At 51.3% G+C, this 114,528-nt stretch carries 113 protein-coding genes and 1 riboswitch (2 of these 114 only partly in view); of the genes, 49 read left to right on the forward strand and 64 right to left on the reverse strand.

What is annotated here, in order from left to right; genetic code table 11:
• A protein-coding gene (gene plsB, locus CWE23_RS05535) for a glycerol-3-phosphate 1-O-acyltransferase PlsB (RefSeq protein WP_105305470.1) crosses the window boundary here: on the reverse strand, nt 1–1,499 show its 5' portion. It extends 970 nt beyond the left edge of the window; the window shows 1,499 of its 2,469 coding nt (coding positions 1–1,499); its start codon is at nt 1,497–1,499; the stop codon falls past the left edge of the window.
• Nucleotides 1,500–1,652: 153 nt separating this feature from the next.
• On the opposite strand from plsB, the gene lexA reads away from it, so the two are divergent.
• From lexA to CWE23_RS05565, 6 genes are all read left to right on the forward strand, one after another.
• Complete coding sequence (lexA, locus tag CWE23_RS05540) at nt 1,653–2,270, forward strand: transcriptional repressor LexA (protein ID WP_105305469.1); 618 nt, start codon at nt 1,653–1,655, stop codon at nt 2,268–2,270.
• Complete coding sequence (locus CWE23_RS05545) at nt 2,267–2,719, forward strand: SOS-response cell division inhibitor (protein ID WP_105305468.1); 453 nt, start codon at nt 2,267–2,269, stop codon at nt 2,717–2,719. The genes lexA and CWE23_RS05545 overlap by 4 nt, the downstream gene beginning before the upstream one ends.
• 316 nt (nt 2,720–3,035) lie before the next feature.
• Complete coding sequence (gene coxB, locus CWE23_RS05550; RefSeq protein WP_105305467.1) at nt 3,036–4,157, forward strand: cytochrome c oxidase subunit II; 1,122 nt, start codon at nt 3,036–3,038, stop codon at nt 4,155–4,157.
• A gap of 10 nt (nt 4,158–4,167) precedes the next feature.
• Entirely contained in the window at nt 4,168–5,754 is a 1,587-nt protein-coding gene (gene ctaD, locus CWE23_RS05555) for a cytochrome c oxidase subunit I (RefSeq protein ID WP_105305466.1), read from the forward strand.
• A gap of 5 nt (nt 5,755–5,759) precedes the next feature.
• Nucleotides 5,760–6,335, forward strand: a complete 576-nt coding sequence (locus CWE23_RS05560; RefSeq protein ID WP_105305465.1) for a cytochrome c oxidase assembly protein — start codon at nt 5,760–5,762, stop codon at nt 6,333–6,335.
• A gap of 12 nt (nt 6,336–6,347) precedes the next feature.
• Complete coding sequence (locus CWE23_RS05565; protein ID WP_105305464.1) at nt 6,348–7,223, forward strand: cytochrome c oxidase subunit 3; 876 nt, start codon at nt 6,348–6,350, stop codon at nt 7,221–7,223.
• A gap of 20 nt (nt 7,224–7,243) precedes the next feature.
• Here CWE23_RS05565 and CWE23_RS05570 read toward each other — a convergent pair whose 3' ends face one another.
• Nucleotides 7,244–7,459: a DUF2909 domain-containing protein gene (locus CWE23_RS05570; RefSeq protein WP_105305463.1), complete on the reverse strand. Its 216-nt coding sequence runs from the start codon at nt 7,457–7,459 to the stop codon at nt 7,244–7,246.
• Here CWE23_RS05570 and CWE23_RS05575 point away from each other — a divergent pair.
• Genes CWE23_RS05575 through CWE23_RS05595 form a run of 5 tightly spaced genes read left to right on the forward strand, consistent with a single transcriptional unit; the run spans nt 7,437 to nt 11,266 of the window.
• Nucleotides 7,437–8,180, forward strand: coding sequence for an SURF1 family protein (locus CWE23_RS05575; RefSeq protein WP_126819711.1), 744 nt, complete (start codon nt 7,437–7,439; stop codon nt 8,178–8,180). The genes CWE23_RS05570 and CWE23_RS05575 overlap by 23 nt on opposite strands.
• 2 nt (nt 8,181–8,182) lie before the next feature.
• Nucleotides 8,183–8,725, forward strand: coding sequence for a hypothetical protein (locus CWE23_RS05580; RefSeq protein ID WP_126819712.1), 543 nt, complete (start codon nt 8,183–8,185; stop codon nt 8,723–8,725).
• A 5-nt stretch (nt 8,726–8,730) separates the two neighbouring features.
• Nucleotides 8,731–9,720: a COX15/CtaA family protein gene (locus CWE23_RS05585; protein ID WP_126819713.1), complete on the forward strand. Its 990-nt coding sequence runs from the start codon at nt 8,731–8,733 to the stop codon at nt 9,718–9,720.
• Nucleotides 9,721–9,731: 11 nt separating this feature from the next.
• Complete coding sequence (gene cyoE / locus CWE23_RS05590; protein ID WP_126819714.1) at nt 9,732–10,628, forward strand: heme o synthase; 897 nt, start codon at nt 9,732–9,734, stop codon at nt 10,626–10,628.
• Nucleotides 10,629–10,648: 20 nt separating this feature from the next.
• Nucleotides 10,649–11,266, forward strand: coding sequence for an SCO family protein (locus CWE23_RS05595; RefSeq protein WP_105305458.1), 618 nt, complete (start codon nt 10,649–10,651; stop codon nt 11,264–11,266).
• Nucleotides 11,267–11,272: 6 nt separating this feature from the next.
• On the opposite strand, the gene CWE23_RS05600 is transcribed toward CWE23_RS05595, so the two are convergent.
• Nucleotides 11,273–12,364: a polysaccharide deacetylase family protein gene (locus tag CWE23_RS05600; RefSeq protein WP_105305457.1), complete on the reverse strand. Its 1,092-nt coding sequence runs from the start codon at nt 12,362–12,364 to the stop codon at nt 11,273–11,275.
• On the opposite strand from CWE23_RS05600, the gene CWE23_RS05605 reads away from it, so the two are divergent.
• Nucleotides 12,363–13,718 (forward strand): MATE family efflux transporter, encoded by a 1,356-nt coding sequence (locus tag CWE23_RS05605; RefSeq protein ID WP_105307659.1) that lies wholly within the window; start codon nt 12,363–12,365, stop codon nt 13,716–13,718. The genes CWE23_RS05600 and CWE23_RS05605 overlap by 2 nt on opposite strands.
• Here CWE23_RS05605 and CWE23_RS05610 read toward each other — a convergent pair.
• From CWE23_RS05610 to CWE23_RS05620, 3 genes are all read right to left on the reverse strand, one after another.
• Nucleotides 13,689–15,086 (reverse strand): DUF4397 domain-containing protein, encoded by a 1,398-nt coding sequence (locus tag CWE23_RS05610; RefSeq protein ID WP_126819715.1) that lies wholly within the window; start codon nt 15,084–15,086, stop codon nt 13,689–13,691. The two genes, CWE23_RS05605 and CWE23_RS05610, sit on opposite strands and share 30 nt — an antisense overlap.
• 117 nt (nt 15,087–15,203) lie before the next feature.
• Nucleotides 15,204–15,782 carry a Fe-S biogenesis protein NfuA gene (nfuA, locus tag CWE23_RS05615; protein WP_105305455.1) on the reverse strand — a complete coding sequence of 193 codons (579 nt, stop codon included), beginning with the start codon at nt 15,780–15,782 and terminating at the stop codon, nt 15,204–15,206.
• 68 nt (nt 15,783–15,850) lie between these two features.
• Nucleotides 15,851–16,540, reverse strand: a complete 690-nt coding sequence (locus CWE23_RS05620) for a ComF family protein (protein ID WP_126819716.1) — start codon at nt 16,538–16,540, stop codon at nt 15,851–15,853.
• Between the two features lie 36 nt (nt 16,541–16,576).
• On the opposite strand from CWE23_RS05620, the gene bioH reads away from it, so the two are divergent.
• Nucleotides 16,577–17,344 carry a pimeloyl-ACP methyl ester esterase BioH gene (bioH, locus tag CWE23_RS05625; protein WP_105305453.1) on the forward strand — a complete coding sequence of 256 codons (768 nt, stop codon included), beginning with the start codon at nt 16,577–16,579 and terminating at the stop codon, nt 17,342–17,344.
• Here bioH and mutM read toward each other — a convergent pair.
• Together mutM and CWE23_RS05635 are read right to left on the reverse strand one after the other, a co-directional pair.
• Complete coding sequence (gene mutM / locus CWE23_RS05630; RefSeq protein WP_126819717.1) at nt 17,341–18,153, reverse strand: bifunctional DNA-formamidopyrimidine glycosylase/DNA-(apurinic or apyrimidinic site) lyase; 813 nt, start codon at nt 18,151–18,153, stop codon at nt 17,341–17,343. The genes bioH and mutM overlap by 4 nt on opposite strands.
• Nucleotides 18,154–18,162: 9 nt before the next feature.
• Nucleotides 18,163–18,657 (reverse strand): hypothetical protein, encoded by a 495-nt coding sequence (locus CWE23_RS05635; RefSeq protein ID WP_157982912.1) that lies wholly within the window; start codon nt 18,655–18,657, stop codon nt 18,163–18,165.
• An 85-nt stretch (nt 18,658–18,742) separates the two neighbouring features.
• Between CWE23_RS05635 and CWE23_RS05640 the strand changes: the two genes are divergently transcribed.
• Nucleotides 18,743–19,372 carry a 2OG-Fe(II) oxygenase gene (locus tag CWE23_RS05640; protein ID WP_126819719.1) on the forward strand — a complete coding sequence of 210 codons (630 nt, stop codon included), beginning with the start codon at nt 18,743–18,745 and terminating at the stop codon, nt 19,370–19,372.
• Between the two features lie 66 nt (nt 19,373–19,438).
• Here the strand turns inward: CWE23_RS05640 and rpmG are convergent, their stop codons facing one another.
• The 3 genes from rpmG to radC form a co-directional block, all read right to left on the reverse strand.
• A complete protein-coding gene (rpmG, locus tag CWE23_RS05645; protein ID WP_008489399.1) occupies nt 19,439–19,594 on the reverse strand; it encodes a 50S ribosomal protein L33 in 156 nt (51 codons plus the stop codon).
• A gap of 12 nt (nt 19,595–19,606) precedes the next feature.
• Nucleotides 19,607–19,843, reverse strand: a complete 237-nt coding sequence (gene rpmB / locus CWE23_RS05650) for a 50S ribosomal protein L28 (RefSeq protein ID WP_053953199.1) — start codon at nt 19,841–19,843, stop codon at nt 19,607–19,609.
• Nucleotides 19,844–20,385: 542 nt separating this feature from the next.
• Nucleotides 20,386–21,060 (reverse strand): RadC family protein, encoded by a 675-nt coding sequence (radC, locus tag CWE23_RS05655; RefSeq protein WP_126819720.1) that lies wholly within the window; start codon nt 21,058–21,060, stop codon nt 20,386–20,388.
• 115 nt (nt 21,061–21,175) lie between these two features.
• On the opposite strand from radC, the gene coaBC reads away from it, so the two are divergent.
• Complete coding sequence (gene coaBC / locus CWE23_RS05660; RefSeq protein WP_126819855.1) at nt 21,176–22,390, forward strand: bifunctional phosphopantothenoylcysteine decarboxylase/phosphopantothenate--cysteine ligase CoaBC; 1,215 nt, start codon at nt 21,176–21,178, stop codon at nt 22,388–22,390.
• Between the two features lie 18 nt (nt 22,391–22,408).
• Complete coding sequence (gene slmA, locus CWE23_RS05665) at nt 22,409–22,999, forward strand: nucleoid occlusion factor SlmA (RefSeq protein ID WP_105305447.1); 591 nt, start codon at nt 22,409–22,411, stop codon at nt 22,997–22,999.
• Here the strand turns inward: slmA and gpsA are convergent.
• The 3 genes from gpsA to CWE23_RS05680 all read right to left on the reverse strand — a co-directional run bounded on the left by gpsA (nt 22,996) and on the right by CWE23_RS05680 (nt 25,034).
• Entirely contained in the window at nt 22,996–24,003 is a 1,008-nt protein-coding gene (gene gpsA / locus CWE23_RS05670; protein WP_105305446.1) for an NAD(P)H-dependent glycerol-3-phosphate dehydrogenase, read from the reverse strand. The genes slmA and gpsA overlap by 4 nt on opposite strands.
• A 20-nt stretch (nt 24,004–24,023) precedes the next feature.
• Complete coding sequence (secB, locus tag CWE23_RS05675) at nt 24,024–24,524, reverse strand: protein-export chaperone SecB (protein WP_105305445.1); 501 nt, start codon at nt 24,522–24,524, stop codon at nt 24,024–24,026.
• A 78-nt stretch (nt 24,525–24,602) separates the two neighbouring features.
• Nucleotides 24,603–25,034, reverse strand: a complete 432-nt coding sequence (locus CWE23_RS05680) for a rhodanese-like domain-containing protein (RefSeq protein ID WP_105305444.1) — start codon at nt 25,032–25,034, stop codon at nt 24,603–24,605.
• A 164-nt stretch (nt 25,035–25,198) separates the two neighbouring features.
• Between CWE23_RS05680 and gpmI the strand changes: the two genes are divergently transcribed.
• Genes gpmI through CWE23_RS05695 form a run of 3 tightly spaced genes read left to right on the forward strand, consistent with a single transcriptional unit; the run spans nt 25,199 to nt 28,679 of the window.
• Nucleotides 25,199–26,734 carry a 2,3-bisphosphoglycerate-independent phosphoglycerate mutase gene (gene gpmI / locus CWE23_RS05685; protein ID WP_126819721.1) on the forward strand — a complete coding sequence of 512 codons (1,536 nt, stop codon included), beginning with the start codon at nt 25,199–25,201 and terminating at the stop codon, nt 26,732–26,734.
• Between the two features lie 6 nt (nt 26,735–26,740).
• Complete coding sequence (locus CWE23_RS05690) at nt 26,741–27,901, forward strand: murein hydrolase activator EnvC family protein (RefSeq protein WP_105305443.1); 1,161 nt, start codon at nt 26,741–26,743, stop codon at nt 27,899–27,901.
• A 1-nt stretch (nt 27,902) separates the two neighbouring features.
• Nucleotides 27,903–28,679 carry a divergent polysaccharide deacetylase family protein gene (locus tag CWE23_RS05695; protein ID WP_241970534.1) on the forward strand — a complete coding sequence of 259 codons (777 nt, stop codon included), beginning with the start codon at nt 27,903–27,905 and terminating at the stop codon, nt 28,677–28,679.
• On the opposite strand, the gene CWE23_RS05700 is transcribed toward CWE23_RS05695, so the two are convergent.
• From CWE23_RS05700 to ftsY, 5 genes are all read right to left on the reverse strand, one after another.
• Complete coding sequence (locus tag CWE23_RS05700; protein ID WP_105305442.1) at nt 28,647–28,898, reverse strand: YkgJ family cysteine cluster protein; 252 nt, start codon at nt 28,896–28,898, stop codon at nt 28,647–28,649. The genes CWE23_RS05695 and CWE23_RS05700 overlap by 33 nt on opposite strands.
• Nucleotides 28,899–28,967: 69 nt before the next feature.
• Nucleotides 28,968–29,828: an RNA polymerase sigma factor RpoH gene (gene rpoH, locus CWE23_RS05705; RefSeq protein ID WP_105305441.1), complete on the reverse strand. Its 861-nt coding sequence runs from the start codon at nt 29,826–29,828 to the stop codon at nt 28,968–28,970.
• Between the two features lie 155 nt (nt 29,829–29,983).
• Entirely contained in the window at nt 29,984–30,973 is a 990-nt protein-coding gene (gene ftsX, locus CWE23_RS05710) for a permease-like cell division protein FtsX (protein WP_126819722.1), read from the reverse strand.
• Nucleotides 30,970–31,650, reverse strand: coding sequence for a cell division ATP-binding protein FtsE (ftsE, locus tag CWE23_RS05715; RefSeq protein WP_105305439.1), 681 nt, complete (start codon nt 31,648–31,650; stop codon nt 30,970–30,972). The genes ftsX and ftsE overlap by 4 nt, the downstream gene beginning before the upstream one ends.
• A 3-nt stretch (nt 31,651–31,653) precedes the next feature.
• Complete coding sequence (ftsY, locus tag CWE23_RS05720) at nt 31,654–32,871, reverse strand: signal recognition particle-docking protein FtsY (RefSeq protein ID WP_126819723.1); 1,218 nt, start codon at nt 32,869–32,871, stop codon at nt 31,654–31,656.
• A 134-nt stretch (nt 32,872–33,005) separates the two neighbouring features.
• Here ftsY and rsmD point away from each other — a divergent pair, with 134 nt between their 5' ends.
• Both rsmD and CWE23_RS05730 read left to right on the forward strand, forming a co-directional pair.
• The gene (rsmD, locus tag CWE23_RS05725; RefSeq protein WP_126819724.1) at nt 33,006–33,572 is read left to right on the forward strand and encodes a 16S rRNA (guanine(966)-N(2))-methyltransferase RsmD; all 567 of its coding nucleotides are present in this window, start codon (nt 33,006–33,008) and stop codon (nt 33,570–33,572) included.
• Between the two features lie 4 nt (nt 33,573–33,576).
• The gene (locus CWE23_RS05730; protein WP_105305436.1) at nt 33,577–33,870 is read left to right on the forward strand and encodes a DUF1145 domain-containing protein; all 294 of its coding nucleotides are present in this window, start codon (nt 33,577–33,579) and stop codon (nt 33,868–33,870) included.
• On the opposite strand, the gene CWE23_RS05735 is transcribed toward CWE23_RS05730, so the two are convergent.
• From CWE23_RS05735 to CWE23_RS05755, 5 genes are all read right to left on the reverse strand, one after another.
• A complete protein-coding gene (locus tag CWE23_RS05735) occupies nt 33,852–34,457 on the reverse strand; it encodes a YjaG family protein (RefSeq protein WP_126819725.1) in 606 nt (201 codons plus the stop codon). The genes CWE23_RS05730 and CWE23_RS05735 overlap by 19 nt on opposite strands.
• Nucleotides 34,458–34,469: 12 nt before the next feature.
• Nucleotides 34,470–34,892 carry a VOC family protein gene (locus CWE23_RS05740; protein ID WP_126819726.1) on the reverse strand — a complete coding sequence of 141 codons (423 nt, stop codon included), beginning with the start codon at nt 34,890–34,892 and terminating at the stop codon, nt 34,470–34,472.
• A 14-nt stretch (nt 34,893–34,906) separates the two neighbouring features.
• The gene (locus CWE23_RS05745) at nt 34,907–35,143 is read right to left on the reverse strand and encodes a hypothetical protein (protein WP_105305433.1); all 237 of its coding nucleotides are present in this window, start codon (nt 35,141–35,143) and stop codon (nt 34,907–34,909) included.
• 195 nt (nt 35,144–35,338) lie between these two features.
• The gene (locus CWE23_RS05750) at nt 35,339–36,511 is read right to left on the reverse strand and encodes a cystathionine gamma-synthase (RefSeq protein ID WP_105305432.1); all 1,173 of its coding nucleotides are present in this window, start codon (nt 36,509–36,511) and stop codon (nt 35,339–35,341) included.
• 12 nt (nt 36,512–36,523) lie between these two features.
• On the reverse strand, nt 36,524–37,489 hold the full coding sequence (locus CWE23_RS05755) for a PLP-dependent cysteine synthase family protein (protein ID WP_126819727.1): 966 nt from the start codon (nt 37,487–37,489) through the stop codon (nt 36,524–36,526).
• 129 nt (nt 37,490–37,618) lie between these two features.
• Between CWE23_RS05755 and ltaE the strand changes: the two genes are divergently transcribed.
• The 4 genes from ltaE (at nt 37,619) to CWE23_RS05775 (ending at nt 40,772) form a co-directional block, all read left to right on the forward strand.
• Nucleotides 37,619–38,638 carry a low-specificity L-threonine aldolase gene (ltaE, locus tag CWE23_RS05760; protein WP_126819728.1) on the forward strand — a complete coding sequence of 340 codons (1,020 nt, stop codon included), beginning with the start codon at nt 37,619–37,621 and terminating at the stop codon, nt 38,636–38,638.
• A gap of 68 nt (nt 38,639–38,706) precedes the next feature.
• Entirely contained in the window at nt 38,707–39,207 is a 501-nt protein-coding gene (locus tag CWE23_RS05765; protein WP_126819729.1) for an HvfA family oxazolone/thioamide-modified RiPP metallophore, read from the forward strand.
• The gene (locus tag CWE23_RS05770) at nt 39,182–40,027 is read left to right on the forward strand and encodes an HvfB family MNIO-type RiPP peptide maturase (RefSeq protein WP_420809952.1); all 846 of its coding nucleotides are present in this window, start codon (nt 39,182–39,184) and stop codon (nt 40,025–40,027) included. Before CWE23_RS05765 ends, CWE23_RS05770 begins: the two co-directional genes overlap by 26 nt.
• A complete protein-coding gene (locus CWE23_RS05775; protein WP_126819730.1) occupies nt 40,011–40,772 on the forward strand; it encodes an HvfC family RiPP maturation protein in 762 nt (253 codons plus the stop codon). The genes CWE23_RS05770 and CWE23_RS05775 overlap by 17 nt, the downstream gene beginning before the upstream one ends.
• On the opposite strand, the gene CWE23_RS05780 is transcribed toward CWE23_RS05775, so the two are convergent.
• Nucleotides 40,754–42,286, reverse strand: coding sequence for a YifB family Mg chelatase-like AAA ATPase (locus tag CWE23_RS05780; protein WP_126819731.1), 1,533 nt, complete (start codon nt 42,284–42,286; stop codon nt 40,754–40,756). The genes CWE23_RS05775 and CWE23_RS05780 overlap by 19 nt on opposite strands.
• 207 nt (nt 42,287–42,493) lie before the next feature.
• On the opposite strand from CWE23_RS05780, the gene CWE23_RS05785 reads away from it, so the two are divergent.
• A complete protein-coding gene (locus CWE23_RS05785) occupies nt 42,494–42,721 on the forward strand; it encodes a YebG family protein (RefSeq protein WP_420809953.1) in 228 nt (75 codons plus the stop codon).
• A 27-nt stretch (nt 42,722–42,748) separates the two neighbouring features.
• Here the strand turns inward: CWE23_RS05785 and CWE23_RS05790 are convergent, their stop codons facing one another.
• Nucleotides 42,749–43,489, reverse strand: coding sequence for a ferredoxin--NADP reductase (locus CWE23_RS05790; RefSeq protein ID WP_126819732.1), 741 nt, complete (start codon nt 43,487–43,489; stop codon nt 42,749–42,751).
• A gap of 6 nt (nt 43,490–43,495) precedes the next feature.
• Nucleotides 43,496–43,744: an accessory factor UbiK family protein gene (locus CWE23_RS05795; RefSeq protein WP_105305425.1), complete on the reverse strand. Its 249-nt coding sequence runs from the start codon at nt 43,742–43,744 to the stop codon at nt 43,496–43,498.
• Nucleotides 43,745–43,808: 64 nt separating this feature from the next.
• On the opposite strand from CWE23_RS05795, the gene rep reads away from it, so the two are divergent.
• Nucleotides 43,809–45,827, forward strand: a complete 2,019-nt coding sequence (gene rep / locus CWE23_RS05800) for a DNA helicase Rep (protein ID WP_126819733.1) — start codon at nt 43,809–43,811, stop codon at nt 45,825–45,827.
• On the opposite strand, the gene CWE23_RS05805 is transcribed toward rep, so the two are convergent.
• Complete coding sequence (locus CWE23_RS05805) at nt 45,824–48,412, reverse strand: bifunctional diguanylate cyclase/phosphodiesterase (protein WP_241970535.1); 2,589 nt, start codon at nt 48,410–48,412, stop codon at nt 45,824–45,826. The two genes, rep and CWE23_RS05805, sit on opposite strands and share 4 nt — an antisense overlap.
• Before the next feature lie 209 nt (nt 48,413–48,621).
• Nucleotides 48,622–49,050, reverse strand: coding sequence for a c-type cytochrome (locus CWE23_RS05810; protein WP_241970536.1), 429 nt, complete (start codon nt 49,048–49,050; stop codon nt 48,622–48,624).
• A gap of 81 nt (nt 49,051–49,131) precedes the next feature.
• Here CWE23_RS05810 and dinB point away from each other — a divergent pair, with 81 nt between their 5' ends.
• Entirely contained in the window at nt 49,132–50,202 is a 1,071-nt protein-coding gene (dinB, locus tag CWE23_RS05815) for a DNA polymerase IV (protein WP_126819735.1), read from the forward strand.
• Here the strand turns inward: dinB and CWE23_RS05820 are convergent.
• The 6 genes from CWE23_RS05820 to CWE23_RS05845 are packed head-to-tail and all read right to left on the reverse strand — an operon-like array spanning nt 50,199 to nt 58,321.
• Nucleotides 50,199–50,636, reverse strand: coding sequence for a DUF4399 domain-containing protein (locus CWE23_RS05820; protein ID WP_105305422.1), 438 nt, complete (start codon nt 50,634–50,636; stop codon nt 50,199–50,201). The two genes, dinB and CWE23_RS05820, sit on opposite strands and share 4 nt — an antisense overlap.
• A 19-nt stretch (nt 50,637–50,655) precedes the next feature.
• Nucleotides 50,656–52,548 (reverse strand): methyl-accepting chemotaxis protein, encoded by a 1,893-nt coding sequence (locus tag CWE23_RS05825; RefSeq protein WP_126819736.1) that lies wholly within the window; start codon nt 52,546–52,548, stop codon nt 50,656–50,658.
• Between the two features lie 20 nt (nt 52,549–52,568).
• Nucleotides 52,569–53,939 (reverse strand): TrkH family potassium uptake protein, encoded by a 1,371-nt coding sequence (locus CWE23_RS05830; protein ID WP_105305420.1) that lies wholly within the window; start codon nt 53,937–53,939, stop codon nt 52,569–52,571.
• 3 nt (nt 53,940–53,942) lie between these two features.
• Entirely contained in the window at nt 53,943–54,596 is a 654-nt protein-coding gene (locus tag CWE23_RS05835; protein ID WP_105305419.1) for a potassium channel family protein, read from the reverse strand.
• 12 nt (nt 54,597–54,608) lie between these two features.
• Nucleotides 54,609–55,631 (reverse strand): GGDEF domain-containing protein, encoded by a 1,023-nt coding sequence (locus CWE23_RS05840; RefSeq protein ID WP_126819737.1) that lies wholly within the window; start codon nt 55,629–55,631, stop codon nt 54,609–54,611.
• A 17-nt stretch (nt 55,632–55,648) separates the two neighbouring features.
• Nucleotides 55,649–58,321, reverse strand: a complete 2,673-nt coding sequence (locus CWE23_RS05845; RefSeq protein ID WP_241970537.1) for a M14 metallopeptidase family protein — start codon at nt 58,319–58,321, stop codon at nt 55,649–55,651.
• A 100-nt stretch (nt 58,322–58,421) separates the two neighbouring features.
• Between CWE23_RS05845 and CWE23_RS05850 the strand changes: the two genes are divergently transcribed.
• Entirely contained in the window at nt 58,422–58,784 is a 363-nt protein-coding gene (locus tag CWE23_RS05850; RefSeq protein WP_105305417.1) for a DUF4870 domain-containing protein, read from the forward strand.
• Nucleotides 58,785–58,829: 45 nt separating this feature from the next.
• Here CWE23_RS05850 and CWE23_RS05855 read toward each other — a convergent pair whose 3' ends face one another.
• Nucleotides 58,830–59,348 (reverse strand): hemerythrin domain-containing protein, encoded by a 519-nt coding sequence (locus CWE23_RS05855; RefSeq protein WP_105305416.1) that lies wholly within the window; start codon nt 59,346–59,348, stop codon nt 58,830–58,832.
• A 155-nt stretch (nt 59,349–59,503) separates the two neighbouring features.
• On the opposite strand from CWE23_RS05855, the gene norR reads away from it, so the two are divergent.
• The 3 genes from norR to CWE23_RS05870 are packed head-to-tail and all read left to right on the forward strand — an operon-like array spanning nt 59,504 to nt 62,179.
• On the forward strand, nt 59,504–61,039 hold the full coding sequence (norR, locus tag CWE23_RS05860) for a nitric oxide reductase transcriptional regulator NorR (RefSeq protein ID WP_105305415.1): 1,536 nt from the start codon (nt 59,504–59,506) through the stop codon (nt 61,037–61,039).
• A gap of 2 nt (nt 61,040–61,041) precedes the next feature.
• Nucleotides 61,042–61,452: a YbaN family protein gene (locus CWE23_RS05865; RefSeq protein ID WP_198678804.1), complete on the forward strand. Its 411-nt coding sequence runs from the start codon at nt 61,042–61,044 to the stop codon at nt 61,450–61,452.
• Entirely contained in the window at nt 61,433–62,179 is a 747-nt protein-coding gene (locus CWE23_RS05870; protein WP_198678805.1) for a HesA/MoeB/ThiF family protein, read from the forward strand. Before CWE23_RS05865 ends, CWE23_RS05870 begins: the two co-directional genes overlap by 20 nt.
• On the opposite strand, the gene CWE23_RS05875 is transcribed toward CWE23_RS05870, so the two are convergent.
• Nucleotides 62,176–63,378, reverse strand: a complete 1,203-nt coding sequence (locus tag CWE23_RS05875; RefSeq protein WP_126819739.1) for an NnrS family protein — start codon at nt 63,376–63,378, stop codon at nt 62,176–62,178. The genes CWE23_RS05870 and CWE23_RS05875 overlap by 4 nt on opposite strands.
• A 304-nt stretch (nt 63,379–63,682) precedes the next feature.
• On the opposite strand from CWE23_RS05875, the gene CWE23_RS05880 reads away from it, so the two are divergent.
• On the forward strand, nt 63,683–66,352 hold the full coding sequence (locus CWE23_RS05880) for a nitrate/nitrite transporter (protein WP_126819740.1): 2,670 nt from the start codon (nt 63,683–63,685) through the stop codon (nt 66,350–66,352).
• A 70-nt stretch (nt 66,353–66,422) separates the two neighbouring features.
• On the opposite strand, the gene mog is transcribed toward CWE23_RS05880, so the two are convergent.
• From mog to ubiU, 3 genes are read right to left on the reverse strand one after another with little or no spacing between them, the layout of a single operon-like run.
• Nucleotides 66,423–66,953 carry a molybdopterin adenylyltransferase gene (gene mog / locus CWE23_RS05885; protein ID WP_105305412.1) on the reverse strand — a complete coding sequence of 177 codons (531 nt, stop codon included), beginning with the start codon at nt 66,951–66,953 and terminating at the stop codon, nt 66,423–66,425.
• Nucleotides 66,954–66,976: 23 nt separating this feature from the next.
• The gene (locus CWE23_RS05890) at nt 66,977–67,852 is read right to left on the reverse strand and encodes a U32 family peptidase (RefSeq protein WP_105305411.1); all 876 of its coding nucleotides are present in this window, start codon (nt 67,850–67,852) and stop codon (nt 66,977–66,979) included.
• A gap of 3 nt (nt 67,853–67,855) precedes the next feature.
• Nucleotides 67,856–68,848 (reverse strand): ubiquinone anaerobic biosynthesis protein UbiU, encoded by a 993-nt coding sequence (gene ubiU, locus CWE23_RS05895; RefSeq protein WP_105305410.1) that lies wholly within the window; start codon nt 68,846–68,848, stop codon nt 67,856–67,858.
• Nucleotides 68,849–68,958: 110 nt separating this feature from the next.
• Between ubiU and ubiT the strand changes: the two genes are divergently transcribed.
• Nucleotides 68,959–69,456, forward strand: a complete 498-nt coding sequence (gene ubiT / locus CWE23_RS05900) for a ubiquinone anaerobic biosynthesis accessory factor UbiT (protein WP_105305409.1) — start codon at nt 68,959–68,961, stop codon at nt 69,454–69,456.
• 34 nt (nt 69,457–69,490) lie between these two features.
• On the forward strand, nt 69,491–70,852 hold the full coding sequence (gene hemN, locus CWE23_RS05905; RefSeq protein ID WP_126819741.1) for an oxygen-independent coproporphyrinogen III oxidase: 1,362 nt from the start codon (nt 69,491–69,493) through the stop codon (nt 70,850–70,852).
• Between the two features lie 130 nt (nt 70,853–70,982).
• Here hemN and nhaD read toward each other — a convergent pair whose 3' ends face one another.
• From nhaD to nrdG, 4 genes are all read right to left on the reverse strand, one after another.
• Nucleotides 70,983–72,410, reverse strand: a complete 1,428-nt coding sequence (gene nhaD / locus CWE23_RS05910; RefSeq protein WP_105305407.1) for a sodium:proton antiporter NhaD — start codon at nt 72,408–72,410, stop codon at nt 70,983–70,985.
• A 28-nt stretch (nt 72,411–72,438) separates the two neighbouring features.
• Nucleotides 72,439–72,843 (reverse strand): ribonucleotide reductase subunit alpha, encoded by a 405-nt coding sequence (locus CWE23_RS05915; protein WP_105305406.1) that lies wholly within the window; start codon nt 72,841–72,843, stop codon nt 72,439–72,441.
• Nucleotides 72,844–72,950: 107 nt separating this feature from the next.
• Nucleotides 72,951–74,789 (reverse strand): anaerobic ribonucleoside-triphosphate reductase, encoded by a 1,839-nt coding sequence (gene nrdD / locus CWE23_RS05920; RefSeq protein ID WP_105305405.1) that lies wholly within the window; start codon nt 74,787–74,789, stop codon nt 72,951–72,953.
• Between the two features lie 11 nt (nt 74,790–74,800).
• Nucleotides 74,801–75,259, reverse strand: a complete 459-nt coding sequence (gene nrdG, locus CWE23_RS05925) for an anaerobic ribonucleoside-triphosphate reductase activating protein (RefSeq protein WP_105305404.1) — start codon at nt 75,257–75,259, stop codon at nt 74,801–74,803.
• A 316-nt stretch (nt 75,260–75,575) separates the two neighbouring features.
• Here nrdG and CWE23_RS05930 point away from each other — a divergent pair, with 316 nt between their 5' ends.
• Genes CWE23_RS05930 through CWE23_RS05940 form a run of 3 tightly spaced genes read left to right on the forward strand, consistent with a single transcriptional unit; the run spans nt 75,576 to nt 79,258 of the window.
• The gene (locus CWE23_RS05930) at nt 75,576–77,816 is read left to right on the forward strand and encodes a nitric-oxide reductase large subunit (protein WP_126819742.1); all 2,241 of its coding nucleotides are present in this window, start codon (nt 75,576–75,578) and stop codon (nt 77,814–77,816) included.
• Between the two features lie 60 nt (nt 77,817–77,876).
• Nucleotides 77,877–78,986 (forward strand): methyl-accepting chemotaxis protein, encoded by a 1,110-nt coding sequence (locus CWE23_RS05935; protein WP_126819743.1) that lies wholly within the window; start codon nt 77,877–77,879, stop codon nt 78,984–78,986.
• Complete coding sequence (locus CWE23_RS05940; RefSeq protein WP_105305401.1) at nt 78,983–79,258, forward strand: hypothetical protein; 276 nt, start codon at nt 78,983–78,985, stop codon at nt 79,256–79,258. Before CWE23_RS05935 ends, CWE23_RS05940 begins: the two co-directional genes overlap by 4 nt.
• On the opposite strand, the gene tmpT is transcribed toward CWE23_RS05940, so the two are convergent.
• The 6 genes from tmpT to CWE23_RS05970 all read right to left on the reverse strand — a co-directional run bounded on the left by tmpT (nt 79,255) and on the right by CWE23_RS05970 (nt 87,536).
• Nucleotides 79,255–79,893, reverse strand: coding sequence for a thiopurine S-methyltransferase (gene tmpT, locus CWE23_RS05945; protein ID WP_105305400.1), 639 nt, complete (start codon nt 79,891–79,893; stop codon nt 79,255–79,257). The genes CWE23_RS05940 and tmpT overlap by 4 nt on opposite strands.
• A 79-nt stretch (nt 79,894–79,972) precedes the next feature.
• Nucleotides 79,973–80,740, reverse strand: coding sequence for a peptidylprolyl isomerase (locus CWE23_RS05950; RefSeq protein WP_105305399.1), 768 nt, complete (start codon nt 80,738–80,740; stop codon nt 79,973–79,975).
• Between the two features lie 45 nt (nt 80,741–80,785).
• Nucleotides 80,786–81,502, reverse strand: a complete 717-nt coding sequence (gene narI, locus CWE23_RS05955; protein ID WP_105305398.1) for a respiratory nitrate reductase subunit gamma — start codon at nt 81,500–81,502, stop codon at nt 80,786–80,788.
• Between the two features lie 10 nt (nt 81,503–81,512).
• A complete protein-coding gene (gene narJ / locus CWE23_RS05960) occupies nt 81,513–82,256 on the reverse strand; it encodes a nitrate reductase molybdenum cofactor assembly chaperone (protein ID WP_105305397.1) in 744 nt (247 codons plus the stop codon).
• 4 nt (nt 82,257–82,260) lie between these two features.
• Nucleotides 82,261–83,796 carry a nitrate reductase subunit beta gene (gene narH, locus CWE23_RS05965; RefSeq protein WP_126819744.1) on the reverse strand — a complete coding sequence of 512 codons (1,536 nt, stop codon included), beginning with the start codon at nt 83,794–83,796 and terminating at the stop codon, nt 82,261–82,263.
• Between the two features lie 20 nt (nt 83,797–83,816).
• On the reverse strand, nt 83,817–87,536 hold the full coding sequence (locus tag CWE23_RS05970) for a nitrate reductase subunit alpha (RefSeq protein WP_126819745.1): 3,720 nt from the start codon (nt 87,534–87,536) through the stop codon (nt 83,817–83,819).
• A 327-nt stretch (nt 87,537–87,863) separates the two neighbouring features.
• Here CWE23_RS05970 and CWE23_RS05975 point away from each other — a divergent pair, with 327 nt between their 5' ends.
• Nucleotides 87,864–89,642, forward strand: coding sequence for an ATP-binding protein (locus CWE23_RS05975; protein ID WP_105305394.1), 1,779 nt, complete (start codon nt 87,864–87,866; stop codon nt 89,640–89,642).
• 61 nt (nt 89,643–89,703) lie between these two features.
• On the opposite strand, the gene CWE23_RS05980 is transcribed toward CWE23_RS05975, so the two are convergent.
• The gene (locus CWE23_RS05980) at nt 89,704–90,981 is read right to left on the reverse strand and encodes a nitrate/nitrite transporter (RefSeq protein WP_126819746.1); all 1,278 of its coding nucleotides are present in this window, start codon (nt 90,979–90,981) and stop codon (nt 89,704–89,706) included.
• Between the two features lie 203 nt (nt 90,982–91,184).
• Here CWE23_RS05980 and narL point away from each other — a divergent pair, with 203 nt between their 5' ends.
• On the forward strand, nt 91,185–91,835 hold the full coding sequence (gene narL / locus CWE23_RS05985; protein ID WP_105305392.1) for a two-component system response regulator NarL: 651 nt from the start codon (nt 91,185–91,187) through the stop codon (nt 91,833–91,835).
• Nucleotides 91,835–93,058 (forward strand): molybdopterin molybdotransferase MoeA, encoded by a 1,224-nt coding sequence (gene moeA, locus CWE23_RS05990; RefSeq protein WP_126819747.1) that lies wholly within the window; start codon nt 91,835–91,837, stop codon nt 93,056–93,058. Before narL ends, moeA begins: the two co-directional genes overlap by 1 nt.
• On the opposite strand, the gene modC is transcribed toward moeA, so the two are convergent.
• The 9 genes from modC to moaA form a co-directional block, all read right to left on the reverse strand.
• Nucleotides 93,055–94,107 carry a molybdenum ABC transporter ATP-binding protein gene (gene modC, locus CWE23_RS05995; RefSeq protein WP_157982913.1) on the reverse strand — a complete coding sequence of 351 codons (1,053 nt, stop codon included), beginning with the start codon at nt 94,105–94,107 and terminating at the stop codon, nt 93,055–93,057. The two genes, moeA and modC, sit on opposite strands and share 4 nt — an antisense overlap.
• On the reverse strand, nt 94,094–94,783 hold the full coding sequence (modB, locus tag CWE23_RS06000; RefSeq protein ID WP_105305389.1) for a molybdate ABC transporter permease subunit: 690 nt from the start codon (nt 94,781–94,783) through the stop codon (nt 94,094–94,096). Before modB ends, modC begins: the two co-directional genes overlap by 14 nt.
• Nucleotides 94,780–95,538, reverse strand: a complete 759-nt coding sequence (modA, locus tag CWE23_RS06005; RefSeq protein WP_126819748.1) for a molybdate ABC transporter substrate-binding protein — start codon at nt 95,536–95,538, stop codon at nt 94,780–94,782. Before modA ends, modB begins: the two co-directional genes overlap by 4 nt.
• A gap of 6 nt (nt 95,539–95,544) precedes the next feature.
• Complete coding sequence (gene moaE / locus CWE23_RS06010) at nt 95,545–95,991, reverse strand: molybdopterin synthase catalytic subunit MoaE (RefSeq protein WP_126819749.1); 447 nt, start codon at nt 95,989–95,991, stop codon at nt 95,545–95,547.
• Between the two features lie 5 nt (nt 95,992–95,996).
• Nucleotides 95,997–96,245 carry a MoaD/ThiS family protein gene (locus CWE23_RS06015; RefSeq protein WP_126819750.1) on the reverse strand — a complete coding sequence of 83 codons (249 nt, stop codon included), beginning with the start codon at nt 96,243–96,245 and terminating at the stop codon, nt 95,997–95,999.
• Nucleotides 96,246–96,737 carry a cyclic pyranopterin monophosphate synthase MoaC gene (moaC, locus tag CWE23_RS06020; protein ID WP_105305385.1) on the reverse strand — a complete coding sequence of 164 codons (492 nt, stop codon included), beginning with the start codon at nt 96,735–96,737 and terminating at the stop codon, nt 96,246–96,248.
• Between the two features lie 18 nt (nt 96,738–96,755).
• The gene (locus CWE23_RS06025) at nt 96,756–97,262 is read right to left on the reverse strand and encodes a molybdopterin-binding protein (protein ID WP_241970538.1); all 507 of its coding nucleotides are present in this window, start codon (nt 97,260–97,262) and stop codon (nt 96,756–96,758) included.
• The gene (mobA, locus tag CWE23_RS06030; RefSeq protein WP_126819752.1) at nt 97,240–97,830 is read right to left on the reverse strand and encodes a molybdenum cofactor guanylyltransferase; all 591 of its coding nucleotides are present in this window, start codon (nt 97,828–97,830) and stop codon (nt 97,240–97,242) included. The genes CWE23_RS06025 and mobA overlap by 23 nt, the downstream gene beginning before the upstream one ends.
• A gap of 2 nt (nt 97,831–97,832) precedes the next feature.
• Nucleotides 97,833–98,810 carry a GTP 3',8-cyclase MoaA gene (moaA, locus tag CWE23_RS06035; protein ID WP_105305382.1) on the reverse strand — a complete coding sequence of 326 codons (978 nt, stop codon included), beginning with the start codon at nt 98,808–98,810 and terminating at the stop codon, nt 97,833–97,835.
• Nucleotides 98,799–98,955: riboswitch (molybdenum cofactor riboswitch) on the reverse strand. Its footprint overlaps the gene before it by 12 nt.
• A gap of 169 nt (nt 98,956–99,124) precedes the next feature.
• Between moaA and trhP the strand changes: the two genes are divergently transcribed.
• The 6 genes from trhP to CWE23_RS06065 are packed head-to-tail and all read left to right on the forward strand — an operon-like array spanning nt 99,125 to nt 105,815.
• Nucleotides 99,125–100,414, forward strand: a complete 1,290-nt coding sequence (trhP, locus tag CWE23_RS06040) for a prephenate-dependent tRNA uridine(34) hydroxylase TrhP (RefSeq protein ID WP_105305381.1) — start codon at nt 99,125–99,127, stop codon at nt 100,412–100,414.
• Nucleotides 100,415–100,423: 9 nt separating this feature from the next.
• Nucleotides 100,424–100,615, forward strand: a complete 192-nt coding sequence (locus CWE23_RS06045) for a 4Fe-4S binding protein (protein ID WP_105305380.1) — start codon at nt 100,424–100,426, stop codon at nt 100,613–100,615.
• Between the two features lie 27 nt (nt 100,616–100,642).
• Nucleotides 100,643–101,368 (forward strand): helix-turn-helix domain-containing protein, encoded by a 726-nt coding sequence (locus CWE23_RS06050; RefSeq protein ID WP_241970540.1) that lies wholly within the window; start codon nt 100,643–100,645, stop codon nt 101,366–101,368.
• A 47-nt stretch (nt 101,369–101,415) separates the two neighbouring features.
• On the forward strand, nt 101,416–102,588 hold the full coding sequence (locus tag CWE23_RS06055; RefSeq protein ID WP_105305379.1) for an acyl-CoA dehydrogenase: 1,173 nt from the start codon (nt 101,416–101,418) through the stop codon (nt 102,586–102,588).
• 24 nt (nt 102,589–102,612) lie between these two features.
• The gene (locus CWE23_RS06060; RefSeq protein WP_241970541.1) at nt 102,613–104,808 is read left to right on the forward strand and encodes a thiamine pyrophosphate-dependent enzyme; all 2,196 of its coding nucleotides are present in this window, start codon (nt 102,613–102,615) and stop codon (nt 104,806–104,808) included.
• The gene (locus CWE23_RS06065; protein WP_126819753.1) at nt 104,805–105,815 is read left to right on the forward strand and encodes a malonyl CoA-ACP transacylase; all 1,011 of its coding nucleotides are present in this window, start codon (nt 104,805–104,807) and stop codon (nt 105,813–105,815) included. Before CWE23_RS06060 ends, CWE23_RS06065 begins: the two co-directional genes overlap by 4 nt.
• 38 nt (nt 105,816–105,853) lie before the next feature.
• Here CWE23_RS06065 and CWE23_RS06070 read toward each other — a convergent pair whose 3' ends face one another.
• Together CWE23_RS06070 and deoD are read right to left on the reverse strand one after the other, a co-directional pair.
• Entirely contained in the window at nt 105,854–108,265 is a 2,412-nt protein-coding gene (locus CWE23_RS06070; protein ID WP_105305377.1) for a bacteriohemerythrin, read from the reverse strand.
• Between the two features lie 12 nt (nt 108,266–108,277).
• Nucleotides 108,278–108,991, reverse strand: a complete 714-nt coding sequence (deoD, locus tag CWE23_RS06075) for a purine-nucleoside phosphorylase (RefSeq protein WP_105305376.1) — start codon at nt 108,989–108,991, stop codon at nt 108,278–108,280.
• A 155-nt stretch (nt 108,992–109,146) separates the two neighbouring features.
• Between deoD and CWE23_RS06080 the strand changes: the two genes are divergently transcribed.
• The gene (locus tag CWE23_RS06080) at nt 109,147–109,365 is read left to right on the forward strand and encodes a YgaP family membrane protein (protein ID WP_105305375.1); all 219 of its coding nucleotides are present in this window, start codon (nt 109,147–109,149) and stop codon (nt 109,363–109,365) included.
• Here the strand turns inward: CWE23_RS06080 and CWE23_RS06085 are convergent.
• On the reverse strand, nt 109,362–110,471 hold the full coding sequence (locus CWE23_RS06085; protein ID WP_126819754.1) for a PepSY-associated TM helix domain-containing protein: 1,110 nt from the start codon (nt 110,469–110,471) through the stop codon (nt 109,362–109,364). The two genes, CWE23_RS06080 and CWE23_RS06085, sit on opposite strands and share 4 nt — an antisense overlap.
• A gap of 3 nt (nt 110,472–110,474) precedes the next feature.
• Complete coding sequence (locus CWE23_RS06090) at nt 110,475–112,628, reverse strand: TonB-dependent siderophore receptor (protein ID WP_241970543.1); 2,154 nt, start codon at nt 112,626–112,628, stop codon at nt 110,475–110,477.
• 152 nt (nt 112,629–112,780) lie between these two features.
• Here CWE23_RS06090 and CWE23_RS06095 point away from each other — a divergent pair, with 152 nt between their 5' ends.
• Nucleotides 112,781–114,528, forward strand: the 5' portion of a protein-coding gene (locus tag CWE23_RS06095) for a TonB-dependent copper receptor (RefSeq protein WP_126819755.1). 265 nt of this gene lie beyond the right edge of the window; the window shows 1,748 of its 2,013 coding nt (coding positions 1–1,748); its start codon is at nt 112,781–112,783; its stop codon lies off the right edge, out of view.

The raw sequence follows: 114,528 nt of genomic DNA on the forward strand, positions 1-114,528 counted from the left end.
AGCCAGTTCGGACGCTCAGGTTCTTCCGCGCCACGGGTTATCGATGCCTGCCAATCGGTCACCTCCTCATCCAAAAAGTTTTTCAGGTCAATTGGCTTGCCAAAGGTGACGTAACCCTGGCCGAAGTTGCGCAGTTTACGCAACGAACCAAGTACCTGCCACATGGATTCCTTTTCTTTGCTTTTTCCTTTCAGCTCTTTCAGGTACGTGGCAACTTCCATAATGTGCTCGTAACCGAGGTAAACAGGAACCAACGAAATGGGGCGTTGCTGGCCACGTAACATACCCTGCACCGTCATCGCTAACATACCGGTTTTTGGCGGCAGCAGGCGGCCGGTACGTGAGCGCCCACCTTCGCTGAAATACTCAACCGGATAGCCTTTTTGAAACAGCCAACATAGGTATTCACGGAAGACCGCGGAATACAATTTATTGCCGCGGAAGCTGCGCCGGATGAAGAACGCACCACCACGGCGGAATATGCCACCCACCGGGAAGAAATTCAGGTTAACACCGGCCGCGATGTGAGGTGGCACCAGGCCTTCTTTATAAATCACATAGCTCAGTAATAAGTAGTCCATATGGCTACGATGGCAAGGCACGTAAATAACTTCGTGCCCCTGCTGCGCCAGCTTACGAATTCGGTCACCGCCGCGCACATCAATACCGTTATAAATTCGGCTCCACATCCAGGTCATGAATCGATCCAGCACCCGCACCAGAGTTGAGCTGTAATTTGCCGCGATCTCATTGATGTAGCTGAGCGCCTTTTTGCGCGCTTCCTGCTCAGACACTTTATTGCTGCGCTGCTCATCGGCAATGGCTTTTTTTAATGCCGGCGAATGGATCAGCTCCTGCATCAATTGGTTGCGGTCACTGAGCTTAGGTCCGGCCACCGCGTGTCGCATACGAACAAAATGAACCCGCGCCACGCGCGCCAATTTATGCGCTATCTTAAAATCACTGCCACTTTGCCGCGCCATGGTGCCGAGGCTGACACTGCGTGAGAAGCGGCACAACACCTGCCGGCCGGAAAACAGTACCAACCAGAACTTGCGCAGATGTCCCGGATTGTCCAGATCACCGGTCATCGCCGAACCTGCTCGTGCCTCCTGACCCGGTTTGCGTCCCCAGAAGATACCGACCGGCAATAGCTGAATGTCCAGCTCTGGATCGGCTTGGTGAGCTTCGAGCAGTTCCTGAAACTGTCCTATCGCTCGTTGAGAAGAATCAGAATGGGTTTCTTCCAGATACATCACCCGCGCAAATGACTTACCGTTAATGGTTAGTGGCTGCTGCGGATCCGGTAGCGACTTACTGGCTGCGGCCCGTTGCAAAATGGAAAAATCAGCGCGTGAGGTTGAGCGCATCACATAAACGATGGGCTTATCCTTTACGCTCGCGTCACCAGCCTCTGCCTCATCGGCGATCGCAATAAAACGCGTTAGCCAGCGTAAAGGGTGTTTTATAACTGCATAAATCCAACTCTGATTAGCCATTCGATTCCCGAGCGTAAAGCGTTTAAAACAGTAGTGAACGGTAGAGTATACAGGATCTTGGGCAACGACAAAAAACACACAAAGAAAAATTCTTGCCAAATAAAAATACCTGTATATACTCACAGTATACTGTACGAATAAACAGGTACTCTTATGCGACCATTAACACCACGACAATCCGAGATCCTTGAATTAATTAAGGACAATTTGCAGGCGACTGGCATGCCCCCTACGCGCGCCGAAATCGCAGCGAAATTAGGATTTCGCTCAGCTAATGCCGCAGAGGAGCACCTCAAGGCGCTGGCTCGTAAGGGCGTCATTGAAATACTGCCAGGCATGTCACGCGGTATTCGTTTGGTGGCCGACGATTTTGAAATTGAAGAGGGTCTGCCGCTCATCGGGCAAGTGGCAGCCGGTTCGCCGATTCTCGCGCAAGAGCATATCGAAGGCCACTTTAAGGTCGATGAAAATATGTTCTATCCCGCTGCCAACTTTCTGTTGAAAGTGAACGGCATGAGTATGCGTAATATTGGCATTCTGGACGGCGACTTGTTAGCGGTTCACAAAACCGAACAAGCACGAAACGGGCAGGTGGTTGTCGCCCGTGTCGAGGATGAAGTTACGGTTAAACGATTTGAGCAAAAAGGTCGAAAAGTGCTACTTCATCCAGAAAATGAGGAATTCTCGACCATTATTGTCGATTTATCCTCTCAAGTTTTTGCCATCGAGGGCTTAGCTGTCGGTGTTATTCGTAATGGAGCATCACTATGAAGTTTCAGCATACAACCAAAATACATCACCCCGGCCTGTGGCAAAGTGCCGGTCAAACAGCCTCCCAACAGGCGGCGGTTTCATCGGTCATCGCATCCGAAGCTACCTTTAATCCGACTAACGACCAGCACGCGGAAGTTGTTGCTGCCTGTGTAAACGGCGAGTCTGAGAAATGGATAACCATCGTGGGCGGCAGCCGTGAATTTATTGCAGAACTGCTCGCGGCCGGCATTCCAAAACAGCGCATTCGCTGGTTGCGCACAGGCGATCACACACAGCGTGAATGGGCGCTTGAGCAAGCCACGCTTGCAGGCACCAGCGCGGTGATTGTTGGCTGGTTGGACGGACTGGAGCAACGCTTTTGTCAACGTATTAAAATGGCCTGCCGCCTTAGTCAGACAAAAAGCTTCCTGTTTGAAGAAGATACATTATTCCCTCACCTTCACTGAGCCCCATCTCAGTATCCCCACCATTGGATAATGTATCTAGGCTACCCTCGGGTAGCCTTTTTTTTACAATTTTGATTATTTTTCAAGCAATCGGTAAGATTGATCTGGATCTTTGTGTGTAAATTCGTTAATAAATGATACTACCCAACTATATAAATTAATATAACAACGAAACTACAACAAAGAGTTGGTAGAGAAAGTGATTTCTGGGGAGAAGCTGTTCCTTTTTCTGCTTACCTCTTTGTTCTTCATCGCCCGCACGTGTTTTTACAAAAAGCCGTGCTAGAAGAAGAATAAGAGGAGAAGTCACGTGAAAATGAAGCCGCTGTTGGCACTACTGGCTTTGTTTGGGTTTTCTGCGCAAGCCCAAAATCGCCTCAATCTGACGGAAGGTGTCACCGACGTCAGTAACCGTGTCTATGACCTCCACATGACCATTTTTTATATATGTTGTGTCATTGGAGTTATTGTCTTCGGCCTGATGTTCATTTCTATGATTCGTCACCGCAAGTCAAAAGGACGAGAGCCTGCCAAGTTCCACGAAAGTGTGAAGGTCGAAATTGCCTGGACCATCATCCCCTTCCTTATTTTGGTCGGCATGGCAATACCGGCGACATCTACCCTGATCGCGATGGAAGATACCAGCGACGCCGATGTCACTGTACAAATTACCGGCTCGCAATGGAAATGGCATTACAAGTACTTCGAACATGAAGTTGAGTTTTTCAGCCGCCTCGCGACGCAACAGGAACAAATTCAAAATAAATTTGAGAAAAGCGAAAACTACCTGCTTGAGGTGGATAATCCGCTGGTCATCCCTACCGGTAAGAAAGTTCGCTTTCTGGTCACGTCTGACGACGTGATTCACAGTTGGTGGGTGCCGGATTTTGCGGTCAAAAAGGACGCCAACCCCGGTTTTATTAACGAAGCCTGGACGCGTGTCGAGGAGCCCGGAATCTATCGCGGTCAATGTGCTGAGCTTTGTGGTAAAGATCATGGCTTTATGCCTGTTGTTGTCATCGCCAAAGAGCCCGCTGAGTATCAGAAATGGGTTGAAGAAACCGAAGCCGAACAAATTGCCGCACGCGAGCGTGAGCAAGAGTTACTGGACATGGAAATGTCAATGGATGAGCTGATGGCCATGGGTGAAAAAATCTACAACAGTACCTGTGCAGCCTGTCACCAGGCAAATGGCCAGGGTATTCCAGGCACTTTCCCGGCACTCGCCGGCTCCGGCGTTTCAGTCGATCCGGAAGCTCGCGATCAACACATTGATATCGTTGTCAACGGTGTCCAGGGTACTGCCATGCAGGCGTTTGGCCAGCAGTTGAGCATGCAGGAACTGGCAGCGGTTATTACCTATGAGCGTAACGCTTGGGGTAACGACACCGGCGACACCGTGCAAGCGGCAGATATCAACGCAGTAATGAACCAATAAGGAGACGGTGATGAGTACAGTTGTGGACGATATCCATCACGAAGAACACCACGATCACAAGCCGTCGGGCATTACTCGTTGGCTGTTCACCACTAACCACAAAGACATCGGTTCGTTGTATCTGTGGTTTAGTTTAATCATGTTTTTCATTGGCGGCGCGATGGCCATGGTCATCCGTGCAGAGCTGTTCCAGCCTGGTTTGCAATTGGTTGAACCCAATTTCTTTAACCAGATGACCACCGTGCATGGCCTGATCATGGTCTTTGGCGCGGTCATGCCGGCCTTCACTGGACTGGCAAACTGGATGATTCCAATGATGATTGGTGCGCCGGATATGGCGCTGCCGCGAATGAACAACTGGAGTTTCTGGATCCTGCCATTTGGCTTTGCGATTCTGCTGTCTTCGTTGTTCCTGGAAGGCGGTGGTCCTAACTTTGGCTGGACATTCTACGCACCGTTATCAACCACCTACAGCAACGATTCAACAGCGCTGTTTGTGTTTTCCATGCACATTTTGGGTATTTCATCCATCATGGGCGCAATTAACGTTATCGTTACCATCATGAACATGCGCGCGCCCGGCATGAACTACATGAAAATGCCGTTGTTCGTCTGGACCTGGCTGATTACCGCCTTCCTGCTGATCGCAGTGATGCCGGTGCTGGCCGGGGCAGTCACCATGGTGTTAACGGATAAATACTTTGGTACCAGCTTCTTTGATGCGGCAGGAGGCGGTGATCCGGTCATGTTCCAGCATATTTTCTGGTTCTTCGGTCACCCTGAAGTGTACATCATGATTTTGCCGTCTTTTGGTATCATTTCGGCCATCATCCCTGCCTTTACCCGTAAACGACTATTCGGTTATGCGTCGATGGTTTATGCCACCGCATCCATTGCCATTCTGTCGTTCCTGGTTTGGGCACACCACATGTTTACCACCGGTATGCCGGTGTTCGCCGAGCTCTTCTTCATGTACTGCACCATGCTGATCGCCGTGCCGACCGGGGTTAAAGTGTTTAACTGGGTGGCGACCATGTGGCGCGGAGCAATGACCTTCGAAACACCGATGTTATTTGCGCTGGCGTTTGTCATTCTGTTTACCATCGGTGGTTTCTCGGGTCTGATGCTGGCCATTACGCCAGTTGACTTTCAGTACCATGACACCTACTTCGTGGTGGCCCATTTCCATTATGTGCTGGTTACCGGAGCCGTCTTCTCGATCATGGCGGCGGCCTACTACTGGTTACCGAAGTGGACCGGCCATATGTACGATGAAACCCTCGCCAAACTGCACTTCTGGACCTCGCTGATCTCGGTTAATGTGCTGTTCTTCCCAATGCACTTTGCCGGCCTGGCGGGCATGCCTCGGCGGATTCCGGACTACTCGGTGCAGTTTGCCGATGTTAACCAAATCACCAGTATTGGCGGCTTTGCCTTTGGTTTATCGCAACTGATCTTCCTGTGGTTGGCGATCAAATGTGTTCGTGGTGGCGAGAAGGCGGCGGCTAAGCCCTGGGAAGGTGCTGAAGGGCTTGAATGGACGGTGCCTTCACCAGCGCCTTACCACACGTTCGAAAAGCCACCTAAAGTGGAGTAACAGCCATGTCTGACTCGCAACAACGTGCAAACAACGCGACCATCGTTAAACGGCTGCTACTGACCGTTGCCGGGATGTTCGCTTTCGGTTTCGCACTGGTCCCTCTGTATGACGTGTTTTGCGAGGTAACCGGCTTTAACGGACGTACAAAGAACGAAGCGGTCGCGGCTGTCCACCAAGAGGTGGACACGTCGCGAACCGTGACCGTGCAGTTCATTACTCGCAACGCGAAAGGCATTCCCTGGAAATTTGAACCCTCGGTGAAGCAAGTCAAAGTACACCCCGGTGAAGTCCGTGTGGTTAACTTTTTGGCGGGCAACCCTACCGGTGGAGACATGGTGGCTCAGGCGATTCCATCGGTAGCCCCGGCGGAGGCATCGTTGTACCTCAATAAAGTGGAATGTTTCTGTTTTAATCAACAGCCGCTTGCAGCCGGTGACGACACCGAAATGCCAATGCAATTTTATCTCGACCCGGAAATTCCGGCTCACATCACTACATTAACACTGTCATACACGCTGTATGATATGACAGCCGATGCGACGGCTGAGACATTAGCTCAGCTACAATCATCAGAATAAGGAAACGTCGTTATGGCAGAGAATCAAAGTTATTATGTTCCTGCTTCCAGCCCCTGGCCCATTATTGGCGCCATCGGCTTAGGGCTTATCGCCTGGGGTGCAGGAAACACCGTTATAGACATGACCAATGAACAAGATGGTTATGGTAGCACCGTGCTTATCGCGGGCATTATCGTTATGGCCGTAATGCTGTTTGGCTGGTTCCGGGATCAAATCAATGAATCCATGCAGGGCCTGTACAACGAGCAGCTTGGTAATTCTTATAAACAAGGCATGAGTTGGTTTATCTTTTCCGAAGTCATGTTCTTTGCGGCGTTTTTTGGCGCCTTATTCTATGCCCGGGTAATCGCTGTACCATGGCTTGATGGCGCCAGCAATAATGCCATGACCGCCGAGGTATTATGGCCGCAGTTTGTTGCTCAGTGGCCATTGACGAAAACCCCCGGAGGTACTGAAACCGAAGCGATGGGTTGGTACGGTCTACCGTTGATTAACACCGTCATTCTGGTGGTTAGCTCGGTCACCTGCCACTTGGCGCACGTTGGCCTGGAAAAAGACAACCGTAAGCAACTGACCGCCTGGCTGGCCATCACCATCATCCTTGGTTGCATCTTCCTGTACTTCCAGGGAGCCGAGTACATTCACGCGTACGAGCAGCTTGGTTTAACCTTGCAGTCCGGTATTTACGGTAACACCTTCTACCTGCTGACGGGCTTCCACGGCATGCACGTAACACTTGGCACACTGATGTTGATCATCATGTTCCTGCGTGTGCTAAAAGGTCATTTTACACCCGACAATCACTTTGCCTTTCAGGCGACCAGTTGGTACTGGCATTTCGTCGATGTGGTGTGGATTTGTTTGTTTGTTGTGGTTTATGTGATTTAACCGTAAACAACTCGCGCCTCTTAATAGGGGCGCGGGTTAAGCGGTAATAGCCCGCTGTAAGCAGCGATGATTAAGACCAAGAGAACCAAGGCTGCAATTCCTACCCGTTTACCCAGGTAATGCGTCATCGGTGGTTTGTTGGGGTCGTTTCGAAGCATGACAAACAGTGCCCGAAACAGGTTAAACACCATATAGAGCAGTAGCGCAACGATAATGAGCTTAAAAATTGCTAACATAAAAATTCCTGTAATTGCCGGAACTCTTACTGTGCTAGCTGTGGCAGTAATGGTCAAGTTAGGATTTTGGCAGCTCGAACGTGCCGCCGAGAAAGCAGCCCTGTTTAACGACTATCAAGCGTATGCCGAGCACAGTGAGTCTCGACCGGCTGCCAACCTCAATTTACTGGAGCGACAGCCAGAACGGTTTGAAGCCGTTACGGTCAGCGGCGAATTCGACCCACAACGCTACTTTCTTATCGACAACCAACTGCACCAAGGGACACCCGGTTATCATGTGGTTGGCTTGCTGAACATCGCTAATCAGGAGCAGCAGGTGGCGGTAAACCTTGGCTGGATAGAGGCACCTACATTGCGTTCCGAACTACCCGATATTCGTCTGCCTTCCGGAACCGTGTCATTCACGGCATTAACACAATATCCGCAGGAAAACGTGTTTATTAATGATGTTCAGGAACAACCTCTGGGTATTTGGCCACAGCGTATACCGGAATTTGTGCCGTCAGCTGTTGCTGACAACTTTCAGCTCGACATCGCGCCCTTTCTATTGCTGCTGAGTAAGAACGCCTCATTTGGCTATCTTCGCGACTGGAAACCCAATGTGATGCCACCTGAAAAGCATCAGGCCTATGCATTGCAATGGTTCAGTTTAGCGGTTGCAGCGTTGGTGATTTTTACAATTGCTGTTATAAGAATAAATAAACAAAAACAAGAGGAGTAATCATGAGCTCCCTCAATCGCTCACGACGAACACTGATCATAGTCCTGATAGCCTTCCTGTTGCCGGTTATTATCGCCTGGATCATTCTCGACCAACATTGGTATCAAGCCGGCACCAATAAAGGCACTCTATTAGCTGAGCCGGTTACCCTGAGCCAGGCCGATGAGCTGCCCGATGGCTGGAAGTTGGCTTATATTGCGCCCGAACAGTGTCAGGAGCGCTGTCAAAATGTGCTCTTTGTGATGAATCAGATTGACGTTGCCCTGGGCAAAGACACCGACCGTGTCACGCCGGTGGTACTGACCAATTCAGCGGCAGCCGACGTACGAGAATTTCACTCCGAGTTTCATTTCACACAACTGCAACAACCACAGCTCATCGACCAGCTGAACGGTTTACCGGCCGGCTCTTTGTTTATTATCGACCCGTTGAACAACGTCATGCTTTATTACCCTTCACATGACGATCAGCAAACCATGATTCTGGAAGGCAAGAACGTCCTCGCCGACCTGAGAAAATTATTAAAACTATCGAGAATAGGATAAAGGGTATGCGTACACTTGTAAGAATCAGTGTGGTTCTGGCGTTCTGCGTTATCGTACTCGGCTCGTTTACGCGCTTAACGGAAGCTGGACTCGGCTGTCCTGACTGGCCCGGCTGCTATGGCTTTTTATCTGTGCCTTCAAAAGCAGAACATATCGCGCAGGCAGAAGCATTGTATCCCGATGCACCGGTGGAAAAGGACAAAGCCTGGAACGAAATGATCCATCGCTATTTTGCCGGCGCGCTGGGTTTGATGATTTTACTTATTGCTGTCAGCGCGTGGTTTAAAAAACGCGTGCCGAGCCAAAAGCCGACGCCGGTCAAGTTACCAACGTTATTATTGGGGCTGGTTATTTTTCAGGCGGCACTGGGCATGTGGACGGTTACCATGAATCTGCAGCCGCTGATTGTGATGGGACATTTACTGGGCGGTTTTTCCATACTGTCGCTGCTGTACTTGCTGAAGCTGAGGTTAGAACCCTACCGGGTTGGCGGCGGCGATCCCGAGTTACGACGTTACCGCGGCTTGGCGCTGTTCACTCTGTTTGTGGTGCTGGGTCAAATTGCGCTGGGTGGCTGGGTGGCAGCCAACTATGCCGCGGTTGCCTGCACCGAGCTACCATTTTGTGAAGGCAACTGGACCGCTAACCTCGATTTCAGCGGTGCATTCAGTATTCCTGAAGCCTCCACTTATCAATTTGGCGCACATGACTACGATGACCGCATGACCATGCACATTGTCCACCGCTTTGGTGCGATCGTAACGACGTTAGTCGTCGGGTGGTTGCTGTTTAAATGTTGGCGCAAAGCGGTTTCTGGCTTTTTCCGCCAATCGCTGGTTGTTATCGGATTGTTATTAATTTTGCAAATTGCGCTCGGTGTGAGTAACGTAGTCTTTAGCTTACCGCTTTGGGTAGCTGTATCCCATAATGCTGTGGGAGCACTGTTATTGCTGTCTCTGGTCGCACTTAATTACAACTTGTCCAGAAAGGCTTGAAGGAGTTCACTATGCCAGCTTACGTTGCATCAAAAAAACTACAACAACGCAGCGCGCCATGGCGAGATTATCTCGAATTAACCAAGCCGCGGGTGGTCGCGTTACTTTTATTAACCGCGGTTGTCGGCATGGCTCTGGCGCAGACCGAATGGGTGGCGTTGAGTGTGCTGATACCGGCGTTGACAGGCATTGGCCTGATGTCGGCAGCCGCTGCCGCCATCAACCACCTGGTAGACCGTCATATCGATGCGAAAATGGCTCGCACGTTGCGTCGACCGTTGCCTCAGGGCAACCTGTCGCCATTTAAGGTATCGACCTTTGCCAGCATCATCGGGTTACTGGGTTTTGCCACGCTGTACGTTTGGGTCAATGCCTTAACAGCCTGGCTGACTTTTGCCAGTATGGTTGGCTATGCGGTCGTTTACACGATGTTTTTAAAGCGCGCCACACCACAAAATATCGTTATCGGAGGTCTCGCTGGGGCAGCCCCTCCGCTGTTAGGCTGGACCGCCGTTACTAATGATATTCACGCCCATGCCATTTTATTGGTGATGATCATATTTACCTGGACGCCACCGCATTTCTGGGCCTTGGCCGTACACCGTGAACGGGACTATGCACGAGCCAAGGTGCCAATGCTACCGGTCACTCACGGCATAGAGTTCACTAAGACCTGCATCCTGCTGTATACGGTATTGCTCAGTGTGGTTTGCTTTTTGCCCTATTTGGTTGGTATGTCCGGCGTGATTTATTTGGTTGGCGTGAGTGTGCTTAATGCCATTTTCCTCGGCTACGCCTGGAAGCTCAAGTACGCACCCAATAAGAAAACCGCATATAATATGTTTGCCTTCTCTATTTGGCACCTAATGCTGCTGTTCGTCATCCTATTGGTCGATCATTACGTTTAGCCACAACGAGAGAGCCGTTTATGCAAAAAGCATTGATCGTGATTGCCGCCATTATCGCCGCTGCGGTAGGCATTGCCACTTATCAATTCTGGCCTCAACCGCAGCCAGAGGCGTTGGTATACAACCCTCCGCGTGCGCTGGCGCCGTTCCAGATTGAGTCAACGGCAACCCAGCAAACCATCGATAATGACGCTTTAAAAGGCCAATGGACCTTGCTGTTTACCGGCTACACCTTTTGTCCGGATATTTGCCCGACCACACTATCCGACTTACAACGTATCCTGCCGGAATTGCAGCAACACACCGACCAACCGGTTAAAGTCTGGCTTATCTCAGTCGATCCTAAACGAGACTCACTGGAACGCCTGACTCAGTATACCGGCTATTTTGGTGACGCTTTTGTTGGTGTCCGCGCAGAGCACCCACAACTGTTTCCGTTCGTGCGGGATCTCGGTTTAATGTACTCGATACCGGAAGAGGACGAAGAGAATTATCTGGTTAATCACAGTGCAGCGATCATTCTTGTCGACCCTGATGGTAATCGTAAAGCAATATTCAATGCCGACCATAAGCCGGGCGAAATTCCCGTTGTTGACATGCAACAGTTAAAACGAGACTTCGCCATTATTGCCGATTAAGTGTGATCAGTCCGGCCAACTGCCATTGCTGTCCGGGCGAATAAAGGCCGCCGAAAACCAATAGTATGCCTGACCGGTTTTATTGGGCGCAGTGCAGTTGATGCGCGAACGGCCAATAGCTAGGTCAGCACTCGGCGTCACCGAAAACACCCGCTCTGACAACCACTCGGGTTTTAGCACGTGTGACCCTTGATAGCACTGCAGGGCGTGTTTTTGCAGTGTACTCACTGAGCTCAACGTGACCGTTAATTCGGGGCGCGTTTGTTGATGCTCAAGCAATGGCTCCTGCGGTGAGTACTCTGCCACCGGCATTGCCAGGCTATTGAGCTTGGGCGCCAGCGTCTTCAGGTTCGCGTAAATACCTGAGGCCGGAAACCGGGTGATTGCGGTTGGGTCACTGTAAGGACTCCACGGTCCGCTATGCTGAGCAAAACCCAGGAAGCCCCACTCATCCAGCAATGCCTGCAAATCTGCATCGTATTCACCAAACGGGTAAGCAAAATATTTCGGCTGCGGCCCTAATTTCTCGTCGATGGCTTGCTGTGCGCTCAGGACATCGTAGCTCATGCGCTCACGCCATTCTGTTTCACTTTCCCCGTCCTTACGGCGGATCAAGTGAGCGTGTGTCTGGCCATGGTTAACGATGGTTGCGCCTTGCTCCTGAATGGTTCTGAGCTGCTCCCAGCTCATATAGGCGGAAGGACTTTGTTGCATTAAATCGGGATTAACAAATACCGCGTAGGGCATATCGTATTGTTTTAGCAGAGGTGCCGCGTTGTCATAGACGTTGTCGTATCCGTCATCAAAGGTGATCACCACCGCTTTTGCCGGAAACGACTCGCCGCTCTCAATGCGTTGATGAGCTTCTTCTATCGGCAGCACGACAAAATTATTGTCTTTTAAATACTTGAGGTGCTCTTCAAAACGCTCAGGAGCAATTGACGTTACCGCGGGCGTGTCTTCAGCCACATGATGATACTGGAGTATCGCGATACTGTTATCGGTCATCTTATCGCTGTTTGCAACGGACTCCTGAGAAGCCGTATCCCCGCAGGCCGAAACCAATGCTGTGGCCAGCACCAGTGATTTAAATTTCATGCTACACTCCAGATTTTGCTGTCAATGGGGTAATACCTTGTCGTCAACGTTGCTGCGCTTTCCACTTGCCGATCACAAGAAAGTTTTCGCCATCGCCCTGCCGATGATTTTATCGAACATCGCGGCCCCCATGCTTGGCTTGGTTGACACCGCTATCATAGGGCATTTACCCGACGCTATCTACCTGTCGGCCGTTGCGATTGGCGCTATGGTGGTGAGCTTTATTTTCCTGTTAGCCGTGTTTTTGCGCATGGCGACCACCGGCTATATCGCCCAGTCGTTCGGCGCAAATGATCGAGCGGCGCAACGTCAGCACTTTAACCACGGGCTGTTGCTGGCGGTGCTTCTGGGTAGCGCTATTGGCCTCGGCTCCCCCTGGATCATTGATTTTGCCATGTGGATAGTGCAACCCGACACTCAGTTGATCCCGCTCGCCAGCGACTATATCGGTATTCGTTTATGGTCGGCGCCGGCGGCGCTGATTACCCTCATTACGCTCGGTGTGCTACTCGGACGGCAGCAAAGCGGACGGGCGATGTGGCTGGCGATCATTACCAACGGCGTCAATGTGGTGATGGATGTGATATTGATTCTTGGACTGGGTATGAATGTTAAAGGCGCCGCCTGGGCTTCCTTCAGCGCCGACTATGTGACCGCAGCGGTTGGCCTTTATTGGTGCGCGCGAGCGCTCAACTGGTCGCCTACCAGCATTCACATCAAATTTAACGCCTTACGTCAGTATGCCAGTGTCAACGGCAACATCTTTATTCGAAGCCTGGTGCTGCAGCTGTGCATGGCGACGATGACAGGTTATGCCGCCCGCTATGGTTCTACCGTCGTCGCCGTGAATGCCGTGCTGATGCAGTTTCTGATGCTGATTTCGCTGGGACTCGACGGTATTGCCTATGCTGTTGAGGCGCTCACAGGAGCCGCTAAAGGCCAACGTAATCCGCACAAAGTGGCCTATTGGTGCCGGCTTACACTGCTCTGGTCGTGTATTTTCGCGATTGCTTACACACTGCTGTTCTGGCTGTTCGGGCCAGCCATCATTGGCCTCATCACAGATATACCCGAGGTGATTACCACCGCGGCTCAATACCTGCCGTGGATTGTGCTGCTACCGTTGATCGGTCATTGGAGCTACTGGTTTGACGGTGTGTTTATCGGTTTATCGCTCAGTAAAGGCATGCGCAATACCATGATTTTGGCAGCGGCGTTTGGCTTTTTACCGTTATGGTGGCTTGGGTTGCCGCTACAGAACCATGGTTTGTGGATGGCTCTGAGCGGCTTTTTACTCATGCGTGGGGTATTTCAGGCCCTGTGGTTACGGCTGCGCTGGCGCCAAATCATCTAACAAGATGACCTGCGGAGGTAAACCACCACCGGCTGAATCGGTTGCCACTATGGTGTAAATACCTTCTGCAGACAACGTCAGTGCCACCGGACCAATGGCGGCGTCTTTCGTACCCGTTGCGGTAACGGTTGCAAAGTAGTCGCCCGGCGTGACCTGAACATTACCGGTACTGACTAACGCATCCGCATCAAAGGGCACATCGCTGAATACCGGCTCCGCGTCACTGATGTCATCGGTTTCGGTCAGGTAGATATCAACATTACCCGCTGACGGCGATGCGTGCACGATTTGCAACTGTGCCGCAGTCGCAATCCGGCGACGCTCTTCAGTCAACACCTGCAGATTAATGTTTTCCAGCGCGCCCATCGCATAAACACTGTAGCTGGTGGCTAAGGCTAATGGCAGCTCAACATCATCAAACACCACTGGCGAACCACCTGCAGCGGCCACATCGACTAAGTAATCGCCGGCCTCAACATTCAAATAGCCCGCTACCGAACCAAAGGCTAAATCTTGAATTTGTGCTTCACTGGCATTATTCAACGTCACATCGACGTTTGGCGCGTCAGCCGAGGCGTGCACGACACGTACGTCACTGCCGGCATTCGCATCAGGCACCACGAGGGTTTCCTCACCGGTTGAAATTTGCAGCGTCACTGGTGAGTTACCGGTACTGACATTATTCGTCGCCGCGATGATATAGTCGCCGCCATCTGCCAGACTCACGCTACCAGAGTCGTAAACCACCGTCGTTTCACCGGCCGGTGTTAAGCGCACACGGTAATCGCCGGCAGGGACTTCTACCTGGCCACTGTCGTCCGCGTATTCCAGGGTCACTGCCGGTGATGCACTGGCCAACTCTTCGTCAGGAGCCGTCAGATAAACATCAACCGTTGGCGCACCATAAGCCGCGTGTACAACTTGAATGCGGCTTTCGCCATCAGCTACTGCAGTGACTGGGTTTGACAGCACCAGGGGTTCAAGCGTCTCGTCACTGACATCACCGATGGCAAAGATTTCGTAGCGGGTATCCGCGGCAAATTCAAGATCCGCCGGGCCAATCACATCCGCCGTACTTTGATCCGGTAAAATACCTTGTACCGTGATGGAGTAAGTCCCCTCATCAAGTTCCAGTACATTGGATGACGCATGGTAAGGCACATCTTCTAGAACCGCGTTACCGTCCGCCAAAACATTAACATTGGGCGCGTCAGCAGAAGTGTGGTGCACGCGCACATAGGTTGACTGAACCTCGGGCTCAGGCGGTGGCGTAACGGTGGTAGTATCATTGTCATCATCATCCAGCCAACAACCTGACAAGACAACAAGGGATAAAGAGAGTACACTGAGTTTTGTGATTCCTCGCATAATAATTTCCTCGTAATGATTAGGGCAAATATCACTACGCAGGAGATATGTGCGAGGGATCACATTATTTTAACATCAAAAAATCGAACAAAACATCAAGTTGTATAGCGCCAAACTCTAGTAATAAGAATGTTCGCCACGCTCATGTTCAGTGATATCGCGCACCCCGGTGATTTCATTCGGAAAACGCTCTTTCAGCTCTTTTTCAATGCCGTTCTTAACCGTGACATCAATCATGCTGCAACCATTACAGCCGCCGCCAAACTGTAGAATTGCTAAACCGTCGTCAGTAATGTCATTGACCATGACGTGACCACCGTGGTTGGCTAACTGCGGGTTAATTTCCGCCTGAATCACGTACTCAACACGCTCAATTAACGGCGCGTCATCAGCAACTTTTTTCGCTTTAGCGTTTGGTGCTTTCAGCGTCAGCTGTGAACCCAGCTCCTGCTCTTCAAAGTCAATCACGGCATCTTCTAAAAACGGTGCACTGCCGGAGTCAACGATGGCGTCAAAGCCATTAAAGGGTAACCGCTCATCATCCGCTTCGACCGAATCCGGCGGGCAATAAGATACACCACACTCGGCATTCGGTGACCCTGGGTTAACCACAAACACACGAATGCCTGTGCCTTCGGGTTGTTCCGCCAGGAGCTTACCAAAATGTTGTTGTGCCGCTTCGGTAATACGAATCATTCTGCTCGCCTCTTGCTATACCTGAGTAAATTACTAGGGTATAGTCTACCTGAATATCATCGATGTGGCTAGTCACCCTGGTTGTAGATCAGCGCCCACCCGTCAACCGTTTTGGCGCCCTGTTTTCGCAACGCTCGAGCGGCCGCCGTCAGCGTCGCTCCCGAGCTGATCAAGTCATCAAGCACAGCAACTCTCAGTCCGCTCGTATCAACCGTGCAATGCAGACTCTTAGCATGCTGTCGCCAACGCTGCTGGCGCCCGAGTTGCTTCTGTTTGGCTAGCGGCCGAATAACGCGCAATACACCAGCCTGATAAGGGATCTTCAGATAGCTTGCCAATTGTTGCGCCAGCAAACCCGTATGATGAAAACCCCGTTGTTGCCACACCTTCGCCGTCGTCGGTACAACCACCAGTACGTCCGGCCAGGATTGCTGCTCGTTTCGGTAACAATGGATCAGGTGTGCCGCCAGCCAGGCCGCAAAGGCGCCCGCCAAGTGCACCTGGCCACCCGTTTTATAGCGATAAATTAACGATTGAGTGAGCAGTGTCCAGCGTAGGGGAGCAAACCAATGTGCGGTCAACTCACGTTCCTGCAATGAGGGAAAATGAGCCAAATGTTTCACACTGCGCGGGTACCATCGTGGCAGCGCAACCGCACAATCATCGCAGATACCATGCTCGAGTACGCTGTGCATACGACAGAGAATACAGGCATTGGCACCGATTCTATTGGCGAAGCCGCTGATTGACGCTAGCATAGCACCCCTATAACTCGGACAAGACAGGCGACTATAGTGAGTATTTGGACTTCAACACAAGGTACAGGCACGGATATTGTTGTCATCCATGGCTGGGGAATGAATGCGAATGTTTGGCAACCACTGCTGCCGGAACTGACCTCACAGTTCAGGGTTACCCAAATTGATTTACCAGGTTTCGGGGATAGCCATTCGTTAACCCTAAGTCCGTCGCTGGAGGATATCTGTCATGACATTCTGCCATCACTACCGCAACAATTTCATGTTCTAGGGTGGTCATTAGGGGGACTGGTGGCCACGCAACTCGCCGTCCAATGCCCGCAGCGTGTGCTGTCTTTAGCAACGGTTGCCTCGTCACCTTATTTCATCGCAAACGACGACTGGCCCGGCATTAAACCGGTGCTGCTACAGCAATTTCAACGTTCACTGAGATCCGACTTCAAAGCCACCATTGAACGATTCATGGCCGTGCAGGCAATGGGTAGCCCGCATGCCAAGCAACTGATCAAACAGGTTCGTCATTGGGTATTTGAAAAACCGATGGCCAATACGGAGAGCTTAAAAAACGGTCTGTCATTGCTGCAACAAGCCGATCTAAGGACTCAGTTAGCTGACATCCAACAACCATTTATGCGCTTTTACGGCCGACTTGATAGCTTAGTTCCGGTTGCCGTTAGTGACTTGGTGCAGGCGCTGGCACCGCAGTCTCAACAACACGTGTTTAACCACTGCGCCCATACGCCATTCGTATCCGCCAGCATACCGTTTGCCGAACGCTATCGCCAATTCCTGAGCGCTGTCTAGCGCTGACACCGGGTGCAATAAACGGTACTGCGTTGGCCCAGACGGATTTCTTTCAGCGTTGCCTGACAAACCATGCAACGCTTGCCACCCCGCCCGTACACCATCAGTTGTTGCGCGAAATAACCGGGCGAGCCATCAACGTTGGTAAAATCCCGTAACGTTGTGCCCCCTTGTGCGATAGCATCTTGCAAGGTTTGCTTAATCAGCGGCACCAATTTTTGATAACGCGCCCGGCTGACCTGACCCGCCTGTCGCTTCGGGTTAATACCCGCTTTAAACAACGCCTCATTGGCGTAAATATTACCAACCCCGACCACCACATGATTGTCCATGATGAAGGTCTTAATCGCCTGTTTACGCCCCCGCGATGCTGCAAACAAGTAATCGGCCGTAAATGCCTCCGTCAGCGGCTCCGGCCCCAGCCGCGCCAACAGTTCGTGCGAACTGACATCGTCAGCACAAAACAGTAAGGCGCCAAAGCGGCGCGGATCATTCAGCCTCAGTACCTGCCCATCTTCGAACTCAATCTCGATATGATCGTGTTTTTTCAACGAGGTGGTATTCGGCACTACCCGCAACTTACCGGACATCCCGAGGTGCAATAACAAAGTGCCGACAGCAGTCTTCAACAATAAGTACTTGGCTCTGCGGGTCACCGCTTCCAGCTGCTGACCGCTGACCCGCTGAACCGTCTCCGGCACCGGCCAACGCAACCGCGCATCGTGCACTCTAACCTGTGTTATCAACTTGCCCTCAATATGAGGGCTGATGCCTAACCGACTGACTTCAACTTCTGGTAACTCCGGCATACTTAGTTCCTAACGTCCTAATAAAGCCTCTACAGCAACATCGACCGGCTCAAACACCCGATCCTGTTGCGGCAATTTAATTAATAGTTTGGGCTCTGAATACAGCTCGATTCGCGCCTGCTGGTCACCCTCAAAATACAAATAAACGTCGACAATCTTCGCTTCCGGCTGCAACGAGGAAGGTATCATCCGCAAGGACTGCCACGTCTCAGCCAACGCCGCAGCCCGTTGTTTGGAAATCGCGCACACAGGAACACACACCCAACCGTCCGGCTGACGCTCAATCACCTGATCATCGATATGAATACTCAATAACCTCATTTCAGCAGGAATCAACCCAACCACCTCAACGCTCGCCGGGCTTTCGGTCAATGCCTGCCGGTTGCCGGGGAGCACGAAATAGAGCAGAAACATGATCAACAACACAACATAAACCAGCACGTTGTTCCACGCCCGTTTACTCATCGTAACGCCGAAAAAGGTACGTTTTTGTTCTCGTCTCATGAAACACCCATAAAGCGCTTGTCGATATCGCCAGAATAACCTATATTTCGGCTCCCGTAAGCGTCCGTGATATTGGTAATCTGATATGTCCGCCATCCCTCAGCTTGATCACATCTTAGATAGCCTCAGTGACAAAGGCTATTGCATCGTGCCAAATTTTTTAGCGGAATCCCTATCACAACAATTGTATCAGCACGCCCAGGCAATACCAGAACAGTACTGGAATACCGCTGCCATCGGCCGCGCCACACAGCAGACCGTTAATACGATGGTACGTAACGACCGGATCTTGTGGCTATCCGCCGAACAAGCCATCGAAAACACCTATCTTAAGCTGATGGATGAGTTACGCACCGAACTCAATCGCCAGCTGTTTCTCGGTCTATTCGACTATGAATGTCATTTTGCCCATTACCCCAAAGGGGCATTTTACAAGAAACATCTGGACGCCTTTAAAGGACGCAGCAACCGACGCCTGACGACAGTGATGTATTTAAACGAAGACTGGCAGGAGCAACACGGTGGTCAACTGGTGATCTACGGCGATCGCGGCGAGATCCTGGAGCAAGTGACTCCGGAGCGAGGCACCCTGGTGGTGTTTCTTAGCGAGAAGTTTGTTCACGAAGTATTGCCCTCCCACCGCGACCGCCTCAGCATCACCGGTTGGTTCCGTATCAACGCCAGCATCTCAGGCATTGTCGACCCACCGCGCTAAGCACAATTTTCAGGCACAAAAAAACCGGCCAGAAGCCGGTTTTTAATTTTCTGTTGGAAGCCTAAATTACTTGATTTTAGCTTCTTTGAAGATCACGTGCTTACGAACCACTGGGTCGTACTTTTTGATCTCCATTTTTTCTGGCATGGTACGCTTATTTTTATCTGTGGTGTAGAAATAACCAGTACCAGCAGATGACACCAAACGAATCTTATCGCGCATAATATCTGTTCCTTACACCTTGATACCACGGCCGCGGAGATCCGCTAATACCGAGTCGATACCATTTTTATCGATGATACGCATACCTTTAGTAGAAATGCGCAGCTTAACCCAACGCTTCTCGCTTTCTACCCAGAAGCGGTGAGATTGTAAGTTTGGTAAAAAGCGACGCTTAGTCGCATTGCGTGCGTGCGAGCGGTTGTTACCGACTACCGGACGCTTACCTGTAACTTGGCATACTTGTGACATGTCTTTACTCCAAAATTGCTGCAAGCTCGCCTGTCGCCCAATTTGACCTTGCCTAGAAATCCGAGGGCGCATTTTATACAGCAAACAGGCCCGCTAATCAAGCTAAAACGGCGGTTTTTTGATCCTTTCCGATCATTCGCGGCGAATTCTACGCTAAATCCGCTCAATCTTCCAGCGCTTTCTTTGGTTAGTGAGAAACAAGGTGGTGAAGCAGTAACGCTCTTATCAGCTTGAAGGGGGGCTGAGCCAGGAACCGCTTCAAGCACGTCCGTGTGGCTTGTGTCCGGGCATCCATGCCCTCCCACATTCCTGCCTCAGCCCCCCTTCAAACTGCTACGCGTTACTACTCGACCACCTTGGCTCTAACTGCCCGGAAGCCTAGAGCAAGGAATGGAAACATGCGTGTTGGGTTGTGGGGGCGCTGCTCGGGAATGTTGGAGGCCATGGATGGCCGGAAACAAGCCACACGGACGTGCTCGCAGCGGTTTCTGAGGCGCGCCCCCAAAGTTCAGAACAAAGCACAACCGACCTGCCTGAATCTCCTACAACAGCCCGCGTTCGGCGAACGAGACAGGGTCGCCGCTGCCGATGATAAAGTGATCGAGTAAGGCGACGTCGACGAGGCTGAGGGCTTTTTTCAGGCGTTCGGTGACGCGTTGGTCGGCTTGGCTGGGTTCGGCGACACCGGAGGGGTGATTGTGGGCAAGGATAACCGCGGCGGCGTTGTGCTGCATGACCATTTTCAATACTTCCCTTGGGTATACCGGTGCGGCGTTAATGGTGCCGTGAAACATTTCCTCGTAGCGCAGCAGGCGATGTTGGCTGTCCAGTAGCAGGACCACGAACACCTCGCGTGATTGGTGGCGTAGCTGGGTAGTCAGGTAATCTTTCACCATGGCGGGCTCGGTGAAACCATCGCCACGCTTCAATTGCCATTGGAGATAGCGTCTCGATAGCTCTAACACAACTTGCAGCTGATTGACTCTGGCCGGGCCGATGCCGTGATATTTGAGTAATTTCTCCGCCGGCGCGCACAGCAAGGGTCCGACGCCATCAAAGGTTGCCAATAATTGCCGTGAATAAGACACCACGTCTACCCCTTTTTGTCCGCTACCGAGTAAAATCGCAATCAGTTCAGCATCACTCAGTGCCGCCGCTCCCAATTGCTGTAGCTTCTCCCTTGGGCGCTCTGTTTCCGGCCACTCCTTCAATTTCATCCACCTGACTCCTGTTACCGATCAAACCTCCAGTATAGTCTGGCTCTACCCTGTTACTCGGGAGCATGTTATCTTTACAACTCTTTACCCAAACAATGGCGAGTTCGTTTTGGCGATGCAAACCCTGCACAATAAAAATATTTTGCTTGGCATTTCTGGTGGTATTGCTGCCTACAAAACACCCGATCTTGTAAGGCGTTTAAAAGAAGTGGGCGCTAACGTACGTGTTGTTCTGACGCGGGGCGGCGAAGCCTTTGTAACGCCTTTGAGCTTACAGGCTGTGTCGGCAAATCCGGTCAGTAGCGACTTACTTGATCCTACAGCCGAAGCCGCGATGGGCCATATTGAATTGGCGAAATGGGCCGATCTGGTATTAGTGGCTCCGGCCAGTGCTAACGTTATCGCGCGGCTGGCAAATGGCTTTGCCGATGACTTATTGACGACCCTGGCACTGGCAACGCCGGCGCCGATTGCCATCGCACCGGCGATGAATCAGCAAATGTGGGCAGCACAAGTGGTGGCAGAGAACGTGCAACGCCTTAATGACCGTGGCGTGCATATCTGGGGACCGGCCAGCGGTTCACAGGCCTGCGGAGATGTCGGCGCCGGGCGCATGCTCGAACCGCTGCAACTGCGCGATCGGGTCGTTGAACTGTTTGACACCCATCGCACCAATGTTTGGCAAGGCACCCGGATAACCATTACCGCCGGACCAACCCGCGAAGCCATTGATCCGGTTCGCTACATCAGCAACCACAGTTCCGGTAAAATGGGCTATGCGCTTGCCGCGGCAGCACAGCAATTAGGCGCTGAGGTTACGCTGATTTCCGGTCCGGTGACTTTGCCATCCCCACCAGGGGTTAACGTCATTCACGTTGAATCCGCCGAGCAGATGCTTGCAGCGGCTCAAGCGCAGACGATGGATGTCTTTGTCAGTTGTGCAGCCGTTGCGGACTATCGCCCTGCGGAAGTTTCACAGCAAAAGATCAAGAAAGAGCAAAAGGGTGATGACGCACAACTGACGTTGGTAAAAAATCCGGATATTTTGAAGACCATTGCAACGCAACCACAACCGCCGTTTTGTATTGGTTTTGCCGCAGAAACCGAAAAAGTCAGGCAACATGCGCTCGATAAACTGCAACGAAAGCAGCTTCAACTGATTGTCGCCAATGACGTCAGTGACAAGCAGATTGGTTTTAACAGCGATAATAACGCCGTTACGGTCTATTGGCAGGATGGTGAACAATCCTTTGCGGCGCAGAGTAAACAGAATTTAGCTAACGCTCTGAATGAGCTGTTCGCGCAACATTACTTTAAGAACAAACCGTAAGAATAACGAGGAATGTGAATGGCACAGCAAAAGCGTAATCGTCGTGAGGAAATTTTACAGGCGCTTGCCGCCATGTTGGAAACCAGTCCCGGTCAACGCATTACAACCGCAAAACTGGCGGCCAGCCTAGGCGTTTCGGAGGCGGCTTTGTATCGCCATTTTCCCTCGAAAGCCCGTATGTTTGAGGGTTTAATTGAGTTTGTTGAAGATACCTTGTTAACTCGCATCAATTTGATCATGTCTGAGGAAAAAGACACGCTGGTGCGCTGTCAGGCGATTTTACAGCTATTGTTGACTTTTGCCGAGCGTAATCCGGGCATCACCCGGGTCATGACCGGTGATGCATTGATGGGCGAACACGATCGCTTACGCGGCCGCATCGACGACTTATTCAATCGTATCGAGGCACAACTTAAACAGGTGCTACGAGAAAAAGCATTGCGTGAAAAGCAGAAGTTTACTATCGACGAAGGTGTGTTGGCGAATATGCTGCTGAGCTTTGCCGATGGCAAAATTGCCCAGTTTGTAAGGTCTAACTTTAAACGCCTGCCTACTGAGCACTTCAGTACCCAGTGGCAGTCAATTGCACAGCAATTATCGTTAAGTTAATCGCTCTCGGTTTTCCGGCTTCTACTTAACAGGTCAATCGCCGCCTGCCGCGGCGATTTGCCGGCGTAGAGCACTTTGTAGATTTGTTCACAGATCGGCATTTCGACGCCACTGCGCTTTGCCAGGGCAACCACTTCGCGGGTGTTGCGATAACCCTCTACTGCCTGACCGATTGACGCTAACGCTTCGTCCACCGATTTACCCTGACCTAACGCCAGACCAAAACGACGATTACGCGATTGGTTATCGGTACAGGTCAGGATCAGATCGCCTAACCCGGCCATACCGGTAAAGGTTTCGCTTTTAGCGCCTAAGGTGAGACCCAGTCGGGTTAATTCAGCCAGTCCACGAGTTATTAGCGCGGTCCGCGCATTTGCCCCAAAGCCAATGCCATCCGCCATGCCGGCACCTATCGCAATGACATTTTTTACGGCACCGCCTAACTGTACACCGATGAAGTCATCATTGGTGTAAACCCGGAAGGATCGTTCGCAGTGGAGCATTTCCGAAAGTTCATCGACAAACTGCTCATCGGTCGATGACATTGAAATTGCGGTCGGCAGGCCTTTTGCCATTTCGATGGCAAACGTTGGCCCGGACAGCACGGCCAGCGGATGATCAGTACCGAGCTCTTCCTCAGCTACTTCATAGAGTAAGCGGCCGGTTTCGGGCTCAAGTCCTTTCGTTGCCCAGGCGACCCGGGCATGATCCGCTAACAGCGGCTTGATGTTGCGAAGCATCTCGGCAAACGCGTGACTGGGTACCACCACCAATACGTTGCGCACGCCTTTTACCGCCGCGGCTAAATCATCCGTTACCTGCAACGATTCAGGAAACGGACACCCCGGTAGGTAATGGGCGTTTTCATGCGCCTCGCGCATCGCCGCAACCTGAGTTTTATCCCGCCCCCAAAGCGTTGTCGTAATGCCTTTACGGGCAAAACAAATAGCAAGGGCGGTCCCATAAGAGCCCGCCCCTAATATTACAACGTCTGCTTGTTTCATGAACGTCTTAAGCGCGGCGCTTACGCGTCCGCTTGAGCTTGGTTTTGCTCAGCTTGTTGCTGCATGTGACGAGCAAAGATAGCGTCAAAGTTAACCGGTGCAAGGTTCAGTTGTGGGAAAGTCGCACGGTTAACCAGGCTAGAAACACACTCACGAGCGTAAGGGAACAAGATGTTCGGGCAGAACGAACCCAGCATGTGAGCCAACTGGCCGTCTTGTACTTCTTCACCGATAGTAAAGATACCAGCCTGGTGAACTTCACACAGGAACGCCACTTCATCTTCAACCTTGTTGGTTGCCGTCAACGTCAGTACGACTTCGTAAACACGATCTTCGATTTTCTCGTGCTTTACGTTCAGGTCAAGTTTCAGGTCTGGTTTCCACTCTTTACGGAAAATCGCAGGTGAATTCGGTGCTTCAAAAGAAACGTCTTTGGTATAAACACGTTGGATAGCAAACTGCACTTGTGGTTGTTGTTCGTTTTGGGCAGCTGCGCCATTTGCTTGCTGTTCTTCAGCCATGATGTTACTTCCTATTACTTAATGAACTTATAATGTCGGGTTACGTCGTCAGACTGTACCGAATTTTTTTAACAAAAACTACTTTCCGGATGCCACAGGCAACTTCTCGTTGCGCCAGGCGTTCATACCACCCGCTAACACAGCTACCTTTGTAAAGCCTTGCTGCGAAAGTTGCGATGCCGCTCCACGAGCGGTCGCACCTGAGTTGCATACAACTACAATGGGGGCATCTTTATACTTTTCAATCGCCGTCACGCTTTTTTGCTTAATTTGATTCGCCGGTAACGACTTAGCACCGTGGATATGCGCTTTACGAAACTCATCCTGGCTACGAATATCAACAAAGACACCGTTCTCTTTGTTAACCCATATGGTTGCCTGATGCGTTGACAAGTCTTTAACCGGTGAAGATTTTGAGCGAATCCAGGTAACGATAAGTGCCACCAATAGAACCACCCAAAGACCGCTCATAAAAGCGTTTTGACGAGCAAACTCAAGAATTTCCTGCATAATATAAATTGCTTTCTGTTGAGGTGTGCGAATTTCAATAAGGCTCCAAAGTATACCTGTACAAATTTCAGTTGCCAGTAAAATCTTAAACGGATGCGAACACCCTCAAAATCGCGTAAACTAACAGGCTCGAGTTGTTCCAAACGCGACAAAGGATGAATTTCATGAGCCAAGGCAAAAAACCGTTAGTTTTGATGATTTTAGATGGTTGGGGTTATCGCGAAGCCGCTCCCGACAACGCCATTACAACGGCTAATACTCCAGTCATGGATAAGCTTTGGCAAAACTACCCCCACTGTCTGGTTGATGGCTCTGGTGGTGCCGTAGGTCTGCCTGCCGGTCAAATGGGCAACTCCGAAGTCGGTCACGTTAACCTGGGTGCCGGGCGCGTAGTTTTTCAAGATTTCACTCGTATCTCAAAAAGTATTCAGGATGGCGATTTCTTCCGTAATCCGACCTTGGTCGACACCGTAACCGCCGCCGTTGCTGCCAACGGTGCCGTACATATCATGGGTTTGCTTTCCCCGGGTGGTGTTCACAGCCACGAAGACCACATCATGGCAATGATCGAACTGGCCGCACAAAAAGGCGCGAAAGCGATATACCTGCACGCATTCCTGGACGGTCGCGATACACCGCCAAAGTCGGCTCGACCGTCCATTGAACGTATCGAAGCCCTGTTTGAGCGTCTGGGCGTGGGTCGGTTTGCCAGCCTTAGCGGACGCTTCTATGCGATGGACCGCGACAATCGCTGGGAGCGTATCGAACAATCTTATAACGCTATCTATCATGGGCACGCGGCCTATTCTGCCGTAAACCCGTTGGAAGCTCTGGCCGCAGCCTACGAACGCGATGAGAGCGATGAGTTTGTCAGCCCGGTCACCATCGGCGAGCCGGTCGCGATCAACGATGGCGATGCGGTTTTCTTCATGAACTTCCGCGCTGATCGGGCCCGCGAAATGACCCGCGCTTTTACCGACGACAATTTGGACACCTTCGAACGTGGCGTGCGTAAGAAGCTCAGTGGCTTTGTTATGCTGACGGAATATTCTGATGACTTAAACGCGGCCGTAGCCTTTCCTCCTGAGCCGCTGAATAACGTGTTTGGCGAATGGCTGGCCAAGCATAATAAAACCCAGTTACGCATTTCAGAAACGGAAAAATACGCCCATGTCACCTTCTTCTTTAGCGGTGGCCGGGAGCAGGAGTTCGACGGCGAACAACGTGTGCTAATTCCCTCACCCAAGGTCAAAACCTACGATCTACAACCTGAAATGAGTTCGGAGGCACTCACCGACGAGCTCATCAACGCCATCGAAAGCGGTGAATTTGATGCCATCATTTGCAACTACCCGAATGGTGATATGGTGGGTCATACCGGCAACTTTGATGCGGCGGTCAAAGCCTGCGAAGCCGTCGACCGTTCTGTCGGCCGTGTCATCGATGCGCTGCAACGGGTTGGTGGCGAAGCCCTGATTACCGCAGACCACGGTAACGCTGAGCAGATGAGCGACCCCAACACCGGGCAGGCACATACCGCTCATACCAGTGAACTGGTGCCGTTTATCTATGTCGGCCGCGAAGCAACAGCACGCGACGGTATTTTGTCGGATGTGGCACCAACCATGTTGCACCTGATGGGCATGGAGCAACCCGAGGAAATGACTGGCAAGACCTTAATGCAACTCAAGAGCGACTAGGCCATCATGCGTTTGCCCCGCAACCTACTTGGCTGTCTTGCGTCGGTATCGCTGTGGCTGATATCGACCGGGGCAAACGCTTGGCTACAATCCACGCCGAGCGAAGCAGAGAAAGAACGCAAACAGGCCGAATTAAACGCGATTCAGGAGCAAATAGCGGAGCGTCTGGATACGCTGAAACAGCGGCAACAACAACTCACTCGTAGCGAACGTGAGCTGCAGGAACTTGAACAAAAGACCGCACAATTGGCCAGACGCCTGCAACAGACACGTCGCGAACAAGCCGAGTTACAACAGCGCATTGATGCAAATCTAAGCCGACAAAGCGAACTGCAACAACAGCAGAAGCAGCAGGCCGATGCGCTCGAGCAACAGGTCGCCAATGCCTACACCAACGGCGAACACGACTTTTTAAAACTACTGCTGAATCAGCAGAATCCCGCCGATATCGAGCGTATGCTCAGTTACTATCACTATTTTAACCAAGCTCGTATTGAACAAATCGAACGCTTAAAAGCGGTCACGCGGGAACTGAGTGCGCTGCAGCAAACTCTGGAACAACAACACGAGGCATTAGCCAGTCTGGCGGAGCAACAACAGCAGCAACGAACCGCGTTACAGCAACAGCAGGCGGAACAGGAAACGCTGTTGGCCAAGCTGCAACAACGACAGCGTTCTGATCAGGCTCGCTTGCAGCAATTAGAGCAAAGCCGGGAGCAATTGGAACAAGTCATTGAAGCGATTGAACAGGCGCTCAAGGCTGATGTCCGTCTGGTCGGTTTAGAGCCGGTTAAATCTCGCTTACAATGGCCAACGCAAGGCCGCGTGAGAAAACTCTTTGGCCAGTCCCGTGAGGGGCCACTGCGCTGGAAAGGCGTGATGATCGAAGGCGCAAACGGACAGGCCGTTCGCACCATCGCCGACGGCCGGGTATTATTTGCCAACTGGCTGCGCGGCTTTGGCTTAGTCACCGTCATTGACCACGGTGAAGGTTATATGAGCCTCTATGGGCACAACCAAACGTTATTAAAAGACGTTGGTGATGAAGTTAAGATGGGTGAGGAAATTGCGCTAATGGGTCAGTCCGGAGGTCGCTCGGATGCAGCGCTTTACTTCGAAATCCGATACCGGGGCAATGCACAAAACCCAACTCGATGGATTAACTAGTATGCGACTCGGTTGGTTATTGCTGTCTATCCTCGCTTTAATCGTGCTCTTTTCGGCAACAGTCGAGGCCGCTAAACAACCGGCTAAAATTGCCATCATCATTGATGACATGGGCAACAGTCGTGCCGATCTTGACGCCGCGCTGTTACCCGGCCGATTAACCTTTGCGGTGTTGCCTTTTACCCCTCATGGCCGCGCCTTTGCCTTGCGCGCCCACCATCAGGGTAAGCAAATTATGCTGCACGCACCGATGCAGGCCGTTCGGGGCAACCGTCTAGGCCCTGGTGCGTTAACCACCGAAATGTCGCTGCCAGAGATCAAACTTGAGTTGCAACGGGCGTTAGACGATATCCCCTATGTAGCGGGCGTCAATAATCATATGGGTAGCTACTTTACTCAGGTTGAAGACGCCATGCAGGCGGTTATGGAGACGTTGCAACACCGGCAACTGTTCTTTATCGACAGTCGCACCTCTGAGTTCAGTGTCGCCGAGCAAACCGCCCTGGACTTTGGTGTCCCAACCGCACACCGGCACGTTTTTCTGGATAATGACATCACTCCGGAGTACCTCGAACAGCAATGGCAATTACTGCTGGATGCGGCACTGAGTCAAGGGCACGCGGTGGGCATCGGGCATCCCTACCCCGAAACGTTGGCGTTTCTAAAACAGCAGATTCCGCGCTTGAAACAGCAAGGGATAGAGCTGGTGTTTGCCAGTGAGCTGGCCACCGAACAACCGGGGTTATTACCCCGTCGCGTCTTCCAGGTCAGTGAGTAAGATCAACGCCTGATCACGATCATCGCCACACACCTCACGGTCTGCAGCAAACTGTTCACAGACAGCCGGACGATCCGGGTGACCAAAGAGTTTGCATAGGTTGTTCTCATCCAATTGCACGCAGCGCACACCGGCCGGCTTGCCCGCGGGCATGCCGGGAATGGGTGAGCTTATCGACGGAGCAATACAGCATGCGCCACAGCCCATTCGGCATTGCATAGGAACTCCTTACTGCAGATATGAAAAAGGCGCTGACAATGCAGCGCCTTTTAACAATACGTTTAGTGATTACGCCATTGCTGTGCGTAGCTTCTTCATCGCATTTTGTTCAAGCTGACGGACACGTTCCGCCGATACCTGATATTTGGCGGCTAAATCGTGCAAGGTGGCTTTATTGTCCGTTAACCAACGTGACTGCACGATGTCCTGACTGCGTTCGTCCAACTGACTCATCGCCGTAAACAGCTTTTTCTGAGTATGAGCTTCGTAATCTTCCGCTTCAATTTCTTCTGCCAGATCAGAACGTTTGTCTTCAAGATACATGGCCGGCGTATAATTACTGCCTTCTTTCGCATCATCGTCGTCAGAGCTCAACTCAAATGCCTGGTCATGAGCGCTCATTCGAGCTTCCATTTCCATGACTTCTTTGGTTGATACGCCCAGTTCTTCCGCCACTGTTTCCACTTCTTTCTGGCTGAACCAACCCAGACGTTTCTTCATTTTACGAAGATTAAAGAATAATTTACGTTGCGCCTTGGTGGTTGCCACTTTAACAACGCGCCAGTTGCGCAACACGTATTCATGAATCTCTGCTTTTATCCAATGCACAGCAAAAGATACTAAGCGAACCCCAACTTCAGGGTTAAAACGTTTTACCGCTTTCATTAAGCCGATATTACCTTCTTGAATCAAATCAGCTTGCGGTAAACCATAGCCAGAATAGCCGCGGGCAATATGCACCACAAAACGCAGGTGCGACATGATCAGCTCTCGCGCTGAATCCAGATCGCCCTCGTGATACAACCGAGTTGCCAACTCTTTCTCTTTTTCCGCAGTCAACATCGGAATGCGGTTTACAGCCTGAATGTAACCGTCAAGACCGCCCCCCTGTGGGACTGACAACGCCATGGTTTGTAATTCAGTGCTCATCGACTACCTCTATGCTAAAACTTCGGTATAAAGACGCTTATAGCTACTTTAACTGCCCTTTATGACCCTTTTTTGACAGAAAAGTTCCGTTTTTCGGCGCACTTCTTTGTGCTCGCCAAAAATTTAGTATATCTAAGATCAGTACGATCGCAACCCTATTGCGGTTCAATACTTCGAATATGACGGCGCACCGCCAAATACGAGCCGGCTAATCCCAACACCACCGCAATAAGCCAAACGAACAACATTTCATTGAAGCTTAGGCCAGCCAGTTGAAACTGCGTGTCATAAAGTTCGGTGACCGTTAACACCGACGACTCAACCCACCATATGAGTAGGGCCGTTGCCAGCCAGGCCAATATGCCTCCAACAAATCCGTACCATACACCGGTGTATAAAAACGGCCGTTGAATAAAGGCATTGGTGGCGCCCACCAGCTTCATGACGACGATCGCCTCACGTTGGCTGAGGATATTTAAGCGAATGGTATTACCAACAATCAGTACCACCGACAAACACAACAGCAGGCCAAGGCCGCCCAAAATATCTTTCGCCAGATTCAGCAACGCCTGTAATCGCTCCAGCCACTGCACGTCCAGCTTGCCAAACTCAACCTCGCGGGCACCTTCTAATTCCGCCAACAACGATTCCGCTTTTTCCGGCGCACGAAAGCTTTCCGCCGGAATCACCAACAAAACGTCCGGCAATGGGTTATTTTCAAGATAATCCAGCGTTTCGCCGAAGCCGGAACGCTGTCTGAACTCGGCTAAACCTTGTTCTTTGGTAATCAACGTCACCTCATCAATACGAGGATCTAATTCCCATTGTGTTTTTAACGTTTGCCGCGTTTGCTCATCCAGGTCTTTGCGTAAAAACAGCGACATTTGTGACGCTTGTTGCCATTCACCGGATATCGCTGAGGTATTCTTAACCAGCACATAAAGCGCTGACGGTAAAGTCAGACTTAAACCGAGCACGGCCATGGTCAGTAACGACGCAAAGGGGTTACGCCACAGTTCACCAAGGCTGGCGACGGCCTGTTGCAGATGATGCACCGGCACCATTAACGCGCGCCGGTACCACGCCAGCTTTTGCCGTTGTTGCGCGCCCGCCGCGCTTTCCCGGTTACCGAACAACAGACTCATGCCAATGGCTCCTCTTCCAGTCCGTCATTGATCAACCGACCTTCTTTGAGCGTCAGCGTACGGTATTTCAAGCGAGCTATCAGTCCCAGATCATGGGTCGCGATAAGCACCGCGACACCCACTTTGTTAAAGGATTCAAACAAGCGGATGATTTCCATCGATAACTTCGGATCGAGGTTGCCGGTTGGTTCATCGGCCAATAACAACGGTGGTTTATTGACTATAGCGCGAGCAATGCCGACACGCTGTTGTTCGCCGCCTGAAAGCATTTGCGGGTAATGCCGGTACTTATCCGCCAGACCGACTTTTTCCAGCGCAGCCAACACCCGTTTGCGTGCCTCTTGCACGCTATAGCCTTCGATAATTAACGGCAGCGCGACATTGTCAAACACCGACTTATCCATCAGCAAGCGATGATCTTGAAAGATCATGCCGATATCACGACGTACAAACGGCACCTGTGATGACTTAATTTTGCGTAAATCATGACCGTTTATCAGAACCCGCCCGGCGGTGGGTCGTTCCATGATACTGATAAGTTTTAGTAAGGTACTTTTGCCCGCTCCGGAATGCCCCGTCAGGAACGCCATTTCACCCGGTTTTATGTGAAAATCAACGTGACTCAGCGCCTGATGGCCGCCGGGATAGGTTTTACTGACCTGCTCAAAGCGAATCATGGTTTACTCAGTTGTGTTATCCGATTCAGACTCTAGCTTACGGTCAAACAATGCCTGGATAAAGTCTTTCGCCACAAAAGGGCGTAAATCGTCTAATTGCTCGCCCACTCCAATGTAGCGAATCGGTATCGCAAATTGATCAGCAACCGCAAAGATAACACCGCCTTTCGCGGTACCGTCCAGTTTGGTCATCACAATTCCGGATACGCCAACCGCCTCGGTAAACAGTTTTGCCTGACTGATGGCGTTTTGGCCGGTGCCGGCATCAAGGGTTAGCATGACTTCATGTGGCGCATTGGGATCGAGCTTCTTCATTACCCGCACGATCTTTTTCAGTTCTTCCATCAGGTTTGCTTTATTCTGCAAACGTCCGGCGGTGTCCGCGATCAACACATCAATGTTACGCGCTTTGGCCGCCTGCAGTGCATCAAACAGCACCGATGCACTGTCCGAGCCGGTTTGTTGGGCGATCACCGGAATATCGTTTCGTTCACCCCATATTTCCAACTGCTCTACCGCCGCAGCGCGGAAGGTGTCACCGGCCGCCAGCATCACCGATTTGCCTTCGTTTTTGAACTGCTTGGCCAGTTTGCCAATGGTGGTGGTCTTACCCACGCCGTTAACGCCGGTCATCAAGATCACAAACGGGCTGTCCGATGGCGGAATCTCTAACGGCTTATCAACCGGTTTTAGGAGCTCCGCCAGTTGCTCTTGCAACAGCTCATACAGCGCTTCGGCATCATTCAGTTGCTTTCGATCCGCCTGCTGAGTCAGATTGTCGATGATTTTGGTAGTGGTACTGACCCCCAAATCGGCCATTAATAACTGTGTTTCAAGCTCTTCAAATAACTCATCATCGATTTTCTTACCGCGGAAAATGCCGAACAAGCCAGAACCGATAGAGCCGGAGGTTTTTTTAAGACCTTGCGTTAACCGTTGCCAAAACCCTTTTTTCTTCTCCGGTTTGGGCGGTTCCCCCGCCTTGGGCTCAGCCGCAGAGTGCGCTTTCGGAGCTTCCGGTTCAACCGCTGGCAAGCCCTTACCGGCGGCCGAGTCTGCCGTCACCTGTGCGCAATCGTCCACAGCGGATGGCGTGTCCGCACTTTTCAGCGGCGTATGCCGAGGCTGTGTATCCTGCTCGGCAGCGCTTTGCGGAGTTTCTTGCTCAGCAGTTTTCTTGTGCTTTTTCTTAAAAATCGAGAACAACGAACCTTTTGCCATAATTGCTTAACCTTGGAATTTCTTTGTCCTGGCTGTTTGCCTTGGAACAACGGCGCCGTAACGAGTAAACTATGCGCTAAGTTTACCACGCTCTTTCTTAACTGACGATGGAGTGAATACCCGGAGAGGTCAAATTGCGCAAAAATGCTGGACAATTAAGGGTCATTGGCGGCCAATGGCGAGGACGGAAATTGCCCATACTCGATAGCGACGGATTGCGTCCAACCACAGATCGAGTGCGCGAAACGCTGTTTAACTGGCTTCAGTTTGATGTGGCTGACGCGGTTGTAGTGGATCTGTTCGCCGGTGCCGGGGGGCTTGGCCTGGAAGCCGCTTCCCGCGGTGCAGCAGAGGTTCTTCTTATCGAACGGGATAAACGGGTCGCGACGCAACTCAGCGAGAACCTGAACACACTCAAGGCAACCAACGCCCGAGTACTTGTGGCTGATGCACTGGCATTGTTGCAATCGCCTTCCTCATTGCCACCACATTGGGATATCGTCTTCGTCGATCCGCCCTTCGCCCAAGGCTTGGCCGATCAGACCCTCGAACGCCTGCTAAACTGCCCACAAGTGAACACTGACACACTGATCTATTTAGAAACCGAACACGGCTTTTCGCCCAGCAACGCAACGCGTTGGCAGGTAATCAAGGAAAAACGCCATGGTGCGGTGCAATTCTGTCTATTACAAAAAAGGTAACCTAATGAAAACTGCAATTATTATCGGAAAATGCGTCTTTGCGGTGATTTGGCTGGCATTGTTTGCTGTATTAGCCGGATTTGCCGGCGACATCGGCTCGCAGACCTACGCTCTGGTCGCGCTACTATTGGCCGTTATGGTGATCATGCACTTACTGTTACTTGGTACCTTCGTCGCCATCATGAAGCCACAAATGCTGTGGAAAAAAGGCGACAGTTGGCAGATTCTGGCGTTTGGTATTTTTGCCTGGCTGGCCATTTTCAAGCGCACCAATGACCATCAGTCTTCCTCTAACTGAAGCCCCAGATTCGACACACCTTCATCAATGACCATCTGCCGTACTTGTTTAATCAGTGCGGCACTGACGGCCGGTTGGCTCTCTAAAAAGCTCACCATCGCCTGTTGCATGGCAATCTCATATTGATACAACTCATGTTCATCAACATGCTGTTGCAGTTCGTCGGCGGGAACTTGTTCGGCATCATTCAGCTCGATAAATTTCACCACGCTGGCTTGCGACACTTTGGCAACATCCAGCAAATTACCGGCATTTTTATCCAGTAAGCCCTGCAACAAGATGCTGATTGCAGTACACGCATCCATCGCCGGATAGACACCGAGCATATCGTGGCCATGCTCGCTTGGGGTCACTTCATCCACTTTTTCCTGCCAGCGGCCAAAGTTGACTTTGACCTGCTTCGGTTGTGCAACATGATCCCAACACGCATTCAGCGCGCCGCGCAACGGCTTAGCGTCACCAAATTGCGTGATGTGGCAGAAGAATTCGTAGTTAGGTACCATGCGTTCGCACAGATACAGCGCCAGCACCACTTGATGATCCCAGTCTAAATCACGAATGCGCTGGAAGGTATTTAGCTCAGCCAAGGGACATCCTATTTAGGTCGCGAAAATATCGTCATCGCTCTTGAAGGTTTTAAACTCCAGGGCGTTACCACAATAATCGTAGAAGAACATGGTGCCCTGTTCGCCCGGTTTTCCTTTGAAGCGAATATAGGGTTCGATAACAAATTCAATACCCGCGGCACGGACGCGTTCGGCAAGAGCTTCCCAATCATCACGTAACAGCACCACGCCAAAATGCGGTACCGGCACAGAGTGACCGTCCACGCCATTATGATTTTTCAGACCGGCGACATCCGGAGCCACGTGAGTGACGAATTGGTGCCCGTAGAAATTCCAATCGATCCAGTGATCACTGCTACGGCCTTGCTCAAGACCCATGACGTCACCGTAAAAACGGCGGGCATTATCGAGCGAGGTGACTGGAATCGCAAGATGGAAGGGACGTACTGCGTTCATACCGCCCTCTTAATTTAGTGGCTAAGATGAGTTGTCGCTGAGGTCGAACGGGTTGATGAGGTCTGCGGTGAACGCTTCCACATTCTTACGCCGATCGCTGTCATCAGCAGGATCCAATTTAACGGCGGAATAAAACCGGCCGTTAATACGGCTAACAGATTCCAAAGTGGTTTTTGCTGATATTGCCCTACCAATCCGTAGAACAACAACGCAGCTACGAGTCCCTGCAATACCAGTAGGCTCAATAGCATAGGATGTATCCTTCTTATCTGTGTCTGTTTGCTTTGTTGTTATCGTTTTACCATCAGCAATTGCTGATGCAGTAAGACTACTCAATTATGACTAAACTGTAAAATTTTGTATAAATTCATGATTTTTAACGAAAAAAGCCGGCTTTTTAGCCGGCTTTACATATCAGTTTAAACTATTTTAATCGTTATTGTCGATTAAAAGGCATTTAGCGCCCGTTCCAGATCGGCTTTGAGATCGTCCAGATCTTCAATACCAACCGACACTCGCACGAAATTATCCAGAATACCCAGCTTCTCACGGTTCTCTTTTGGAACCGATGCGTGCGTCATAATGGCCGGGTGTTCAATCAGCGATTCAACGCCTCCCAGGCTTTCGGCCAATGCAAACACTTCCACCGTTTCCAGGAACTTGCGTGCCGCTTCCAAATCACCTTTCAGCAGAATGGAAATCATGCCGCCAAAACCGTCCATTTGTTGCTTGGCCAGTTCATGCTGTGGATGACTTGGCAAGCCCGGATAGATCACTTTTTCGATCTTCGGATGCTGTTCCAGCCATTGTGCCAACTCCAGCGCTGCCTGATTATGATGGCGCATACGCAACGCCAGCGTTTTCACGCCTCTCAGCGCCAGGTAAGCATCAAATGGCCCGGCAACGGCACCGACCGAATTTTGTAAAAACAACATACGTTCGACCAAGTCATCATTATCACCGACAACCGCAATACCGCCGACCATATCCGAGTGACCGTTGAGGTATTTCGTGGCAGAGTGCATCACGATATCAGCGCCCTGCTCCAGCGGTCGCTGGTTAAACGGCGTTGCGAAGGTGTTATCCACCACCACAATAATGTCTGGGTTGCGCTCTTTGGCAAGCTTTACAATGGCCTTGATGTCGACCAGTTTCAGCATCGGGTTACTGGGCGTTTCAACCCAAATCATGCGGGTTTCCGGCTTAATTGCCTGCGCAACCTGGTCCAAATCGGCCAAGTCAACATAGCTGAACTGTAAGCCTGCGGAACGGCCACGCACTTTGTCAAACAGGCGGAAACTGCCGCCATACAAATCGTCCATCGCCACCACATGGTCACCACTGTCGAGCAACTCCAGAATGGTTGATGTTGCTGCCATACCAGAGGCAAACGCCAAGCCCTGCTGGCCGCCTTCGAGACTGGCTACCGCGCGCTCCCAGGCAAACCGCGTTGGGTTATGTGAGCGGGAATACTCAAAACCTTTATGCTTGCCCGGACTCTCCTGAGCATAGGTTGAACTGGTAAAAATCGGCGGCATCACTGCACCGGTCACAGGCTCAGGAGCCTGTCCACCATGAATCGCCTTAGTCGCAAATTTCATTGTTTTATCGTTCGCCATGTTCCGCCTCTTTTACAGCAAATTGTTTTCACGCATCCAGTCGTCGTTAAACAACTTGGATAAATAACGGTTACCGGTATCGCATGCCAACGTCACCACACGTTTTTTCTCCGTCTGCTCCTGACAGTAACGCAGTGCTGCAGCAATCAGAGTGCCGCTGGATGAACCCACCATAACGCCTTCTTTTTCCAACACATTACGAGCCGTCTGCATGCCTTCTTTGTCGCTGATTGCATAGGCTTTGTTGGCAATCGAAATATCACAGATCGTCGGAACAAAATCTTCACCGATACCTTCAGCAAGCCAACTTCCGGCTTCCACGTGTTCGCCGCGGTTCACCAACGGCTCGAGAATCGAGCCTGCCGGATCCGCTAACACCATATCCACATCAGCGTTATGTTCACGCAAATAGCGGCCAATACCCGTGAGCGTTCCGCCAGAGCCAACACCACAGACGAAGGCGTCAATATCGCCATTCATTTGCTGCCAGATTTCTGGCCCGGTGGTCTTGTAGTGGGCCTCGACGTTGGCGGGGTTTTCGAATTGATTCACGTAAAACCAGCCATTCTCTGAGGCCATTCGTGCGGCCATATCCTGATAGTACTCGGGGTGCCCCTTCTGCACATCAGAGCGCGTTTGCACGACTTCGGCGCCCATCGCGCGCAGGTTATTAACCTTTTCCTGACTCATTTTATCGGGCATGACGATTTTTAACGGGTAACCTTTACTGGCAGCCACCAGTGCCAAACCCAGACCGGTATTGCCTGCGGTGGCCTCGATGATGGTGTCACCGGCTTTCAACTTTCCGTCGCGCTCAGCAGCATTAATCATTTCAACCGCGATGCGATCTTTAATCGAACCGCCCGGATTTTGTAACTCTAGTTTTAAATACAACTCACATGGGCCGGTGTCTAAATTATTCACACGCACCAGAGGCGTGTTGCCAATCATTTCCAAAACGTTATCGAAAACTTTCATATGCGGTCGCTTTTTTATTGAGTGTCTGTTTGAATTACGCTCATTATCCCTATACTTGGCTTGCATAACAACCACAGGCTTAGAATGCTTTGCTTGAGGTTATAACGAATACAATAATGGAGAGATAGAGTGAAACGCCTCGATTTACGCAGTGATACCGTTACCCAACCCACACCCGCGATGCGTGAGGCTATGGCAAATGCGCCGGTCGGCGATGATGTTTACGGAGAGGACCCCACCATTAATGCGCTTGAACAACGCGTTGCCACCATGCTCGGCAAAGAGTCAGCCCTGCTTTGTGCGTCAGGAACCCAAAGTAATTTATGCGGCCTGTTAGCCCATTGCCGCAACGGCGAAGAGTATATCGTCGGGCAGGAATACCACACCTACCGGTATGAAGCTGGCGGTGCAGCCGTTGTTGGTGGCATCGTGCCTCAACCATTAGAAGTGCAGGCGGACGGTACGCTCGACCTGGACGTTCTGGTCAGCCGCATTAAGCCTGATGATCCGCACTTCCCGATTACCCGTCTGCTGGCGTTTGAAAACACCCATGCCGGCAAGGTGATTGATCAGGCCTACTTTAATACAGCTCGCCGCATTGCCGATCAACATGGCTTAGCAATGCATTTGGACGGCGCCCGTCTCGCCAATGCAGTGGTGGCATCCGATCGAAGCTTTGCCGAGCTTGCGGCACCGTTCGACAGCGTATCGATTTGCTGCTCAAAAGGCTTAGGTGCTCCAGTGGGATCGTTACTGGTGGGCAGCGCTGATTTTATCGCCCGCGCGCGACGCTGGCGTAAAATGGTCGGCGGTGGTATGCGTCAAGCAGGCGTGATTGCTGCGGCTATCGACTACGCGTTGGATCACCATATCGAACGTCTTAAACAAGACCATGCGAACGCGGCCTGGCTTGCTGAAGAACTGGCCGGTATTGCTGGCCAACACGCTATCACCACCCATCCGGCACAAACCAACATGGTCTATCTTGAACTGCCATCAGCGGAACAGGGCTTGCAGTTACAACAGTTTATGGCGCAACGCAATATCGTTATCCCGAGCGGGAAAAAGCTGCGCCTGGTCACGCACTTGAATGCGGAGCGGCCGATGCTTGAACAATTTATCAGCAATTTTGCAGAATTTTTACGCTAACCGTTAGGTGATCTCTGTCGCCGTTGGCTATGATTAACGGACAGAGTCCCAAACAAAAGGAACATACCATGAGTCAATCCGTTAAACCTCTTATCGCTTCAGTCGGCGCTGCACTAGCGCTGGGTTCTGCCATGCCGGCGAACGCCGCCGATAATCCCTTTGCATCCGTTGAACTCAGTTCCGGCTACGAAGTGGCGGCTCAAAAGGAAGGCAACTGCGGCGGTAATCAGAAGTCTGAAGAGGCAAAAGACAAAGCCAAAAGCAAAGCCGAACATAAAATGATGGAAGAAGGTAAGTGTGGTGAAGGGAAATGCGGCGAGGCCATGATGGCCGAAAAAGCCAAGCAGATGAAAGAGCAAAAGGACATGGAAGGCAAGTGCGGTGAAGGGAAATGCGGCGAGGCCATGATGGCCGAAAAAGCCAAGCAGATGAAAGAGCAAAAGGACATGGAAGGCAAATGTGGCGAAGGAAAGTGTGGTGAAGCCATGATGTCCGAAAAAGCCAAGCAGGCAAAAGAGAAAAAAGACAAAGAAGGCAAATGCGGTGAAGGTAAGTGCGGTGCCGCTTAATAGCGACAGCGTAGGACTGGGCTATCGCCGCTCGATGTACCAGGAGCTGATCGAATGCGATCAGCTCCCGTTCGACTTTCTCGAAATTGCGCCGGAAAACTGGATGAATACCGGCCCCCGTTTGCAACATCAGTTACGGGCGTTGCGTGAGCGTGTGCCGTTTACCACTCACGGGCTGTCATTGTCGATTGGCAGTTTTGCTCCCCTTGATCACGCCTTTTTAAAACGTCTGAAAGCCTTTCTGGACGAATACAATATCGATCTCTATTCCGAGCATTTGAGCTACTGCTCTGATGACGGGCATTTGTACGACCTCATGCCAATTCCTTTCACCACAGATGCCGTGTCTCATGTTAGCCAACGCGTCCGCACAGTCAGTGACATACTCGAGCGACCATTGGTACTGGAAAATGTCTCGTTTTATGCCATGCCCAGCCATGACATGACCGAGCTGGAGTTCATTAATGCGGTACTGACGGAAGCCGATTGCGGCTTGTTGCTGGACGTCAACAACGTTTATGTTAATAGCATCAATCATGGCTATGACGCCAGAGAATTCATCGCAGGATTACCTGCAGAGCGCGTTCGCTATATGCACATTGCCGGGCATTATCAGCAACAACCGGATTTGATCATAGATACCCATGGCGCGGATGTTATTGATCCCGTCTGGAAACTTCTGGATAACAGTTACCAACACGTGGGCTGTCATCCAACGCTGCTGGAGCGCGATTTTAATATTCCATCGCTCAATACGCTCAGTAACGAATTGGCAACCATCCGCAAAACTCAGGCGTTGCAACATGCCGTCCTTTCGTAATACTCAACAGCAGTTTACGGCGGCCATCCGCAATCCCGCTGAACATGACATGGCTGATATTGAGCCGCGCCGGATGGCAGTCTACCGGGAACTGATTTTTAATAATCTGCTCGGTTTTACCCGTTCCGCCTTTCCCGTAGCCTGCTCAATCATAGGTGATGACTGGTGGCAGCAGGCGGTACGCCAGTTTTTAATTCATCATCGCAGCCAGTCGCCGTATTTTAATGAGATTGCCGCTGAGTTTTTGTCGTTCTTACGCGAGAGTGATTCAGTGAATACCGCCGAACCCGATTGCCTGTTGGAGCTAATGCACTACGAATGGGTAGAGCTGGCACTGGACAACATCCCACAGGATACGTTAGCGGTTCGGCAGCAGCTTAACGACGACCTGCTTACGGGTAAGCCGGTGTTATCTGACGCCGCGTGGTTGTTAAGTTACGAATACCCCGTACATGAGATCAGCGCAGACAACCAACCGTCGGTGAATGACAAAAAAGATACGCTGATACTGGTTTACCGCAAACTCGATATGAGTATCGGTTTTCGCCTAATGAACCCGGTGTTCGGGTTGCTCTGGCAGCAACTGCAACAAAAGCACATCTCGTCGGGCCAGGATGCCATCGAACAGCTCGCCGCACAGCTCGGTGTAACGGCAGATCAGAACTTTCAGCGCCACGCACAGCAAGCACTGTCTGAGCTGTATGAATGGGGCGCCATTTTAGGCGCTCACAACGAACGCACCTGATCAATTAATTGATCCAACGCACGATAGCCCATGGCCTCTGCTAAATGGGACTTCTGCACCCGCTCCTCGTTCTCCAAATCCGCAATGCTACGCGCCAGCCGCAACGTCCGATGATAGGCGCGGTGAGAAAGCTTGAGTTTCTCAATCGCGGCTATTAGAAACTCATGATCCTCATCACTCAGTTGACTGTAGTCGAGCACCGCGTTTGCACGAAGGTCACTGTTGAGACAGCCCTGACGGGCCAATTGCCGCTCGCGAGCGGCGCTAACCTGGGCTTTCAGTTGCTGACTGTTTAGGGGGGAATGCTTGCGCGCGTTTACCCGCAAACTCGATGTTTCTCGCGGTACCGCAACCTGAATATCAATCCGATCCAGTAACGGGCCAGATAATTTGTTTAAATAATTCATGATTTGATCCGGGGTCGAACGACAACTGGCCAGGCTGCCGTCAAACTGACCGCAGGGTGACGGATTTAACGCGCAGATCAGTTGAAAATTTGCCGGAAAACGGACGTGATGAGCGGCACGACTGATGGTGACGTGACCGCTTTCTAACGGTTCTCGCAAAGAATCCAGAACATGACGAGAAAACTCAGGTAATTCATCCAGGAACAAGACGCTATTATGCGCCAGGCTGATTTCGCCCGGTCGCGGCGGCGACCCGCCGCCGACCAAGGCAGCCGCTGAGCACGAGTGGTGAGGGGCACGAAATTCACGCACCCGCCAGTCCTGCAACGTTCCCGGCTGCTGCGCGATGGAGCGGATCGAGGCCAACTCCAGCGCTTCTTGTTCCGTTAACGCTGGCATTAAACTCATCAATCGTTGTGCGAGCATGGTTTTACCGGTGCCGGGTGGGCCGACAAAGAGGATATGGTGGCGCCCTGCTGCCGCGAGCGTTAATGCCCGTTTTGCCTGCTCCTGCCCCATCACTTCGGCAAGATCGCCACTGCTTGTCGGTTCCGTTAGCTGCCAGTCGATGGGCGTTGCCTTGCGAAGACCGTTGTGTTGATGAAGGTGCTCAAACACGCCGATTAAATCCGGTACCAGATACGCGGTCTGTCCTTGAATCAAGCCGGCATCGGTTTCATTTTTTAACGGAATAAACGCGGTTCGTTTTGCGCTACGACAAGCCAACAGCGCAGGCACCAGACCGGTAACCGGCAGTAGCTCAGCATTCAAGGCCAGTTCACCGTAAAATTCAGTATTCTTTATCGCCGCATCGGGCACCTGCCCCGATGCAACCAGGATCCCCACCGCAATGGCTAACTCATAGCGAGCTCCCTGTTTTGGCACGTCGGCGGGCGAGAGGTTGACGGTAATTTTGGTCGCCTGTGGAAACTCTAAACCGGCGTTCATCAGCGCGGCCTTTACCCGATCTTTAGCTTCACGAATGGTTGCGGTCGGTAACCCGACAATGGCAAACCCGGGCAACCCTCTGGCTAAGTCCACTTCGACTCGGATTTCCGGGGCATCAATACCCAGACTTGCTCGCGTAAACACCGTTGCTAACGCCATAGCTACCTCTCAAAACAGCGAAGTATAGCGCTATTGTTGACTGACTCTGCGGGGAGATCGCTGATTTCTGTGTCAGCAAATGCATGATACAAAGGTTGCATTCAAGCCCATTCAACTGTATAAATAACCAGTATTCTTAATACCCACGAGGATGATTCATGCCGGTAGTAACCCAATACGTTGTTGTGCGTGACGGAGAGGAAAAAAATGACGTTTAACACCAAAGCGGAAGCCGATGCCCACGACAAGATGTTGGACATGGTGGATGAGCTAGTGCCATTATTGGCGCGCAGTGAAACCGTCAGCGATGAGCAAACATTGGAAGATTTAGCGTTTTTCCTGGCGCGCGAACGCGAGCAAGTATTAATTGCTCTTGGCGCGAAAAAGCAGACGAAAAAGAAAGCGCCTAAGCCGGCGGAGGGTGATGCTGGCTAACCAACGCAGCCAGCATCAGCAACTGACTTACCAATAATTCTCAGAGGTCACATTGCCCGGTTTACGGCGGGTATTTTTGGCGAGCCCTTTCGCTGCCAGTACCCCTCGGCATTCAGTGATCATATCCGGATTGCCGCACAACATCACTTGGCTATTGGTTGTCAGTGGTGTCGCTAAAGCCGCCTCCAGCTTTCCAGACTCGAGCAGTTGTGGAATTCGTTCGTTTAAGGCGCCCGGTATCTGTTCACGGGTTATCACCGGCTGATAACCGAGACGGTCCGGATACTGTTGTTGCCAGTGCTGAATCTGCTCCTGATACACCAGATCCGCGGCTGTGCGAACTCCGTGAACCAGATTAATACGCCGAAACCGGCGCCAAGGCTGCTCGGTATGCAGCATGGATATAAAGGGGCCGATACCGGTACCCGTTGACAGTAGCCACAAATCGTCACCGTCAGGCACTTCATCAAGGGTAAAAAAGCCACTTGCCGGTTGTGTAATGGTTACCGAATCACCAGGTTTTAGCTTGGCCAGTTGCGGGCTGGTGAGTCCATCAGCGACTTCAGCAATGACAAAGTCAATCACCGACGCACCCGGCGGGCTTGCCAGTGAATAAGCCCGCAACGCTTTGGCATCACCGCCCGGGAGCCCCAATCGCACAAACTGGCCTGCCTTAAAGTCAAAGGGTTCAGCAATAATACGTAAACTGAACACATTATCGCTCCAGCGGTAGTTCTCAACCACTTTACCGTTAATTAATTGCACCACGGGCAATCAGTCCTTTTGTTTGTCCGTTTGTTGTTCTGCCAATTGCTGTTCTAAAAGCTCAACTCGCTCGCGCAGGCGTAATAGCATTTGCTGTTGTACGTCCATTTCTTCTCGCGTCACCAAGTCGAGTTTTGCTAATTGGGTTTGCAGCGTTTGCTTAACCCGCTGTTCAACATTGCCAGCCATTTCTTTGACGCCTGCCGGCATGCTCTCACTGATTTGCTTTGCAATGTTTTCGATGGTTTTATTGTCCATTGTCTTATCCTTTCGGTAAAATCCGTTGCTTCACTAGTCTACCACTCCTTTTAAGGTCTGTTTAATGTTAAACGAGCGCCAGCAACAAGCAGTTCACTATATTCAGGGCCCGATGCTGGTGCTGGCTGGCGCGGGCAGTGGCAAGACCCGCGTTATCACTGAAAAAATCGCTTATCTCATCCGTCAAAGAATTTATACGGCGCGGCAGATTGCCGCGGTAACCTTTACCAACAAGGCGGCACGAGAAATGAAGGAACGGGTCGCTCAAACCATGGGTAAACAGGGTGCCCGCGGCCTCACCGTATCCACCTTCCATACGCTCGGCCTGAACATCATCCGTAGAGAACTCAGCGCCTTAGGATTAAAAGCCGGCTTCTCTCTGTTTGATGACCAGGATACCTTTGCATTGTTGAAAGCGCTGACTGAAGAGCAATGGGACGGCGATAAACAACTGATTCAACGTTGCGCGCACCAAATCAGCAACTGGAAAAACGATATGCTGACACCGGAGCTTGCGTTGCGCCAGGCTGCCACGCCGGAAGAACGGGATTTTGCCGCCGTATACACGGACTACCAGCGTAATTTAACCGCATGCAACGCGGTTGATTTTGATGATTTGATTCGGTTGCCGACCATGCTGTTGCAAACCAATGAAGCCGTTCGCAAACGCTGGCAGAAAAAATACCAATACCTACTGGTGGATGAGTATCAGGATACCAACACCAGTCAATATCAGTTAGTGAAACTGCTGGTCGGTGAACGGGCGCGCTTTACGGTGGTCGGTGACGATGATCAATCGATTTATTCCTGGCGCGGCGCGCAACCACAAAATCTGGCCTTGCTGCAAAAAGACTTTCCCGCGCTTAAGGTGGTAAAACTGGAGCAAAATTACCGCTCCCACGGTCGTATTCTGAAAGCGGCTAACATTCTTATCGAAAACAACCCACACGTCTTTGAAAAGAAACTTTTTTCCGATATGGAATACGGCGTACCCATGCGCGTGTTGTATGGCCGAAATGAAGAACACGAGGCAGAACGGGTTGTCGCAGAAATTGTAAAACAACGCTTTTTGCGTAAAACGCCCTACCACGAATTCGCGATTCTGTACCGCGGCAATCATCAAGCTCGTTTGTTTGAAAAGGCGCTGATGAATAACCGCATTCCCTACAAAATTACCGGTGGCCAGTCGTTCTTTGCGCGGGCAGAAATCAAAGACATCATGGCCTACTTTCGGTTGTTGGTTAATCCAACCGACGACACGGCGTTTTTGCGTATTATTAATGTACCCCGGCGTGGTATTGGCCCACAAACCATTGAACGCATCGGTGAACTGTCGAAAGAACTCAGCTGCAGCCTGTTCGAAGCCGCACAGTCACCACACGTCAAAACCTTACTCAGCAGCAATGTATTTAACGCGCTGGATACCTTTGTCAGTATGATGACAACGCTGGCGCGCCGTGCTGAGCATCAACCGGACGCGCAGGAGGCCGTGCGTCAGTTGCTCAGCGACATCGGCTACGAAGACTGGCTATTTGAGCAAAGCCCGAGTGCAAAAGCTGCAGAAATGCGGATTAAGAATATTCATGAACTGCACCGCTGGGTCAGCGAGATGCTCGACGGTAACGACGAGAACGAACCGATGAGCCTGGATCAGGTCGTCAGTCGGCTCTGCTTACGTGACATGATGTCGCGCAACGAAGAAGACGAGAACTTTGATCAGGTGCAATTGATGACGCTGCACGCGTCAAAAGGCCTGGAGTTTCCCCAGGTATTTTTGGTCGGCATGGAGGAAGGCTTATTACCCCACCAAAGCAGTATCGACCTCGATGATGTCGAAGAGGAGCGTCGTCTCGCCTACGTGGGTATTACCCGGGCGCAGCACCAGCTCACTTTCACCATGGCGCGTGAACGCCGACAGTTTGGCGAGGTCATACAACCTCAGCCCAGCCGCTTTTTGCACGAATTGCCACAGGACGATTTAGAGTGGGAACATCAGCGCAAACAAAAATCGGAACAGGAACAGGAAGAGCAGCGCAGCCGCGGACTGGAAATGTTAAAAAACGCGTTAAAAAAGGATCGCTAACCCGTTGAACGTTTATCGGGACGGTTCTGCGAACGCACGCCGTCGGTAACATAATTGCCCTGGCCAACACTGACACCGAGCTGAGTGATGTTGGCGTATTCTTGTTCAGAATCGAGACCCGCCGCATAAAGACGAATGCCGAGCTCATCACACAGTGTGACGACGTGCTTTAACATCGCACGGGCGCGCTCATTACTTTTAAGTCGCGCGACATAATTGTGATCGAGCTTCAGTATCGAAAACGGATAATTGTACAAATACTGCAACGGTCCTGCACCACGCCCGAAGTGATCGATAACCAACGTAAAACCAAGCTCCGACAGCCGTCTTAAACTTGCCAGAGAACGACGGTCATTTTGCGTTAACGCGGTTTCCGAAAACTCCAGCGCGATACGATCGGGCGCAATGTCGTAACGCTTTACCAGCTCGATCAGCTGATTGATGTATCCCGCTTTTAGCAAATGCCGTGCTGACAAGTTCACATGCAGGCATGGCAATTCCTGTTGCCGCGTTTGGTTAAGACGCTCGCAGCAACGTTTTAAGACATAGCGATCCAGCTTCATAATAAGACCAGTTTTCTCTGCCAGCGCCACGAATTCGTCGGTCGATATATCATGGTGGGGGTCATTCCAGCGTATTTGCATTTCAATGCCCACCAACTGATTCGTTGTCAGCTCGATAATATCCTGATAATCGATGTCAAAATCTTCTTCTATTTTCGCGTGACGTAACGCTGTTTCACGTTTTACCGAATCCACCAGCGATTGGTGCATGTACTCATCAAATAACACATAGCGACCGCGGCCTTGTATTTTAGCCTGATACATCGCCGCATCGGCATCGCGCAGCAGTCGTTCCACTGAATCGTGCTCACCCTGACACAACGCGATACCCACACTAGCGCCTGAGTAATGCTCCTGACCGTTTAACAAGAAAGGTTCAGCAAGGCTCTTAATCATTCGCTTTGCAACGTCTTTGGCGTCGTCAACGGACGTCATGGTGTCCAGCAGTACCACAAACTCGTCGCCGCCTAAGCGCGCGACCATGTCATTCTCTCGGGTACAGTCACTGACTCGTTTAGCAACATCCAATAAAAATTCATCGCCGGCGGAGTGCCCCAGTGTGTCGTTGATGTTCTTAAAACGGTCCAAGTCGAGAAACAACACCGCAAAGTGATGTTCCGGATGACGCTTTTTGTGGGCCACCGCCTGTTGTAGACGCTCGGTAAATAAGGCGCGGTTGGGCAGTCCGGTTAAACTGTCGTGATGCGCATCGTGAAACAACCGCGCTTCGATCTTCTTGCGGCGTTCAATTTCAGACACCAGTTCCTCAGTGCGCTCGGTCACTTTCTTTTCCAGAAACTGGTTTACCCGCTGAATTTCTTCAGCGGATCGCTTCCGGTCAATAGCCACAGCAACGTGTTGCGATACAAAGTTGAGTAGCTCAAGATCGTCATTGCGATACAAAAACTCACTGTCATAGGTTTGTACCGCGATAACGCCAAACACCTCACCTTTTAGCATCAACGGCGATCCGAGCCATTGTTTGGCCAACTTGCCGCCTCCGGTGCCCGGTGTCACCTGACCGTCCTCAATCAGTTGTTGCCGGGAACGCGCATTAAGAAACAATGAACGTTGCTCACGAATGACATACTCTGTTAAACCGCGACTGACTCGCCGACGTTCGGCCTGCGCTCCGGTCACGTCAACGTGATAGGGAAAATGCAGGTATTTCTTATCGGGAGACAGCAAAGCGACATAGAAGTTATCCGCATGGATCAGTTTACTGATCTCGGCATGCAGGCTCTTGTAAAAAGTCGCCATATTATCGGACGTATTGGTCAGCTCGGAGATGGCAAAGAGGGCTGCCGTTTGTTGTTCCGCCTTCTCACGCTCAGTGATTTCACGCATCAAGCTCTCGTTCGCATGCCGTAACTCAGCGGTCTGATGCTCAATCTCGTTTTGCATTAACTCACGCTGTTTGAGACGTTCCAGGGCATTGACAACGTGTTGCGACACAAAGGTAAGCAGTTCTTCATCTTTCTCATCGTAGCGAAAGGCGTCATTGTAGCTCTGCACTACCATCACACCGATCACATGGTCACCACTTTTTAGTGGGACACCGAGCCAGTCGACGTGAGCTGCGCCCATCTCTTTAACGTCGCCGTTCTCGATCAACTGCTGGTACACCTCTGGTGGGCACAGTAACGGTTCGCCGGTTCGCAGAATATAACCAGTAAGACCGGCACTGAGCTTTTCAACTGGAATTTCTTCGAATAGGGTATCTTGATCAACCTCATCGACAAAATAGACAAAATTGACCACTTCTTTCTGAGCATCGTAAAGACAAATATAAAAGTTTTTGGCAAACATCAACTTGCCAATAATCTCATGCACAGAGCGGTAAAAACTGTCCATGTTGCGCACTTGAGCGGCCAGCTCGGAAATTTGAAATAAGGCGTTTTGTATGACTTCTGCGGAGCGATATTTATGGGTCAGTTGCTTAAGTCGAGATACGACTTTCCTAAGCCTGAGGTTTTCGGCCTCAAGTTGTTGTGACGTTTGTTGTGGCTTCGCGCCATTCACCAATTAACATTCCCTTAAATAATAAATAAGTTGCAAAGAATAGACAGAAACGCACTGATGTTACTATTTGTAACAAACGTAAAGTATAAACAGCCGTTTAAAAGATGCAAGACTTACGGTGAATATTTGTTCAAGGTGTAATACTGGCAAAAAAAAGCCACCTCTTAAAGGTGGCTTTAGTCAGAGTCTATCTCTGTAACCGACTTTGCTTAGATATCAGCTGTCATGTAGTCGATAGCGGCTTGAATTTCTTCGTCTGAGCAGTCAGAACAGGTGCCTTTTGGAGGCATCGCATTATAGCCTTCGATGGCATGACGCAATACGGTTTCCATGCCCTGCTCCAGGCGTGGTCCCCAGTCACCGGCGTTATTGATTTTGGGTGCACCCATCACACCCGATGTATGGCACGCCGCACAAAATTGGTTGTAAACGGCTTCGCCAGAACGCGTACCACCGGCATCTGCCTGTTGATCGCTTTCTTCTCCAGCCACATAATGTTGGGCAAGCGGTTCAATACGCTTCTCGATCGCTTCCTTAGACATTTTGTCTTGAACCGAGGCTGCGCCAGCAGCAACAGCAAACAATGCAGCGATAGAGGCAATAAGGCCTTTGGATGCTAGAGATTTAATACGTTTCACTGGTTTCTCCTAAAGTGGCTGGTGATCATCATACCCAGTTTGTGGGCTGATTATAACCACAAATGCGCACAGGATAAACACTTGGCTGAGCTTACGCGAAAAATTGCTCTACTCGATCTCGACGCGTTCTTTGCATCCGTTGAGGTGTTACGCGATCCATCGCTGCGGCACAAACCCTTTGCAGTCGGCGGGGGCGGTGAGCGCGGCGTGGTCGCAACCGCCAATTATATTGCGCGTCGTTATGGGGTAAAGAGTGCCATGCCCGGCAGCCACGCACGCCGTTTGTGTCCACAGCTCATCTTCGTAAAGCCGGATCCGACCCGCTACCGAGAGATGTCAAAGCGAGTTCTGGCACTGCTCAGTGAAGTTACCGACGTTATCGAACCCGCCTCCATTGACGAGTTTTATTTAGATCTCACCGAGAATACGCTCTTTAAAGGCAGTGCGTCGCTCACCGTTCAAGCGCTGCGCGACAAGATAAGAGCCTTGGGCATTACCGGATCGGCCGGTATCTCTAATCAAAAAATGGTCGCGAAAATCGCCAGTGACGAGCGCAAACCCGATGGCCAGTTTCTGGTCACTCCGGATCAGGTATTGAACTATATCGCTCGACTTGAATTAAAACGGATACCGGGTGTAGGACCAAAGAGTCAGCAAGTGCTCGCACAACACGGACTTTTATGCGGAGCTGATATTCAGGCAATAGAAATGCCCCATTTACAGCAAATCGTCGGAGATAAAGCCGGTTATGTGTTACACCAGCGTTGCCTGGGCATTGACCTTCGTCCGGTGGTTACCGAACGGATCCGCAAAAGCGTCGGTGTAGAACAAACGCTGGCCGCCGACATGACACAGCTTGGTACGGCACAAGATTACTGCCAGCAACAGCTGTTACCCAAGCTAAAACAACGGTTGCGAGTCACGCACTGGCATCAACAACCGATTCGTTCGCAGACGGTTAAACTAAAATTTTCCGATTTTACCCAAACCACTGTGTCGCGCAGCAGTCAGCGGGTATCACCCAGCCTTTTCTATCAACTTTTACAGGAAGCCTGGTCACGCGGTGCGGATAAAGGGGTGCGCTTGCTCGGGGTCAGCGTCGCGTTACCTGACCCCGAGCAACAACAGCAGTTAGAGTTGGACTTAGATTAGTCGTCTTTAACAGTGATGGTGATTTTTTCGGACATCACCACAGGTTCGTGAGGCACGTGGTTTTTATCACCTAAAATCAGTTGCAGGGTATGCTCACCGGGTTCCAGCGTCACCGTCGTTTCTGTTTGTCCGCCACCGAAGTGAATCACATCCCCACCCATCGGTTGACCCAGCGCCGGTAGCTCGTCTTTATCGATCAACAGATGATGGTGACCGGTGTGTTTTACGTCAACGCCTGCCGGCGCTACGCCCATTCCCGTCAACCCAAACTTGACCTTAAAGGTACGACCTACGACTTCGCCATTCTGAGGCGAAATGATATACGCCTGCGCTCCTTCAGCAGACTCTGAACGCGACATTTCCTGCGCTTCGGCTGTTGCCAGCACCGGACCGCCGAGCATTGCCAATGCGCCAACCAATAATGCACCTTTCATGTTGTTCTCCTTAATCGAGTTATTCTAATTTAAATTTACTGACTAAGGATTCTAAACGATCAAATTCCCGTTGTAACTGTTGACAGGCATCGTTGGTGCGGCGCAGGTTCGTTTGATTCTGTTCGTTCAACTGACTGATGTTAGTAATGTCTTCATCCAGCGACTTAATCACAGAATTCTGCTGTTCGGTCGCTGAAGCCACGGAGTGGTTAACGTCATCAATTTTGCCGATAATGGCATCGATTTCTGCCATGTGCTGAGACGATTGTTCCGCAGATTTCACACAAGCGTCACTGGTTGCTTCGCTCTCTTTAATGACACCAACAACGGTTTTGGTGCCTTGGCGAACCCGTTCTATCATCGCTTCGATTTCACCCGCTGAGTCCGCCGTGCGTTGCGCCAAACTACGGACTTCATCGGCGACGACCGCAAAACCACGTCCGGCCTCACCGGCTCGCGCGGCTTCAATGGCGGCGTTTAGGGCAAGCAAATTGGTCTGTTCGGTAATCCCTTTTATGACTTCCAGGATCTGGCCGATATTTTGCGTATTTTCATCCAGCTCCGTAATCGCCTGCGCAGACTCCTGCATGCGCCGCGAAAGGTGCTGTATCTGCTGCATATTTTCGCTCAGCGTATGCCGCGCTTCGGTCGATTTATGATTTGCCTCCGACGCCCGCTCAGAAGCATTCGAGGCGCTGTCGGAAATATCATTGGCGCTGGCACCAAGCTCATTAATCGCCGTTGCCACGGTGTTGGTGCGCTGTGCCTGTTCATCACCGAGGTTAACCGAGTCCTGATTGGCTTTCACCATCGCCGCAACATTCTTTTCTAACTGGGTGGACGCTTTTCTTACGTCACTGATGGCTGAATGAATCTTACGGATAAACTCATTCATACGCTGTGACAAGCGCCCAAATTCATCATCGGACTCGACCGGTAACCGTTGTGTCAGATCACCCTCGCCCCGAGCCATATCGGTTACGGCATGGTTCAGACGTTGCAGTGGTTTGAGTAATAACCGCAGCAACCAACTCAACAACAGCACCACAGCAATGATACCGATAACCATGTAGACAATGGCCGTCCAGGCGAACGATGACACAGCGGCATATGCCTGCTCTTCATCAATAGCAACCGCAAGATACCAGTCAACACCGTCAATTCCTTCAACCTTTCTAAACGACACCAGACGATCCACACCGTCAATGCGGTAGCCGTTAAAGTCACTGGTCATCGGTACCTTGGACCCCAGATAATCGGACAAATTAGAGTCCACCATGTCGGTCTCTGGGTGGCTTAAAATGCTGCCCTTATTGTTGACCAAAAACGCAAATCCAAGCCCCATAAAGTCGACATCATTCACGATAGCGGAAATGGTATCCAGCATCATGTCACCGCCGGCTACGCCCAATAGACGTCCATTTTCGTGCATCGGCACGACGGCCGAAATGGTCAGTTCATTGGTGGTGACGTCGATGTACGGCTTGGTATAGGTCGGCTGATTTTCCTCCAATGCCAGTTGGTACCAGGGGCGGCTGCGCGCATCATAATCATCCGGTAAATCAATTGAAGTATCGTCAAGAATAAAAGTACCGTCCGTCAGCCCATAATAAACATTTTTAAAATCGCCGGCCGCTTTTGACTGCTGAACTTTGGCTAATGCTTGTTCAATGCTGTCGGTATCCGAATAGGCATTGGCTGTCGCACGGATAATACGCATACGGTCATTTAGCCAGTGCGATATATTATTTGAGACCGAACCGGATAACGCCTGCATCTGAGCCTGTAAGTCGGCGCGCACCTGACTCGACATCTGATAAAAATTGGTGAGCGTAAAAACACCCAACACCAGCACCAGAATTAAGGACGCTGCCAATATTACTTTTTGGTTAAACTTGAGAGACTTCAACATAGTTCACGTTACTCGTTATTTTAGCCGACCTGAATGTCCGTATCCGGATAGCGTACGTGGCGTTTTTTCGGTGTCGCCACAAAATAGCCTAATGTTAACGGTCCCAAACGACCGGCAAACATCAGAAAAATCAAAATGAGCTGGCTGCTATCGGTCACCTCGGCTGTGATACCTCTGGATAGCCCGACCGTTGCCGACGCCGATAAAACCTCAAAGGCTATATCTATAAACGGCAGCGAATTCAAAATCATTAGCGCAAATATACCGGCAAAGATGAGACCCAGGTAAACAATGGTCACCGCCAGCGCTTTCATCACCAGGTCCTGCGGTATTGTGCGGTCACCCAGGGTAACCGCCTCGCGACGACGTAAAAAGGTATAGGTAGCCAGCAATAAAATGATAAAGGTACCCAATTTAATGCCGCCGGCTGTACTCATCGAACCACCACCGATAAACATCAACAGTAGCGTAAATACGGCGCTGGCTTCGGTCATCGCACCGGTGTCGACGGTATTAAATCCGGCCGATCTCGGCGTCACCGCCTGAAACCAGGCGTTGACCGCTTGATCATACCACGGCATATTGCCGATTGTTGCGGGGTTGCCGCTCTCCAGCAACCATAAAATGGCCATGGCAACCGCATTAATCAGCAACGTCGCTATTAAAATGGCTTTGGAATAGACCGAAAACCGGTTCCAGCGACGCTTTTCGTAAATGTTGTTGATGACCGAGAACCCCAGTCCGCCAATCACAAATAAAACACTGATCAGCAGAGTAATGGTGCGCTCAGCCTGGTAATCCACTAAACCATTGGGGGTAAGCACAAACCCCGCACTGTTGAATGCCGACACCGCATAAAAGACGGACTCCAGTAACGCGTTGACAAAACCTTTCTCGGCTGTCCAGTACACTGTCATTACAACGATGGCGATGGCCTCCGCAACCAGTGCCAGGGTCACAACGGCAAATGCTGTTTTTTTAATGCTACCCAGGCTGGTTTGTTGCATAACCTCTTTCGCCAGCATTTGTTGCTTTAGCCCGACCTGTCCACCCAAGGAAATCGCGGCAACCACGGCGAAGGTCATAAACCCCAGTCCGCCGGCCTGGATCAGCAGCGTGATGACGGAAAGGCCAAACCCGGAAAACGTTGCACCGGTATCCACTACGACCAGGCCCGTTACCGTTACCGCGGATGTCGCCGTAAACAAACTTTCCAACCAAGTAATTGGTTGTTCGGTGGCAAAAGGCAATTTCAGCAACAAGGTGCCCAGCACGATCAAACCCAAAAAGCCACTGGCCAGAATCACCGGTGGACTCAGATTAATGGAACGTCGGCGTGTACGCGGCCGCTTTTGGTATAAAAAGCTAAAAGAAGGTAACCACTGCTTCATCGGTTATTTCAACTTGGGCGCCATGGATTTCAGTGCTTTCAGACTACCCGCAATCACCAGGGTTTCATTGCCCTGCAGTGTCACCGACGTAGAAGGATTAGCGGTTACTTCGTCTCTGCGTTTCAGCAGCAAGAGGTGAAAGTGCTCAAGCTCATCCGGTAAGATGTCTTCAATGGTTTTGCCATCCAGTTCTGAACTCACGTCAATTTCGACACAATACCAGTTATGGCCAAGCGACATATACTCGTTCACCATGGGGTAATTCAGTGCCTGCGCCACCCGGATGCCCATTTCCTCTTCCGGATGAATGATGCGGGTTACGCCGAGCTTGGACAAAATCTGGTGATGCTCTTTTGATGTCGCTTTTGCCCAGATTTCTTTCACCCCAATACTTTTAAGGTGCAAGACGCATAAAAGGCTGGCCTGCAAATCCTCGCCAATCGCGACCAGCACAACATCACATTCTTCCAGGCTGAGTTCGCGTAGGGCGCGCTCATCCGTCACATCGGCAATCGCTGCGTGCGTTAAATGATCCGCGATGGCATCAACACTCTTCTCATCCGAATCCACACCAATTACGTCATGGCCAAGATCCAGCAACTCCAATGCGGTTCTGGCACCAAATCGACCCAGACCAACAATCCCAAACTGTGCCATATTACCCCTCTCTTAATCGTTAACGACCTGATTACGCCCCGATTCCTTCGCCTGATACAGACGTTTATCCGCTCGTTCAAGCCAGTCGGTCCAGTGTTCCCCCGTACGTAACTGGGCCACACCCGCTGACAACGTCATCTTCGGGCTTGCACCTTTTAGCTTAAATTCGTTCTCGGCAAAGCGCAGGCGTAGTTGTTCAGCGGCTTTGGCCGCACCACCTGCATCCGTTTCAGGCATCAAAATGAGAAACTCTTCGCCACCCACCCGATACACACTGTCACTCAACCGCACCGACTGGCGGATCAACTTAGCCGCCTGCACCAACAAACGGTCACCTTGTAAATGCCCATATTTATCATTAATCGGTTTAAACCAGTCAATATCGCAAATGACTACTGAAACCGGTTGCTGATTACGTTTGTACAATGCAAGAACCTGGTCGAGCCGGCTGTTGAGGCTTTTACGGTTATAGACTCCGGTTAAGGTGTCGGTGGTTGCCAAACGGGTAAAGCTGCGCTGCATTGTTTCCAGCAAAAACAGCAAGGTCAGTGTCAACACTAACACCGCAGCCAGTGACAGCGAGCCGCGCCAGGCAATATCAAGCGGCATCGCAACCACCGCCGCAATGACCATAAGCACAAAGAAAGTAAAGGCAGAAACGACGGCCCATTTTCGACGCAGTAAAAACACAATCGAAGCCATCACCGGAAACGACCAGACAAAGCCATTAATGCCGTTGATGAAGGTCGAGTAACTGGCTGCCAGTGCGAGCATGGAAACAAAAGCCAGTAATTGCCTTTGCTTCAGATTTTGGTGGCGCGAAATCAACGCCAGACTTAACGAGTAAACACAAAACGCGGCGAGCCAGGCAGTCATCAACCAGTGCCCCGCTACCCCCTGAACAATCGCCAGCGGAGCCACGATCACAGCCGCGCCCCACTGGGTATAATTCGCTACCTTCCGAGTAAAGCCAGAAACCACATCCTCTGTGGTGTTCTGAGCTTTGGCTTGGTATTTTTTCTGCGTAATCTCCATCTACGCATCTCCGTCCATTAGCGGGTGGTCGCCGGCGCCAGGAACAAGGCGTTCATCAGTGCCATATTCAAACCGTCCATATAAGCTCGATAGGTCGGCTCCTGAGTGAAGCTGATCACCATGCCTTCACCCATCGGTTGCCAGATTAACAGAGGCTTGTAAGGGAGTTGTTGTTGTGTCTCATCCCATAAAAAGCCGCTGGCGATTAACGCTTCTTTGTCGGCAAACCAGGCAATGTTGCGGCCATGATTGATATCAATCGGAGCCAAAATGGTATTACCATTAAACAAGCTGACTAAACGTTGTTTTAAACCGGCGGCTAAAAAGTGGTCCTTATCAACGTCGGCATTCACCAATGCTCCGGATACCCAGTCAGGGTTTACGCCATGAGCCTGAATTTCAGTCATCAACTGCGCTTTTGAGGTGATTTCCGTGCCGTCAACGCGCGTTTCTTCCGCAGGCTTTTCAACCCCTTCTTTTGGGATAGCCCGTTCAACTTTGGTGTTTAACAGACCGGCTTCCACGGCCCAGCCGGAGGCGTTGCCTAAGGTCACTAACACACCACCGTCGGCCACCCAGCGTTTGAACGCCGCCACCGTTTCCGCATTAAAGACGCGGTCATAACCGGCACTTGCCGGTAAAATAAAGACATCAAAGCCAGCTAGATCGCCGCCGCGCAAGTCATCGGTACGAATCGCCGTCACCGGATAATTCATTTGCCGCTCAATCACATACCGCGTGTGGCCGGCATTGTACTGGCTGACGGGTTCATCCCACGCCATACCAATGTTAGGCGCAAACAAGCCATGCACATTACCCGAGCCAAAGTTTGGTCCTTCGGTGATCCAGCTGGTATCCACTCCCTGAATCGTTGCGCCGGTTTGTTCAGCCAGCTGTGCCAGTACCGTTGGCAGTTCCACATCAGGATTATCAGCGTGGGTAATCACCAGTGAGCCGCTTGGGTACTTGCCGGCCTGCTCGTGAGTAAAAGCTAACTCGCTTTGTTTTAGTTGCAGCCCTTGCCGCAGTGCCGCGGTCACCAAACGACCGGCGTTCATGTCACCCCAACGTACCAGATAACCAACCTCAGCATCGGCATTCAGTAGTTGTCCGGGGGCGATACGGCCTTCGCTAACGGCAACGCTGTCAACGCGTGGCACATCGTCACAACCGTCCACATCAACATTGAACATTAACGGCAACGACCAACCGGTTACATCATAAATCTGATCCGGTAAGTTATTATTGCGTCGTTGTTCCTGTTCCTCAATGAAGTCCGCAGCCATATCGACCTGTTCATCCATCAAGGTACTGATCATACGGTAGGCCGGCTGTGCTTTATCGATGATATAACTTCCAGCAGGGTAATCGGTTCCGCACACGCGAAAGTTTTCCTGCGCCTGCTGCACGTCAGCGCCTTGTTCAACCAACAACGACGCCAGTTTTCGCGCCGCCGCTGGGTCATCATCAGCGGCCACAATTAATGCTCGTTGTTCGTCATCTTCACCCGCTTTTATCGCGCTAAGCCGGTAATTCCAAAACTTTTCTAACAGTGCCTGACGACGCTCTGAGACCGTTTCTATGGTCGAAAGTGACGCAACAAAGTGCTGCTGAACACCATCGGCGTAGGTGAGAATAGAGCCGTCTTTACGCTCAAAGCGGTGGCCTCGTGCCGAGGCCATTTCATAGGTCATCGCCACGGAGCCGTGGTACAACGGCCAGCTTGCGCCATAGCCTGGGTAGAAAGCATCAAAAATCTCGCGGGTAAAGTAATCAAAGCCCTTCTTATCAAACCACGAGGCATTGTTTTTACCAATCCAGTTCAAGGTTTCCCGTTGCTGTTCGGTTATCAGTGGGTTATAAGGCCGTGCTTCAGGGGTAAAATAGTAGGTTGAATCGCCACCCATCTCGTGCAAGTCAACGAAAACCAATGGGTAATACTTCAGCAGAGCATCGACTTGCCCTTTAATTTCTGGTTGCGTCAACGCGATCCAGTCGCGGTTCATATCAAACAAGTAGTGGTTGGTGCGGCCACTGGGCCAGGGTTCATTGTGTTCAGCACTGCGGCGATCCGCCGAGTGCTCGAGTCCTGCCGTCATGTAATAGCGCTGTACAAAGCGCGCGCGGCCATCCGGGTTTTGCAACGGATCGATGAAGACCACCGTGTTTTTTAACCAGTCCTTGGTTTGTGGACGTTGATCATTGAGCAGATGATAAGCCGTCATCATCGCCGCCTCCGGAGAGGAGATCTCATTGCCGTGCACGCCGTAGGATAACCAAATGCTGGCTGGGGTTTCAGCGATCAGTCGTTGCGCCTCTTGCTGGCTGGTTTTACGGGGGTCCGCTAAACGCTGCATATTGCCAACGAAGTTATCAAAGTTGGCCATATTCTCCGCACTTGAGATAACGGCGTAGTAGAGCGTACGCCCTTCCCAGCTTTTGCCGTAATCCAGTAGTTTCACCTGATCGGGGAACGCCGCCGCCAACGCCTCGAAATACCGGCTCATGGCCTCCGGAGAGGTTATTTTCGTACCGATTGAGTAGCCTAAAACCTCCTCGACAGATGCTTTTCCGTTGCTATAGTTTGCTTCGGGCAGCATGGACGCTGCGCCACTTAACTGATCCGAGGCTGCTGCCGCGCTTGCGGCCGCAACGCTGAGTGTGAGGAACAACTTTTTCATTACGCTCATGTACTAACCTGTTTTTATCATTTTTGGTTCTACCTAATGTAAAAGCAGATTAGCACGTTGTGAAGCCGTTAAGAATTTTTTTGAAGGGGTAAAGGAATCAATGGACGATACAATTAGCCGCATCACGGATGAACAGACAAATTACGCAATGTTGATGCATTTATCACAATTCGCGACTTTTATCATACCCTTTATTGGTTGGCTCGCGCCAATTGTGATGTGGTTTTTAAAACGCGATAACGACTTTATTGACCGCCATGGCAAGTTTATTTTTAACTGGATGCTCAGCCTGGGCCTATATGGGATTGGTATTCTGCTGAGTTTTTTGGTGATGCCGATACTGAGTCTGGTGGCCGTACTGTTGTTTGCACTGTTTTCCATTGTGATGATAGTGCTGGCCGCGGTTCAAGCGAAGCAAGGTATGCTGAAACCTTACCTACTAAGCATTCCTTTCTTTAAATAGCGACAAAAGGCTACCGACTCGGTAGCCTTTTTTTCAACCCAGGCATTACTGGCAGGAGCCGCAACAAAAATCTTTGCCGTGTGTTGGTGTACTTTCGCGCTCGACGAAAAGCACGGTATTTTCTAATTCAATGTGCTGGTTAAGATCGTCGACCAACTCGCCAAGTCCCCGGTATAAAGCTTGCCAACTACCACAGGCACCCTCTGGTAAGGTTAAATTATTGGTCAGAGCGCTGATCTTGTTAATGTCCTGCTCGTGCTGAACATGCTCTTCTTCCATCACTGAAATCGGGCCGCTGGGATAAATATCGCGCGCCAGCATCGGAAATAAAATTTGTTCTTCCTTCATCATGTGGCTTTCCAGCTCATGAAGCATATTATCCAGGTGCTCAGCCAGGCCGTGCGGAGCCTCATCATGGTCGCCGTGCACTTCTTCGATTTTCAGCGCCAGTTGCTTTAATTCAGGCAACTGTTGGCGATGCACCTGATGGAAACGTTCAACGATAAATTCAATCAATTCGCGATTTGATTTTCCGGACCACTCACTGACAATGCTTGCTGTCATATTAACCTCTTATAGTCATCTAAAAACGGACAGCAATGACGTTTGCACAATTCAGGCCAACTTCTACCCCCTTGTGGATATTGAGGTTGCAGGCCAGCACGGTATGATTCACCCAGTGAATAAGGGTACATTTAACCGATAGTGTAAAAATAACCATGCTGCAACAAAGCCTTTTAGCGGATCTTGTCACCGATGTACCGGCGGCGGTGCGCCTGCAAAATTTGGTGAAAACCTTGCGCCAGCACTTTCATTGTGGCGCCGTTGTCCTGTTAAAACGCGACAGCGATGCGCTAAAGCCGGTTGCCATGCATGGGTTGGTTGATGAAGCCTTGGGACGTCGCTTTGTCATCGCGCAACATCCACGTCTTGCCACCCTGCTGTCATCGCGTAATCCAGTGCTGTTTGAGCCGAGCACCAGCCTTCCTGATCCCTATGACGGGCTATTGGCAGAACAACCGGGGGATGCATTACCCGTGCACGATTGTATGGGCATCAGTTTATACGTTGAAGGTCAATGTTGGGGCGTGCTCACGCTGGATGCATTACAGCCGGGTACCTTTAATGATCAATCCACGGTTGAGCTACAGCGTTTTAGCCTGATTGTCGAGGCAGCCATTCGCGTTGGTTCTCTGGAGCAACAGGTTAGAGCGCTACGCCAGAACCAACCACTGTCATCACCGGAAGCAAGCGTTTCAACCCGTACCGACTCGGAAATCATTGGAAACAGCCCGGCATTACAACAAATTTTGGCAGAGCTGCATGCGGTCGCTAAAGCCGATTTACCGGTCTTGCTATTGGGCGAGACCGGCGTTGGTAAAGAGTTGTTTGCCCGCGAGCTGCATCGCCACTCAACGCGTGCGGATAAACCAATGATTTACGTTAACTGTGCCGCTTTACCTGAATCGTTAGCTGAGTCCGAATTATTTGGTCATAGTAAAGGCGCATTCTCCGGTGCCAGCAGCGAACGCGGTGGACGCTTTGAGGCGGCTCACGGTGGCACATTATTTCTCGATGAAGTTGGCGAGCTACCGCTGTCGATTCAAGCCAAATTACTGCGGGTTTTGCAGAATGGCGAGGTTCAGCGGCTGGGCTCCGATAAGCCGCGCCAAGTCGATGTTCGCATTGTTGCCGCAACCAACCGTAATTTAAAGCAACAAGTGCGGGACGAGCAATTTCGCGCCGACCTTTATCACCGCTTATCGGTCTACCCTATTCCCATACCACCTCTGCGGGAACGCGAGGACGATATTTTGTTGCTCGCTGGTCATTTTCTCGAGTTAAACCGGAGTCGTCTGGGGTTGCGTGCGCTGCGCCTATCGTCCACGGCCGAATTGGCACTGAAGCAATATCGCTGGCCGGGCAACATCCGAGAACTCGAGCATGTCATTAGCCGCGCTGCCATCAAACTGTTGAGCGTTGGGGTTGATCACAACAGTATTGCGACCATCGATGATGATACGCTGGACTTGACCATGCCGTCGGTAGCCGCCACGCAAAGGCGGGATCTGCAGGATACCGTGCTGGCGGCCAATGAAGACATCAGCTTGCGTGACGCCGTAGAGTTTACGCAGAAACAAATGATCCGTCAGGCGCTGACACTGGAAGATGGCAACTGGAGTCGAGCCGCGAAGCGTTTAGGTGTAGACTCAAGCAACCTTCATAAACTTGCGAGTCGCTTGGGAATCAAATAGTCATGCAGTGGATGACCACAGTATTCTGGCGTTGTCTGGCGCTCAGTTTTGTCGCGCTGGGCTTTATCGGGTTGCTATTACCGGTAATGCCAACGGTACCTTTTTTAATCGTCGCCTTATGGGCAGCCAGCAAAGGCTGGCCGTCACTGGAGCGAAAACTCCTCGAACACCCCAAATACGGTGCCGACATTCGTGCCTGGCGCGAAACCCGCAGCGTCCGTCGTAGCGCCAAGTGGGCGGCTATCCTGATGATGACCGGTGGCTACATTATTCTGTGGTTTATCCAGTGGCCGCCGGTATGGCTTAAAATCACGGTTGGTGTCATTTTGGTCAGCGTCGGCAGTTGGCTGTGGACCCGTCCCGACCTTGTTGAAACGATAAAGAGCAACGATCATGAAAACACTGACGCATGAGCAAATGCTTCGTTATAACCGCCACATTGTTCTGCCTGCTATCGACATGGAAGGTCAGGAACGACTACTGAACAGTCAGGTGGTTGTGATTGGTGCCGGCGGCTTGGGTTGCGCGGTATTACCGTACCTCGTCAGTGCTGGCGTTGGCAGCGTTACCATCATTGATGCTGATACTATCGAGCGAAGCAATCTGCAGCGTCAGCCGCTGTACCGCGAACAAGACGTTGGTGGTAGCAAGGCCGAAACCGCTCAACAGCAGTTGCAACAACTCAACAGTGAAACACAACTGCGCGCGATTCATGGTTGGGCCGATGCCGACACACTGGCGTCACTCGAACAGCCCATTGATCTGATCATCGATTGTTGCGATAACCTGACCACCCGCAATCTGGTCAATGAGTTTTGTGTTAAGCACAGCATACCGCTGGTTTCCGGCTCTGCCATCCGCTTTGAAGGGCAACTTGCGGCGTTTTCTATGCAGCCCGGCGAACCCTGTTATCAGTGTTTTAGTCGGCTGTTTGGTGAGCAAAGTCTAAGCTGCACGGAGTCCGGCGTAGCTTCTCCTCTGGTTGGCGTAGTCGGCAGCATGCAGGCACTGGAAGCGCTGAAGATCTTAACAGGGGCCGGTAAGCCCCTGTTTGGTCAGCTATTAATGTTTGACGGCTTAAACGCAGAGTGGCAACGCTTTAAACTCAGCCCGTTTCCAAACTGCCCGGCTTGTGGTTAACCTGGGTTGCCATCAGCCCGCGGGGTTAAAAAGATACGCACGTAAACCATTACAAAAATCAGCAATGCGGCGGTCCAGGCGTAGCTGCTGATTAACAGCCAATCGGTTGTCCACTGCGGCCATACACTGACGCCCAGAACACGAGTTAACCCGGCAATCACCATCAACGCAAATGCCAGCGACATGATCGGTTTTGGCTGTAACGGCCTACCACTGTGGCCTAGCGACACGCGCGCCATCATCGCTAAAATCATGTTACCCATCGCTCCGGCAGTGAGTGCATGCATGGCGGTACTGCGAGTGATTTCGGCTCCCCAGTAATGCGCAGCCAGTAATGCCAACCCAAGCGGGATAAACCAGTAGGCAATGTGCAAAGACCAAAGTAACGGTACGCGGAAGGTTAACCAGATTTTCCAACGCAACACGCGAACAAAGTGCGCCAGCGCAGCAACGGCAAAAAGTGCCCCGAGCCAAAGGTCCGGAATGTACAAGGTGAGATTAAAAAAGTGCACCGCAAACAGCAGCCACAGCAGCCCAATGGACAAGCTTTCCAACCAGCCAATCGGCAATACTTTTTTGGTCATGGTGCCATTGGCTGTAAACATCGGCATCACCCGGCCGCCGATGATGGACATCAACAGCGTAACCAAGAACACACCGTTATAAGCGCCCAGGGTTTGCCACTCGTATTGCTTAAATTGATAGCCAACGTGCATCAACGCGCTGGACACCGCCAACAACAAAAGAATGGGAATAAAAAACAGATTGCGCGTTTGGTTCACTTTCAATACCAACCGTGCGAACAGAATGGCCGCGACCGTTAGTAGCGCAACATCAACGCTCATGACCAGCCACCAGGGTAAGCCTTCGCCAAACAACATCAGCAACCGCCCGGCACTCCACAGCAACGCGAGAATACCCAGTGTTGCGCCATGTGTTGCACGCATACCGGTCCAGTTCTGAACCGCTGTTAATAAGAACCCCAATACAATGGCTACGACAAAGCCGTAAATCATTTCATGACTGTGCCAGAACAGGATGTTGCCGTACACCGGCAGCTCTAGCGTCCCACTCAGCGCTAACCCCCACAATAGAATGGCGATGGCACTGAAAATAGCGCCGAATAAAAACATCGGCCGGTAAGCCTGGCGCAGAATGGGTGCCATTGCCATTTCTTTATCTAGCTGTGTAACTTGCATGATCCTGTCCTCTTGGCTCAATTAGCATTATCATACATTTTTAATGCACATTAAAACCACCCTTTATTGCTGAAAATAGTGTAGTACCCCAAAGATTATCGAAACCCCGGCTGACCTAACCCAACTACCCAAAAAGTGATAACAACGCGCGTAAACTGGCCTTTTTCAAAGCTTCTGTCTTTACCCACAATAGGTAGTTAAACAGCCGTCAGATAAAGCTCTATAGCCTTGATTATAAAGTAATTTATTTAAAAACCCCGTAAAGTAAGTGGTATCGATAACAGGGCTTATTAGGAGGTTTTTAATGAACCAGTCCGTATCAACATCGCCCGGCCAACGCAATTACGCATTGTTGCTCTCAACGCTTGCGTTTACCTTGTGTTTTGCCGTCTGGACGATTTTTTCCATCATCGGTATACAGATTAAGGACGATTTTAATCTTACCGATACTCAACTCGGTTTGTTGATGGCAACGCCGGTATTAACCGGTTCCATCAGTCGGATGTTTCTCGGCATTTGGACCGACCGTTTCGGTGGCAAAAAGGTGTTTGCCATCTTAATGTTGCTGACATCGGCCTGTGTCTATTTACTGACCTTTGCCGACAGCTACATCATGTTGCTGGTTGCCGCACTTGGGGTTGGTCTTGCCGGCGGCTCTTTTATTGTGGGTGTTACCTACACCGCTGCCTGGTTTGATGACGCTAAAGAGAAGCAAGGTACCGCGCTGGGTATTTTTGGCGCCGGTAATGTCGGCTCAGCGGTGACTAACTTTGGTGCGCCCTTTTTGCTGATCGCACTCGGTTGGCAGGGTACTGCACAAATTTACGCGACAGTGCTTGCCATCGCCGGCATCACGTTCTTCGTACTCGCCAAAGAAGATCCGCTGAAAAATGCCCGTCAGGAGAAACAACAGCAAGGCTTCTGGGAACAGTTGTCACCGCTGGGAGATCTGCGGGTCTGGCGCTTTTCCTTGTATTATTTCTTTGTTTTCGGCGCGTTCGTTGCGCTTGCGCTGTGGCTTCCGCATTATCTTATCGGCGTTTATCATCTGGATGTAAAAACCGCCGGTATGATTGCCGCGATGTATACCATTCCGGCCTCACTGTTTCGTATTCTTGGCGGCTGGATGTCCGACAAATACGGCGCCCGTCGGGTCATGTACTGGACCTTTATCGCGTCCGTAATTTGTACCTTCCTGTTAAGCTATCCAAGCACACAGTACGCCGTTCAGGGGGTTGATCAAGTCTACAACTTTCACTTAGAAGTGACCTTAGTTGGCTTTGTCTTCCTGACGTTTGTGCTGGGCTTTTTCATGTCGCTGGGTAAAGCCGCAGTATTTAAGCACATTCCCGTTTACTACCCGAAAAGCGTCGGCGCGGTTGGTGGCGTGGTTGGTATGATCGGTGGTTTAGGCGGCTTCTTATTACCGCTTACCTTCGGTATGCTGAATGACGTTATCGGCGTTTGGCAAAGCAGTTTCATGCTGTTGTTTGTCATTGCCGCGGGGGCGTTAGCCTGGATGCACTTTGCCATTCTTAAAGCAGAGCGCGTTGAATACCGTGAAGATCGTGAAGAGCGGGATCTGCCGGAATTGTCTACCCCGAACTCAATGGTGCTGGATGACTGGCGTCCGGAAGACGAAACCTTCTGGAAAGAAAAAGGCAAACGTATTGCTACCCGGAACCTGTGGATTTCCATCCCGAACTTATTCCTGGCGTTCGCGGTCTGGACCATCTGGAGTATTCTGGTGGTTAAAATGCCCGCGCTGGGCTTCCCGTACAGCCAAAACGAGTTATTCTGGTTAGCCGCATTGCCAGCGTTGTCCGGTGCTACCCTGAGGATTTTCTACAGCTTCATGGTGCCAATCTTCGGCGGCAGACGCTGGACCGCCATATCCACTGCCTCACTGCTCATTCCATGCGTGTGGATTGGCTTTGCCGTACAAAATACCGATACGCCATACATGATCATGCTGATCCTGGCACTACTGTGTGGTTTTGGCGGCGGTAACTTCTCCTCCAGCATGTCAAACATCAGCTTCTTCTATCCACAGAAGGAAAAAGGCGGCGCTCTGGGGATGAACGCCGGCCTTGGTAACCTGGGTGTTTCCGGTATGCAACTACTGGCGCCGTTAGTTATCGCAGCCAGTGTATTTGGAGGCATTGAAGGTGATCCACTGGTGGTACAACAAGGCGCGAATGCCGGTCAGGAAATCTGGCTGCAAAATGCTGCCTTCCTGTGGGTGCCATTGATTGTGATCGCCTCTGTAGCCGCCTGGTTTGGCATGAACGACATCTCGTCAGCCAAGGCGTCATTCAGCGACCAAGCGGTTATTTTTAAACGCAGCCATAACTGGATCATGTGTATCCTGTATCTCGGCACCTTTGGTAGCTTCATCGGCTTCGCCGCGGGCTTCCCACTGCTGTCCGGGATGCTGTTCCCTGAAGTCGATCCTACCGCCTATGCCTTCCTCGGGCCGCTGGTTGGCGCCCTTGCCCGACCTGCCGGGGGGATCATCGCTGATAAGCTGGGCGGCGCCCGGGTTACCTTCTGGAACTTCTTGTTAATGATTGTCGGTGTCCTTGGCGTCATCTACTTCCTGCCAATTGCGGGTACAGAAGGCAATTTCTGGGGCTTCTTCGCGGCGTTTATGTTGCTGTTTATCGCAACGGGTATCGGTAATGGCTCAACGTTCCGTATGGTACCGGTCATCTTCTTAAACCAACGCAAACGTGAACTCGGCGATACCGACCAGGCCATTAAGGAAGGCAACAAAGAGTCCGCTGCAGTCATTGGCTTTATTTCAGCATTTGCTGCCTACGGTGGTTTCTTTATTCCGAAAGCGTACGGTACGTCCATCAGCTTAACCGGTGGCGTTTCCGCGGCTTTAGTGAGCTTTATCATCTTTTACGCAGTCTGTGCTGTGATAACTTGGTGGTTCTACTCTCGCAAAAATGCACCAGATCCTTGTTAAGGATCTGGCAATAAAAAAGCCCGGTCACTTCAAATTAAAGTGACCGGGCTTTTTTTTGGTTTACGTTAAACTACTTCTTCGGTCGGAACGGCTTTATTACCGACTCGTCACAGGTTAAATACGGGCCTTCCATTAAGTCAATGCAGTAAGGCACTGCCGGAAACACGGCGTCTAAGCACTGACGAATGGCTTTCGGTTTACCCGGTAAGTTGATGATCAGTGACGAACCCCGCAAGCCAGCCGTTTGGCGCGATAAAATAGCCGTCGGTACGTATTTTAACGACTCCTGACGCATTAACTCTCCAAAGCCCGGCATCATCCGGTCGCAAACGGCTTCGGTGGCTTCCGGTGTGACATCGCGCTTAGCCGGACCGGTTCCGCCGGTGGTTACCACCAAACAGCAGCGTTGCTCGTCAACAAGCTCCCGCAAAGTAGCTTCTATCAGCGCCTGCTCATCTTCAATGACTCGATAAACCGGTTCCCAGGAGGACGTCAAATACGCTGTCAGCGTTTCCTGTATTGCCGGTCCGGACAGATCCTCATATTGACCGCGGCTGGCGCGGTCGCTGACGGTTACAATTCCGATACGTGCTGCTTCCATAATTCCTCAATCGTTATTCCACGTTAGCTGGCCTTTACCATACCAGCCAGTTGCAACCAGTAGCCATTACTCTCTTTATCACTCAGCTTCAGCGGCTGGCTGCCATCCATATTTGCTCTGAAACGTTCAATCCAGTCGAAGGTGCCCTCGGGCTGTGGACTGATGCGAACGCGGTCAACCAATCCCTGCATTGACGGCAATTGATTGATCAAATTGTAACGTGTACCAGACTGCGTTTGTATGCCGTTCAGCACGAAAACCTGTTTGCCGTCCTGGCTCTTTACCGTGCGCCCCTGTGGGTATTTAATGCAGCAAAGTTCACACTGATCTTTGGGTCGGTTTTCTGAGCGCGCTGTAAAACAGCGTCCTGACCAGGCCAACGGCATATGACCCAAGGCAAACACTTCGGTCTGAAACAGATTTCGTACCGAGCTGACCTGTGGCTGTTTCAAAATGTCACTCAGCCATTGCTGAGACAACTCATAGGGTGTCACCCAATGATTCATGCCCATATCCACAAAGCGGCGCAGTGCCTCATGGTTATAGATATTGACTGCAGAACCAACAGTGAAGTTAACCCCATGCTCGCGCAAGTATGGGATCGCACCGACGTCATTGGCTTCAACCTCGAACTCTCCGTTGTTGCAATATTTTGCCATTTGCGCCAGCTCCGCCGGCGCTTCAAGTAAGGTCATGGTCGACAGACATACCTGTTTACCGGCCTCACGCAGTTCATGGGCAATGGTTAGATAGTCATCCAGGTTCAGTTCACGGCGTTTACTGCAGACGGTTTCGCCCAGGTACACCCGGTCGACATCAGATTCAGCCACCTGCCGGTAAAAGGCTTTTACTTTGGCTTTTGGCCAAAAATATAAAATCGGTCCTAATGCAATTTGCATAATTTACTTCCACTTTCGGTGATAGGCGCCTAACGTCGTTTGGCTGCCTTCAGATAGCGATGACAATACGCGGTCCCACTCGTGCTCTACTTCAAACTGTTCCGGGTTTTGCATGACCCGGTCAATCGCCTGCCGCCATACCTTGGTAATTTGTGCGACATAAGCCGGACTGCGTTGTCGCCCTTCGATTTTTAGCGACGCAATGCCCTCTTTGTGAAGTTGCGGTAGCAGGCTCAAGGTGTTTAAGCTGGTCGGTTCTTCGAGCACATTGTAGAGTTCATCATCGACCTGGAAACGCCCTTTACACAGGGTCGGATAGCCAGCATTTTCGCCTTCGCCAAAACGGTCAATCACCACACCGTTTAAACGCGACTCCAGCCGGCTACCCTGATGCTCCCATTCAACATAAGCCGCCGGAGAGCAGGCGCCAGCGGTGTTTGGCGATTCTCCGGTCATGTAAGAACTTAAATAGCAACGGCCCTCGGCCATAATGCAGAGACTGCCAAACGCAAAGACTTCCAACTCGATATCGGTGGTTCGCGCTAACGCCCGCACTTGCTGCATCGATAATACGCGCGGTAATACCACCCGGCTGATACCGTACTGACGATAGAATTCAATGGCTCCCGCATTGGTGGCTGACGCCTGAACACTTAAGTGCCGCTCAATCCGTGGATAACGCTCAGCGGCATAGCCCAATACCGCAATATCTGAAATGATCAGTACATCGGCACCGGCGGCTACCGCCCCGTCTACCGCATCCCGCCACTTTGTCCAATTATTGGCGTGGGCAAAGGTATTAATGGCAACGTGCAGTTTCTTGCCATGCCGGTGAACATAGTCGGCAGCTTCCGCCAGTTTAAGCGCATTTAAGTTCAGCCCCGCGAAATGGCGGGCATTGGTTTCATCTTTTAAGCCGACGTAAACCGCGTCCGCGCCGTTTTCAATCGCCGCTTTTAATGCGGGAATACTGCCTGCAGGACATAATAATTCCATAACGGCCTCGAGTTTTTGTTCAGTTTTTTATTTAGGTTAATAAAAGCGAATTTCACTTGATCTATTATAAAGACACATTCCAAATATTTATTTAAAAGAGTGAGATAATAATGGATACCAACAAAGGGGTAGCGCGCGCGTTTCAAGGGTTTGCTATGGCCCATCAATTCATCCCTGCCAGCCTTAAATTAAAACCGATTGAGTTGCTGTTAAATCGACTTTTTGCGACCGAAATCGACGCCGATGAACTTGATTTTTTGAGGGACAAATCCGTCGCTATTGAGGTATTGGATGTATCCCTGTCGTTCTCTGTGAGCCTAGTCAATAAACGTCTTCGCGTGCGTTCAGAAGCGGCTTCGGCCGATGCACGGATGAGCGCCAACAGCACCGATTTCTTGTTATTAATTCATAATAAGGTGGATCCCGACACACTGTTCTTTCGGCGTCAGCTACGCGTCGAAGGTAATACGGAACTGGGACTATCCCTTAAAAATTTCCTTGACACTATTGAGGTAGATCAAAAGCTGCCGCAGCCGTTATTCCGCCTCGGTGATAAACTGGCGTCCTATTTACAGCAAAGAAAAGATGAAATAATAGTCTCATCGTAAAACCAGTTGCTTTGACAAGAGTCAAGAGGTCGTTATGTCAGTCATTCAGTGGGATAAAAAGTTAATCGATAAGTACAACATTAACGGCCCTCGCTACACCTCCTATCCGACCGCATTGATGCTGTCCGATCAGTTCGATCGGGGACGCATTGACCACGCGTTGCAAGCGGCCGGAGACGAGTTGTGCCTGTACCTTCATTTGCCGTTTTGCCACAAGCTTTGTTACTACTGTGGTTGCAATAAAGTGATTACGCGGCACCAGCATAAAGCCGATAAATACCTCGACTATTTAGCCAAAGAGATGGCGATGTATCAGCCTTTGGTCGCCGACAAACGGATTCGTCAAATCCATCTTGGCGGCGGCACGCCAACCTTTTTGACGGAACAACAATTGACTCGCTTGATGGCGCTTGTTCACCAGCATTTTCGTTTTGTCGATAATGCCGAAGTCAGCATCGAAATCGATCCACGCAGTTGCAGTGACGAAAAACTACGTCACCTGCGCACGTTGGGCTTTAACCGCGTTAGTTATGGGGTGCAGGATTTCGATACGAAAGTACAAATTGCCATTAACCGGGTACAGGATGTCGACCTGATCCGTCATCAGCTCAAATTGAGCAAAGCGTTGGGTTTTGAATCGATTAATCTGGATCTTATCTACGGTTTGCCTTATCAACAGCCGGAAACATTTAAAAAGTCCATTGAGCAGGTCATCGAGATGGATCCCGATCGTATTTCGGTATTCAGTTATGCCCATTTACCACAACGGTTTGCTGGCCAGCGGAAAATCCCTGAGGAGTCAATTCCGCGCCCCTCAGTGAAGTTGAGCTTACTGGAACAGGCGATTACCCAGCTTAGTGAAGCCGGCTATCAGTTTATTGGTATGGATCACTTTGCCAAAGCCAATGATGGCTTGGCAATTGCGCAGCGAGAGGGTCGTTTACAACGTAATTTCCAGGGCTACACAACCGACGGTCAGGATGCCTTGCTGGGGCTTGGTGTTTCGTCCATCAGTCAGGTAAACGGCGTGCTATGGCAGCACGAGAAAGAGCTACCGGCCTATTACAAAATGATTGATAGTGGTCAGCGCCCGATTATCAAAGGCATGGCGCTTAACGATGAGGATAAGCTGCGGGCTGCGCTGATTTCACAAGTGATTTGTCACTTCGAATTAGATATTGAAGCGTTTAAAGCACAATGGCAGCTCGACGACTTCTGGGCGCACTTTGCCGAAGCCATTCCGCTATTAAAACCATTTATTGAGGACGGCCTGGTCGACGTTTCGGACAAAAAACTCCGCGTTACCGATTTAGGCCGACTGTGGGTCCGCAGCATCTGCGCCTGCTTCGACGAATACCTCGACCACGGTCAGAACCGCTACTCGAAGGTGGTTTAGGCTCGCTTTGCTCGCGATTTGGGCGCTTCGCGCGGGATAGGCTCGCTTTGCTCACGGCTTAGGGCTGCGCCGGTTTAGGCTTCGCGATACACCATGAGCATAGCGAATCTAAACCGCGAGCGCAGCGAGCTTAGAAAACGCTCTTATTCAGCCACAGATGCAACAGGATACTCGCGATATACCCCAACGCGATAACCGGCGTCCACTTTAAGTGTGAGGCGAAGGTGTAATAGCCACGGGCCTGTCCCATCAGCGCGACACCCGCTGCCGAGCCAATAGACAGCAGACTACCGCCGGTACCGGCGGTCAGGGTGATAAGTAACCATTGACCATGTGACATCTCGGGTTCCATCGACAGTACCGCGAACATCACCGGGATGTTATCAATCACCGCTGATACGATGCCCAGAATACTGTTCGCCATAGTATGGCTAAAGTCACCGTATAAGGTTTCTGACAGCATGCTCAGATACCCCATAAAGCCGAGGCCACCGACGCAAAGCACAATACCGTAGAAGAACAATAAGGTATCCCATTCTGCCCGTGATACCCGGCTAAAGACATCAAAAGGCACAATGCCGCCGAGTTGTTCTAACCGTTTCTGGTCGCCGGCACGTTCGGCCATTGCGCGTTTGCGTGCTAACGAGCCAGGTAAGGTCATGCGCAAGAAGTAGCCAAAGAACTGCAAATAGCCCAGTCCCATCATCATGCCAAGAACCGGTGGCAGATGCAGCCAGATATGGCAAGTAACCGCCGTGGCTACGGTGAGCAGAAATAAAAAGGTAATGCGCAGCGCACCACGTTTTAATTCGACCTCTGTATGCAGAGTGCTTGGGTATTTGTTTTCGATAAACACACTCATGATCAGTGCTGGGATCAAGTAGTTTGCTACCGATGGCAGGAATAATCTCAGAAACTCCGTAAAGGTGACCTGACCAGCCTGCCAAACCATCAACGTCGTGATGTCACCGAATGGACTGAACGCTCCACCGGCATTGGCTGCGATAACGATGCTGGTGCAACACAACGCAACAAACTTCTTATCACCTTCGGCAACTTTCATGACCACCGCACACATGAGCAATGCCGTAGTCAGGTTATCGGCGATCGGCGAAATAAAGAATGCCAATATGCCCGTTATCCAGAACAGTTTTCGGTAACTGAAGCCCTTCTTTAGCAACCAGGCTCGTAACGCATCAAATAGACGGCGTTCTTCCATCGCATTAATGTAGGTCATTGCCACTAACAGGAATAACATCAGTTCGGCAAATTCCAGCAAGTTATGCCGAAACGCTTCCTCGGCGAGCGGGGCTTTATCGCCGGTGTAAACAAATCCTATCAATATCCATATGATACCGGCAGCAACCAGCACCGGCTTGGATTTGCGCATATGGAGTTTTTCTTCCCCCATGACCAGGATATAGGCGAGGATAAAGATAACGATGGCAGCAAAGCCAATATTCGTCGAGGTGAGATCGATACGGTCAGCAGGGGATCCTGCTGCCAGTACTGATACCGAAAAGAACAACGTGATAACGGTAAGCAGTAGTTTTGTCATAGCGCTGGTCAGGCGCAGGCTGTAGACACTACATAACCTGCACCAACTCTCCCTGTTTGTTAATGGTTAAAAAGTGCTTGATCATGCCGGCTTGTATTTGTTGCACCATCATCTCTAATGGCTGAGTCGCTTCATCACTGGATGCAGGGTGACCGCCACGCCCGTCCATGGCACTGACAAAAGCGATATCCCAGTCAATATCCGTGCGCTTTGACTCTTCAACCAAGGTCTCGAACGACTCGACTTCCTCGGGGAGCTTATCAACACACAAAACGGGCTCCAGATTACCGCCGGCTTGTTGCTCAAACTGTGATTTTTGTGCATCCGTCGGCTGATCCGGCAGTTGTGCCTTTGCCAGCACAAACAACAAACGCTGTGGCTCGGGTTGCTGTTTGGCCATTTGAATAAAATCTTGGTAGCTTGTGATGTCCATAGGCTCACCTGTTGGTTATAAATTCGCGCGGATAGTAGCACAAGCCAAAGCACAATATGTTAATAAAAAGAGGGACATAATGTCCCTCTTTAGTGGTAGTCCCGCAATTAGCTCGCCTGTCGCATGCCTTCGTTGGCTTGTGCAGCACCTACGGCAACTTCAGCCGGTTGCTTACGGTGGTAATGCCGCAACGCGTGTTCCTGACGACGTCCGGAGCTAAAGGCTGATACTCGTTTTAGGTATCCGATGACCCGGGTACCGTAGTCGATATCCGGAGATCCACAATCCGGGCAGTGCGCTAAGGTACGCTTATCAATGTGTTCACAGCGGTTACAGATCGTGATTTTTACGTTAATGCAGAAGTAATTACAGCCGGTTTTTGCGGCCAAATTGATCAACGATAGGTAACCATCCGTGGTCAGCTTTTCATCCAGGTTCAAGTGCAGTGCCGAGCCGCCGTCGAGGTAGTCAATTAACTCCTTGCCGTGCAGAATAAATTTATCCAGGGCGTTGGTTTGCTCGTCTTCAACCACATAAAAATAGGAGTTATAACAGTCGCGTGTCACCTGATAACCGTCTGCTTTGTCCCATTTTGAATTTTTCACACCAAGGTTTTCAGCCGGCACAAACTCGGTGTTAAACAGATAGCCATAGGTCAGTTTCGCCTGTTTGTTCGCATCATAAATGACCTTCAAATGCTGCTGAACAAAACGTTTATAGGCGTCGTTGTTACCCACCGTAATGCCCTGCGATTCGGCAGCTTCCGCCATACCGTTAATGCCAATCGTTAAGAACTGTTTATCGAGACTGATGAAGCCCGCATCATAAACGGTAAGTAACCCTGCACCTTTGTATTCTTCCATCATTGCCCGGTATGCAACCTGATATTTATGAATTTTCTGTACTTCGGTTTCCAGATCGCGGCCATCCTGAACCAGACGATTCATGTTGATGGTAATGACATTGATCGACCCGGTCGCGACACCTCCGGCACCCAGGGTGTAGGAAAACGTGTTATCACTGATTTCATTCCGCAAACGGCAACACGATGCCAGTGAGTCTGCGTTATCTGACAAGTAAATAAAGAATGAGCTGCCCTGCGAAAGTTCCGCTGCCATTTTTTTAGCAAACGTCTGGTCTTTACACTGGCCATTGTCCGTTAACATTGCCACGGTCACGACCGGGAACGTCAGAATGGTTTTCTCGCGTTCCTTGTTAAACCAGTCGAGGAAAAAGTCCTGCAATGCACTAACCGACTCCCACTGTGGCTTGGTAAAGTCGGCAGGAAACACAAAATCGCCAAACATCGATTCAAAATAATGCTTATCGTAAATGGAGATATTCCAGAATACGCTTTGATATCCTCGTGCTGCGGCGGGTTGATTCAGAGCATAAACCACATGCTGAAGATGATTAGCAATTTCGTGGCGATGTGTGGCTAAGTAGTTGTCGCCGTAATCTTTGCGGGCAAAATAGTCAAAATAGGTAAGAAACTCGACCGTCGCAACGGCACCGGCAAACTGCGAGCTGACCGCGAACACAAAGTTCACGAAGGTACCGCAAAAGGATTCCAGATGCTTCGGCGCCTGCGATTCGCCCCCGAGCTTAGTGAGTCCGTCACGCAAAAATGGGTACATGGTGACCGAAACACAATAGGGTTTTAGGCTGGTTTCATCGTGCACGTAGATTTCATGATCTTCAATTTGACGAACGTACTCTCTGGCCAGGTCTTCATCGAATAACTCAGCGATCTTATTACTGACCTGTTTGCGGTTAACCTGGACAAAAAAGTCCTTCATTAATTCGGCTTCCAAGGTGGCAATGTTCTTTTGCGTGACATTGGCGTTGGCGTCCATCTTTGAACCGTCAGCCGCATTCTGGGCGTGCAGGTAGTCGTTAATAAAATTAACTTTGCCGGTGACTTGCTGTTCGGTTAAGCGCAACATAATTATTCTCCTTATTGAAACGCAACATTCAGCACTTGCTGGTTGCGCAAATCATAAAACTTCTGATTTGTTGTAGGGCTGTCGAGCCCGCCGAGTTCTTTCACCCAGGGGCCGGTTTTTAGAAAATCCAGGTGCTCACGCAGTTGAATGGACACGTTGTCATAACCCGTATACAAGCAGGTTTTTATTCCCCGACGGCGAGCCAGCTTCAGACACGCCTTCAGCATCTCAGGCCGCCATTCTCCGCCCATAAACGCCAAACAGGTAATAAACCCCTGGTAACGATTAAGTTGCTGCGCCAGATAATCCAGGGTTAACTCCAGACCGGAACCGACGGCCCAGGTATCGGCACTGTGGCAGCCTTTACACCCAACAGGGCAGCCGGTCATGGTATAAGCCAAAGACACCTCGCCAGGGACTTCCTGAAAGACCACTTCCTCGCTACAGTAACGAAACAACGCATCGCGCATAAAACACCATATATAGTTATTAAACTTCTTATTAGCACTAGATATTGTGTTTAAGGCTAATCTGTTTTTGGGCTTTTGCGTTGATCAGTGTCAACGATTCATGAGGCTATTGCTTACTGTTTGAATTCCCTGAGTTTTCTTAGAGAGGGTTAATTTAACCCTGTCGGTAAAATAAACCCCAACCAGTATGGTAGGAATCACCTATACTCATAAAAATTCGTTTTATTTCATATGGTTAACTATTGGCCTGTTAATTGCTCTAGAGAAGTGCACACATTTTTAGCGCTACAACAAAAGCAATTAAAGGAGGTCGTGAATGGCCGGGTATCGTAAGTTATGGTGGATACTCATTTGTATCCTCGCTATTACCTTTGGCATTTTGGGGTACTTTGGTAAAGAAGTTTATCGTGAGGCTCCCCCTATCCCTGATCAGTTTGTTACCCCGCAAGGCAAGGTTATCGCCACGGAGGATAGTATTCTGGACGGGCAAACCGCATGGCAGTCTGTGGGCGGCATGCAGTTGGGCTCTATTTGGGGCCACGGCGCGTATCAGGCGCCCGACTGGACAGCCGATTGGTTGCATCGCGAGCTGATCGCCTGGTTAGAAATTCGCGCGCAGGAAGTCTTCAATCAACCCTATGACTCACTGACAGGCGCTCAGCAAAACCAGCTGCAGTATGAACTGAAGCAAGAGTATCGTACCAATACTTACGATAAAGACAGCAACCGCGTGATCTTGAGTGATCGCCGGGTACAAGCCATTGAGCAGACCGCAGATTATTATTCACGCCTGTTCAGCGATGATCCTGAGCTTCGCCCTACCCGTGTCAGCTACGCGATGAAGGAAAACACGTTACCTTCGGCAGAACGCCGCGCGGTAATGACCGATTTCTTCTTTTGGACCGCATGGGCAGCCGCAACCGAACGCCCGGATGCAGACGTTACCTATACCAACAACTGGCCTCACGAGCAGTTAATCGACAACGTTCCGAGCGCAGAGAACATCATCTGGTCGATCGTCAGTGTGATTTTGCTGATTGCTGGTGTTGGCGGATTGATTTGGGGCTGGGCATTCCTGCGTAATCACGACGAGGAAGACCCCGCCGCACCCAAAGAAGACCCGTTAACCAAGATTAAACTGACGCCATCGCAAAAAGCGTTAGGTAAATACTTATTTATCGTTGTCGCACTGTTCTCACTGCAAGTATTACTGGGTGGCTTTACCGCGCACTATACGGTTGAAGGCCAGGAGTTTTATGGCATCGACGTATCACAGTGGTTCCCGTATTCATTGGTCAGAACCTGGCACATTCAAGCCGCGCTGTTCTGGATCGCGACGGGATTCCTGGCGGCAGGTTTATTTTTGGCCCCCATCATTAACGGTGGCAAAGATCCGAAATACCAGAAACTGGGCGTCGACATCTTATTCTGGGCATTAGTGTTGGTGGTCGCCGGTACCTTTATCGGTAACTATCTTGCCATCGCACAGATCATGCCTGAGCATTTGAACTTCTGGCTCGGTCACCAAGGTTATGAATACGTCGATCTGGGACGTCTATGGCAGATTGGTAAATTCCTTGGCATCGTCTTCTGGCTGGTACTGATGATGCGCGGCGTTGCCGGTGCGTTCAAGGTAAAAGGCGATAAGAACCTATTGGCGTTATTCACCGCTTCCGTGGTTGCCATCGGGCTGTTTTACGGCGCTGGTTTCTTCTACGGTGAACGTACCCATATTTCTATCATGGAATACTGGCGCTGGTGGATTGTCCACCTGTGGGTAGAAGGATTCTTTGAAGTTTTCGCCACCGCCGCACTCGCGTTCATCTTCCACAATATGGGGCTGGTATCACGCCGTATGGCGACCGTGGCTTCACTGGCTTCAGCATCGCTGTTCATGCTTGGTGGCGTTCCCGGTACCTTCCACCACTTGTACTTCTCTGGCACCACCACGCCGGTGATGGCCGTTGGTGCGACGTTCTCAGCGCTGGAAGTGGTACCGTTGATTGTGCTGGGCTGGGAAGCCTGGGAAAACTACAGCCTGCAGAAGAAAGCCGACTGGATGCAACGCCTCAAATGGCCACTCATGTGCTTCGTCGCGGTTGCCTTCTGGAATATGCTCGGCGCCGGTGTGCTTGGTTTCATGATCAACCCACCGATCTCGCTCTATTACGTCCAAGGCCTGAACACCACGCCAACCCACGCGCACGCAGCGCTGTTCGGGGTCTACGGCTTCCTGGCACTGGGCTTTGTGCTACTGGTACTGCGCTACATTCGTCCAACTCTTCAGTTTGACGACAAGCTCATGAAAATGGCGTTCTGGACCATGAACATCGGCTTGTGCCTGATGCTCTTCACCAGCTTGTTGCCGGTTGGCTTCATTCAGTTCTACGCCGCCGCGACCGAAGGTCTCTGGTATGCACGTAGCGAAGCCTTCATGCAACAACCGCTGCTGCAAGGCCTGCGTTGGTTCCGTACCGTTGGCGATATGATCTTCATCGTCGGTGCGCTAGCCATCAGCTGGCAAGTGGTTAAAGGCTTGAAGCACAAGTCCGCTTAACCTCATACAGCCGGGTTTCCGCCCTCCGCGGAAACCCGCTTATGCACTTTAGGAGGAGCCATGCAGTTAATCGAAAAGTTAGGTTACGTAAACCGCCTACAATGTTCCAGCAAACAACAGGATTTAACCCAGCGTATCGCTCAGCTTGAGTCAGACAACCAACAGTTGAGATCTGAACTTGAGTCCGCTAACACCATCGTATCCAGACAGCAGCAAGAACTCGCTGACGTTCACCAGCGATTTGCATTCATCGAAAATTTCACGCAGTCATTAGCCGGCTACCAGAATACCTTTTCGCGGCTAAGTGAATTGTTGCAACGCGAACGCGAAACGCTGCTGACCATTGATCAGAATAATCAGACCGGGGAGTCAACCATGTCTGCTGTGGTAGGCAACCTGAGCGCCATTGTCGATGACATTGAAGCCACCTCAGAAAGCGTTTCTGCATTGAAACACCACACTCAGGAAATTGAAAAAACCAGCGCCGATGTCAGAGGCGTTGCCGAGACCACCAACTTGCTGAGTTTGAACGCCAACATCGAAGCGGCACGTGCCGGCGAACATGGTCGCGGCTTTACCGTCGTCGCAAACGAGGTAAGAGCTTTATCACAACGCACCACGGAGCTCACCGACCGCATTAACGACAAAGTCGGACAAATTGTGCTGGGGGTTGATGCAAGTCATAGCCGCAGTATTGAGGCGATGCAAACGACGCGCGACAATATTGCGTCCACAAAGCACTATCTGGCTTCGTTAGCAGAAGAAAATCAGCACATTAAACAGCTGAGCGGCAGCATTTCCAATAGCGCCTTACTGGCTCAAATTGAACTGGCGAATATTGAAGAAATGCAGTTAAGAATGGACGTCTACCGGGTCTATCTCGGCACCCTCGCGGCGGAACAGTGTGATGTGGTCGACTCAAACACCTGCGGTATTGGCCGGTGGTACTATTCTGAGCTGTTTCGACAACGGTTTAAATCTCATCACAGCTATCAGGCCATCGAAGCCCCGCATGATCAAGTGCATCAATGCGCTCAAGCGGTAGTCAACGCCGTACAAACGAACAATCGCCCGCTTGCACAACAAAAACTCGCTGAAATGGAGCAATACAATCGCGAGGTTAATGAACACATCCAGACGATGTCGGAGAACTTACTGGAGGAGGTATGAGCCGTAAACCAAATACCAAAACAGCCATGTACCAGCTACTGGATACCATTCGCGAACACATTCCATTCGGTTTAAAAGAGGCGGATATGTGCCAGGGCATTTGCCGCGGGTGTTCGAAAAAAATGATGGAAATGCTTGATGCCGAAGTCAGCCAGTGGCAAGCCGATCTCGATAACGACTTGGCTGAACCGACCCTGGCTGACCTGGTGTTTATGGAAAAACTGGCACGCCGCACAAAAAAAATCTTACAGCGTAATCATTTGATGAACTAACTGAGTAGATAAACGTGTTCAGTTACGGGGTTTTCCTCGGTTGAGGTACCGTTGATCACGCCTTCGTCGGACTCCAACTGTTCAATACTGAAGCGCTGGCCAAAACCGGATTCCACCTCACCTTCGGTGACTGAAAACGGTGGCCCCTGCCGAAAACCAACCGGGTATTGCAGTGTAATCAACAACCCCTGCGCTGCGGGCGGTAATTGTTCACTTAACTGCTTAACGTAACGGCTGCGCATTTCCGGCGGCAACGCTATCATGGCGGCACGATCATACCAGACATCAACCTCAGCAAGGTCCTGCGCAGTTAACGCAAAAAAATCACCAACCCAGACCACCAGTTGCCCACACGCGTACTGCTTAAACACGCCTTGCTGAGTGATCTCAGCGGTCAGACCGTTTTCCTCGAACAGTTGAGCGACGGCCAGCTCACTGAGTTCAACGCCAAAAACGCGATAGCCCTGAGCCATCAACCAAATTAGATCGTTGGACTTGCCACATAAGGGGACGAATACCAATGATCCAGGCTTAGCGAAGGTTTTAAAATAGCGACAAAGCATGTCATGCGGCTGCGGACGATGAAAACCTATCTGTTGGTTTTGCCAACGTTCATGCCAAAAGCTGGCTTCCATGTATTACTCCTAAACTAAAAAAGCACCCGCAAAGGGTGCCTTTTACTGTGTAAAAGATCCAGTCAAGTTCGATGCTATTTTATTGCAACAGCGGCGATCCTGTACTGGCAAAATCGAAACCTTTAATCTCCGCCTCATTTGCCAGTGCCTGAATGTATTGTGATACGGCTTTGCGGTGTACTTTCTCTTCAAGATACTCCGCCACTTTTTCACGTACCGCTTCGTACGGAAGCGCCTTGCCTTCAATTTTATGATCCACCGACACTACATGGAAGCCATAGCGGGTTTCCACCGGGTATTTCATGATACCGGTGTCAGCCGTAAACAACTGACGCTCAAACTCTGGAACCGTTTGCCCTTTGCTCAATTGACCCAAATTACCATCGGTTTCCTTCGATGGACAGGATGAGTATTGGCGTGCAAGCTGAGCAAAATCATCGCCTTGATTCAGTTGTTCGATTAACTGCTCGGCCATGCGCTTAGCATTCACCCGTTCGAGATCATCATCCGGTGCTGCAGCCAGCAAAATATGCCGTGCTTCCACAATGGGTGACGTTTTAAAGCGTTCAGGGTTTTGCTCAAAATACTGGCGACACGCCTGCTCATCCGCACTTGGCCGGGCAACCTCGCGTTCAATCAGCACTTCAATAAAGTCATCTTCGGCACCCTGTGCGGCATCATCAAGCACTTCGATACCGAGCTCCTTTGCCCGCTGTTTAAACAATTCCCCAATAACCAGGGCTTCAGCTGCTTTACTCATCGCTTCTTCGCGAGTATCCGCAGGGTGATATTGCATTTCTTCCAGGATTGCTTTTTCCGGAATTTCAACGTGATTAACTTGAATCATAATACTGTCCTTGAGGGGACTGTTGTCCCCTCTACTGCATAAATCTTAGCGGGCGAACTTTTTCCGCACCACTTGGTGCTGACGCGCAACATACTGCACCGGTACGCTGAACATATGCACCAGTCGCGAAAATGGGAAGATAAGGAAAATGGTCATCCCCAACACCACGTGCAGCTTGAACACCCAATCCACCGGCGTATTGGCGATCGCTGCCACGGCATCAACCGGATCCAGGGTGACGATGTTCTGAGCCCAGGTCATTAAGGCCACCATAACCGCTGCTTTCTCACCTTCAGCACCGTAAGTGACGTGGCTGATAGAGTAGAAAATCGACACCAGACCCAATACCAGTTGCGCCAGCAAAATCCACAACAGCAGAATATCCATGGTCGAGCTGTTGGCACGAACCCGCGTGTTGTTCATGCGACGGTTGACAAGAATTGCTAAGCCATACAAGCAGATCAGACCAAAGATGCCACCCATAATGATAGCAACCCACTGTTTCATCTCATTGGTTACGCCCAGCATATGCCAGATTGGTTTAGGGGTCAGCAAGCCGACCAGGTGACCAAAGAAAATACCAATGATACCGATGTGAAACGGCAGACTGCCTTTGCGCAGCTGTTTACTTTCCAAAATCTGGCTGGAGCTGGTCTTCCACGTATATTGTTCGCGGTCGTAGCGAATCCAGGTTCCGATAAAAAATACAGCCAGGGCAATATAAGGATATACGCCGAAGGCCAACATATTAATGTAATCCATGATGCTCTCCTTAAATCCCTGAAACTTTGCGTGGCTGTGCGTTGCCTGACTGCAACAGCTCATCCGTATTCAACGGCACAAACTGATCGCGGCGCTGGCTTTCTGACGGACGATGTTGTGCGGTTGGGCACCCCTGGGTTTGATCCGTACCGGTAAAGGTAACCGCTTCCTCTTCCCAGACTTTGTCCAACGCTTTCGCCGTATCGTCACGTTTTTCATCCGCAATTTGGCGGCGCACATCATCGAGATCGATGTCGATGCCTGACGCATGCAACAGCACTTCAAACAACAGTGAGTAGTTACTGCCACGCTGTTCCAGACGAGCCGTAAGCAGTGCCAAAATATGCGCCACTTCTTCCAAGCCCAGACGCGCGTTGTCGTCGCCTTGTGTTGATAAAAACTCTAGGTACAGCGGGATATAATCGGGCAGTTCCTTAACGCCCAATTCCAACCCGGCCTGTTTGTATTGATTGTTTAAATCAACCATCGCCTGACCACGGTCACGAGATTCACCATGGACGTGTTCGAACAGCAGCAATGACAATGCCCGGCCGCGCTCAAACAAGCTGTCGTATTCCGACTGCCAGTCCATCAACCGCATCTCGCAGCGACTGTGTAAAAATTCCAATAGCGCGGCTTTGTCGTTAGCGGCCAGAGTGGACTGCTCAATCAACCCTTCAAGTTCTGCCCGAGCCTCAATCAGCTCGGGTTTCGGGTAGTCCAGTAATAAAGAAATAACCTGTAAAACTTGCATCTGATTACTCCTTCATCGTTACAGGGATGACCTGGCGGACGGTTTGCTTCTTCGCGCCAAACAAGTTCACACCGTTATTGCCATCGCTACAGCCGTTGCCGAAGCTAAAGCCGCAGCCGCCTTTCATGTCGTACGCATTTTCGGCGTATGCGCGGTGACTGGTCGGAATCACAAAACGATCTTCGTAATCAGCCAAAGCCATGTAACGGTACATTTCTTCAACCTGATTTTTACTCAAGCCGACTTGTTTCAGCACATTCAGGTCTTCCACGCCATCAACATGGTGTGAGCGCATGTAGGAGCGCATAGCAATCATGCGTTCCAGCGCCCGAATGATCGGTTTCTCGTCGCCCGCCGTCAGCAAGTTGGCCAGGTAACGCAGCGGAATACGCAGCGACTTCAGATCCGGAATTTCTCCGTCCATGCCCACATGACCGGCTTCTACTGCGCTTTGAATCGGCGACAGCGGCGGTACGTACCAAACCATTGGCAAGGTCCGGTATTCAGGGTGCAATGGCAGTGCGACTTTCCACTGCATCGCCATCATGTAAACCGGCGAGCGCTGTGCCGCTTTAATCCAGTTTTCAGCAATACCTTCTTTACGCGCTGCTTCCTGCACTTCCGGATCGTGCGGGTCAAGGAAGATACCTAACTGCTCTTCGTACAGATCCTGCTCGTTTGGTGTATTTGCCGCCTCTTCGATTCGGTCGGCATCGTAAAGCAACACGCCTAAGTAACGGATACGGCCAACACACGTTTCTGAACAGGTGGTCGGCTGACCGGCTTCGATACGCGGGTAGCAGAACGTACACTTTTCGGACTTACCGGTTTTCCAGTTATAGTAAATTTTCTTGTATGGGCAGCCTGATACACACATCCGCCAACCACGACACTTGTCCTGATCAATCAAGACAATGCCGTCTTCTTCACGCTTGTAAATGGCACCGGATGGACAAGCTGCGACACACGCAGGGTTCAGACAGTGCTCACACAGACGTGGCAAGTACATCATGAAGGTTTTTTCGAACTGGCCGTAAATGTCCTTCTGTACAACGTCATCGAAGTTTTTATCTTTTTTACGCTTTTCGAACTCGGTGCCAAGAATTTCTTCCCAGTTAGGACCCCATTCGATTTTTTCCATGCGTTTACCGGTGATCAGTGACCGCGGGCGCGCGGTCGGCTGATGTTTACTCGGTTTTGCCGTGTGTAAGTGTTGATAATCAAAATCAAACGGCTCGTAATAGTCGTCAATTTCAGGTAAATCCGGATTACCAAAGATGTTCGCCAGCACTCGGCGTTTGCTACCAATCTTAAGTTCCAGGTTGCCCTTTTTATTGCGCGACCAACCACCGTTCCATTTATCCTGGTTTTCCCATTCTTTCGGGAAACCGATACCCGGCTTGGTTTCAACGTTATTGAACCAGGCATACTCGACCCCTTCACGCGAGGTCCAGACGTTTTTGCAGGTGATGGAGCAAGTATGACAGCCGATACACTTGTCCAAATTCAGCACCATGCCAATTTGAGCTCTTACTTTCATCGTGTTGTCCTCACTCCGATTTATTCAGTATCCAGGAAGTCGACTTTGTCCATCTTGCGGACCACCACGAATTCATCGCGGTTACAGCCTACTGTCCCGTAGTAGTTAAAGCCGTATGCCTGTTGTGCGTAACCACCGATCATGTGGGTTGGCTTCATCACGACACGCGTTACTGAGTTGTGGATACCACCACGGGTACCTGTCAGCTCAGATCCAGGCATGTTCAAGATACGTTCCTGAGCGTGGTACATCATGCTCATACCTTCTGGTACACGCTGAGATACAACCGCTCGGGCACATATTGAACCGTTAACGTTAAAGATTTCGATCCAGTCGTTATCCTCAACACCCGCTGCCTTCGCATCGATCTCACTCAGCCACACAATAGGGCCACCCCGCGATAGGGTTTGCATTAACAGGTTGTCGGAGTAAGTACTGTGGATACCCCACTTCTGGTGCGGCGTGATCCAGTTCAGTACAATCTCTTTATTGCCGTTCTGGCGCTTGTTCAGCACCGGAGCCACTGTTTTCAGATTAATCGGTGGCTTGTACGCACACAGCGTTTCACCAAAGTCACGCATCCACTCGTGATCCTGATAGAACTGTTGACGTCCGGTAATGGTACGCCATGGAATCAGCTCGTGTACGTTGGTGTAACCGGCGTTATAAGAGACATGTTCATCTTCCAGACCTGACCAGGTCGGTGACGAAATGATCTTACGCGGTTGCGCCACGATATCGCGGAAGCGGATCTTTTCTTCCTCTTTCGGCTTCGCCAAATGAGTGTGATCGCGTCCTGTCAGTTCGCCCAGTGCAGCCCATGCTTTTACGGCAACGTGACCGTTCGTTTCCGGTGCCAGTGACAAGATGGTTTCACAGGCATCAATCGCCGTTTCGATCTTCGGACGACCTTTGTTGACACCTTCTTCAACGTGCGTGCGGTTCAGCTTGCCCAGGAACGCCACTTCTTCTTTGGTATCCCAGTTAATGCCTTTACCGCCGTTACCCAGTTCGTCCATCAACGGACCCAACGAGGTGAAACGGTGATAAGTGTTCGGATAGTCACGCTCAACCACAGTAATGTTTGGCATGGTTTTACCCGGAATGGCTTCGACTTCACCTTTCCACCATGCTTTACCACCGTATGGCTGTGCCAGCTCACCCGGCGAGTCATGTTGTAACGGTACGGTCACAACATCCTGCTCAACACCCAGGTGCCCCTGACTGATGCGCGAAAAGTCTTTGGCGATACCTTTAAAGATGTCCCAGTCCGACTGTGCTTCCCAAACCGGATCAACGGCCGCCGTTAACGGGTGAATAAACGGATGCATATCCGAGGTATTCATGTCGTCTTTTTCGTACCAGGTTGCCGTCGGCAACACGATGTCTGAATACAAACACGTGGTCGACATACGGAAATCCAGTGTGGTCAGTAGATCGATTTTTCCTTCCGGCGCTTCATCAACCCATTCCACGTCTTCCGGCTTCTTACCGCCAAAATCACCGAGGTCTTTGCCCAGCAGACCGTGCTTAGTACCCAGTAAGTGCTTCAGCATGTACTCATGCCCTTTACCGGATGAACCGAGCAGGTTTGAACGCCAGATAAACAGGTTGCGCGGGAAGTTCTTCGGATCGTCCGGTTGCTCACAGGCAAACTTAAGCTCACCTTTCTTCAACTGATCGACGATGTAGTCTTTAACATCCATGCCCGCTTTCTCGGCAGCCTTAACCAGACCCAGGGGGTTGGTTCCCAACTGCGGTGCCGACGGTAGCCAGCCCATACGTTCAGCACGGGTGTTGTAATCAAGAATAGTGCTGTTCCACTTATCCTTATTGGCCAGCGGTGATACCACTTCGCTCATATCAAGCTTTTCGTAGCGCCACTGATCTGAGTGGTTGTAGAAGAACGAGGTGCCGTTCATGTGGCGCGGCGGACGCTGCCAGTCCAATCCAAAGGCCAGCGGCTGCCAGCCGGTTTGCGGACGCAGTTTTTCCTGGCCAACATAGTGTGCCCAGCCACCACCGGATTGACCGATACAACCACACATCATCAACATATTGATCAGGCCACGATAGCTCATGTCCATGTGATACCAGTGGTTGATTGCTGCACCGACAATCACCATGGAACGGCCTTTGGTCTTATCGGCGTTGCGGCCGAACTCTGTCGCCACACGGATGACATCTTCTGGTTTAACGCCAGTGATGTGCTCCTGCCATGCCGGCGTGTAAGGTACGTTATCGCTGTAATCTTTAGCGCGATTTTCATCGTTAATGCCGTTATCAACGCCATACTGCGCCAACATCAGGTCAAATACCGTCGCGACATATGCGGTTTCGCCGTTGGCCAGCTCAACTTTTTTAGCCGGAATTTTGCGTACCTGAACTTCGTCATGTTCGGTGTGTTGGAAGTACTCATACTCGTGCGGCGCACTGCCGAAGTATGGGAAGCCGACTTCAACCACTTCGTCATGGTTGTCTTTCAACGACAATTGCAGATCCAGCTCACCTTGTTTGTCTTTCTGCTCCAGGTTCCACTTACCTTTCTCGCCCCAGCGATATCCAATCGAACCGTTCGGGCTGGTCAGACGTTGGTCTTTGCTGTTTATGGCAATGGTTTTCCAGTCTGGGTTGTTTTCTTCGCCCAAATTGTCAACCAAGTCAGCAGCACGTAGGAAACGGCCCTGATTCAGAACTTTTTCACCCGGCTCCAGCATCACCAACATCGGCATGTCGGTGTAGCGAGTGACGTAGTCGTGGAAATACTGGCTTTGCTTATTCACGTAAAACTCTTTCAGAATAACGTGACCAAATGCCATTGCCAGTGCCGAGTCCGTACCCTGACGCGGTGCTAACCAGGTATCACCAAATTTTGATGCTTCCGAGTAATCCGACGTGATGACACAGGTTTTGGTGCCTTTATAACGAACTTCCGTTAAGAAGTGCGCGTCCGGTGTACGTGTTTGAGGGACGTTCGAACCCCAGACAATAATGTAGTTTGAGTTATACCAGTCAGCGGATTCCGGTACGTCCGTCTGCTCACCCCATACTTGCGGTGAAGCTGGCGGTAAGTCACAGTACCAATCGTAGAAACTCAGGCAGTTACCACCGATCAATGACAAATAACGGGCGCCGGCAGCGTAAGACACCATCGACATCGCCGGGATCGGTGAGAAGCCGCTGATACGGTCTGGTCCGTAGGTTTTGGCGGTGTAAACGTTTGACGCGGCGATGATTTCATTCACTTCTTTCCAGTCAGCACGAACAAAACCACCCATACCACGGGCTTGCTTATAACTTTTCGCTTTTTTTGGATCGGTGACAATGGATTCCCAGGCTTTTACCGGATCCTTATGCTTTTCTTTGGCCTCACGCCATAGCGTCATCAGTTGCTGACGTACTTTAGGGTATTTCAGACGGTTGGCACTGTAGATATACCAAGAATAACTTGCCCCACGAGGACAGCCCCGCGGCTCATGGTTCGGCAGGTCAGGACGCGTCCGCGGATAGTCCGTTTGCTGAGTTTCCCAGGTGACCAGTCCGTCTTTGACATAGATTTTCCAACTACAGGAACCGGTACAGTTAACGCCATGGGTAGAGCGCACGATTTTGTCGTGCTGCCAACGCTGGCGGTACCCTTGTTCCCACGTACGGTCTTCATCCGTAGTCACACCGTGACCATCAGAAAAAGATTCTTTATGCGTTTTGAAGAAACGCAGTTTTTCGAGTAGACGACTCATATTAAGACTCCCAGTCTACGCCTAACAGCTAGTTCAATAGATGACCGGCAGTTTGCTCGATCAAAACACGTAAAGCCAGTAGGGTAATTGCCTCGAAAAGCGAATAGGGGTATCAAAAATACCCCTTTTGGGAGATGAGGGTAGTTTTTTAAGCTATTGATTATTAATAGTTTTATTTTTTCCAATTGAGAGTGGTTTTCATTACCCACTATTTTCGATAAAAAAGGGGTAGCCCAAAGTTACTTAGCCTCTCGTCGTCTGTTAATATACATTCCACTTACATGTATTTTGCGCTGCAGAGTTTCGGAGCAGGATTGCCATAGGCGTATGAGAACAACATCCATTATCAATCTTTTTCGGGTTTCACTCGCCCTTATCGTTATTGTTGCCAGCGGTTCGGCACTCACCGGTTTTCTGCTGCTGGAAAAATCAGAAAAGGATGCCGCTGTCATTAATGCCGCCGGTATGCACCGGATGCTCGCGTTTGAGTTATTAGCAGCCGACCAGGCCAGCAACACCGACGAAGTCGAGCGCATCAGTGGTGATATTAATCAGCGCTGGCAGCACCCCTTGCTTGAATTTCACACCAACGATCCCGCTTCCGACGCCTCCACCATCGCGGTTACCGCTCGGCAGCACTGGCAACGTATCGAACGACAGTTATCTGCTGCCGAGCCGATCAGTTATACGTCGGTAAAGGATTATGTTGAGCAGCTGCAAAGCTTTGTATTGGCGCTGCAACATAAATCCGAGCAGCGCATGACCCTGGTGAGGGGCGCCCTGGCGGTGTCCGCCTTTATTATCGTGGCGGTGTTTTTCTTCCTGCTGTATATCCTGCGCCGGCGCATCGATGAGCCATTGAACCATGTTATGAGTGTTTGCCGACGGTTGATTCAAGGTGACTTTACTGCTCGCGCGCACATTGAATCCAACGACGAAATTGGCCAGTTGTCTAACGCATTGAATAAAATGTCGGACACCGTCAGTTACTTTTATGGCGGCTTAGAGCGCCGGGTTGAACAACAAACCGCGGAACTGAGTAGAAAAAACAAGGTGCTGTCGTTTCTCTACGACACCGCACGCTCGATCATTGTCCACAGCTACGATTATGCCAATTATCAAGACGTCATTGAGCGTCTCTATGAAGTTGGCGAAGTCGACGATATCGAACTGTGTCTGTTGACCGAAGAAGGCAGCCGTCCGTTTTTACAATTACAGCCGCGGCCGACCTCGAAAGAGCCTTGTAGCAGCCAAAGTTGCGCGACCTGTATCAAGGCGGGCGCCGGTGCTTCTATTATTGACGATAAGATGGTCTACCGGTTTGTCTTAAAACGGGAAGATCAAGAGTATGGCGTATTGATTGTCCGTTGCGAACCCGGCACCCAGTTAGAAGGCTGGCAACAACAGCTGATGAGCTCGACGGCCGATCAATTGGCACTGTCACAGAGTTTAAAAACCGAGGAAGAACAAGTCCGGCGCCTGGCACTGATGCATGAACGCACGGTCATTGCACGCGAACTTCATGACTCCCTGGCGCAGGCATTATCCTATTTGAAAATACAGGTTACACGGTTACAAAAGGCCGTCGAGAAACAAGACCGGGCGGTCATTGATGACGTGTCTACCGAACTCCGCGAAGGTCTTAACTCGGCTTACAAACAGTTGCGCGAACTGCTTACCACGTTCCGCCTGAAAGTTGATGGTTCAGGCTTGTACAACGCTTTGCAAACGACGGTGAAACAGCTGTCTGAGCAAAGCGATCTGGCAGTGCAATTAGACTACCGTCTGAATGACATTCCACTGGCACCTCACGAAGAAATTCACTTGCTGCAGATCATTCGTGAAGCCAGTCAAAACGCGGTCAACCACAGTCAGGGTGAGCATTTGCATATTACCCTGACACAACCGGCGGGATCCGACATTGAACTGACCATCAGTGATGACGGTATTGGTATTCCCGAAAATGCTGAGAAGCTCAATCACTACGGTCTGGCGATTATGCAGGAACGAAGCCGAAACCTCGGTGGTGAACTCGAAATGCGTCAGCGGGAAGAAGGCGGGACCATTGTCTGGTTCCGCTTCACGCCGGACTACTTGTTGCAATAAGTGGTCGCAATCGTGTGTTGCAGTCGTTTGCCGGGCTAGTCCGGGTCTGTCCGGCAGATTATTACGGGTTATAAAACTCACCGTGCCGGCGCAGATAAATAATGTAATTGGCGATAAAACCGAGCACAAAGAACACGGCGATTTCAAACATAACGTTGGCAAAGCCCTGTTCTTCCCATGCCAGTAAAAACCTAAGCGGCAAATAAACCGCGCCGATAAAAGCCACGCTGCCAACCCAGGATAAGACCCGGTTTACGTAAGCTAACGGAAATACCTTATGTAAGGTCACCACAACCGAGCCGTTAGCCATTGCCGAACTGATCACCAGCCCCATCATACTGATAAAAAGTACATCGAAGTAACGCATATCCTGCGGGTAATCCATCAGCAGGAATTGTCGCGCGGCCATGGCCGCAAACACCGACATCAACAGTAAACAGACTTGGGTTACCAGGGTGCCGCCGAATAGCCGCCCCAACCAATGGCCAAGTGGGCGCGCCAGAATTCCCAGAAATGGCGCCATCCAAACCAGCATCAGCGTGCTGTATCCAAACTCGACTTCCAGAATGATCGGCAGCACAAAGCTAAAGCCAATAAAGCTTCCCAGTGTCATGTTGTACAAAATGCCCACATACCAAAGATGCTTGTTATTCAGCAGCAGACCCCGTAACGGCACTCGGTTAATGGGTTTGAATGGAAAGTGAGTGTTTGGCAACAGCCATTGTTTAATCGAAGAAGCAAGAAATAACACCGCCATCAGTAACGGAAAGCTCGCCGGGGTAATGGCAGCTCCGATGGGTTGCCGTGAAAACAGATTGCCACTACTCATCACAAAGGTCTTTGCTGCGCCTTCTATCGGCAGCGGCAACATCACCACCAATGGCACCAGTAAGTACGCCAGGAAGGTCGAAATTAAAATAATCCCCACCACCCACGCTGACGGCAACGACGTGCCGGTTAAATCCGAACGAGTGCCAACCAGGCTCGAGTCAAATGCCCGACCATAAATGATCGCCGGGTATCCGGATAGTAAAAGCGCTAGCGCCAGAATACCCATATGGGTTTGCTGATAAACCACACCGACAAAGCCCGCTGCTGCCACAATGAGCATAGCAAGATTGTGATAACGACTGACCATGGCGGTCGCCTGCGCCGAGAGCAAACTACCGATCACACGGGCAAGCACCCCGCCGGCTCCGCACACCGCGAGCAACACGAAAGCATCGGTGACCCCCAACTGGCGTGTTTGATACATCAGCACGATCATGATCGGCCAACTCGCCCAGTAGCTCATCCCGATAAGCAATTGCAGCCACGTGGAGCGACTTTCTCTATTCACAGCAACACTTTATTGAGTTGTTTCGACATTCCCTAAACTTTGCAGTGACGCCACTCAAAGGACAACTCGTTTTACGTGTTAGTTAGCAGTTTTTATGGGGTAACATTCTACCCATAAGGGGGTATTTTTAATGTATTTAGTGCGCAGTTGTGGCAACCTATACGCTATTCAAGCACGATAAATGTACGTTCAAGGAGAGACCCATGTCGAGTGAAGCGGCCAGCATCATGTTAGTTGATGATCACCCGTTACTGCGTAAGGGACTGAAGCAACTGATTGCCATGGAAGATGACATGCAAGTTGTTGCCGAGGCCAGTAATGGCAAAGATGCAATAGAACTCGCGGCGCAGCATGATCCCGATTTAATTGTGTTGGATCTTAATATGCAGGGCATGGACGGTATCGAGACGTTGAAAAAACTGCGCGATTCCGGCGTGACCTCGCGCATCATTATGCTTACCGTCAGTGACGCCGATGACGATGTGGTGGCGGCAATTACTAACGGCGCCGACGGCTACCTACTAAAAGACATGGAGCCGGAACAGCTGCTTGAACAAATCCACCGCGCGGTTACCGGTAAAATGGTACTGAGCGAAGCGATTACCGAAATTCTTGCTACGGCTCTGCGACAGCCAGCAAAATCACCGTCATCACAGTTGAGCTCGCTGACCAACCGTGAGTACGAAATTTTGAGCCTCATCGCTAAAGGCATGAGCAACAAAGTGATTGCCCGCGAACTCGATATCTCCGACGGCACCGTTAAAGTCCACGTTAAACATCTTCTCAAGAAACTAGGACTTCGATCCCGTGTTGAAGCCGCCGTATGGATGGTGAATCAACAAGGGGAGCAATAATGTCTGCAATGATACCCGTCGCTGAAGCCGTCGAACGCATGCTTGAGCGTGTGACCCGCGTGGTACAAACTGAAATCGTACCGCTGGCACAAGGACTTGGCCGCATTTGTGCCAAACCAATACAGTCACCGATTGATGTACCCGGCCATGATAACTCAGCGATGGACGGTTATGCGGTTCGTGCCGGTTCGACGCAGGTCGGCGACCAACCGGTGATTGTGGGTACTTCTGCGGCAGGACACCCATATAGCGGCGCGGTTGCGGCCGGACAATGTGTCCGCATCATGACCGGTGCAACGGTTCCCACCGGAACCGACGCCATCATCATCCAGGAAAATGTCAGTGTCTCGGACGATGGCGGCAGCATTACCATTAACGAGCCGGTCCGTGTTGGAGACAACATCCGCCTGCGCGGTGCCGATGTTAGCCAGGGCGCGACCGTGATTGGTCAGGGCGAGCGTCTCAATCCGGTTGATATCGGGTTACTCGCGTCACTGGGCATCGCCGAGGTTGAGGTGCAGCGGACGCTAAAAGTGGCGGTTTTTTCTACCGGTGACGAACTGGTCAGCCCCGGTCAGCCGCTCCAGTCCGGTCAGATCTACGATTCCAATCGTTACTTGATAGGGGCGATGCTGCAACGCCTTAATATTGAGGTGATGGATCTGGGTCGCTTACCCGACAACCTGGAAGCCATAAAAGGCGCGCTGACTGACGCAAGTACGCAAGCAGACGCCATCATTACCAGTGGCGGTGTGTCCGTTGGCGATGCCGACTACACCAAACAAGCGCTTGAAGCGCTGGGCGAAGTTGGCTTTTGGAAGGTCGCAATGAAGCCCGGTAAGCCGTTTGCGTTTGGCCGCCTTAACCAGGCATGGTTTTTCGGTTTGCCCGGCAATCCGGTCGCCGCGGCCGTTACCATGGACCAATTGGTACAACCGGTGTTGGCAAAACTTGCCGGAGAACAACAGCAGGCGACGTTGCAGTTGTCAGCGACGTCTGCGGAAGCGTTGAAAAAACGTCCGGGGCGGGCTGATTTCCAACGCATCTGCTACTGGCAGGATGAACATGGCGAACTCAAACTGAAAAGTGCTGGCTCTCAGAGTTCAGGGGTATTAAGCACACTTAAACTTGCCAATGGTTTTGCGGCTATTGAGCAAGAACGTGGCAAGGTAGAACCCGGCGAGTCGGTCACCGTACTGCCCTTTTCTAAGCTCCTGCGCTAATGCACAGCGGCAGCCTTAAAGGCTGCCATGACCTTGACGCCCGGCGCTAATGCCAGTCGCTGACACGATGCTCTGGTAATCAGCGCCCGTAACTGCTGGTCGCCGAGGCTCAAGGTGACGATAACTTCAGCCGCATGACGCGCCGCCTCAACCGCAACCACGTTTGCGGCCAATTGATTGCTGAGCGAACTGGCGGTCAAGGGTTGCAAGGCCAAACTGACATCACGTGCCCAAACCAGCAACCGTTGTTTAGCTGAGGTCTCTTCAAGCGCTTGCGGAAGCCACAATGACTGCCCGTCTATCCGCCAGCATTGCAGGCCTTGTTGCGGCACCTGCTCCACCGGTTCCAGCTCAAGTACTGACAATGGCCCATCGCTATGACCAGCCAATTGTGGCACCTGCTGTTGTAATGGTCCCGCAGACTCGACCTGCCCTTGGTTGATCACCACTACATCATCAGCGAGCTGCACCACCTCGTCTAACTGATGGCTGACGAATATCATCGGCAACTGAAAACGTTGTTGCACCTTCTTTAGATCCGCCAAAATTTGCTGCTTGGCGGCGTAATCAAGACCCGTCATTGGCTCGTCCAGCAGCAGCAGACGCGGTTGTGACAGCAACGCCCGGGCCAATGCGACGCGTTGCTGTTGTCCCCCCGACAATGCACTGGGATAACGTTGCAACAACGGACTAATGCCCAGTACCTTGATCACTTCATCCGGATGAATAAAAACACCTTCGCCGCGTTTGGGCATACCGTAGAGAATGTTCTCCATAACCGATTTCTTGCTAAATAAGTGCGGCTGCTGAAACACCATAGCGACCTTTCGATGTTCGGCCCTAAGCTGTTTGCGCCCCTGCAGCCAGTCGGTTGTGTGCCACTGAACCGAACCCGATACCTGCGTTTCCAATCCGGCGATAACCCGCAACAAGGTGCTTTTACCACTGCCGGAGGGACCGAAAACAGCCGTTACGCCCGTGCCGGAGAATGCGTGTTTTACTTGCAGTTGGAAACCTGCCCGTTGCAGAGAAACATCAACCTTTAGCATAGGTCGCGCCCCCCAACGTGCGTTTTTGCAGACTGTATACGGCCAGTAGCACCGTAAACGAGAAGACCAGTAAACCCAGCGCCAGATTACCCGCGGCATCATAGTTCATCGCTTCGGTATGGTCATAAATCAAAATCGAAAGAACCTGAGTTTCTCCGGGGATACTGCCGCCGAGCATCAAAATAACGCCAAACTCTCCTAGCGTATGAGCGAAACTTAGTGTTGCCGCCACCAAAAAGCCGCCTTGGCTGGCCGGTATCACCAACGTCCAGAAGCGACGCCACCAGCCAGCCCCGAGCGTTGCCGCCGCTTCCAACTGCCCTTGCGGTAACTGACGAAAGGATTCAACCAACGGCTGTACCGCAAACGGCAGAGAATAAATCACCGACGCCACCAAAATCCCCTCAAAGCTGAACGCCAAATGATCCAGCCCCAAGGATTCTAGGGTAGCCCCCACAAATCCTGATGGTCCTAACCACATCAATAAGTAAAAGCCGAGTACCGTCGGCGGTAATACCAGCGGTAGCGCGACCACGGCCTGGATCACCGAACTTAACCAGGAATGCCGGCGCGCCAGCCACCAGGCCAGCGGGGTTGCCAGTAATAACAGGATGAGGGTACTGTACAATCCCAGCTTCAAGGTCAGGCTGACCGCCTGCCAGTCGAGGGCTGTCATGGTGATAACTCCGTTGCGCGTACCTGTATACCAAAGCGTTGTTTTAATGCATCAAACTGTGACTGGCGATAAAACTGACTGAATGCGCGCGCCGCCGTAACTTGCTCCGAGCCCGCAACCCTTGCGTGGTTCTGTTGCAGCCGCTGCGAGTCGTCAAGTTGTAACTGCAGCAGTTGATTTTCCGAACGAGCATCCAACGGTACGACCGACAGCGCGACCAGACCAAAATCAGCTGCGCCACTAAACACCATTTGTGCAGCCTGCGCCACATTCTCGGCATACACCAGCTTCGGCTTGATCTGCTCATAGAGACCCTGGTTCTTTAGCCATCCCAACGCCGCCTGGCCATAGGGCGCATGGCGTGGCTGGGCTATTGCAACGCGGATCTCCGCCTGCATGATGTCGGCCGGTTGCAGTGCCGCTTTTGAGCGCGGTGCCCACAGCACCAACTGCCCGATGCCGTCGTCATGCACCCGGTCGACCAGCAACTGTTGCCGGAGCTTCTGCATAAACCGCGGATTCGCCGAAAAATAAAGGTCAAACGGCGCGCCAGCAGCAATCTGAGTTGCCAGCTTCCCGGATGAGCCGTAAATGACTCGCACCACCTGTTGGTGCTGTTCGCGATAGGCCTGCGTGATAGGTTCTAAGATGGGTCGGTAACTTGAGGCTGCAGCGATCGTCAACGGCTCGGCGTTGACCATTGCGATCACACTCACCCACAACAATGCCAGAAAGAAAACCGCCCGCTGCCGCATTACTGGTTACTCCCAGCGGTTGGCAGCAACGGTGTCACTGTCTTTAGCCGCGACCCAGCGACTGCCTTCGGCGTAGTGCTCTTTTTTCCAGAATGGCGCTTTGGTTTTTAGATAATCCATGATGAAACTGGTGGCTGCGAACGCCGCATCGCGGTGACCACTGGCCACGCCGACAAAGACAATTTGCTCATTAACCCGTAAATAGCCGACCCGGTGAATAACGGTAACCGCCGCTAACGGCCAACGTTGTTGTGCTTGCGCGACGATCCCCTGCAGCGCCTTCTCGGTCATCTGCGGATAGTGTTCAAGCTCCAGTGCCTGCAGGTCACCGGTGTCATCGCGTACCAAGCCGGAAAAGGTAGCGACGGCGCCGCAACTGGCGTGCTTGGCCAGTGTTTTATAGCAATCAGCGACATCAAAGTCTTCGGTTTGAACCGCAACCTGTACCGACATCTTGTTTAACCACCTGTTACCGGGGGAAATAACGCCACCTCGTCACCATTCCCGACACGCTGCGTCGGTTCCGCAAATTCATGATTGACCGCACACAGCAAATCATAGCGTGACAGTTCTCTGTGCCATTTATCAGAGCGGCTTTTTAACTGCTCCAGCAACTTAGCCACGCTGATGGGTTTGTTAATGTCGAGCTGTAACTGGTCGACAGCCAGCCGTTCACGTAATACTGCAAAGAATTTAATGGTTAACATTCATGCCTCCTGATGGTCCGCCAACGTCCAATGACCGCGTTTACCGCCCTGTTTCTCAAGTAGCCGGGTTGCCTCAATCACCATCGCCGGGTCAACCGCTTTGCACATATCGTAAAGCGTTAAGGCCGCCACCGAGGCCGCGGTCAGGGCTTCCATCTCAACCCCTGTATTGCCATTCACTTTGCACTCGGTATAAACCACGATGGCACCATCGTCTTCCTGCACATCAAAGCTCACCTCAACCCGCGTTAATGCCAGTGGGTGGCATAACGGAATCAGGTCGCTGCAGCGTTTAGCGGCCATAATACCGGCGATGCGTGCGGTGGCGAAAACATCGCCTTTCTTCTCTGCGGCCTGCTTCAACAATGCAATCACATTGTTCGCGGTGCGTAAGGTACTGGTCGCTTTCGCAGTACGCTGCGTGAGCGCTTTATCGCCCACGTCAACCATATGTGCCGCGCCGTCTGCGGTTAAATGTGTTAAATGTGTCATGTAAAATTCTGCTCCCGGTTAACGCAAATGACCGACAAAGTTGCACGGCCCCTGTCGGGCATCCAACTGCGGCTGCAGTAACTTTTCCCAGGCCAACTGGGCGGCGCCACCGGAACCCGGTACGCACGCGATAAGGGTATTATTGGTTAGCCCGGCAAAGGCTCTCGACTGCAGCGCTGACGAACCAATATCCTCGTATGAGAACGCTCTAAATAATTCACCAAAACCGTCAATGGCGTTATCCAGCAATGGCTCAATGGCTTCATAAGTGACGTTATCGGGGGCGAACCCAGTGCCACCATTCGTGATCACAACCTGAACGTCGTCGGCGGCGATTAATGCACACACCTGCGCCCGAATTTGGTGCTTATCATGACCAATGACCATACGCTGAACCACGTTGTGACCCTCACGCTGCAGCCAGCTTTGCAGTTTATCGCCGGTGGTATCGTTGCCCGCATCGCGTTTGTCCGAAAACGTCAGTACAGCCACGTTCAGCGGCTTAAACAGTTTGGCGGTACTCATTCGCATTCTCCTTGAGTAGTCTTTGCCATTGTTCGGGGGTATTGGTATTCAGCATCGCGTTGGCATCCGGGGCAGTAATCACCTCAGCCTTGAACTCACGTAACAAGGCCATCACCGAGTGGTCGGCATAGTCCTGTACCAGCGCGTTTTGCAGGTAGTGCATCAGCTCATCGGTCACGGGTAGCACACAGGGTAACGCTGCATGCTGATAATGCACCGGTTTTGACGTAGGATGCGCCAATAACGGCTGCAATAACGCTTTCGACAGCCGCGGCATATCCACCGGAACGACCACCACCCGGGACAGGCCAACGTGTGTACGTAACGCCCGTAAGCCGGCATGAATACCGCTTAACGGTCCGTGTCCCGGATAAATATCCGCGATTCCGCCGGGCCGCTGGCCACAGATCAGCACGGGCTGGCACTGCACCTGCTTTAGAACGCGCCAGGTGCGGTTGATTAAGGTTTCGCCGTTTAAGCTCAGTAACGCTTTGTCCTGACCCATTCGGCTCGATTTGCCGCCGGCTAGCAGCAGTCCAGCCACCGGCCTATTCTGGGAAGCACTCATAACTAGCCTCCAATCATCGCGAGATGACGCGTTGCACCACTGTTTTCATCATGTAAACCATGGGTAGCCTGTTTTAGCATGATGTTGTTCTGCAGTGCCTTCATCAATGGCTCGGGATCATCGGTTTGTAAGTACTGACGAATGTCCTGGTGCTGTTCAGTAAACAAACACAAAAACAATTGCCCCAGGCTCGAGACCCGTAGACGATTACAATCATCACAGAAGTCTTTGCTGTAAGGCATAATCAAGCCCATCTGACCCGCATAATCCGGATGAGAAAACTCTTGCGCAGGCCCGTCATTATGACTTTTTAAACGTTGCACCCAGCCCTGCTGCAGCAATTGCGTTTTAATTTCCTGACCACTGACATGATGGCGGCGATAGTAGTCAACGTTATCGGATGTGCGCATCAGCTCAATAAAGCGCAATGCGACATTGCGATCCTTAATGAACGTCAAAAACTGCGGTAACTCGCCACCGTTGTACTGCTTAAGCAGCACCGTATTTACTTTTACCTTAGCGAAGTCCATGGCGACCGCCTGGTCGATACCATCGATGATTTGTTCGAGTTTGTTCTGCCCGGTGATGAGGTGAAACGTGGCCGGATCCAGGCTATCAATACTGACGTTAATCGCATCAAGGCCGGCATCGCGCCATTCCGGTAGATCGCGCTGTAAGCGATAACCGTTAGTGGTGATTGCGACTTTCTCAATACCCGGAACTTGTTTGCAGGTGGCAATGATTTCAGTAAGATCTTTGCGCAGGCAAGGTTCCCCGCCGGTCAAGCGAATTTTGGTGGTGCCCAGCTCGGCAAAAGCGGTAACCAGACGACGGATTTCCGGCAAGCTGATCTCATGGCGTCGTGAACTACAATCCGGCCCATTGGGCAGACAATAATCACAGCGAAAATTACAGCTTTCTGTCAAAGACAGCCGTAAATAAGTAAAGCGTCGCTTAAAGCGATCCTGCAGTTGTGTCATACGTCACCTTTCCAGTGTCGGGAGGTGGAACCGTTTCCAGTACCACCCGGTGGCAGTCGTTTAACGACCCACCACGGCTCACGGTTCGTATTAACGGCACTATGGCGGTTAACGTAGATCCCGTCGCTCGGCGAATGTGACAACAAGCTTACGCACAGTTTACTGTCCGCGAAATTCCCTTGAATGGAGGGGCGAAATACCACTTCCGGGGTACTCGGCAACGCGATCTTTTGATGCACATCAAATTTTTGATCTCGGGACTCTGCTAATCTCAGCGCAAATTTTCTAGAAACCTGATCTAAGTCAAGCTGTCCATGGCCATATACAATAAACCCGAACTTCTTTGCCCAGCCGGTAACCCAAACGCAATGAAAATTGCGTTCGCTTACGGCGCTGATGCCGTATACGCTGGCGAACCCCGTTACAGCCTGCGGGTTCGCAATAATAGCTTCACCCTGCAAAATATGGGTGAAGCCATCCGCTATGCGCACGAGCTTGGAAAACGCTTTTATGTTGTCGTCAATATCGCACCACATAACGCTAAGTTAGCGAATTTTGTCGACCATATGTCGCAAATTGTCGCGCTCAATCCCGATGCACTGATTGTCTCAGACCCCGGCGTTATCATGCTGCTAAGAGAACACTTTCCTGAGCAACCACTGCACTTGTCGGTGCAGGCCAATACCATCAACTGGGCGGCGTTAAAGTTTTGGCAGCAACAAGGCATCGAGCGCGTCATCCTGTCACGCGAGTTATCGCTGAAAGAAGTCGCAGAAATGCGTCAACAGGTTCCGGATCTGGAACTCGAAGTTTTCGTCCACGGCGCACTGTGCATGGCCTATTCCGGCCGTTGCCTGCTATCCGGTTACATGAACAAGCGCGATCCCAACCAAGGTGCCTGTACCAACGCTTGTCGTTGGGGCTATCAGGTTCATGAAGCCCAAGAAGACTCGGTTGGCCAGTACGTGCCGCAGCCACAGCTTGACCCGGTATTGCTGGGCGATCCCAAACGACCGGAGGACTTAATGCTGCTGGATGAGGATCTGCACGGCAGTTACATTATGAATTCAAAGGATTTGCGCGCCGTTGACCTGGTCGGGGACCTGGTCAAGATTGGGGTGCATTCGCTAAAAATCGAGGGCCGTACCAAGTCGGACTACTACGTTGCCCGAACCACGCAAGTTTATCGCAAAGCAATTGATGATGCGGCAGCCGGAAAGGACTTTGACGAGCAATTGCTCAACGATCTGAACGGCATGGCAAACCGTGGCTTCACTCATGGTTTCCTGCAACGCCACTCCCCTCAGGATCTACAGAATTATCAGCGTTCCCATAGCGAAGGCGAACAGCTGTTAGTTGGACAAGTCGTTAGTGAGCTTGGCGACAGCCGTTATTTGGTCGAAGTCAAAAACGGCTTTCAGGTTGGCGATCAAATCTTGCTGATGTCACCGTCAGGTAATCAGTCATTTCGCCTTGAACAATTGCACGATGAACAAGGCAATTCGATGATTCGTGCGCCGGGCTCTGGCTATCGGGTGGTTGTACAGACATCTTTACCTTTAGCCGAAAGAGATATCCCTTACAGCCTATTGGTTAAACAGTGAGCAACTCATATGATAGTAATAAATGACGATTGTATTAACTGTGATATGTGCGTACCCGAGTGTCCTGTCGAAGCGATTGATATGGGCTCAGAACATTTTGAAATCAATCAGTCGCTCTGTGTCGAATGTGAAGGCTATTATGATCAACCGAGCTGTTATGCGGTCTGCCCTGTTGATGCCGTCGACATTACTAGCGATTAACGCAAACTAAGACTAAGGTAGACTCAAATGCAGCAATCACACAAAGCCCCAAAAGAGGTGGCCATGCGTAATCCAATTCAGTGTAATCAGTGCAGTATGCAATCCATTTGCGTACCTGCCGGCCTCATTCCGAGTGATGTTGATTTATTGGATAAAAGTAGCCGCGAGCCTCATGTGTACAACAAACGCGCCATGGTTTACAGCCCGGATCAACCGATGCACTCCCTGTTTGCTATTAAAAGTGGCTCAGTAAAATGTTACACCATTGACTCTGACGGCAAACAACAAATCACCAGCTTTCACTTAGCCGGTGACATCATTGGCATGGAGTCCATCGCTAATGGCGCCGCCGTTACCTACTGTGAAGCGCTGGAGACCTCGATGCTGTGTGAAATTAAGCTGAGCCGGCTGTTCGCACAAAACTTTTCCGGTGTTGACAAAAATTTGCTGCAATTATTGAGCAAACGCATTGGTCAACGTAATGCGCACTATTTAAACGTGGTCAACACAACGGCAGAGCAACGCGTGGCGTCGTTTTTGATGGCAATGGGCGATCATTTGCATGAACATGGGTTTTCCCGCTATGAGTTCCGCTTACCCATGACCCGTACCGATATTGCCAATTATTTGGGGCTTGCCGTTGAAACCGTCAGTCGCATTTTTACATCCTTTAAACAGCAGGGTCTGATCGAAACACAACAGTCTATTCTGACCATTAAGAACGTCGCTGAACTAAAGCAACTGGTCGCCTAACAACAGGCGCTAAACGCCGATAACAATAAACTCAGACGGAGGCATTTATGTCACAACCGGCATTTAACTGGGAAGATCCCCTAAACATGAACTCGCTGTTGAGCGAAGAAGAGCGCATGGTGCATGAAAGCGCCCGCCAATATGCGCAGGAAAAGTTAATGCCGCGAGTGTTAGAGGCCAATCGTCAGGAGATTTTTCACCGCGAAATCATGACCGAACTGGGCGACATGGGTCTGCTCGGTTCGACGCTACCGGAACAGTATGGTGGCGCCGGCGTTAACCATGTTTGCTACGGTCTTATCGCGCGTGAAATCGAGCGCGTCGACAGCGGCTATCGCAGCGCAATGAGCGTACAGTCCTCGCTGGTCATGCACCCTATTTATACCTTCGGTAGCGAAGATCAACGGCAAAAATACCTGCCGAAACTGGCCACCGGCGAGTGGGTTGGCTGTTTCGGCCTGACCGAACCCGATGCAGGTTCTGACCCTGCCAGCATGCGCACCGTCGCCAAAAAAACCGCCAACGGCTATGTCCTCAATGGCAGTAAAATGTGGATCACCAACTCGCCCATCGCTGACGTTTTTGTGGTCTGGGCAAAACTCGATGGCGAAATTCGCGGCTTTATCCTCGAAAAAGGCATGCCCGGCCTAAGTGCTCCTAAAATTGACGGCAAGTTTTCACTGCGGGCATCGATCACCGGTGAAATCGTGATGGACGGTGTTGAAGTTTCTGAACAACATATTTTTCCTGAGGTCCGCGGCTTAAAAGGGCCTTTCAGCTGTCTCAATAAAGCACGCTACGGTATTGCCTGGGGCTCGATGGGCGCCGCTGAATTTTGCTGGCATGCCGCACGTCAGTACACCCTCGATCGGGAGCAGTTTAACCGACCACTGGCAGCCAATCAGTTGATTCAGAAAAAGCTCGCGGATATGCAGACCGAGATCAGCCTCGGCTTATTAGCGGCACTGCAAGCCGGTCGCGAGCTGGATAATGGTTCGCTTAACCCTGCTTCTATCTCGTTGATTAAACGCAATAACTGCGGTAAAGCCCTGGATATCGCGCGGCAGGCTCGTGATATGCACGGCGGTAACGGCATCGCCGACGAATATCACGTTATCCGCCATGTCATGAACCTCGAAGCCGTGAATACCTACGAGGGTACGCACGACGTTCATGCGCTGATATTAGGTCGTGCACAGACCGGTATTGCGGCGTTTTAATCATCGACAAAAGGACTCATCGTTATGATGCGGACCGATTTCGAAGGCTGGCAAAGTGACTTTATCCAGCGTCTTGCCGATGCCGACCTACCAGCCGCTACCCCCACTGAGCCCGGCATATCAAATGCCATGCTCAGTGACTGGTACAACAGTCAGTTAACCAGTCGCTTTGCCGACCTGGAGTCGCGACGACTGCAACGGCAAGGACAAAGCTTTTACACCATCGGTAGTGCAGGACACGAGGCCAATGCCTGCGTCGCCGCAGCGCTTCGACCAACGGATCCGGCGTTTCTGCACTATCGCAGCGGCGCCTTTTTCTTACAGCGAGCGCGACAACAGCCGGGCTCCCACGCACTCTATGACTTGATGTTGTCGTTCTGCGCGTCCGCCGAAGATCCGATTTCCGGAGGCCGCCACAAGGTGTTAGGCAGCCTGCAACTCAACATTCCGCCACAAACGTCTACCATCGCTTCGCATTTGCCAAAAGCGATGGGAGCCGCGCACGCCATCGCCATGAGCCGCCGCGTTAAGGTTCAAGGAAACTGGCCGCAAGACTCCGTGGTACTGTGCAGTTTTGGCGACGCATCGTTTAATCACTCGACCTTACTGGGTGCACTGAATGCCACGGCCTGGGCCTCGTACCAAGGCATTCCGATGCCAATTCTATACGTTTGTGAAGACAACGGTATTGGTATCTCAACGCAATCGCCCAAAGGCTGGATATCGCAACGCCTACAGAGCATTCATCCGCTCCGTTATTTTTATGCTGACGGCCGTGATGCACAGCAAACCTATGTCATAGCCCAGACCGCTCAGGCCTACATTCGCAAAACCGGCAAGCCGGCCATTTTGCAGTTAAAAACCACTCGTTATTTTGGCCATGCCGGTGCCGATGCTGAGGTAGCCTATCGGGACAAATACGCGATTGCACAGGACTTTGAGAACGATGTGTTATTGCATACGGCATCCCAGTTACTTGCCCGTGGCGCACTGTCTCCTGCTGCTCTGGCACAGCATGCGCAAGACACCAAAGCACGCGTCCGGCGGGTCGCTGCCGAAGCGGCAACACGTCCTCGGCTTGAAGGCGCCAGCGCGATAAAATCAGCAATTGTGCCGAAACCACGAGCACAGCAACTACCGGTGCGCTCCGCGCAAACCATCAAGCAGGCGCTAGCCTTTGACCGCCGTAATCGCGGCACGCCACAACCCTTAGCCAAAATGCTCAACTGGGCGCTGCATGAGATCATGCAGGACTTTCCCCATGCGCTGATATTTGGTGAAGATGTGGCGAAGAAGGGCGGTGTATACCATGTGACTCATCACCTACGTGACCGCTTCGGTCCAAATCGAGTCATGAATACGGTACTGGATGAACAAAGCATACTCGGGCTGGCCATTGGTGCTGCCCAGCAGGGTTTCTTACCGATACCTGAAATCCAGTTTTTAGCGTATGTACATAATGCAGAAGACCAAATCCGTGGCGAAGCAGCCACACTGCCGTTTTTCTCTAACGGGCAATTCGATAACCCGATGGTTATCCGGATTGCTGGCCTTGCCTATCAAAAAGGTTTTGGCGGCCATTTTCATAACGACAATTCCTTTGCCGTCTTCAGAGACGTACCGGGCCTGATTGTGATGTGCCCCAGTAACGGCCGCGACGGTGCGTTGCTGTTGCGACATGCTACCGAGCTTGCACAGCGTGAACGTCGCGTTGTTATTATGCTAGAGCCGATAGCGCTTTATATGACCCGCGATCTTATTGACGAGGGTGACGGCAAATGGCTGTTTGATTATCCGCAAGCCGACGCACCGCTACCCGCCTTGGGTCAGCCCAGCGTGTCCGGGAGCGGTAACAAAGTGGCGATCATCAGCTACGGTAACGGGGTATACCTCAGTCACCAGGCGCGCGAACACCTGCAAGCCGATGACCAGCTACGGATTATCGATTTGCGTTACCTGATTCCGCTGGATATGCCTCAGGTTATGGCAGCCGTCGGCGATTGCGAGCACATTCTAATCGTTGATGAATGTCGACAGCGCGGTTCTCTTAGCGAAGAAATCATGACCTACTTACTGGAACACGACAGCGCCAACCGCCCGGTCAGCCGGATTACTGCGGATGATAGTTTTATACCTTTGGGGCGTGCCGCATATGACGTATTACCCTCCGCAAGCGCAATCGCTGAAAAACTAAAAGCATTAGGAGTCGTCCCGGCATGAACAACGCCAACAAGCCCACTGCCATTGTCGTCTGCCCTGGTCGAGGCGGTTATAACAAACCGGAACTGGGTAGCATCACGCGTAAGCATCCGCTCCAGACTCAGCAACTGCAGGCTTGGGATAACGCCCGTAAAGCCGCATCTGCAGCAACCGTCAGCGAACTGGACCAGGCCGCCAGGTTCGACTTTAAACAGCATTTACACGCAGAAAACTCGGCGGCACTTATCTACGCCGCCGGCTACCTCGATTTTATGGCCTTAGAGCGTGACTACGAGGTGGTCGCGATAACCGGTAATTCAATGGGCTGGTATACCGCGTTGGCATGCGCTGGGGTGTGGGAGCCGACCCGGGCAATGACGATAGTCACCGATATGGCACGTAATACCGCCGATGCTAAGGGTGCCCAGCTTATTTTTCCACTGGTAGATAGCAACTGGAAACCCCTGCCGGCTTATCATCAGGCCGTACAGCAAGTGCTTCAGCAACATCCGCAAGAGCTGTTTGAATCCATTCATTATGGGGGCTATATCCTGCTTTCCGGGACCGAACATGCGATACAAGCAGCCGCAGCATCGTTACCGCGGGTGGACGAACGTTTTCCATTAATTCTGCCGGGGCATGCCGCTTTTCACTCTCCCCTCATGGGCGAAGCGGTGAACCGAGCATTGGCGCACTGGCCTGTGGACGAATTCCGCCAACCGCAGCGACCATTGATTGATGGCCGGGGCGTCATTTGGCAGCCTCCGGCCGTGGACTTGGGGCAATTGCGTGACTACACGTTTCATCATCAGGTTGCCGAAACCTACGATTTCACTCGTGCGTTACAGGTCAGCATTAACGAATTCGCACCCGACAACATTGTGCTGCTGGGGCCCGGTAACAGCCTTGGTGGTGCTACCGGGCAAACTCTGGCGGCGATGGGCTGGCGCGGTATCAATGATAAAGACAGCTTTACCCGCGAGCAGGAACAGGGACGCGCCCCGGTCGTCAGTCTTGGCTTAGCGTAACCTTTCAGTGCCCTATCGGAGGCGGGTTTACGGCGCGGCTAGCAAATGCCGCGCTGGTTTAAATGTTCTTTATAGGCCATATCACTGCCCATAATGTGACGCGTTAACCAAGCTTTCACAAACTCAAGTAGCTCATCAATCACATCTTCATTGTTATCAACCCGCTGTTTGAATCGCATCACGTCATTCACTAAATCTTGATGCTTTTGTTTATGCGCATCAAGATCCGGATAGTTGTGACGCTCCATCAACAGTTCCTCATAGTTGAAGTGCGTTGCCGTATAATTGATCAGTGAGTTAACCAGTCGCTGCACAGCATGGCGATCGCCACCACGCTGCTTTAATCGGAACAATTCATTGGCAATGTATATCAACCGCTGATGCTGACGATTAACTTCGGCGATGCCGACGTCAAGTTTATCACTCCACTCGATTAATTTATCCTGCGCATTAATGCGTTCTGCGATGACAGCGTCTTCGATGTAATAACGATCGCCCAGCGATTTAATTTCACCGCCAAGGGTGGTCAGTTGAGCGGAACTCTCCAAGGCCTCTTGCGATCGTTCATCCACCACCCTGGCACTGGCGGACAGTGACTTTATGGTGTCTTCAATATTCAGGGTTACCGCCGATTGCTCCTCGGCAGCTGAAGCGATTTGGGTATTAAAATCGTTAATTATGCCGACATTATGAACGATCTCGCGGAGTGATTGGTCAGCGCTTTCTGCGTGTTCAACGTTATCCGCGGCCAATGCTTTATTGGATTCCATACTGCTGACGGCATTTTGGGTATTGTGCTCGAGCTTCGTGATGACGCGTTGTATTTCACCGGTTGATGCCTGTACCCGCTGCGCCAGCTGCCGCACTTCATCGGCCACAACGGCAAAACCGCGTCCGGATTCACCGGCACGGGCAGCCTCAATGGCCGCGTTCAAGGCGAGCAAATTAGTTTGATCGGCAATGTCATTAATGGTTAATAACAACTTACTGATCGCCTGGCTGTCCTCCGACAATGAGCGAATCACCTGTTGCGACTCACTGACATCCTGTTCCAGTTGTTTTATCGCGGTAACCATAAGGTCAACTTTTTGTTGTCCCTGCTGCGCAGACCTTAAAGTATTGTCAGCTTCCGTCGCCGCTTTTTGCGTCGACTCAGAGACCTCACTGATGGCGGCCGTCATCTGCTCTACTGCAGCCGCTGCACTCTGCATTTGCGCTGCCTGCTCGGTCGCTCGCTCGGCGAGTTCGCGGATGGCGGTATAATTTTGCTCTCCCAAATCATCCATACCACGACTGGATGCTCTGATTGCATCAACGGAGTAACTGGTTTCGATGGCGATCGAATTGAGGTAATCACTGATACGTCCCAATTCGTCGTTACTGTAACGCTCACCTAAGCGGTTCAAGTCACCGTTAGCCAGCGATTTAGCCATGCTGATATTACCAGCCACAGAGCGGTAAATGCCAAAGTACATGCTGGTAAACAATAACAATTGCACCAGCACCATTACGATCAATAGTATCAGGTTCCAGCGCACCACCCAGGCCAGATCCGACAGCCGTTGTTGTTGAATCTGCTGATACAGGGGAATGGCTTCATCATATAGCGTGTAAAGACGATTAATGGAACCGGTTGCCTGTTCAAAATAGACGTCGCCCGAGAGGTTTCGCGACTGCAGTAAGCCAGCGGCGCGCTGCTCAAATTCCGTGAGTGCGGCCAGCGCTGACTGCCCTTCCAGTTGTTGCTTGCCGACGCGATATTGATTCAAAATCTGCAAACTGTTCGCGAGCGTTTTAGTGCGACTCGACAGTGCTGCCTGTAACGTCATTAACCGTTGTTCGGTCAGTGCATCTTGCCGGCCGTTCAACCAAGCAGCCCCCAAGCCGCGCAGCTGCGCGGTCAGTTCAATCACCTGAGGTAGCTCATCGGTACTTAACATCGCCACATACAAGGCATCCAATTGATCTTCCAACAACTGGTTTGAATGGCGGGCAAGGTAGCCCAATTGCGTTTGAATCAATCCAATGAGACCGCTGAAACGGTCAAATTCAGGACGGTTACGGGCTTCTCGCCAGGCTTGCTCGAGGGTTTGTAGCTGATCTGCCGGCAGTGGCTGACCACTTTGCTGATTAGCCACAGAAAGCCGTTGTAGTTGTTGCTCAATTTGCTGCTGCAACGGTTGCAGCCGTGAATCCGCCGCTCCAGAACCCGATAAGCCCCGATATTCGGCGACGTTCTCCATTAACTGCCGCAGCGGCTGCCACAGCTGTGCAGCCTCCAACTTAAGCTGCACCTGACGTTGCTGTTGCCACGCGTCTTTCACCATCAGGCTACTGAGCCCAATCAGCGGCAAAAATAGCGTTACGCCAATTAAAATAAATTTCCGACGAAAGCTCAGGCGATTAAAAACACGCTGCAACGGACGGGTTAGCGAGTCTAAAATTGCCATATACTCTTCCTTTTATGCGTCGTTAACCGCAACATCCAGGGCGATGCGGATCATGGTATCGAAAGAACGCTCGCGTTCTTCACTAGATAGTTGTTGGTGGGTAATAAGATGGTCAGAGACCGTCAGAATCGCGAGTGCCTGTGCCCGATGACGGGCGGCGACGCTGTATAGACCGGCCGCCTCCATTTCTACCGCCAATATGTGTAAGCGGTTGAGCATCGCCGTTAACTTACGGTTCGGATGATAGAAGCTATCGGTAGAAAAGACATTACCAACACGAGCATCGACGCCTCGTTTACGAGCACTGGCGGCGGCAGCGGTCAGTAGCTCAAAGTCGGCAATGGCGGCATAATCATAACCACCAAATTGCAAGCGGTTAGCATTAGAATCCGTCGACGCGCCGGCCGCTAACACCAAGTCATTTAACCCAAGCTCTGGATCGGTTGAGCCGCAGGATCCCACACGAATTAAACGGCGCACGCCAAATTCCTTGATCAACTCTTCGCTGTATAGCATACAGCTCGGCATCCCCATACCGGTACCCATCACCGACACCCGCGAGCCCTGATGGCTGCCGGTGTAAGCCAACATATTGCGCGTACTGTTAATCAGCTCAACATCCGTTAGGTAAGTCTCGGCAATAAATTTTGCTCGTAACGGATCGCCCGGCAATAAACAGGTGGACGCAAATTGTTCAGGTTTTGCTTGAATATGTGGTGTTGTCATATAATATGTTTTTACCTTAATTGTATTTTGTGAGCCTACAGCCCTTGGCTACATAGCAAAGAACAGTAACTGAAATAGCAGTATTAGCGCTTGATGCAGATCAATCCAGTGCACAAGAACCAGTCAACAGGTATAGCGAACGGAGTGAGTAGAATATGAGTGTCGAAAAAGCGGTGATGGCATTTGCGGGGTTTATGGTGCTGCTGTCGGTAGCACTCACCTATTGGGTACACCCATACTTTGTATGGTTAACGGTGTTCGTCGGTGCCAACTTGTTTCAACAGTCGTTCACCGGGTTTTGTCCTGCCAGCATGGTCATGAAAAAGCTGTTTGGGCTTAAGACTGAGCGCGAGCTGGCAGAACATGATCGTTAACGTCGTTTGCGGGCGCGTTTTGCGCGACGTTGCCACCATAGGTAAGTACCGGTGATCGCGAGTAATAGCGGTATCAACCCGACCAGACTCCAGATCACCTTGCTGACCCAACCGCCAAAGGTTCCGAAATGCAAGCGACGGAAACTGTCGAGCACTTTCGGCAAAGCGCCTTGTTCATTCAGATTATAGGTGCTCTGATAAGCGCCGCTATGCGGGTCAAAGTTCACCACACTGCCGTAGTTGCTCAACAACGGATTATTGGTCGGTGCACGCCCAAATACCGTAAAGGGTAGCTCTGGCTCGTATGGAAACAGCAAATAAGTCGGCTTGAACGCATCGATTTTTTCCCGGCTCTGGGCAACCAGCTGGTCAATGTTCAGATCATCCGCATACAGACGTTCCTGCATGATGTGATGTTCTTGGCCGGTACTGTGTTCGATGAATTCCTCGTAATAAATGATGGCACTGTAATAGCCACCGGTAATTCCCAATACCAACAATACCGGGGATGCCAATGTGCCAGCCATTTTGTGCAGATCACTGAATACCACCAACAGCCGTTGGTTCCAGCGTAAGGTAAACACCCTTGCCCAGAACCGGCGATAAATGATCAGTCCTGAGGTACCCATAAACACCAGAAACAGCGCCAGCACGAAGCTGATAATCAACCCCAGGTGCTCATCCAGACCATCGATGTCATTCAGCAACAAGGTGTAATGAAGCTCCACCAACCAGTCGGTAAGATAATGTCCTGAACTCGTTGGCTCACTCTGCAATTCACCGGTGTAGGGGTTCAGATGCGCTTTACGCCACTCATCGGTGCCCTTTTGGATCACGAATACGCGATCCGCTTCGGGATGACCCGCCGGAAAAATCTCCCAGCTACCGATTTCGTAGTCCGGCAATTGCTGATTCACTCTCGCGGTCAGCTCGTTTAATGACAGTCGCTCACGGCCATCGGCCTCGACCAGAGCAACATCGGGAATCAACCAGCTGTCAATCTCGGTCTTAAACACCAGGATACTGCCGGTCAGGCTTACAACGAGAAACGGGATCATAAAAATGATCCCGGCCCAGCCATGAATTTTATGCAGTTGCTTTTTCATGGTTTAAAAGGAGTAACTCAACGTTGCCGAATAGTTCGCCGGCGCCCCATAGAAGCCCTGTGCCCAGTAAAGACTGTTCAGGTATTTTTCATCCGTCACGTTGTAGCCATTCACTCGTACCGACAACGCATCGTTGATTTGCCAGCTTGCCATCAGACCCAGCAAACCATAAGACGGTTGCTTAGTCACAATAACATCGCCGGCATTGTCATACATCGGCCCGACCACGCCCTGCTCACGTGAAATATCGTCCTGCCATTGATAAGTTAAGCCCAGTTTTACCGCCGGCATCTGCGGCAACTGATACGTTAACGCCGTACGGAACAGTTTCTCTGCGGTATAATCTTCAACCAGTTGGTCGCCGTCAATGTCGAATACCGTGGCAGATACCATACCCTGAAGACCTTCAGCCAACTGTCCGGACAGTTCCAGTTCCAGACCTTGACTGTTAATGCCGTCAGCGGCGCGGTAAACCGGCTCTGGTACACCCGTCTCCGGGTTAATGGCTTCACCGTCGCTCACCGCCAGGTTTTCCTGGTCGATGTGGAAGTAGGCCAGGTTCAGCAGAGCTTTGTTATCAAACAAGTCGGTTTTTAAGCCGATTTCTGAGTTCTTGCCGGTCAGCGGATCAATGCGACGGAAGTCGCGGTCGCGTTCGGTTTGAGCCAAGAACGTTTCGGTATAAGATGCATAAGCGGTCAGCGCATCGTTTACCGCATACGTTAAACCGAGATACGGAATAAACTGTGCGTCATCACGTGACTGATCGACGCCATAACCGACACCATCGGTGGTAAAGTCGTTGTAACGACCGCCAATCAACAATTTAGCCTGGTTAGACAGCGACAAACGTGCCTGCGCATACACCGCCTTTTGGGTGTTGTCGATGACACTGCCGGCCGCGCCATCGGTGAATTCAGGCAGCGGTGTATTGCCATCCCAGTCTTTTAGCGACGGCATTACCGGGAAGCCGAGACCAGTATGAAAGTCATACAGCGAATGGTCGACATAGTCGAGCCGTGCATAGTTAGCACCGACCACCAGCTCATGCAGTTGCCCCCATGCGGTAAATGAGCCGCTGGCGTATACGTCCAACGTATCTTGTTCGTCATCCAGATCGTATTCACTGCCGTAACCAAGCAAACCCAAACCGGTTTCGGGATCAAGACCTGCCTGAGCATCCATTAGGTACGTATAAAACAACAGGCTGTCTTCGTCGGTACGGACTCGATTGTATGCCGCGCGAAGTGTCCAATTGTCTGATAACGCGGTTTCCACGTCGATGAAACTGCGGCTCTCATCAACGCCCCACTCTGACCAGTCGGCCGCCACGTTTGTTGATTCATCAAAATTGGTGGGGGTGCCGTCGCCATAATAGAGGGTCAATGCACCCCACATATTACCATCGGTATGGCTGCGGTGCTCACTGTGACCCACCGTCAGTAGCGTGCTGTCCGATACGGCAAAATCAGCCACACCATAGAACACTTTGGTGTCGTTTTCGTAGCGGTCAATATACGACTCACTGTTATCAGCCGCAGCCACTACACGGGCGCGCACCCGATCACTCAGCTTGCCCGAAGCATCAAGCTGCAGTCGTTTACCGTTCCATGACGCTAACGATGCGTCCACCTCCAGGTGCGTTTCCGACGTTGGACGCTTACGCACCATATTAACGGTGGCCGAAGGACTGCCGACGCCCGTCATAATACCATTGGCACCATGAATCACTTCAACGCGCTCGTACAGCGCCGTGTCGATACGTCCGTGGGTGTTATTATTGATCAGCGGTAATCCAAGACCGTCAATCTGGAAGTTATTCAGCTCAAAACCGCGCGACGTGTAATACACTCGGTCGGTTTCCACATTTTCAACGTTTACCGCAGCAGAACTTTCCAACACCGAGTTAATGTCATCCAGGCCGAAGTCCTCAATTTGCTCACGGGTGATGACGGTCACCGCCTGCGGCGTTTCTTTTAACGACAGACCGAGCTTAGTTGCACCGTCAGCTTCTGAGCTACGGTAGCCTTCCTGTTTCTGGCCAGTAACTTTCAGACGTTCAATGACTTTATCGGTTTGTTGTGGTTGTTCTGCCAGTGCTGACAATGGCAAACCTGCACAGACAAGTGCTACAGCGATGGATGAAAGCTTATTCACGGGCAACCTCGTTTTGTTCAATTTGATGGCGCGGATGATAATGTATATGAGAATGATTCGCAATAGTAAAGTTAACTGCTACATTATGCCGCATCCCTGATGTCGTCGTTTTTCGCCATAATTGCCGCTTAAAAACTCACCGAGTGGCTGTTATGCACAAAGGTTATCTATCACTTGCACTACTATACAGCGTGCCGCTGTTTGCCCAGGAAAAGCTGTCTAATACGGATGAATACATTACGATTATCGGCGAGTCGATGCTTGCTCCGGGCGTCTATGAAGTCGATGCCAAACAGCCTCGCCAGCCGCTCCCCGCTCACGATGGCGGCGACTTCTTAAAAACCATTGCCGGCTTTTCAGCCAGCCGCAAAGGGGGAGCCTCTGCCGATCCGCTGTTTCGCGGTATGGGCGCTTCGCGGCTGACCATTGTCAATGACGGTCAGATGTTACAAGGCGGATGCAGTAACCGTATGGATCCCCCGACGGCCTATATCAGTCCACAAAGTTACGACACGATTCGTATCGTCAAAGGGCCGCAAACTGTTCGCTATGCCGGAAGTGCGGCAATTATTGAGTTCGAGCGAGAAGCGTTAGCCTTCTCTCAGCCCACGTTCGAAGGATTTTTAAACCTAACCGGAGCCAGTTACGATCGGGCAAATGCCAGCAGTGAGCTGATTGCGGGCAATGCGAACGGTTATCTCAAAGCCAACCTCACCACCGCGACAGCCGGTGACTACGAAGATGGCAACGGCGTTGCATTGAACAGTGAATACCAACGCTGGAGTTCGGATATTGACGTTGCCTGGACACCGTCTCAGGATCATACCCTGACGCTGAGTTTGGGGGCCAGCGACGGCGAAGCCGCCTACGCCGATCGGGCGATGGATGGGGTTAAATTTGCCCGCAGAAGTACCGCCATTCGCTATGAGGTCAGCGGCGATAAGCAACTCCGCTCTGCCACAGTCGCGGCCTATTTTAATCACATCGATCATGTGATGGATAACTACTCGTTACGTGAATTCCGTCCATCCATGATGATGCCCCAAGCAACCGCCCGTAACCCTGATCGCTACGCTCGTGGCGCCAGAATCGAGAGCGAATGGCAACTCGCCGGTGCGCAAATCACGCGACTCGGCGCTGAATACCATCAAAATGTACATCGCGACCGCATCAGTCGAAACCAACTGGACATGCCTTATCAAAACATGCCACGCCAGCCCGATGCTGATACATCGCAGTTCGGTGTTTTTGCCGAACAGCGCATCCCCCTGCCGGCAGCGTACTCGATCAATGCCGGTTGGCGCTGGGATCAGTGGCGCTTAACCGATCGCCGTCAGGTGATCGGCACAATGATGACGTCGCAAAACAACCCGACAGTCGATCAGGTCAACGCAGACGACTTATTCAGTGGCTTTATCCGGCTCGAGCAACAATTAGACAGCGGCTATTGGTATGCCGGCTGGGGGCAGGCCGAGCGGTTTCCTGACTACTGGGAAACCATCGGTAATAACCGCAGCTACCTCGGCAGTCCATCCGCGTTGTTTCTGAAGCCGGAAACGAACCAGCAATGGGATATCGGATGGCATTATAATCACTCGTCGCTGCAACTGGACGCATCACTGTTCTTCGCTAACATTGCTGATTTCATCTTACTTGAAGAAGGCGCCGCCATGATGCCGGACGTTGTGCGAAATGTTGATGCGCGCAGTTGGGGCGGAGAAGCGACGGGTCGCTGGCAAGTCAGCCAAGCCTGGAAATTATCCGCGACCGTTGCCATAACCCGGGGTAAAAATAAAACCGACGATCAATACCTTCCCCAGCAGCCGGCCGATGAGCTTAGAATCGCCAGTGAGTATCAACATAGCGACCTGACCTATGCCTTAGTCTGGCGCCTGGTCAA

Origin of the sequence: Idiomarina aquatica (assembly GCF_003987185.1) — a bacterium.
GTDB lineage: Bacteria > Pseudomonadota > Gammaproteobacteria > Enterobacterales > Alteromonadaceae > Idiomarina > Idiomarina aquatica.

Coding starts and splice junctions, on each gene's coding strand:
- CWE23_RS05780 (WP_126819731.1), bottom strand. CDS start 42,286: ATGGCGTTAGCAACGGTGTTTACGCGAGCAAGTCTGGGTATTGATGCC.
- CWE23_RS05730 (WP_105305436.1), top strand. CDS start 33,577: ATGAAAACTGCAATTATTATCGGAAAATGCGTCTTTGCGGTGATTTGG.
- ubiT (WP_105305409.1), top strand. CDS start 68,959: ATGGATACCAACAAAGGGGTAGCGCGCGCGTTTCAAGGGTTTGCTATG.
- CWE23_RS05610 (WP_126819715.1), bottom strand. CDS start 15,086: ATGCGAGGAATCACAAAACTCAGTGTACTCTCTTTATCCCTTGTTGTC.
- nrdD (WP_105305405.1), bottom strand. CDS start 74,789: ATGTTGCGCTTAACCGAACAGCAAGTCACCGGCAAAGTTAATTTTATT.
- CWE23_RS05825 (WP_126819736.1), bottom strand. CDS start 52,548: ATGTTGAAGTCTCTCAAGTTTAACCAAAAAGTAATATTGGCAGCGTCC.
- radC (WP_126819720.1), bottom strand. CDS start 21,060: ATGAAATTGAAGGAGTGGCCGGAAACAGAGCGCCCAAGGGAGAAGCTA.
- coxB (WP_105305467.1), top strand. CDS start 3,036: ATGAAGCCGCTGTTGGCACTACTGGCTTTGTTTGGGTTTTCTGCGCAA.
- narL (WP_105305392.1), top strand. CDS start 91,185: ATGTCGAGTGAAGCGGCCAGCATCATGTTAGTTGATGATCACCCGTTA.
- mutM (WP_126819717.1), bottom strand. CDS start 18,153: ATGCCGGAGTTACCAGAAGTTGAAGTCAGTCGGTTAGGCATCAGCCCT.
- CWE23_RS05605 (WP_105307659.1), top strand. CDS start 12,363: ATGCTACACTCCAGATTTTGCTGTCAATGGGGTAATACCTTGTCGTCA.
- ftsE (WP_105305439.1), bottom strand. CDS start 31,650: ATGATTCGCTTTGAGCAGGTCAGTAAAACCTATCCCGGCGGCCATCAG.
- narI (WP_105305398.1), bottom strand. CDS start 81,502: ATGGATTACATTAATATGTTGGCCTTCGGCGTATATCCTTATATTGCC.
- CWE23_RS06060 (WP_241970541.1), top strand. CDS start 102,613: ATGATGCGGACCGATTTCGAAGGCTGGCAAAGTGACTTTATCCAGCGT.
- CWE23_RS06055 (WP_105305379.1), top strand. CDS start 101,416: ATGTCACAACCGGCATTTAACTGGGAAGATCCCCTAAACATGAACTCG.
- narH (WP_126819744.1), bottom strand. CDS start 83,796: ATGAAAGTAAGAGCTCAAATTGGCATGGTGCTGAATTTGGACAAGTGT.
- gpmI (WP_126819721.1), top strand. CDS start 25,199: ATGAGCCAAGGCAAAAAACCGTTAGTTTTGATGATTTTAGATGGTTGG.
- CWE23_RS05785 (WP_420809953.1), top strand. CDS start 42,494: ATGACGTTTAACACCAAAGCGGAAGCCGATGCCCACGACAAGATGTTG.
- CWE23_RS06070 (WP_105305377.1), bottom strand. CDS start 108,265: ATGGCAATTTTAGACTCGCTAACCCGTCCGTTGCAGCGTGTTTTTAAT.
- CWE23_RS06015 (WP_126819750.1), bottom strand. CDS start 96,245: ATGTTAACCATTAAATTCTTTGCAGTATTACGTGAACGGCTGGCTGTC.
- cyoE (WP_126819714.1), top strand. CDS start 9,732: ATGCCAGCTTACGTTGCATCAAAAAAACTACAACAACGCAGCGCGCCA.
- rpmB (WP_053953199.1), bottom strand. CDS start 19,843: ATGTCACAAGTATGCCAAGTTACAGGTAAGCGTCCGGTAGTCGGTAAC.
- ctaD (WP_105305466.1), top strand. CDS start 4,168: ATGAGTACAGTTGTGGACGATATCCATCACGAAGAACACCACGATCAC.
- CWE23_RS05695 (WP_241970534.1), top strand. CDS start 27,903: ATGCGACTCGGTTGGTTATTGCTGTCTATCCTCGCTTTAATCGTGCTC.
- CWE23_RS06050 (WP_241970540.1), top strand. CDS start 100,643: ATGCAGCAATCACACAAAGCCCCAAAAGAGGTGGCCATGCGTAATCCA.
- ftsY (WP_126819723.1), bottom strand. CDS start 32,871: ATGGCAAAAGGTTCGTTGTTCTCGATTTTTAAGAAAAAGCACAAGAAA.
- CWE23_RS06025 (WP_241970538.1), bottom strand. CDS start 97,262: ATGAGTACCGCCAAACTGTTTAAGCCGCTGAACGTGGCTGTACTGACG.
- CWE23_RS05560 (WP_105305465.1), top strand. CDS start 5,760: ATGTCTGACTCGCAACAACGTGCAAACAACGCGACCATCGTTAAACGG.
- CWE23_RS05795 (WP_105305425.1), bottom strand. CDS start 43,744: ATGGACAATAAAACCATCGAAAACATTGCAAAGCAAATCAGTGAGAGC.
- CWE23_RS05595 (WP_105305458.1), top strand. CDS start 10,649: ATGCAAAAAGCATTGATCGTGATTGCCGCCATTATCGCCGCTGCGGTA.
- deoD (WP_105305376.1), bottom strand. CDS start 108,991: ATGACAACACCACATATTCAAGCAAAACCTGAACAATTTGCGTCCACC.
- CWE23_RS05600 (WP_105305457.1), bottom strand. CDS start 12,364: ATGAAATTTAAATCACTGGTGCTGGCCACAGCATTGGTTTCGGCCTGC.
- CWE23_RS05975 (WP_105305394.1), top strand. CDS start 87,864: ATGAGAACAACATCCATTATCAATCTTTTTCGGGTTTCACTCGCCCTT.
- CWE23_RS05940 (WP_105305401.1), top strand. CDS start 78,983: ATGAGCCGTAAACCAAATACCAAAACAGCCATGTACCAGCTACTGGAT.
- moeA (WP_126819747.1), top strand. CDS start 91,835: ATGTCTGCAATGATACCCGTCGCTGAAGCCGTCGAACGCATGCTTGAG.
- modB (WP_105305389.1), bottom strand. CDS start 94,783: ATGACAGCCCTCGACTGGCAGGCGGTCAGCCTGACCTTGAAGCTGGGA.
- modA (WP_126819748.1), bottom strand. CDS start 95,538: ATGCGGCAGCGGGCGGTTTTCTTTCTGGCATTGTTGTGGGTGAGTGTG.
- secB (WP_105305445.1), bottom strand. CDS start 24,524: ATGGCTGAAGAACAGCAAGCAAATGGCGCAGCTGCCCAAAACGAACAA.
- CWE23_RS05840 (WP_126819737.1), bottom strand. CDS start 55,631: ATGGAGATTACGCAGAAAAAATACCAAGCCAAAGCTCAGAACACCACA.
- rpmG (WP_008489399.1), bottom strand. CDS start 19,594: ATGCGCGATAAGATTCGTTTGGTGTCATCTGCTGGTACTGGTTATTTC.
- CWE23_RS05870 (WP_198678805.1), top strand. CDS start 61,433: ATGAAAACACTGACGCATGAGCAAATGCTTCGTTATAACCGCCACATT.
- CWE23_RS06065 (WP_126819753.1), top strand. CDS start 104,805: ATGAACAACGCCAACAAGCCCACTGCCATTGTCGTCTGCCCTGGTCGA.
- CWE23_RS05935 (WP_126819743.1), top strand. CDS start 77,877: ATGCAGTTAATCGAAAAGTTAGGTTACGTAAACCGCCTACAATGTTCC.
- CWE23_RS05850 (WP_105305417.1), top strand. CDS start 58,422: ATGGACGATACAATTAGCCGCATCACGGATGAACAGACAAATTACGCA.
- CWE23_RS05620 (WP_126819716.1), bottom strand. CDS start 16,540: ATGCTAGCGTCAATCAGCGGCTTCGCCAATAGAATCGGTGCCAATGCC.
- CWE23_RS05830 (WP_105305420.1), bottom strand. CDS start 53,939: ATGAAGCAGTGGTTACCTTCTTTTAGCTTTTTATACCAAAAGCGGCCG.
- lexA (WP_105305469.1), top strand. CDS start 1,653: ATGCGACCATTAACACCACGACAATCCGAGATCCTTGAATTAATTAAG.
- CWE23_RS05820 (WP_105305422.1), bottom strand. CDS start 50,636: ATGAAAGGTGCATTATTGGTTGGCGCATTGGCAATGCTCGGCGGTCCG.
- CWE23_RS05565 (WP_105305464.1), top strand. CDS start 6,348: ATGGCAGAGAATCAAAGTTATTATGTTCCTGCTTCCAGCCCCTGGCCC.
- CWE23_RS05575 (WP_126819711.1), top strand. CDS start 7,437: ATGAGCTTAAAAATTGCTAACATAAAAATTCCTGTAATTGCCGGAACT.
- CWE23_RS05845 (WP_241970537.1), bottom strand. CDS start 58,321: ATGAGCGTAATGAAAAAGTTGTTCCTCACACTCAGCGTTGCGGCCGCA.
- hemN (WP_126819741.1), top strand. CDS start 69,491: ATGTCAGTCATTCAGTGGGATAAAAAGTTAATCGATAAGTACAACATT.
- CWE23_RS05915 (WP_105305406.1), bottom strand. CDS start 72,843: ATGGACATCACAAGCTACCAAGATTTTATTCAAATGGCCAAACAGCAA.
- rep (WP_126819733.1), top strand. CDS start 43,809: ATGTTAAACGAGCGCCAGCAACAAGCAGTTCACTATATTCAGGGCCCG.
- CWE23_RS05855 (WP_105305416.1), bottom strand. CDS start 59,348: ATGACAGCAAGCATTGTCAGTGAGTGGTCCGGAAAATCAAATCGCGAA.
- CWE23_RS06045 (WP_105305380.1), top strand. CDS start 100,424: ATGATAGTAATAAATGACGATTGTATTAACTGTGATATGTGCGTACCC.
- norR (WP_105305415.1), top strand. CDS start 59,504: ATGCTGCAACAAAGCCTTTTAGCGGATCTTGTCACCGATGTACCGGCG.
- rpoH (WP_105305441.1), bottom strand. CDS start 29,828: ATGAGCACTGAATTACAAACCATGGCGTTGTCAGTCCCACAGGGGGGC.
- CWE23_RS05775 (WP_126819730.1), top strand. CDS start 40,011: ATGCCGTCCTTTCGTAATACTCAACAGCAGTTTACGGCGGCCATCCGC.
- moaE (WP_126819749.1), bottom strand. CDS start 95,991: ATGTCGGTACAGGTTGCGGTTCAAACCGAAGACTTTGATGTCGCTGAT.
- CWE23_RS05680 (WP_105305444.1), bottom strand. CDS start 25,034: ATGCAGGAAATTCTTGAGTTTGCTCGTCAAAACGCTTTTATGAGCGGT.
- CWE23_RS05835 (WP_105305419.1), bottom strand. CDS start 54,596: ATGGCACAGTTTGGGATTGTTGGTCTGGGTCGATTTGGTGCCAGAACC.
- CWE23_RS05585 (WP_126819713.1), top strand. CDS start 8,731: ATGCGTACACTTGTAAGAATCAGTGTGGTTCTGGCGTTCTGCGTTATC.
- CWE23_RS05545 (WP_105305468.1), top strand. CDS start 2,267: ATGAAGTTTCAGCATACAACCAAAATACATCACCCCGGCCTGTGGCAA.
- CWE23_RS05635 (WP_157982912.1), bottom strand. CDS start 18,657: ATGAGACGAGAACAAAAACGTACCTTTTTCGGCGTTACGATGAGTAAA.
- nrdG (WP_105305404.1), bottom strand. CDS start 75,259: ATGCGCGATGCGTTGTTTCGTTACTGTAGCGAGGAAGTGGTCTTTCAG.
- nhaD (WP_105305407.1), bottom strand. CDS start 72,410: ATGACAAAACTACTGCTTACCGTTATCACGTTGTTCTTTTCGGTATCA.
- CWE23_RS05930 (WP_126819742.1), top strand. CDS start 75,576: ATGGCCGGGTATCGTAAGTTATGGTGGATACTCATTTGTATCCTCGCT.
- CWE23_RS05950 (WP_105305399.1), bottom strand. CDS start 80,740: ATGATTCAAGTTAATCACGTTGAAATTCCGGAAAAAGCAATCCTGGAA.
- modC (WP_157982913.1), bottom strand. CDS start 94,107: ATGCTAAAGGTTGATGTTTCTCTGCAACGGGCAGGTTTCCAACTGCAA.
- CWE23_RS05755 (WP_126819727.1), bottom strand. CDS start 37,489: ATGAAAGTTTTCGATAACGTTTTGGAAATGATTGGCAACACGCCTCTG.
- CWE23_RS05640 (WP_126819719.1), top strand. CDS start 18,743: ATGTCCGCCATCCCTCAGCTTGATCACATCTTAGATAGCCTCAGTGAC.
- nfuA (WP_105305455.1), bottom strand. CDS start 15,782: ATGATTCGTATTACCGAAGCGGCACAACAACATTTTGGTAAGCTCCTG.
- trhP (WP_105305381.1), top strand. CDS start 99,125: ATGGCCATATACAATAAACCCGAACTTCTTTGCCCAGCCGGTAACCCA.
- CWE23_RS05880 (WP_126819740.1), top strand. CDS start 63,683: ATGAACCAGTCCGTATCAACATCGCCCGGCCAACGCAATTACGCATTG.
- CWE23_RS05890 (WP_105305411.1), bottom strand. CDS start 67,852: ATGCAAATTGCATTAGGACCGATTTTATATTTTTGGCCAAAAGCCAAA.
- CWE23_RS05745 (WP_105305433.1), bottom strand. CDS start 35,143: ATGCTATTGAGCCTACTGGTATTGCAGGGACTCGTAGCTGCGTTGTTG.
- moaC (WP_105305385.1), bottom strand. CDS start 96,737: ATGACACATTTAACACATTTAACCGCAGACGGCGCGGCACATATGGTT.
- CWE23_RS06080 (WP_105305375.1), top strand. CDS start 109,147: ATGAGTGTCGAAAAAGCGGTGATGGCATTTGCGGGGTTTATGGTGCTG.
- CWE23_RS05700 (WP_105305442.1), bottom strand. CDS start 28,898: ATGCAATGCCGAATGGGCTGTGGCGCATGCTGTATTGCTCCGTCGATA.
- gpsA (WP_105305446.1), bottom strand. CDS start 24,003: ATGAAACAAGCAGACGTTGTAATATTAGGGGCGGGCTCTTATGGGACC.
- ubiU (WP_105305410.1), bottom strand. CDS start 68,848: ATGGAATTATTATGTCCTGCAGGCAGTATTCCCGCATTAAAAGCGGCG.
- CWE23_RS05750 (WP_105305432.1), bottom strand. CDS start 36,511: ATGGCGAACGATAAAACAATGAAATTTGCGACTAAGGCGATTCATGGT.
- CWE23_RS05970 (WP_126819745.1), bottom strand. CDS start 87,536: ATGAGTCGTCTACTCGAAAAACTGCGTTTCTTCAAAACGCATAAAGAA.
- coaBC (WP_126819855.1), top strand. CDS start 21,176: ATGCAAACCCTGCACAATAAAAATATTTTGCTTGGCATTTCTGGTGGT.
- mobA (WP_126819752.1), bottom strand. CDS start 97,830: ATGAGTGCTTCCCAGAATAGGCCGGTGGCTGGACTGCTGCTAGCCGGC.
- CWE23_RS05765 (WP_126819729.1), top strand. CDS start 38,707: ATGAGTCAATCCGTTAAACCTCTTATCGCTTCAGTCGGCGCTGCACTA.
- CWE23_RS05740 (WP_126819726.1), bottom strand. CDS start 34,892: ATGAACGCAGTACGTCCCTTCCATCTTGCGATTCCAGTCACCTCGCTC.
- CWE23_RS05570 (WP_105305463.1), bottom strand. CDS start 7,459: ATGTTAGCAATTTTTAAGCTCATTATCGTTGCGCTACTGCTCTATATG.
- moaA (WP_105305382.1), bottom strand. CDS start 98,810: ATGACACAACTGCAGGATCGCTTTAAGCGACGCTTTACTTATTTACGG.
- narJ (WP_105305397.1), bottom strand. CDS start 82,256: ATGCAAGTTTTACAGGTTATTTCTTTATTACTGGACTACCCGAAACCC.
- CWE23_RS05875 (WP_126819739.1), bottom strand. CDS start 63,378: ATGCAAGTTACACAGCTAGATAAAGAAATGGCAATGGCACCCATTCTG.
- CWE23_RS05690 (WP_105305443.1), top strand. CDS start 26,741: ATGCGTTTGCCCCGCAACCTACTTGGCTGTCTTGCGTCGGTATCGCTG.
- CWE23_RS05865 (WP_198678804.1), top strand. CDS start 61,042: ATGCAGTGGATGACCACAGTATTCTGGCGTTGTCTGGCGCTCAGTTTT.
- mog (WP_105305412.1), bottom strand. CDS start 66,953: ATGGAAGCAGCACGTATCGGAATTGTAACCGTCAGCGACCGCGCCAGC.
- CWE23_RS06085 (WP_126819754.1), bottom strand. CDS start 110,471: ATGAAAAAGCAACTGCATAAAATTCATGGCTGGGCCGGGATCATTTTT.
- ftsX (WP_126819722.1), bottom strand. CDS start 30,973: ATGAGTCTGTTGTTCGGTAACCGGGAAAGCGCGGCGGGCGCGCAACAA.
- tmpT (WP_105305400.1), bottom strand. CDS start 79,893: ATGGAAGCCAGCTTTTGGCATGAACGTTGGCAAAACCAACAGATAGGT.
- CWE23_RS05580 (WP_126819712.1), top strand. CDS start 8,183: ATGAGCTCCCTCAATCGCTCACGACGAACACTGATCATAGTCCTGATA.
- slmA (WP_105305447.1), top strand. CDS start 22,409: ATGGCACAGCAAAAGCGTAATCGTCGTGAGGAAATTTTACAGGCGCTT.